This is a genomic window from Flavobacterium sp. 11 (genome assembly GCF_002754315.1).
Classification (GTDB): Bacteria; Bacteroidota; Bacteroidia; order Flavobacteriales; family Flavobacteriaceae; genus Flavobacterium; species Flavobacterium algoritolerans.
Genome location: NZ_PEFE01000001.1, coordinates 3,171,929 through 3,287,271, shown reverse-complemented (window position 1 = coordinate 3,287,271; position 115,343 = coordinate 3,171,929). Strand labels below are relative to the sequence as shown.

Genomic DNA, 115,343 nt, shown 5'->3' with positions numbered 1-115,343 from the left:
TCCATACTGGAGCCAAATTTCCGGATTATCATTTGAGGAAGCAATAGGGAACGGTTGGTTTAATGCAGTTCATGAAGAAGATAAAAAAACGTTGATTTCGGGATGGGAACGTGCATCAACCAATAAAGAAACATCATTGTCAGAATACCGATTTGTTCGGCCTGACGGTTCAATTGCCTGGGTTATGGGTCAGGCTATTCCTGAAAAGAATACCAGAAATGAAATTGTAGGGTATATTGGTACTATAACCGATATCACGGAACGTAAGGTCGCTGAAGATGCAATTTTGAAAGAGAAACAACTATCGGAAACAATAATCAACAATCTTCCGGGTGTTTTTTATCTTTATGAAGAATCAGGAAGTTTTGTAAAATGGAACAGAAATTTCGAGATAGTTAGTGGCTATACTACAGAAGAAATTGCTCAAATGCAACCAGTTGATTTTTATGACGACGATTTTAAAGAAAAAATAAGAACAAGGATAAAGACTGTATTTGAAAAAAAATCACCAGGAATAGAAGTCGAATTATTTACAAAGAGCAAAAATAAAATTCCGTATTATATTAATTCTCATGCAATTGAGTACAAAGGAAAAAAATGTTTGCTGGGAATGGGATTGGATCTTTCTGAAATAAAAAAGGCAGAAGAAAAAATCAGGATTGCTAATGAACGATTTGAAATGATTTCTGCAGCGACTAATGATGCTGTTTTTGAAGTTAATTTATTGACCGGAGAAAGTTGGAATAATAAGGCATTTATTGACCTTTTAGGTTTTGGGAGCATCGAACCTAATGGGGTTGACAACATGATTTTATGGCGATCTAAACTTCATCCAGATGATAGAGATAGAGTTATTAAAAAATTAGAGGATTATTATTCAGGTTCCACAAATTTATGGTCTGACGAGTTTCGTTTTATGAAAAGTGATGGCAGTTATGGTATATTTTACGATAGAGGATTTATATCCAGAGATGAATATGGAAAAGCAATTCGTTTGAATGGAGCATTAACAGAAATCACAGAATTAAAAAACATCAAAGAGCAATTAGTTAATAGCGAAGAAAAATATAAAAGTCTTATAGAACAAGCCTCAGATGCTATTTTTATTAATGATATTTCAGGGAATTTGCTTGATGTTAACGAAAGTGCCTGTATTATGCTTGGATATACAAAAGAGGAATTGTGTACCAAAAACTTAACAGATTTATATACAGATGAGGAACTTGTAACTAGGCCAATTATGTATAAAGAATTGATAAACGGTGAACAAACGTTGATTGAACGCAATATGCTTCACAAGAATCAATCCTTTATTTCGGTAGAAATTACGGCTAAAATGATTGGTGACGGACGAATAGTTGCTATTGTTAGAGATGTCAGCGAACGTAAAAAAATAGATGATGAGTTTAAGAAAATGCATAAAAAACTGGAAGCTATACTTGGCGCCATTCCAGATTTGTTGTTTGAAGTAGACATGAAAGGTGAAATTTATAATTATCATTCTCGTCGAAATGATTTATTGGCAATGCCGGCCAATCTGTTTTTAGGAAAAAACTTTACAGAAATATTACCTTCTGATGCCGCAAATTTATGTTTGTCAGCTATACTAGAAGCTTCAGAAAAAGGATTTTCTGCAGGAAGACAGTACTCATTACAATTAGAAACTGGTTTGCATTGGTTTGAACTTTCTGTAGCACCTATGCAGGAAAGCATCGATCATGATATCCATTTTATATGTCTTTCTCGAGACATTACTAATGCGAAACAATCGGATTTTGCACTCTTCAAAAGCGAGGAAAGATACCGCGGTTTATTAAATAATCTAGATGCAGGTATTGTGGTTCATGCATCAGATACTTCAATTATTGTGAATAATATAAAAGCTTCAGAATTATTGGGACTAACCGATGATCAGATGAAGGGAATTACGGCCTTTGATCCGACTTGGAATTTTTTGAATGAAGATAACTCTGTAATGCAGTTTGAAAATTACCCTGTAAACCAAATTGTAGCTAACAAACGAGCGATCAAAAATTTCAAACTTGGAGTCTATCGTCCTGTGAATAGTGACATTGTATGGCTTTTAATCAATGGCTTTCCTGATATTGATGCTAATGGTAACATTAATGAAATTGTTATCAGTTTTATTGATATCACAGAGCAAAAATTGATGGAGATGGAACTCATAAATGCCAAAGAACAAGCCGAAGGTGCTAATAAAGCCAAAACGGATTTCCTAGCCAATATGAGCCATGAGATACGAACTCCATTAAACGGTATAATTGGTTTTACTCATTTATTGATGAAGTCAGATTTGAAAAAAAATCAGGCAGAATATATGACTACAGTAAATGAATCAGCAACATCATTGATGGAAATTGTTAATGATGTTTTAGATTTTTCTAAAATTGAATCCGGGAAATTAGAGTTAGATATTGAAGAAGTAAATCTTTTTAAATTGACAAATCAGGTCATCGATTTATTTAAATTTCAAGCAAATCAAAAGAAGATAGATTTAATACTTGATATAGATGCCAAGGTTCCACAGTATATTCTTGCTGATTCAGTACGATTGAAACAAATACTGGTAAATTTATTGAGTAATGCTATAAAGTTTACGAATTTTGGAGAGATAAGATTGGACATTAATGAGATAGATGTTTCAGATAAAAAATGGTCAACTATAAAGTTTTCTGTAAAAGATACCGGAGTAGGAATAAAAACAGATAATAACGAGAAAATATTCAATTCCTTCGTTCAGGAAGATAATTCTACCAATAGAAAATTCGGTGGTACTGGATTGGGTTTGGCTATTTCAAATCAGTTGTTGGCTTTAATGGATAGTAAATTACAATTAATCAGTAAATATGGTGACGGAAGTGATTTCTTCTTTGTTATTAAATTCAAAAAGGCAAACCGAAAAAAAAATGCAGATACATTATTTGCAAGAGCGATTCAAGCGGATGCTATTACACCTTTAAACACTTTGAGCGGTAACAAAGTTTTAATAGTTGAAGATAATAAGATTAATATGCTTTTAGCCAAAACATTGGTCAAAAGAATTATCTCTAATTGTATTATTCTGGAAGCTAAGGATGGTAATGAAGCTGTTGAACTTTATAAAAAAGAGCAGCCAGATGTGATTCTAATGGATATTCAAATGCCAAATAAAAATGGATATGAAGCAACAGACGAAATTAGACAGTTAAAAGATTCTGAAAGTATTCCTATAATTGCAATCACTGCGGGAATAATGGTTGGAGATAAAGAAAAATGTCTTGAAGCCGGAATGAATGATTACTTGCCTAAGCCTATTATTCAATTGGATTTAGAAAAAGTATTATACAAATGGCTGACTAAGAATTAATTCTATTTTTTAAATTTATTAAAAAAAGGTGTTCATTAAAGTTCACCTTTTTTTATGAATTTTAATTTTTTTAGAAGGCTATAAAGTAATACAGTTTTCCTCTTTTTTATGGAATGTTTAGCTATTTAGTTTTGTGTTTATTTGTTAAAAAAATATTTTTTTACTATATTTAACGTCTTTTACCGGTTATTTTAGTTAAATATTTTAATTAACAATAATATAGTCTCAAAACACATTGAAATGTGTAATTTCGATAGGTATTAAAATTTAATTTATTTTAAAAAAGAATAAACAATTGTTAAATTAAAATGATTTCTAAGTTATTTGTATCAAGTTTTCTAATCATTTTTACTTTTGTAAAAGGTGAAATTTAAAAAAATAGTAAACCTGCCGTTCAATAGTAATCAAAGTTAAAAGTATAGTTATTGAAACAAAAATCCGACTCAACTAATAATAAGATAGAGAAATTCTAATTTCGAGATGATAAAAAATAATCAAATCAGCCAAGGGGAAGGCGAAATTCTTGATTTGAAACTAAATTCAAGCTTGTCTATTGCCGATAACAGTGATTTTCCAATAGTTGGTATTGGAGCATCAGCAGGCGGACTTGAGGCATTAGAATTGTTTTTTAAAAATATGCCAAACAACACTGGTTTGGCTTTTGTAATTATTCAACATCTTGATCCTACACATGTTGGAATTATGCCTCAGTTGTTGCAAAGAATGACGCCAATGAAAGTTTTGCAGGCAACGGATTCACTCAAAGTAAAACAAAACACTGTATATGTAATTCCTCCTAATAAAAGTTTATCAATATTAAATGGGAAACTACATTTGTTTGATCCTATAGAATCTCGTGGGTTGCGATTGCCAGTAGATGTTTTTTTCAGGTCATTGGCATTGGACCGTATGGAGAAAAGTATAGGAATCATTCTTTCCGGAATGGGATCTGACGGAAGCTTAGGACTTAAAGCTATCAAAGAAAAAAATGGGATTGTGCTTGTTCAAGATCCAGCCTCGGCAAAATTTAATAGTATGCCAAGCAATGCAATTGATGCCGTTATAGCAGATGTTGTTGCTCCAGTTGAAGAATTACCTGCAAAACTAATTGCTTTACTCAAATACTTTCCTAAAATCAATTCCGATTCAGAAATACTTATTAAAAGTAAAAGTAGCATTGATAAGATTATAATTCTACTGCGGGAACAGTCAGGACATGATTTTTCTATGTATAAAAAAAACACTTTGATGCGCCGCATCGAAAGAAGGAAAGGAGTACATCAAATTGATAAAATACAATCCTACGTTCGTTTTTTACAAGAAAATCCAAAAGAGGTAGAATTACTTTTTAGAGAATTATTAATTGGTGTAACAAGTTTTTTTCGCGATACCGCAGTTTGGGACAAACTTAAAGAAGATATTATTCCAAATCTACTGAAAGAATTACCAAACGGATATACCATTCGGGTTTGGGTTTCGGCTTGTTCCACTGGTGAGGAAGCGTATTCTCTAGCTATTGTTTTTGAGGAAGCTCTGGAAAAAATCAGAAAACAAAAAAATATTAAACTCCAGATTTTTGCGACTGACTTAGATTTAGTTGCCATAGAAAAAGCGAGGAAAGGTATTTTTCCGTCCAGCATAACAAAAGAGATTTCTCCGGAGCGAATCAGTACGTTTTTTAGTGTTGAAAAATCAGGATATCGCGTGAATACATCCATCAGAGAACTGATTGTGTTTGCACCGCATGATATTATTAAAGATCCTCCTTTTACAAAACTAGATATGTTAACTTGCCGTAACATGTTGATATACATGGAACCGCAATTGCAAAATAAATTAATAACGCTATTTAATTATAGTCTTAATCCGGGTGGTATAATGGTACTTGGAACAGCAGAAACGATAAATAGCAGTATAAATGGATTTGAAGTAATTGATTCTAAATTAAAAATTTTTAAACGTACCTCAAAATCTGTGGCGCCCGAATTTACTAACTTTCCAAGCTCCTTTCCACAAACAAAAAGATTAACTACTGATACTATGAAAGAAACTAAGGTTGTTGAAAACATACAAACTCTTACAGACCAAATTTTACTTCAACGTTTTTCACCAGCAAGCGTATTAGTTAATAGTAAAGGAGATATTATTTACATTACCGGAAGAACAGGGAAATACTTAGAGCCTGTTGCCGGTAAAGCCAACTGGAATGTGCATGCCATGGCGCGTGAAGGTTTAATAAATGAATTACCGGGAGCTTTTCGAAAAGCTTTAGAAAGTTTTAGTCCTGTAAAAATTGATAATATCAAAATAGTGGAAGATGGAAAATTTCACTTTGTAAATCTAACGGTTCAACAAATTGAAAGTCCAGAGGCTATTAAAGGAATGATTCTATTGGTTTTTAATGATGTACTTGTAGATTCAGAATCTGAAATAGGTTCTCCAAAACAAAAAAAGCAACATGTTTCCGGAAAACAGAAAGAACTCGAAGCTGAATTGATGCGATGTAATGAGGATTTGAATAGCATTCGCGAAGAGATGCAAACCTCGCAGGAGGAATTGAAATCGACTAATGAAGAGTTACAATCCACTAATGAAGAACTGCAATCTACAAATGAAGAACTAACCACTTCTAAGGAAGAATTACAAAGTTTAAATGAAGAGTTGCAAACGGTTAATACAGAACTTCAAAGTAAATTAATCGATTTTGAACAGGCCAATAATGATATGAAAAACCTGCTCAACAGTACTGAAATTGCCACTCTTTTCTTGGATAAGGAATTGAATATCCGAAGATTTACGGATCCGGTGACCAAAATATTTAAATTAAGACCAACAGATACTGGAAGACCTTTTACAGATTTAGTCTGTGATTTGAACTTTCCTGATATGGTAAGCAATTCTCTTGAAGTGATTAAAACATTGACTTCTGTTCAAAAAGAAGTCGTAACAAAAGATGGTGGAAGGTATTATTATGTAAGGATAATGCCGTATCGTACGCTGGACGATCGTATTGATGGAATCGTAATTACTTTTACTGACATTACAACTGCAAAACTTGCCGAAGAATCTCTAAAGATGGAAAATCAATACCGTCGTTTATTTGAATCAGCCAAAGATGGAATTCTGATTCTTGATTTTGAAACAGGAAAAATAATGGACGTAAATCCGTTTTTGGAAGATATTTTAGAGTATTCGCATGAACAATTAATTGAAAAATCTATCTGGGAAATAGGTTCTTTGAAAGATTTTGTAGCCAATAAAGATAAGTTTTCAGAATTGCAAAAAAAAGAGTTTGTCCGTTATGAAAATTTACCTCTGGAAACAGCTAAGGGAAAAAAAATTAATGTTGAGTTTGTAAGCAATGTGTATCTGGTCAACAATAAAAAAGTGATTCAATGTATTATTCGGGATATTTCGGATCGTGTTTTTGTCCAAGATGCATTGGTCAATACTGAAACCAGATACGAACATCTATTTGAATCGGTTAATGATGGTGTTTTATTTGTTGATGCCGAAACCGGGAAAATAAATGCAATCAATCCTTTTTTAGCAGATTTAACAGGCTTTTCTAAAGAGAATTTTATTGGAAAAGAAATCTGGTCAGTTAATTTTTTTAAAGATAATATCCTAAGCAAAGAAAAATTTATAGAATTAAGTCAGAAAAAAATGTTTAGTTCTCGTTACATGAAAATTGAAACGGCAACTAAGAAAAATATCAATATTGAACTGGTTAGTACGATGTATTTTATTGGTAATCAAAAAAATATTCAAATTTTTATACATGAAATTCTAGTGTAAAAAATGTAATGAGCATATAATTTCCAATTGTAAACAAGAATAAAAGTATTTTTAAAAAGTAGTACTCATGGAAAATATTAGAAATAAATCAGAAGCTCAAATAATCCTGAGACAGAAAGCAGAGGAATTGCAACAACAAAAAGATTCATTAACTGATTCTAAACTTTCAGAAGTGGAAACATTAAAACTGATCCATGAATTAGAAGTTCATCAGATAGAATTGGAGATGCAAAAAGAAGAACTGATTCTTGCGAAAGAAGAAGCCGAAATGGCTATGCAAAAATATACTGAATTGTATGATTTTGCTCCTTCAGGTTATTTTACACTAACAAATTCAGGAAAAATAGCACAACTCAATCTTACCGGTTCCCAATTATTACAAAAAGACAGATCAAAATTAATAAACAGTCAATTTGGTTTTTTCATTTCAGATGATACAAAGCCAATCTTCAATGAATTCTTAAGCAATGTTTTCCATAGCAATAGAAAAGAATGTTGCGAAGTAAAACTGTTTTTAGAGAACAATTTTACTATAAATGTTTACCTCACAGCAGTGCTTTTTGAAAATAGAAATGAAGCTCTAATTACTGCTGTAGATATTACACAACTTAAATTGACAGAATGCGCTCTGAGAGAAAGCGAAAAACGGTACAGAGAATTATTAAACAATCTTGATGTTGGGATTATCTTGCATGATAAAGACAATTCGATAATTTTTTCTAATCCTAAAGCTTCTGAATTGATAGGGTTAGACATAGATCAGATGAATGGGAAACAGATTTTTAATCCTGAGTGGGAATTCATAAAAGTAGATAACAAGCCTTTGACTCAGGAGAATTATCCGGTAAACGAAATTCTGAATACTAAAAAACTTATAAAGAATTTTATAATTGGAATTAAAAAAAACGAGAAGGATTCCATTCAATGGCTTTTGATAAATGGTTTTCCTGTGTTTAATAATTTAGGGGAAATAGCTGAAGTTGTGATCAGTTTTATTGAAATTACGGAGCTAAAAAAATTAGAAATTGAATTGATTAAAGCCAGAGATCAAGCCGAAGCGGCGAATAAGGCAAAATCCAGTTTTTTGACTAATATGAGTCACGAAATTAGGACTCCATTGAACGGAATCATTGGTTTTACGGATTTGCTGATGAAAACAAATCTGGATAAAAATCAGACCGAATATATGAATACGGTTCATGAATCAGCTATAATATTAATTGAGATTATCAATAATATTTTAGATTTTTCAAAAATTGAATCCGGTAAATTAGAATTGAATGTTGAACAGGTTAATCTTTTTGACCTGATTCATCATGTAATCGATATTTTTAAATACCAAGCAGAAATAAACAACATAGATTTAATAGTAAATATTGATGCTACGGTGCCCAATTATGTTTTAGTTGATTCTGTTCGATTGAAACAGATTCTTGTGAATTTAATTGGCAATGCGATGAAATTTACAAAAGAAGGTTCTGTTGCGTTAAATGTTACTGCAGTTTTTTCAGAAAATGAAAATCAATGTCATTTGAAATTTTTGGTTAAGGATACTGGTATTGGAATAAAAGATGAAAATCATGAAAAAATATTCCAATCCTTCATACAGGAAGATAATACAATTACGCGAAAATTTGGAGGAACAGGTTTAGGATTGGCTATTACAAACCAGCTTTTAGCTTTAATGAACAGTAAGTTAGAACTGAATAGTCATTTTGGCGAAGGAAGTGAGTTTTTCTTCACGGTTCAATTAGAAAAATCAAATCATAAAAATGATTCAAAAGATTTTGATGATAGTGTTGAGGTAGGTGAAGAAATTCCTTCAATCAAAAATTTATCAAACAAGAAAATATTAGTTGTCGAGGATAATAAAATCAACATGCTTTTGGTAAAAACATTACTTAAATCAATACTTCCGGGAAGCACAGTATTAGAAGCTTCTGATGGTAAAAAAGCAATTAAATTGTATAAAAAAGAGAAACTGGATTTAATTTTAATGGACATTCAAATGCCACATAAAAATGGTTATGAAACTACTGCCGAAATTAAACAGCTAAAAAAATACAATAATATTCCCATAATTGCCTTAACTGCAGGGATAATGCTGGGTGAAAAGGAAAAGTGTTTAGAATCAGGAATGGATGATTATGTTTCGAAACCCATTATTCGATCCAACTTAGAAAAGGTGCTTTTTAAATGGTTAAAAAATTAAAGTCTTTTATCCAAACCACCGTTGAGGTTTGTACTCCTGTTTTTTTAAACCAAATTTTTTGATAGCATGTTTTTTAAGATGCTCAATCAATTCCTCAACGGAGTCCGTTACAAATAAAAGGCTCATATCCTCAGGACTGATGCTCTCATTTTGTGACATAACTTGAATGTGATGGTACAACTCTTTGTGATATTCAGTATCAAAAATTACTATGGGGAAATTATTAATTATTTTATTTTGAATCAGTGTCAGTGCTTCAAATAATTCGTCGAGCGTCCCTATTCCTCCTGGCATAACAACGAATGCATAGGAATATTTTATTAAAATGACTTTCCTTACAAAAAAGTACGGAATGTAAATCCATTTGTGCAAATAAGGATTTGGTTTTTGTTCAATAGGAAGCACAATATTTGACCCCACAGAATAACCTCCTGCTTCATACGCTCCTTTATTTGCTGCTTCCATAACTCCTGGACCGCCACCTGTCATTACTGTAAATCCTAATTTGGCAATTTCTGCACCAATTTTTTCAGCACTTTTGTAATGTTCTGTTTCCGGACCAAATCTGGCAGAGCCAAAAACCGTAACACAAGGACCAATAAAATGCATTTTTTGAAAAGCTCTAATGAAGTTGTATTGGACTTTGAAAGTAAAAAAAAGATTTTTTAATCGTGTCAAAGGTCCTCTTACAAATAAAGATTCAGATTTTGAAAGTCTATATTGGCGCGGTTTTTCCATAGTGAGCCTAAGTTAGGAAAAATAACAATTAAATTCTGAAAGTATAAAACAAAACTTAGATGACACTTTTTTCGAAAAAAAAATGTGTTGCCAAAAGTTCAATAATCACTCCCAAAAGTAACTTCTAAGTTGCAAATGCTTTGGGTTATTTATTGCTTTTTTTCCAAAATAGTTTTGATGATTTCCTCTTTGGATACTACACCGGATTGTCTCCATAATTGTTTTCCGTTTTGGAATAAAATCATCGTTGGAACGCCTCTAACCTGATACTGACTTGAAATTTGCTGGTTTTTGTCCACATCAATTTTGATGATGGAAACATTATCACCTAAGCTGTCTTTTACTTCTCTTAAAATGGGACTGAGCATTTTGCAAGGTCCGCACCATGTGGCAAAAAAGTCTACTAAGACCGGTTTGTCTGAATTGATAATCGTAGCGAAATTATTCATCTTTATTGTATTTATTGTTAGGAATAGTACAACCATTAGAACCACAACCCAAATTAAAAATGACCTGAATGAAGAAAAATAGTCCAAAACCAATGAACATCCACTCTTTTAAAATATAGGCTTGAGCAAATAAAAATAAGGCAAACACCAGACGAACCCAGCGCATAAGATGCCAATTTGTAAATAATAATGCTTTCATTTTTTTCGAAAAAAAGAATTTAGTTTTACGGATTTATTTTTTTTATTTTATACTTCTCATCATAAGAAATAACGTCTTGCAATACTTCGATTGCAATTTCATTTTTACTGACAATTAATACTTCAGCAAAGTTACTGCTGATGCTTACATTTAATACACAGTCAATTCCTGCCAATTTTTTTGTGATGGTTTCCATACAGTCGCTGCACGTAATTCCATCAAATTCATATAAATTCACAACAACCTGATTGTTCTTTTTTAATTCGAAAAACAATTCAGAATTTGCTCTTGGTGCAATTGAATTTTCAGAAACATTCATTTTCAAAAAGTCAAAAGCAGCTGTAAAAAGCAGTTCATATTCTTCTTTGCTTCCGCCAAAAGGAGGGCCAGATTCAAACATTCTATTGAACAATAATCCCGCTAAAATTCCTTCATCAGCCAAAAGTTGATGCATTTTCCAAACGTATTTTTGACGCATTGTTGGAGGCAAAGCACAGAAAAAAGTTTGCTCAAGAACCAAATCATAGTTCCCTTTATGTTCAAAGAAATCACCCAGTATGATTTGAATATTAGGATTGTTTTTGAACTTTTCTTTTAAAACTGCCACAGGTGTTGGCGCAATATCTATAACGGTTATGTTTGTAAAACCTTGTTGCAAAAGATATTCGGCTTCATAACTGTTTCCGCAACCGGGAATCAAAATACTGCAGTTTTTATGGGCAATCGTATCTACATATGTTTGTATGGGCGGCGATACTTTGCCTAAATCCCAACCGGTAGTTTTGGCTTCGTATTGCGATTCCCAATAAGATGCGTCTAGCGGTTTATCACAGGAAACTACACAACATTTTATATCTTCCATAATTTCATTTTTTTTGAAAATGCTTTTACTATTGTTATTGAAATTGCTTTTATTTCAAAACTTTACTTTGGCAAACAAAATCGGTTTTTGGAACAGTCGTTTTTGCAATAGCATTAAAGCCACCTTCAATTTCTGTAAAATTTCTAAATCCGCGAGCTTCCAGTATCGAAGCCGCAATCATACTGCGGTATCCGCCTGCGCAATGCAAATAAAAATGTTCTTTTGGATTTATATCTTTTATCCATTCATTTATTGCAGCTAAAGGCTTGCTGTAGGCTTCTTCAACATGCTCGGCACAATATTCACTTTCTTTACGGATATCGATTACGTTGCTTTCGCCAATTTTCACAGCTGCAGCAAATTGTTCGGCTGTTATTCTATTTACGGTATCAACTTCTTTTCCGGCTTTTGCCCAAGCATTAAAACCACCATCAAGATGGCCAATCAACTTATCAAAACCTACACGACTTAAGCGCGTAACGGTTTCTTCCTCTTGACCCAGTTCACAAACAATTAAAATTGGTTGTTTTACATCGGCAATTAAAGCACCAACCCAAGGAGCGAAATCGCCATCAATTCCAATGTTTATCGATTGAGGAATAAATCCTTTGGCAAATTCACCGTTTTTTCGAGTATCTAGAATTAAGGCTCCGGTTTCTTCGGCAGCCACTTCAAATTCAACTACAGATAACGCGCGCATTCCTAAATGCAATACGTTTTCAAAACTGTCATATCCTTTTTTATTCATCGCCACATTCATTCCAAAATAGGCTGGAGGAGGTAATAAACCCTCAGTTACTTCTTGTATAAATTCGGCTTCAGTCATATTGGCTCGCAACGCATAATTTGTAGCTTTTTGGTCGCCAATGGTTGATACTGTTTCCTTACTCATATTTTTTCCACAGGCACTTCCTGCACCGTGAGCCGGATACACAATGACATCATCTGCCAAAGTCATCACTTTATCTCTTAAGGAATGAAATAAAATACCCGCTAATTGCTCTTGAGTCATGTGTGCCGCTTTTTGTGCTAAATCCGGTCTTCCTACATCTCCAATAAACAAAGTGTCTCCGGAGAAAATGGCATGGTCTTTTCCGTTTTCGTCAATCAATAAAAAAGTGGAGCTTTCCATCGTATGTCCAGGAGTGTGCAATACTTTTATTTTGATGTTTCCAATGGAGAATTCCTGTCCGTCTTTAGCAGAAATACATTCAAATTCACAAGTTGCATTTGGACCATAAACAATTGGAGCGCCGGTTTCTCTGCTCAAATCAACGTGACCGGATACAAAATCAGCGTGGAAATGGGTTTCGAAAATGTATTTTAATTTTACGCCATCTCTCTCCAATCGGTCCAGATAAGGTTGGGTTTCACGTAACGGGTCAATAATTGCCGCTTCGCCATTTGAGGTTATATAGTAAGCACCTTGGGCTAAACATCCTGTATATATTTGTTCTATTTGCATGATTGCGTTTTTTAATTTTACAGTACAAATGTACTTCTGTTTTTTAGGATAAACAGTGACAATTGTTACATTCCATTTTTTAATTGAAGAAAAATTCTTTGATAATAATATAAATTCCCATTACTAATACAAACCAACCAAAGATTGGTTTTAGTTTAGTTCCATCTATTTTTTTTGAAAGCTTGATGCCAATAATCATTCCTATAAATGCCATACTTGAAATCATCAGTAAAAACGAATAATCTATAGGAGTACCAATATATAAATCACCTCCAAAACCGATACTTGAGTTTATAAAGATAATCAATAATGAGGTGCCAACGGCTTGTTTCATTGGTAAATTAGCAAAAAATAATAAGGCTGGGATGATTAAAAACCCGCCTCCGGCTCCTAAAAATCCGGTTACAATTCCAATTAAAAATCCAATTAGCCCAAGCTGTGTATAATTTGTTTTTGGAGGACTTATAACCGTTTTTGTTTTGCGTATCATAGCTATAGCGGCTGCTATCATGAGTACTGAAAAAACAATCATTATCAGAAAATTTTTTGATACTTGGTAGGAAGCAATGGAGAAAATTGTTGCCGCTATTTTTGGGAAAATGACTTCTCGAATGATCAGGATAGAAAAAACGGAAGGAATGGCAAAATATAATGCCGATTTAATTTTAAGATTTCCCATTTTATAGTGACTGATGCATCCAAATAAAGCCGTGATTCCCACTATAAATAGAGAATAACTGGTAGCCGTTTCAGGATCTATTTTAAAGAGATAAACCAGAATAGGAATAGTAAGTATAGATCCTCCGCCTCCAATTAATCCTAATGAAAGCCCAATAATAATTGAAGCAAAATAGCCTAAATATTCCATCTTAAATTTTTTGAAATAATATTTCTATCCATTTTGTTTACAAGAAATGGATTTTATTGAGCTAATTTTATTTTAATAGTTCAATGTTATTGCGGTGTAAGGAAACAATACCGCGTTGTTCCATTTTTTTCAACAAACGGGAAATTACTTCTCTTGATGTATTGAGCTCAGATGCGATTTCCTGATGGGACAGTTTCAATTCCTTGCAGCCACAAGCATCAGCATGGCGTTTCAAATAAAATTCCAAACGCTCGTCCATTGCCCTGAATGCAATACTGTCAATCACTTCCAAGACTTCTTCAAAACGACTGCGATAAGAACCAATCACAAATTCATACCAACTGCGGTGCTCCATCATCCACTTATCCATTAATGGAAGCGGAACCATGATTAATTCAACATCCTCAACAACTTTAGCCATTATTTGGCTTTTTTCGTTTTTGGTGGCACAAATCATAGAAATGGCACAAGCTTGTCCGGGTTGCAAATAATACATGAAAAATTCACCGCCATTTTCATCTTCGCGGTAAATCTTTATTTTCCCGCTGATTACTAAAACAGTGTTTTTGATATACTGCCCAGTTCGTATAATTATATCACCTGTTTGATAGGAATGAATAGTTGCATTGGCTTCTATTTCTTTCACTAATTCATTAGAAAATGAAGGAAAAATTTTTTTTACGGAATCAAGCATTTTGGTCTTTTTTTCTATCGTTTGTATTGTAAAAGTAATCTAAAAAACTCAAAAAAGGATGGTAATTTTTGGCGTTAAAGAAAATGGCTGGTCCTTGATTGGCGCTATATTGTTTACACATTTCCTATGGATTTAATAGGCTATTTTTCGTAAAAATACTTGCTGATTTTATAGTTTCTTGATAATTAATGTTTTGCGAAAACGTTTTCTTATGAATATTATCCAATTAACAAATCGTGCGTTTATTGTTAGCTAAAATCTTTGTATTTTTACAAAAAACATCACTATGAATTTAACACAAGAAGATTGGGTTTCTCAATTTGAAACTGACGAAAACGCAGTAATTTTAGACGTGAGAACCGAAGCCGAATTTAACGAAGGAATTATAGCCAATGCCATTAATATTGATATTCATTTGGGACAAGGTTTTATCTCTGAAATTGAAGCGTTAGACAAAACAAAAAACTATTATGTGTATTGTCGCTCCGGAATGAGAAGTGCAAAAGCCTGTGAAATAATGAATGAGCTGGGCTTTGAAAATGCATATAACTTAGTTGGAGGCATTATAGAATGGGATGGAGAAGTAGTTGCTCCATAAAACGCAAAGAGGCCAGTGCCTCTTTGTTTATTTAAAATTTAAATTAAAACATAAAATACTTTAGTATGAATGTAATACCAGAAGAATTTCAAATTAGCACTTTATTAAATCAAGATACGTATTTAGTTGACAGAGAATTAAAAAAATGGACCGGTCAGACCACTCCGGTTTTTTCAACAATTTCATCCACCGAAGAATACGGCCCAACTATTTTAGGTTCAATCCCGTTTATGGGAGAAGCTGAAGCGCTGGAAGCAGTTAATGCAGCTAGTGCAGCATATAATAACGGTCAAGGATTATGGCCTACCATGAAAGTTACGGATCGTATCAAATGCATGGAAAATTTTGTTACTCAAATGAAAACAACCCGTAAAGAAGTTGTTAAATTATTGATGTGGGAAATTGGAAAATCATTAGGTGATTCTGAAAAAGAATTTGACAGAACCGTAGAATATATCTACGATACAATCGACAGTTTAAAAGAATTAAATAGTCGTAGCGCTCATTTTTCTAAAGTACAAGGAATAAATGCCATGGTTCGCAGAGGACCGCTTGGTGTTGTTTTATGTCTAGGACCATACAATTATCCGTTGAATGAGACTTTTTCGTTGCTCATTCCTGCCTTGATTATGGGAAATCCGGTAATTTTTAAACCTGCTAAACATGGAGTTTTATTAATTTCTCCTTTGTTGGAAGCTTTCAGAAGCAGTTTTCCAAAAGGAGCCATCAATATTGTATACGGTCGCGGACGTGAAGTGGCTTCGCCAATAATGAAATCCGGGAAAGTAGATATTTTGGCTTTGATAGGAAACAGTAAATCAGCAATTGCATTACAAGACCAGCATCCGAATAAAAACAGATTGCGTTTGATATTAGGTTTGGAGGCAAAAAATCCTGCGATAATCCTTCCGGATGCCGATTTAGATTTGGCTATCCAAGAATGTATTGCGGGCTCTTTATCGTTCAATGGACAGCGTTGTACGGCTTTGAAAGTGTTGTATGTGCATGAGTCTATTGCAGATGAGTTCAACAAACGTTTTGCTGCCAAAGTGGATGCGTTGGTTTTTGGAAATCCGTGGGATGCATCCGTGTTTCTGACGCCTTTACCAGAAAAAGAAAAACCGGCTTACATTCAAGAATTGATTGATGATGCGACCAGTAAAGGAGCTGCGATAATCAATGAAAAAGGAGGGAAGCATTCTTCTAATTATATTTTCCCGGCAGTTTTATTTCCTATAAATAAAGAAATGCGCGTGTATCACGAAGAGCAATTTGGTCCAGTTGTGCCTATTATTTCTTTCAAAGACATTCAAGAGCCTTTGAATGATATGGCCGAATCAAATTACGGGCAACAAGTAAGTTTGTTTGGAAAAGACATCAAAACTATTGCGCCGCTTATTGATGCTTTGGTAAATTTAGTGTGTAGAGTAAACTTGAACAGTTCTTGCCAAAGAGGACCGGACGTTTTCCCTTTTACAGGACGAAAAGATTCAGCTGTAGGAACATTGAGTATTCATGATGCCTTGCGTTCGTTCTCGATTAGAACCTTTGTAGCATCTAAAGACAATGAGTATAACAATGCTATTTTACAGGAATTACTGAGCAGTAAAGAATCTAATTTCATTAATACCGATTATATTTTGTAATCTCTTTTTAATTAAAAATTTAAGCCGTCTCGTTTTTCGTGACGGCTTTTTTTATGGGATTGAGTTTGCAAATGAGATTTTTATTCTCAAAAAATTATGTAATACGTCTAAGTCTTTTTAAATAATTATAAATTTTCAATGTTTTACGGTTTCCCGTAAAGCATTGAAAATGAAATCATTTAGATTTGTTGGTATAGATTAATTTATGGTTAGTTATCTATCACATTAGCAGAAGTCATTTAATGGCACGAAGCCATCCAAAAAGGACGGATTAGTGCCACTTTATGGCTGGTATATATCTTATAAAAAATACAGAATATAGAATCTTTTTAAGATTAATAAACAAGTTTTATTTAGGTATAATCAGTCTGCAAATCAAACTACAAAATAAAAAAAGGTGGTCCGTTGCCAGACCACCTTTTCAAACAAATTATAAATTCTAATATTAAACTAAGTCGAATCGGTCTAAGTTCATCACTTTAGTCCAAGCTGCGATAAAGTCTTTTACAAACTTTTCTTGAGCATCGCGATAACCATACACTTCGGCAAGTGCTCTTAACTCTGAGTTAGAACCAAAAATAAGATCCACACGAGTTCCAATCCACTTTAATCCGCCTGCCATACGATCACTTCCTACAAAGGCATCATCAGATTCTGAAACTGCTTTCCATGTAGTACCTAAATCAAGTAAATTCACAAAGAAATCATTAGTAAGAGTCTCAGAACGTTTTGTGAAAACACCGTTTTGTGATTGATCAAAGTTAGTATTTAGCACACGCATACCACCAACAAGAACTGTCATTTCTGGTGTTGTCAAGTTCAATAATTGAGCTTTGTCAACCAACATTTCCTCTGCTGAAACCGTATATTTTGTTTTAACATAATTACGGAATCCATCTGCTTGAGGCTCCAGAACTGCAAATGATTCTACATCTGTTTGTTCTTGTGAAGCATCTGTTCTTCCTGGAGAAAAAGGCACGGTTACATAATGTCCTGCATTTGCAGCTGCTTTTTCAATTCCTGCGCTACCACCTAAAACGATCAAGTCAGCAATTGAAACTTGTTTTCCACCAGATTGTGTGCTGTTGAACTCATTTTTGATATTTTCAAGTTTGTTAAGCACTTTTTCCAATTGAGACGGATTGTTTACTTTCCAATCTTTTTGAGGTTCTAAACGAATACGGGCACCGTTAGCACCACCACGTTTATCAGAGCCACGGAAAGTAGATGCTGATGCCCAAGCAGTAGTTACCAATTCAGATACAGACAATCCTGAAGCCTGAATCTTAGCTTTAAGCGTAGCAATATCTTGGTCATCAATTAATGGATGCGTAACAGCTGGAACCGGGTCTTGCCAAATTAATTCTTCAGCAGGAACCTCTGGTCCCAAATAGCGCGCTTTTGGTCCCATATCTCTATGCGTTAGTTTGAACCAAGCTCTTGCAAATGCGTCGTTAAATTCGGCTGGATTTTCAAAAAAGTGTCTTGAAATTTTCTCGTATATTGGGTCAACTCGTAATGATAAGTCGGTAGTCAACATAAAAGGTTGATGGGTTTTTGAAGGGTCGTGAGCATCTGGCACTGTACCAGCTCCTGCATCACCTTTTGGTTTCCATTGATGTGCTCCGGCCGGGCTTTTTGTTAATTCCCATTCAAACCCGAACAGGTTTTCAAAGTAATTATTACTCCATTTTATTGGGGTTGTCGTCCAAGCACCTTCCAGACCGCTGGTAATTGTATCACCTGCATTCCCAGTGCCATAGGTATTTTTCCAACCTAAGCCTTGCTCTTCAATTGACGCTCCTGCTGGTTCTGGGCCCACGTATTTATTTGGATCAGCAGCACCATGGGTTTTCCCTAATGTATGTCCACCAGCAATAAGAGCTACCGTTTCTTCGTCATTCATCGCCATACGGGCAAAGGTTTCACGGATATCACGAGCTGCTAATAGCGGATCAGGATTACCGTCAGGACCTTCAGGGTTTACATAAATAAGCCCCATTTGCACAGCAGCTAAAGGATTTTCTAAATCACGATCACCTGAGTAACGGCTATTTGGAGTATTACTAAGTGCTAACCATTCTTTTTCAGAACCCCAGTAAATATCTTCTTGTGGTTCCCAAACATCGGCACGTCCACCAGCGAAACCAAAGGTCTCAAAACCAGCCGACTCAAGTGCGCAGTTACCCGTAAGAATCATTAAATCTGCCCAAGAAATTTTCTTGCCATATTTTTGTTTGATTGGCCATAATAACAAACGAGCTTTGTCCAGATTAGCATTATCCGGCCAGCTGTTTAGTGGTGCAAAACGCTGTGTTCCGAAACCAGCACCACCACGACCATCTGCAATACGATACGTTCCTGCACTGTGCCAAGCCATTCTAATGAAGAACGGACCATAGCTGCCGTAATCTGCCGGCCACCAATCCTGAGAGGTGGTAATGACATCCATAATGTCTTTTTTCAAAGCTTCTAAATCCAGAGACTTAAATTCCTCAGCGTAATTAAAAGCTTCTCCCATAGGATTGGATAGAGAGGAGTTTTGGCGCAGAATGTTCAATTTCAATTGATTTGGCCACCAGTCACGGTTACTAGTTCCTGAACCGGAACCTTGTTTTGGAGCAACTCCTCCAGAAAACGGGCATTTACTTTCTCCGTTGACGTTGTAGGATGTTGAGCTCGGGTTTGTGTTATTTTCCATAGTATGATTGATTTTTTATTTACTTAAAGCGAATTTACCAAAAACTATCCGTACTTAATTTTATTTTTAATAGATAAAAACTATAGTTACAAATGGTGTTAGTGATTGATAAATTTACTAAAAATGTTTAATTAAATGAACATCAGTTCATCAGGATATTATTAAGCCAGTATTAAATTCATAAATTAGTGAGAATCGTTCTCCTTAACTTTTATTATTTTTGATACGGTTGTATTTTGTCTTATAAAAATTGGGAATTGGTTTCTTGTTCAAGTGGTCCTCTAGTTGAAAATTTACTGATACCTAAAAAATAAATGGTAATTTATTCCCAAACTCAAGCAATGTGTTGGAAGGTAAACAGTAACTTTAGAAAAAAATAAAAATATGAATTCATTTGAAAATAAAAATATTAGTGACCAAAATCCAGTAACCTCAGAGTTTGAAGCTTGGGTTGGAATTTTATATTCTTGTATTTCTGCCGATAATCAAATTACGGATTCGGAAACAGCATGGTTATCAAGAGTATTGCATTCGAAACAAAAATTTGTCGGAATCGATATGGCACCACTTTATGCAAAATCATTCAATTTAAGAATGGAACTGGGGCAATTAAAATACATTTCTGCCTGTTGTGAACTAATTAAAGAAGAAGATAAAGAAACTGTATTTGCTCTTGCATTAGAAGTGTTACTGGCTGACGGAACATTGGAAAAAGAAGAAAAAAACCTAATTGAAGTTTTATCAAATCGACTCAAAATTGATGCTGATATGACCAGTAAAATAATTGAAGTGATTTTCTTGAAAAACAAAGGGAATATAAAAGGGATATAAAAGGCAATTCTGATACAGTCAATACCTAAGCAGATTAAATCTATTTTATAACCTCTTTATCTTGAAAATATTACGTAATTTAGAGTATTCAAAATAGTAAAACAAAAATCAATAGTGATCATTCATCGCTATTGTCTTTAAAACGTAAGGGCTATCAAAAAGAAACTCAAAATAGCAAAGGAAAATTTTCACGAAAGACTGCATCGGGAACCCTTAATTACACATCCCCGATTGAAGTTTATTCCTAATATTGTGCTGAATCTGATTAGCTGTATCATCACATTTGCTGTGGTAGGAACGTTGTTGTATCTACTGCTGAATTATTTGATAATGAAATTTTATCACTTGGATTAAAGGGTTTTAAAAATTGAAATTGACAATAAAATTGATAGTACTCATGTCAGTTTTGTTGAAAACATAATTTTTGTTGCCGTAAGTTTCTCTCACATTAAATTTATGCACATACAATAGTTGGGCATCAAAACCTTTTAAAAATCCTTGAAATTCATATCGAATGTCAGCGTTAGTCTGGACATAAGATGGTAATCCGTATTTGTTTAATGCAACGTTTTTTACATCCGGCAAATCAAAATAACCAACTGCGAAATTTGATTTGAATGTTTTTTTAGGATGTGTATATTGTAATTTAGTCATCAACGCATTTACATCTCCAAAACCTTCATTGCGTTCTCTTGGCATAAACGTATAAAAAGGATCTCGACCCCATTCTCGGGGCATTAAATACCTTCCTTTGGCTGTAATTCGGTTGTAATTTAAAGTCAATTCGAGCGTTTTATTTTTCCAACCGAGCCTTCCTCCAAAAGTTTGTGAGTTGCTATTTTTTTGAAAATAGGTTTTATTTTGATCTTCATTTCCTCCAAAATTCAGTCCGTTTTGGTAAATGGTTTGAAATCCAATAAGCAGTTTTGAGTTTGAATGTAAAGGGTAGGCATAGTCCATTTGGAGCAAAGCAGTATTAAATATATTCTCTACATATTGATTCCACAAAAGTGTTTTTAGATGCTGTATGGATTCATTTTGCACACCAAAAATATAAATTCCGTTGCTGTCTAAATTCCCTACATAATCAGATTTTGTTCCATCTGGATTCACGCCTGTAGGGTAGATTCCTATTGATTCTCCCACTTCAAAATATTTTAGCGTGCTTCGTGGTGAGATTCCGTAGAGGTAGCCTAAATTGATTGTAGTCTTTTTGATTTCATTAAAATCTATCCAAATTCCGTTTACTGCTGTAGGACGCATTCGGCCATCTTGAAGATTAATAAAGGGAGTATTCAGGAGTTGTTTTCCAAGAGTTACATCTGATTTTTTATAGTTGTATTTCAAATATAATTCTTCTAATCGACTTAAATTGTCTTTTTTTGATGGGTTTTGGATATCAAAAAGTGCTACTTCATATCGATTGGGAGCATTTGTAATGGAATCTTTTTTAGTAAAATCAGAGGAACCAATATTAAAAACGTAATAGCCGCTTACGCCAAATTGAAAATTATAAAATTTAGCGGTTTCAAACTTTACGCCTCCGCCAAGTGCATTCGCATAATAATCAGATAAGCCCTTTTCATTATTGGTATTCATCAAATAATAACGAAAATGGCCACTGAAATTTCCATTTTTGAAAGCATTTAAAATCGAGGTAGAATCAAATTTTTCATTACTTTTTTCTTTCCAAACTGTTGGCTTATCTAAAATTTCCTGATGTTGCGCAATTGTATTTATAGAAAAAAGGAGAGAGGTAAGTATATAAATTATTATGAAAAATTTTTTCATTTTTGAACGTTTAGATTTGGTACAAAAATAATTCCATCAATATAATTGGGAAGTAACTTTTATCACATTGACCAAAAAAAACAAAGCCGAATGTTCTATACAATCGGCTTTATAACTTTTGACTTTACGATTGAAAGACTATCTAAAAGTATAATCAACACCTGTAACTTGAGATAGCAATGTTTCTGGAGCATCCAAAATTATCGCGTTTTTTTCGGGTGTTGGCGTAACGGGAGAATTTTGTTTTAAATATTCTCTCATTACCGTATGCAAAGTTGAGGTTGTATTTTTGGCATCTATAACGCCTTTCATTCTGCAAAGCATATCCACAGGATCGCCATCACGTTCACATGCCATGATGGTATATAGTTTTTCAGAATCGATCGGAATATTTTTCACAGTAATACTTTGCACTCTTTTGTCCATTTCTGCAAAAGCATTGAATTGTACCTCCATTCCCTTGAATTTTACGACCCAACCGCCAAAACGTTTCGAAGCATCTTCGGCAAAGACATTATTTAATTCTTTTTCGAGCCAGTTTTTCAATTGCTTTCCAGTCACTTTTGCGGTTCTTACGGTGCTGTCCACGGGAAGCATATCAAAGATAAATCCGTTTGTGATGGGAATATTTCCTGTTTCATTCGGAGTAGTTTTGGGCGGACAGAAACGGAATCCATTAGAAAGATTAATATCGATTTCAGGAAATTTCCAGTTTAGAGCATTCAAAATCATCGTGTCAATAGGATTTTCTACCACAAAATAACGGTACAAAGGAATCGTGCTATAGCCAATAACCTGATTGATTTGTTCTTGATAAAGAGCTTCTTTCTCTTTTAATAATTTCTCAATTGTACCATCGGGTTTTATTTTTGGAGAATCGACTTCTATTAATTCATAGCTGTCTTCAATGACTTTTCCGTTGAGGATAGTCAAATCTAATTTCCCAATAAAAGAACCGAAGGCTCCAGGTTCCACCACTTTAGAATACTTACAAACAATAGGTTTGCGGACTCTTTCGTGCGTATCGCCACCCAAAATATAGTTCACACCTTCACATTCTGGTCGGTTTGCCAATGCTATTTGCTGCGATAAACCCAGATGTGCAATTATAATTACATAACTGCATTGTTCCTGATTTCTTAGCACATCCACATAATGAGCCAGATTTTCTTCGGGATTAGTATATAAGATTCCCTTGCTGTAATTTGGACTTTGGCGCAATGGTACCAAAGGATCGGTGTATCCTAAAAAACCAATTTTTGCTCCGGCAATATGCCAAATCGTATACGGCTGAAAAATAAGTTCACCTCGTTTTCCTTCGCCTAAATCGTGGTACATATTTGTACAAATTTTTGGTGCATCAAGAGAACCTAACAGCGTTTGCATTTTTCTTTTTCCATAAATTACTTCCCAGTTTCCAGGTAAGTACAAATCGTAATTCAATGCATTTAAAATGGGAACAAAAGCTTCACCAGTGGTTTCTACGCTTAATTCGCTGCCTTGAAACATATCACCGGTATCAATAGTAAAAGTATTTGGGTTTTTCTTTTTTAACTGTTTCAATAAGGTTGCCATATAGGCATAACCGCCCGTTTTTCTAAAAACGGCTTTGCCATTTTCCCAGAATAACTCATCATGCGGATGAATCTGACAATGCACATCGGTGGTTTGAAGAATAGAAATTGTTTGCAGTTTAGAACCATCTATTGTTGTATCCAAGTTTATTTTTTCAGTCTGATTTGCATTTGCAATAGCGGAAATAGGCGAAATAATCGCAGCACCGAGGCCTAATGTCCCCACTGATTTTAGAAAATCTCTTCGGTTATTGCTCATGGTTTTAGGTTTGTTGGTTTAGTTTTTAACAGCTTTTTACAGAAAAACTACAGCTAAATTAATGGTGTAAGATGGTGTAAAATATAATTTACATTTTTAATTTAAAATCCGCCTTTGACGTACGTCCAGCCTTGCTCTTGTTTTTCAACAATTTCAGCAATTCCAACCGGCACATATTCTACTTCCGGAATCAATTGGTCTTTGTTTACTTTTTGACTTTTCATGGTGTTCTCACATACTAAAAAGCGGACACCTTTTGCCCGAAGCGCTTTTATGGCGTCTATTTGCTTTGATTTTGCAGACATTACTAATGGCAAACCCATACTGTGAATGACGACTTCGTATTTGGCATTTGGCCAATGTGTAGTCATATTTTTCAGCTGGTTTACAATTGCTTTCTGTTGCAAAGTATCAGTAGCATTAGTAAACTGGAAAACGATTTTATGGTTGTTCGGCTTTTTTTGTGCCAATGCGCCAATTGAAATCATACTAAATACAAGAATAAATAAAAGGGTCCCGTTTTTCATAATTGAGTTTTAAGATTGTTTTTTTTCGTTTTTCTTTTTTTCGTCTTTTATGGGTTTAAAAGGTCCGAATTTATGTTGCGCTTCCGTAAAGGTATCAGAAAAAGGACCAAAAGGATGATCCAACGGTTTTTTAGAAATATTGGGCCAGTCTTGACTTAAATCTTTTGATGGTCTGTCAAGATTTTCAACATAAGCGGCAATATCCCAAGACTCTTCATCAGATAATTGAGGATTATCATACGTAGCGCCCAGCGGCATATTGTATTTTATATACCCGGCAAAACGACTGATTCTAAATAATCCCGCACCATTATTATATGAATTTTTGCCCCAAAGTGGTGGATACGTATACTCCTTTTTATCTTCTGCCAAAATTCCTTGACCATTCACTTGATGACAACTGGCACATTTGGTATCGTACAAAGCTTTTCCTTTAACTGGGTCTGCAGCTCTGTCTAAATATTCTAAATCATAGATTCCAGAGGCTTTTGCTTCTTTTCCTTTAGGGACATTACTACCAATATATTCGATATACGCAATCATGGCTTTCATCTCTTTTTCATCTCTTTTTAGAGGCTGACCATTTAAGCTTCTTTCCATGCAATCATTGACTCTTTTGTAAAGGTCTTCTACTTGTCCGCTTCGCGCTCTCATTTTTGGATACATAGAATATACAGAACCGTAATTATTTCCCCAAGGTTTTGTGCCCGCATCTAAGTGGCAATTGTTACAATTCATACCATTAGTAATTTGCTTCACACTACCATTTGGACCCAAATATTTAGCGGTATGTGCAATTAAATCTTTGCCATATTCCACTTCCTGCTTTAAAGTTGAATCAGTAATCAAATTGATATCAGCTGGTTTCCAGAATTTTGCCATTTCGTTTTGTAAAATCACTTTTTTCTCGGCATCGATATAAAGAGAGTCAATATTTACATCACTTTTTTGAAACCAAGCGGTGATTGATGAATTGAAAAACAAGAATAGCAACAACCCTATTATTAAAGAAATAATAGTGATGAAGAGGTAAATTACCCTTTTTATCATCGACCTAAATTGGACTATATTTTGTTTTTCTGAATTCATATTTTTTTAATGAGGTAGTTTATCTCTAAAATAACCATATACCCAAGTTCCCACTACTGCGGATAATAAGGTAACAATCATAACAGTAGCACCTGTTCCAATTTGTGCAAACAATGGTCCAGGACAAGCTCCAGTTACGGCCCAACCCAATCCAAATATGAGCCCGCCGTAAATTTGTCCTTTGTTGAATGTTTTGTCGTGGAACTCAATTTTTTCACCATAAATGGTTTTAATATTGAATTTTTTAATAAGAAATACTGAAATCATTCCCACCACAACAGCACTGCCTATAATCCCATACATGTGAAAGGATTGAAAACGGAACATTTCCTGAATGCGGTACCAGCTGATTACTTCGGCTTTGATGAAAACAATTCCAAACAATAAACCGATGACTAAGTATTTTAAATTATGGTACCACTTGTGTTCCAATTGACTCTCGTTGACACAAACCGTATCTAAGGAACGAGTTTCGAAATCTGTATTTTGATCTTTATTTTGCATAGCTAATAATTTTATAGTGAAAGGATTAAAGGTAAAATGATGTTCGCCATAATCAATCCGCCTATGAAGAAGCAACACGTTGCAATCAAAGAAGGCAATTGTAAATTTGACAAACCTGAAATTGAGTGACCACTGGTGCAACCTCCCGCATAACGAGAACCGAAACCAATAAAAAATCCACCTATAACCATCATAAAAAATCCTTTTAGTGTGATTAAGTTTTCCCACGAGAACAGTTGTTCAGGCAGCATTCCGTTGATATTTGTAACTCCATACGACGCTAATTCTGTTCTTAGATTGTCGTTTATAATAATTGGATTCGGATTTGATAAAAAACTGAAAGCAATAATACCACCAATTAAAATTCCGAAAACGAAAAACATATTCCAGATTTCTTTTTTCCAATCGTATTTGAAAAATTTAATATTTGCCGGTAAACACATCGCACAAGTGTGACGTAATGAAGCACTAATTCCAAAAGATTTATTTCCAATAATTAATAATGCCGGAACTGTAAGTCCAACTAATGGGCCTGCAATATACCAAGGCCAAGGTTGTTTGATAAATTCTAAAATTTCCATATTTGTTGATTTAATACTGCAAAGATTATACTTATAAATGAGGAGTTGTGTTACTTTTGTCACACAACAAAAAAGATTTTAAAAAATTACATTGATTTTATTTTCTAATGTAATAATCTAACTTTTCTCGGAACGAATCACTATTCCAATTTGCAGTGCCAATTTTTGCTAAAATTACATTTCCTTGTTTGTCAATAAGATATGTGGCAGGAATTGTTGATGACTTCATTTCTAAAGGAGGATTTGTAACCGATTGATATATAGGAAGCGTTAAATTTTCTTTTACCATAAACGCATTTGCTTTTTCAAAAGAATCCGTTGTCACAAACAAAAAGACAATTTTATCCTGATAATCAACATATAATTTTTGTATACTTGGCATTTCGGCAATGCAAGGCGGACACCAAGTGGCCCAGAAATTAATGAATATCATTTTCCCTTCATAGTCTTCTAATGTCACACGCTGCCCCGAAGCATCAACTAATTGCCATTGGTAACTGGAAAGCATTTTTTGATCCGTTACAGCAATAGTTTTAGGTGAAAAAACAATCAAGCGGTTTAATTGTATTTTTACAAAAGTCCCCAAAGGACTAAACAGAAGCAGTGCTATAAATAGGATAAAAGCAATATTTTGCAGAGTAGATTTTTTAGGTGTTTTCCAGTTCATTTTTTATGTTTTTGTAGCATTACTTTCTGAAAAGAAAGAATATTGACTTTAACTTTATAGTTTATTTTAAATTCAACCACTCATTTGTTCCACCGCAAAGCCAGTTGGCATTGTATCCCATTTCTTTTAAAATTTTAGCGCCATCCATCGACCTTCCTCCACCTTTGCCACAAGCGATGATAATTGTATGATCTTTTTTAATTTGATGTATTTGGTTTTCAATTTCTGACAAAGCAATATTTATGGCATCCGGAATATGATTGTTTTCGAATTCTTCTTTGGAACGGACATCAATAATCTGTATTTTTTCATTTTGCTGAAGCGCTTGTTTTGTCTCTTCAACTGAAATACATTCATTTGAGGTGCTATCTATTTCTTTCATGTTGATTGTATTAGTTATTTGTCTTTTGCAAATGGTCTTTCGGCATACGAACTTCGATTATTACAGACGATAGAATCGTGATAGCACCTATCAATATAATAGCATAATTTACCCCAAATAAATCAGCGGTTATTCCTGAAATAATCGCGCCTATCGCATAACCTAAATCCCTCCAAAGTCTAAATGTACCAATGCTTTCCGCTCTTTGAGTTGGATTTGTGGCTTGTGCAATGGCAGATAAAAAAGTAGGATAAACTAAAGCAGTTCCAAAACCCAACAAGGCTGAAATAGTTGCTAATTGATACATTTCTGTACTAAAAGGAATAAAAAGAATTGCAATTCCCTGTACCAACATTCCCCAAAAAAGCATCTTTTTCTTCGAATATATATCCGACATTTTTCCGGTTATCAATTGTCCAAAACCCCAAACGGTGGGATAAATAGCTGTTATGACGCCAATGTTTTCAGAGTCGTAGTTCAAAGAAAGTAAGACAATAGGCAAAAGTCCCCAAATCATGCCATCATTCAAATTATTGACTAATCCAGCTTGCGTAACAGCACTTAAAGTTTTGTTTTTGAAAGTGGTTTCCAGAAAAATGTTTTCTAATTTTTCTGTTTTATTGGTGGTGTTTTCTTGGTGTACAAATACTCTGGTATCTTTTACAAAAAACAAAGTCAATAAAAAACCAATTATCGAAATTCCAATTCCCAAGTAAAAAGGGTAGGGTGTAATGCCATATTTTTGGGCGATATAGCCTGACAGGAAAGCAACTAATCCAACGGCAAAATAACCGGCAAATTCATTGAGTCCCATTGCCAGTCCGCGATCTTTTTCTCCAACCAAATCAATTTTCATCACCACCGTACTGCTCCAAGTAAGTCCTTGACTAATTCCCAACAGAATATTGGCAAAAATCACCCAATTCCATGTTTCTGCATATATCAAAATGAAAGGAATAGGAATCGCGAGAGCCCATCCAAACAGGAGTAAATTTTTTCTCCCGAAACGGTTTGCCAATTTTCCTGTAAAATAATTGGTGATAGCTTTAGTAATTCCAAAGGCAGTTATAAAGGAAAGAATAGCTGTTTTTGAAGCAATACCAAATTCAATTTCGGCAAATTTTGGAATAATCGTTCTTTCCATTCCTATCATCCCGCCAACAAAAGCATTTACGATTACCAAAATGGTAAATTGTTTCCAATTTTCCTTTAGCCCGAGTTTCATAGTATTCATATTCTATTGTTGAATGGTTTGTTTTTAATTCCCAAAAGGACCAATATTTTCCATTTATTCTTGATGTAGCAATAGGAAGTAAGGCATTAAAAAGAGTTGTACTGGAATTACTCGTAATATTCTAATTGGTAATCACCAATGTGCTTTTTGTTTTCGGAAATGGATTTTTTATGCTTGAAATAGTTAAGAGTTCCAAGTAAAAGTATCACGAATGAAATAACAAACAGCGCCATTTCAATCAGGAAACTATTTTCAACTTTTAATAAATTTCGCAAACTCAATCCTGCAATCAAAAAGTACATTGCCGTTCTCAGGAAGGCAAGAAATGTAGATTGATTGGCCAGCACTGTTCGTTGTAGCGCTAATCGTTCTCTTAAAATTAAGTCTTTGTTTATTGCCTTTGTATCTTTCATATCAGTTTTTTTCGAGTTAATTTCAAAAAGCAGTTCGGTAGTCTTTGTTACATTTAATGCAATAAATTCATTAGTATCTCTTAAAAAGTCTATCAAATTTACTTCTTTATTTACATCAAATTTCGATTTCTAAATAAGTGTGCAGTTTAAAACAAATATATTTCTTGTTTTAAACTGCACACTACTTTAATTGCACCTCTGTTTATTTGCTTATCGCTTCATTTACATCCATCCAAGTACCACCATTTGTTACGTTTTTAAAACCATTTTGTTCCAAAATCATTTTGGCTTGACCGCTGCGATTCCCGCTTCGGCAGAAAACAATAATGTGTTCTTTTCCTTTAAATTCAGCCAATTGATTCGGTACTTGATCCAAAGGAATATTTGTGGATCCTTTTACGTGACCTTCTGCAAATTCTGCAGGCGTGCGAACATCTACTAGAAACGCACCTTCTTTTACTAATTTTTCCATTTGTGTTGTGTCTTTTTTTGAAAACATATTTTTAAAAATTCCGAACATAATTATTTGTTTTATGATTTTAATACTTTGCTTTGACAAACGAAATCAGTCTTAGGAACTGTAGTTTTAGCTATCGCTCCAAAACCACCTTCAATTTCTGTAAAGTTTCGATATCCTCGTGCTTGCAAAATTGATGCGGCCATCATACTTCGGTATCCTCCGGCACAATGCATGTAAAAATGTTCTTCAGGATTGATGTCCTTTACCCAATCATTGATATAGGCTAATGGTCGGCTGTAAGCTTCATCAACATGTTCTGCCTCATACTCGCTTTCTTTACGGACATCGATTATTTTGCTTTCGCCAATTTTCACTTCTTCTGCAAATTGTTCCGCAGTGATGCGATTTACAGTATCGATTTCAAAACCGGCTTTTTTCCAAGCTTCAAAGCCGCCTTCTAAATGTCCTATTAAATTATCAAACCCAACTCGTGTTAAGCGCGTTACGGTTTCTTCTTCGAGTCCCGGTTCAGTCACTAAAATAATCGGTTGTTTTACATTGGCAATTAAAGCACCAACCCAAGGAGCAAAATCGCCATTGATACCAATATTTATGGACTGTGGCACATATCCTTTTGCAAAATTACCATTGTCTCTGGTATCCAAGATTAAAGCACCGGTTTCTTCTGCTACAGCTTCAAATTCAGTTGCATTAATTGCTCTCATTCCGTTATTAAAGACATTTTCAAAGCTTTCAATTCCTTTTTTGTTCATGGCAACGTTCATCCCAAAATAGGCTGGTGGAGGTAATAAACCTTCGGTAACTTCTTGTACAAATTCGGTCTCAGTCATATTGGCGCGCAAAGCATAGTTTGTTGCTTTTTGTTCACCAATGGTTGAAACAGTTTCTTTGCTCATATTTTTTCCACAAGCAGAACCCGCGCCGTGAGCTGGATATACGATTACATCATCTGCCAGCGTCATTACTTTGTCTCTTAACGAATGGAATAATATGGCAGCCAGTTCGTCTTGTGTCATGTGTGCTGCTTTTTGAGCTAAATCTGGTCGGCCAACGTCGCCAATAAATAAAGTGTCTCCAGAGAAAATGGCGTGGTCTTTTCCGTTTTCATCTATTAATAAGTACGTGGTACTTTCCATAGTGTGACCTGGCGTGTGCAATACTTTTATTTTGATGTTGCCAATTGCAAATTCTTGGTTGTCTTTGGCAGAAATAAATTCAAACTCAGGATTGGCATTGGGACCATAAACAATTTCGGCTCCGGTTTTTTTGCTCAAATCTAAATGTCCTGAAACAAAATCAGCATGGAAATGGGTTTCGAAAATGTATTTTAATTTCACACCGTCTTTTTCCAGTCTTTCCATATAAGGTTCAGTTTCACGAAGCGGATCAATAATGGCAGCTTCACCATTTGAAGTAATATAATAAGCACCTTGTGCTAAACATCCTGTATATATTTGTTCTATTTTCATATTCTTAAATTTTTTCTTTATTAAATTATAATACAAAGATATAGCATGAATTTAAGGAAGATAGTGACAAATGTTACATAACAAAAAAAGTTGCCATAATTGTAAATTTTTAAAATATAAATTTTGTGTTTTGTGGGAATTGCAACGCATAACTACTTTTAAAAAATAAAAAAACACCAGCTATTCAACTGGTGTTTCTATCATTAATTAACCAAACCCAAAAAACTAATCAATAACTATAGTGTGTGTTACAAACTCAGTAGCCGTTTTCTTGAATTTTAAATTGTAAGTTCCCACAGCTGTCGATTTGAACTTGTAAACAACAGTTTTGCTTGTTGGAGTCGTTCCACAACCTGTTCCTTCATACTTTGATTCCACTTCAATCGTTTTTGTGTTGGCAGCTGCAGTTTCGATAAACTTGTTATAAGACCCACAATTGTTGTCCACTGAAAAAGTCACAGTTAAAGGAACTTCAACATTTATGTCACCGGTTACAGCACCTTCTACTTTTGTTACCAATGAACTTTTAGTCACTGCATTTGGTGTGTTGTCATCATCGCTGCATGATACGAAAGCTGTTGAAATTAATAGTACAATGACTGCTGCTTGTAATCTGAAATTTTTCATAATTATTAAATTTATTTGTTGCTCTAAGGATGTCAAAGAGAATGAAAGGTTGCTTTTTGCATGTTGTTAAAAAATGCTTTGGCGATTATTCAATCATTTATAGTTCTCTGAATGAGTGAACTAAAACAAATATTTTTTTTAATTATTTTTTTGCCAAATAGGCTTGTTACAATGTTTTTCTTCTGAATTGGAATAGATAATTTTGAGTTTAAATGCAATTGAAACTAAAAATCCTTCTCATTTTAGTATTAAAGGAGAAGGATTTTTTGTTTTAAAGTGACTTTTAAAATTCAATTTAGTTTCGATTTTTTATTAAATTTTATTTTAGAAAAAGCTCTTTGGTTATAATATAAATTCCCATTACTAAAACAAACCAACCAAATGCGGGTTTCAGTTTGTCTCCATTAATTTTTTTTGATAATGCTGTGCCAATGAAAATTCCAACAATTGCAAATGTTGAAATGGTAATCAGAAATTGCCAATTGATTCCATTTTCTCCTCCTTCTCCAAAGAAACCAATCAACGATTTTGCAGCTATAATTACTAATGATGTTCCAACTGCTTCTTTCATAGGAAGCTTACTTAATACGACTAATGCCGGTATAATTAAGAAACCGCCGCCGGCTCCCACTAATCCGGTGATAACGCCAACAATTGCACCTTCGATAAGTATGAGTGGGTAATTGAATTTTTGTTCTTCGGACTTTTCGTTTATAATTTTTTTATCTTTTTTGATCATGCTATACGATGCGGCAATCATAATTACGGCAAAAAGTAACATCATCAACAAGTTTTTTGTAACTATAAATTCGCCAATGGAAAACACTTCTTTTGGGATTGCAGGAACAATAAAAGCTCTTGTGGTAAAAACCGCAATGATTGACGGAATACCAAAAACAATTGCCGTTTTGATATTTACTAACCCTTTTTTGAAATAGCCCACAGTGCCCACAGCACTTGTAAGACCTACAATAAATAAGGAATAAGCAGTTGCTAAAACGGGTTCAATAGCAAATAAATAGACTAAAACTGGTACGGTAAGAATACTGCCGCCACCGCCTATTAATCCCAATGCAACGCCAATGAGTATTGATGTAAAATAACCGATATATTCCATAAGTTGTAAAATTTTATACTGCAAAGATTGTCAGTTTAAATTCCACGTACAGTAACATTTATCACACAGGAAAGTTTTTTCAAAAAATAAATTAGAAAAGGAAAAAATATAAGAAGGAAATCAGTAGTAGGAGCAATGCTTTTTTATCATTTATAAAAAAAAACAGCTGCTTGTGATAAGCAGCTGTTTTTATATTGTAGTAGTCCTTTTTTTTAATCAGCAGGTTTTTAAATTAAATCATCGAAAGTATTTAAAACAGTACTGAAAATTTTAATGTTCTTGCGTTTTTGAAGTAATTGTTGATCCGGCAGAAGCTATTACCACAAAAACAACCGCTAAAATTTCATTAAAAGTAAGGTATTCCTGTAAAAATATAAAAGCACAAATTGATGCTGCAGCAGGTTCTAAACTCATTAGAATACTGAAAGTACGTGCAGGAAGTTGTCCGAGAGCTTTCATTTCTAATGTGAAAGGAATTGCACTGGATAATAGCGCGAGTGCTACCCCTAAACCTAAAAGTTGAGGCGTAAGATTACTTAAGCCATTTCCTAGAATTCCAAAAGGGACTATAAGTATAGATGCAAATAGCATTCCTATGGTAACTGCGTCTCCACCTTTCATTATTTTTGAAATTTTCCCTCCTAATACGATATAAGCCGCCCAAAGTGCACCAGCCAAAAGAGCAAAAAGCATCCCCCAAATATCTAATCCATTATTTGACCATGGAGCAATTAAGACGATTCCTGCCGCAGCAAGAAGTACCCAGAAAAAGTCTATGATGCGTTTTGAACCAAAAACAGCTACTAATAACGGACCTATGAATTCCAGTGTAACAGCAAGTCCAATGGGAATTCTCTCAATGGAAAGATAAAAAATCAAATTCATTGCGCCCAAGGATAAACCATAAGGAATAACCAATTTCCATTGGTCAGCAGTTACTTTTTTTAGGTTTGGCCTGTAAACAGCCAATAATATTAATGCGGAGATGCCAATTCTTAAAGAAGCTGTCCCGGCAGCACCAATAGCAGGAAAAAGGCCTTTGGCGATAGCCGCCCCAGATTGTACGCTTATTATTGCTAAAAGTACGGCGGGTAATGGAGGTATGTTGATCTGTTTAAGTTTCATGAAGGGGTGAATATAGGCGGGTAAAACTACAAAATTTATAATTTAAAGTAGGTATTGATGTAAATAATCATTGGACAATAAAACACCAAAAGCAATCAATTACGGCTACATTTTTACCGTTTATTTCATCAGCTCTTACTTGTCCTAAAATATACTGTCACCACCAATTGTGTTTTTTGTAGCATGTTTTACAATACTATCACTAATAAATGAAGCGGGTATTGCTCTATCAACAAAAATATTTTTGTCTTTTATATGCTCCATAAAATTAAATTAATTTCTTTTTTACCAGTTCATTAACTCCGCCTTTTAGTGAATATACCTTTGCATTTGGCATCACGGACAAATATAGTAATGCGGCTTTTAAACTTCTTTTTCCAGACTGACAAACAAATACAATCTCTTTATCTAATAAATCATCTAAATTAGAACGCAACGTGGACAAAGGAATCGATAAATGTGGATAGAAATCTAAACGGGGCTTCTCTATAAGTTCCCGTACATCAACTAAAATAGTGTTTTCCCTAATTTCCAACCATTGTTCAAATTCAATCTCGTTGACATTAGTTGGGCTATAGTTGCATAACCATTCATAATCTGTATTTTCAAAGGCTTCAACTGAAGCTGGGATATAGTTGGAAGCTTCTGGATTTGGAGTCAAATACATAGTGAAAAACTCCTGATTTAATGCGTTGTATGTCAGGATTCTGTTTGTTAATGGTTTTCCAATGCCAGTTATAAGTTTAATTACTTCCGTTGCTTGTAAAACTCCAATCATACCTGGTAATACTCCTAAAACTCCTGCTTCGGAACAGTTTAAAACTTCATTATTGTTTGGTGGTACAGGAAATAAATCTCTATAATTGACTGTTTTTTCCTTTTCGTTTATTGGAACATTAAATACGGCCACTTGTCCTTCAAATTTTGAAACTGCCCCAAATACTAATGGTTTGCCAAATAATACACAGGCGTCATTTATCAAATACCTGCTGGCAAAATTATCTGTAGCATCAACAATAATATCATAATCCTTGAAATGATTGATACAATCCTTTTGCGAAAAGCGCAGTTTCCAAGTTTTAATATCAATTGTGTCATTCATCAAAAGGAGTTTTTCTTTGGCAATAGCCACTTTAAAACGTCCCACATCTTGTTGTCCAAATAAAATCTGTCGGTTTAAATTGGAGTAACTTACCACATCATCATCTGCAATCCCAATATGCCCAACACCAGCAGCAACTAAATATTGTAGAATAGGGCAACCTAAACCTCCGGCTCCAATAACTAATACTTTAGCGTTTGAAAGTTTTTCTTGTGCTTCTAATCCAAATTCATTTAGCATTAGTTGACGTTGATATCGCTCCTGTAAATGTTTCATGTTTTGTTTTTTTAACCACCAGAAAACGGAGGCATAAAGGCGATACTACTATTTTTTTCTATTGAAATATTGTCTGTTACCATTTGTTTATTTACTGCGATTGCAAATTTCAACGATGATAAAGCAGGGAATTTCTCTAGGATTATTTTTTTTAAGTTGTCAGTAGTGTCGACATAATCAATAACTAATTTTGAGCTACCAGTAATGTCCGTTAATTGTCCAAAAAAAAGCACTTCTATTTTCATAAAATAAAATTAATCAGGTAAATAATAATTTAATGGAAGCCACTAATAATGCTGTTGCTAAAATATATTTAAGGACCGATTGATTGAACTTCTTAGCACCCAACCAAGCACCCAATATCCCGCCAATAAAGGCTACGGCAACAAAAGCAAGCATGTCGTTTTCAAATTTAACACCCTTAGATAATTGTCCCGCTAAACCGGATACCGAATTGACAAAAATAAATAATGCGCTAATAGCTGCAGTTTGTTTTTGGTTTGACCAATGCAACATTAAAAGTATTGGCGAAAGTAGAATACCTCCTCCAATACCAATCAGGCCAGAAAGAAATCCGATACTGGCACCGATAATAATTGTCAATGCAAGCGTATTTTTTTTTAACTCTGAATCATTCGTATTTGGATATACAAAAAATTTTATAACTGGTATTAAGAGAGTTAAACCCAAAACTTTTTTATAAATATCTCCGTCTAATGATATCATGCCCCCTAAAAACGAAAAAGGAATTGAGGCTAAGGCAAAGGGGAGAAAAAGTTTCCATTTGAAATGTCCTTCGCGAAAAAACAGCGTAAACGAGACCAGCGATACAAATAAGTTTAATACCAATGCTGTTGGTTTCATAAAATTTGGATCAAAACTGAAAATAGCCATTAATGCTAAATAACCACTTGCTCCACCATGACCTACGGAGGCATATAAAAATGCAATGATAAACAGTAATAAAAAAAAGGATAATGATAATGTCATTTTGTAATTTTAAAAAGGAAATAAATGTACTTCTATTTCCTGACCTGATTCAATTTTCGATGCGTTTTCTGGAATTATGGCCAGACAATTAGCGTTAGCAAACGAAGAAAGTTTATAGGATTCTTGGCCCGTTTCAAGATAAACTAAATCATTATTATGCGACGCTTTTAAAAAATGTGTCATGCCTGCCTGCTTTTGATATTCTTGTGTAAGAACCATTTTTTTAGTTTGCAATTTTACGTTGCGTTCGGTCATAATTCCAATTGCGGGAAGTACATACTCATAAAAACAGGTTAATACCGAGGCTGGATTTCCAGGAAGACCAAAAATAACTTTTTCCGCTTTCATTCCAAATAATAATGGTTTACCCGGCTTCTGTTTTATCTTATGAAAAATGGGATTTACAGCACATTTCTCTAATGCATTCATGGTAAAATCATAATCTCCAACACTTACACCGCCCGAAATTAAAACGAGATCATTTACTTCCAATATTTGTGATAAAAGAGTCTGTAATTGATTCAGATTATCCTCAGATCTGTAAATAGTTACGTTATTTATATTCATTTGATTTAATGCAGATTGCAAGGTAAATGAATTGGATTCAAATACTTGACCATATTCTAAATCTTCTCCCGGCAATCGTAATTCATTACCGGTGACTAAAATTCCAACGCTGGGATTAGGATATACTTTGACTTTAGCAATGCCCATACTCGCCAGAAAACCTATAGTAGCCGGTTTTAAAACGGTTCCTTTTTCAAGTGCTTTTGTTCCTTTTTTTATTTCAGAACCAATACTTCTGAGGTTAGTTCCTTTATTTAAATTTTCATCATTTACAGTTAGTTTATCTGATTCGACCAATGCTTTTTCTTGCATTAAAACAGTATCAGCAGCTAACGGAACGGCAGCTCCCGTAAAAATTCGGACAGCTTCGCCCTGCTTTAATTCAAAAGTTTGTTTGCTTCCAGCTGCAATTTCTCCCACCAATTTATAATCTGAACGATTATCGTCAAAAGCAAAAGCATATCCATCCATGCTGGACTGAGGAAATGCAGGCACATTTTCAGGCGCATAAATGTCTTCTGCCAAAACCAATCCGTTTGCTTTTTCTAATTGCATCACTGCAACTGGTAACGATTTGACATGATTTATTATTAATTCCAAAGCGCTGTGTACCGAAATCATTGTTTCCATTTATGCTGAATTTTAATAGGCGTAAGATGCAAATAAAATCAACGAAATGTGCAAGTAATCATAGATTTTATTGGATGTATCAACAAGCATATTTATTCTTTTTCGTTGTGTAAATTTTCATAATCTTCTACTGTGTCAATATCAATAACTCCTTTATCGAAATGTACTATAGCTACATCCTGTTTTCTTTTTTCGATGATTTTTTTGGCACCAATATCACCTTCAAGCAACATCAGTTCTGGAAAAATCGTTTTGTGAAAAAGGGCAGGAGTTCCCATAATACCAGCATAGGAACAGGCAGAAATTGGCAATCCGGATTTGTCTTGAGCATCAATCAGTTGTTCTATATGCTGATTATTTATGTAAGGTTGATCGCCAACAAGGATTATGACAGCATCAACCTGAGGATACATTTCATTCATGGAAAAAAGCCCTTTTCGTAAAGAACTGGCCATTCCTTCTTCCCAGTTTTCATTAAGTACAATATCAAGTCCTGGAACATCGAGATGCGCTTGAATCAAATCAGCATTGGCTCCTAAAACGGCAATTACAGGATATAATTTTGATTGACAAGCCATTTTTGAAACCCGTGTTAAGAGCGTCATACCATCAAATTCAAGTAATTGTTTGGGTTTCCCCATGCGACTGCTTGAACCTGCTGCCAAAATAATTATGCCACATTGCTTTATTTTATGATGCATTATAAATTTTGATATCTTCTATTTGAATGTCTAATGAGTCTCTGGAATGAATGACTTCATTTTTCGTTTTTAGCATGCCACCCATTTTTCCAGTCAATACGGCTTGAATTTCCGCTATAATACTGAGTGCAATTTCTTCTGGTGTTTCTGCTCCAATATCTAAACCTGTCGGACCATAAATTGTTGCCACTTTATCGTCATTTAAATGAATGCCTTCATTGTGTTGTATTTCTTCCAACATGCGATGCAACTTCTTTTTTGGTCCCAAAATACCTATGTAAGGAACAGCAGCAGCACATAATGATTTTAACATATAATAATCACATTTGTAACTGTGCGTTACTAAAACAAAAAAAGTACGATTATCATACGCAAGATGTTCTAATGCAACATCTGGATTTGCTACCAAAATTTGTGAGGCGGTAGGATACCTTTCTTTGTTGGCATGCGTATCTCTTCGGTCTACAATTCTAAAATCCCATCCCAAGACATCTGCAAACTTCATAAGCGGAATAGCATCATTTCCTGCTCCTAATACCACAAGGGAAACTGGTGGATGCAAGAATTCAAAAAAAGCGGTTACTGATACGTCACCAGATTTGTATTGTTTGAAAACAGATTCACCATTCTGCATAACATCCGTTATGTCTTTTAAGACCGCTTCTTCAAATTGTTGCAGTGGTATTTTACCGGAAAGAGTTCCATTTTCTTCTAATAGTAAACAAGTGCCATATTGAACATTTTGATTATTATCCAAATCAAATAAAGTAACCAGAACCGCTTTTTGTCGAACTGCTAATGCTTTACTCAGCAATTGTATTGGGTTTTCTTCTTTTTCAGAATCGATGCTTTCGAATAATACTTGTATAAGGCCTTCACATCCTAAATGAATTCCCATTTCTGAATCATCTTCTTTTGAAGTGTCATAAGTAAAAAGAGTGTTTTTTTGCTCAGAAATAGCAAATAAGGCTTTTTTTAAAGCATCACCTTCTAAACAACCGCCGCTTATGGCACCGGTAATTCTTCCATCATCATTTACTAACATTCTGGCACCAGGTCTTCTGTAAGAGGAACCATCTAAATGAACTACGGTTACCAGAGCTGATTTTATTTTTTTCTGACTGGCAACGTCATATTTTTTAATAATTTCTTGAAGTTCTTTCATTTGAAAATTAATGGAATTATAAATAAATATTTAGGATAATTTAAGGTCAAAAGGCATCTTTTTAATGCGCTTTCCGCTAATTGAAAATATGGCATTTGCTAATGCTGGTGCAAAAGGAGGTAAGCCAGGTTCACCAACGCCTTTTATTTTTCCGCCATCTGCAAGAATGTGTACTTCAATTTCTGGCGTTTCATGCATTCGTATCATTGGATTATCGTGAAAATTACTTTGCTTTATTTTCCCGTTTTCAATGGTAATTCCCGTTTTTATAGCCGCTGTCAGAGCCATCACGATGGATCCTTCAATTTGATTTTTTACATTATCCGGGTTTACGACTTCTCCCAAGTCAATTACGGCATACACTTTATCAATTTTTATAGTATTGTCTTTTGTAACTGATACTTCGACTACATGGGCACACAATCCCGCAAAAAATTCCCATTGCGCAACACCTCTGCCTTTTCCTTTTGGTAATGGTTTGTCCCAATTGGAAACTTCTTTTAATTTCAATAAAACTCTTTTGGTATCGGAATCTTTGTCTAGCATTTGTAATCTAAAATCCAAAGGGTCTTTTTTGACTTTATGCGCTAATTCATCAATAAAACACTCATGGGCAAAAGCGACAGTTGAACTGGTTACGGATCTCCATGCCGCTACAGGTACATGAAAATCAGCATACACATATGAGGTTTTAATATTTGGAATTTGATAAGCCTGTTCTCCAATTCCCTCTATCATAATTGCATCTACTTTTGTTTTATCGAAATTTGGACCTACCGAATCAAAATAAGAAGGGCTTATCACTTTATGTTGAAAGCTAATTAATTCTCCTTCTTTTGAGAAACCACCTTTCAACTGTGAGAAAGTCATAGGGCGTACGGCACTATGTTGTGTAGTATCTTCCCTAGACCAAATTACTTTTACGGGTTGCTCTATTTGCTTTGCAATATTTACGGCTTCTATAACATAATCAGTATACAATCTTCTGCCAAATCCGCCTCCAATAAATTTGGAATGTAAAGTGATATTCTCTGGTTTCATTCCAATTTGGCTATGAAGGTCATTTGGTCCTGAACCGGTAATAGCACTAGGAACCTGAGTTGAGGTCCATATAGTTAGCATTTCACCATTTACATGTGCGATACAATTCATCGGTTCGAGTGTATGGTGAGCCACCATAGGAGTTTCATAAAAGGATTCCACTGAATTTCCAGGTTCCGTTTTAACGCTTTCTACATTTCCTATATTTTTATCCAGTACACCAGCTTCTTTAGAAAGGTTTCGCAACTTATTTTCATAGTCGGATAAATTGAAATTTTCATATCCATTTGTATCCCATTCCACTTTCAATACTTTCCTGCCTTGAAGGGCAGCCCAGTACGATTTAGCAATAACTGCCACTCCGGAATATTGATATTTTCCAACAGTTGTTTTGGCTTCCACAACTTTAATGACTCCGGGAATTTTTAAGGTTGCATCAGCATCAAAACTTTTTAAAGTACCACCAATTACCGGGGAACGAAATACAGTTGCATATACCATATTGGGAACTTCTACATCAATTCCATACTCTGCTTTTCCGGAAACTTTTAAAGGTACATCTGGTCTTTGAATAGATTTTCCGATAATCTTAAAATCGCTTTTGTTTTTAAGTTTCGGTTCTTTAGGAACTTCTAATTTGGAAGCTTCTTCGATTAAATCGCCATAAGAAAGATGTTCCTTTGATAGCTTAGAATGTACGCTTCCGTTTTCGGCATAACAAGATTCAATTCCAATTCCCCATTTAACACTGGCTGCCTTGACCAGCATTTCTTTTGCGGCAGCGCCAATTTTTCTATACGCATCATAATTTCCTCTGATTGAAGAACTTCCTCCTGCTGCCTGGCCGCCGCCAAATTGTTTCTCGCCGCTGGTTTGAACTATCGTTATTGCATCAAGAGAAACTTCTAATTCTTCGGCTATAAGAGCTGGAACAGATTGAAAAGTACCTTGACCCATTTCGGGCTTAGTATTGAAAATTGTTATTTTTCCGTTTTTCTCGATTTTTACAAAAGGAGTAAAATTACTGGGTGCATCTGTAATAAAAGCCGCGTTTGCAAAACCATTAGAAGTAGCTCCTAACCATAATGCAAAACTTGCTTTACCTGTATTTTTAATAAATTGACGTCTTGATACCATTTAGTTAGTATTTAGAATTTATAATTCTCTCTATGCAACGAATTCAAAATGTTACAAATTAATAGGCTTTGTAATCTTTAGTAGTAGCTTTTTTAGCTTGTTGTATTTCACTTGGTAAAACTGCCTTAGCTTCATTTCCCCATGAATTTCTGACATAGTTTAAAACATCAGCCACTTGTTCATCAGTTAAATCAGTAGCGGGCATTTCTCCATCATAGTTTACACCATTAACTACTATTGGTCCACGTAATCCAGTTGTAACCACTTTTACCAATCGATTTTTATCTGTAAAATAATCTGATTTTATCAATGTTGGAAAAACGCCTTCTATACCATTACCTTCTTCCATGTGACAGGATGCACATTGTGTGTTATAGACCGATTTACCGCGTACAATACTTGCTTTCAAATCAAAATTCTGATTGAATGATTGCAGCGTTACTGCCAATATTAAAACGACTACTATTGAAAAAACTATTTTCATTTGTTTTGTATTTTTAAAATTAAACTTTTGCTAATTCGAAAGGAAGCTTTCTAATACGTTTTCCTGTCAAATCAAATATTGCATTTGTTAAAGCTGGAGCAAATGGAGGTAATCCAGGTTCTCCAACACCTCCGGCATCGGCATCATTTTCCATGATATACACTTCAATAGGAGGAATATCTGTTATACGGGGCATTTTATACGTATTGAAATTATTTTGAACCGTTTTACCATCTTTGAATGTGATTTCATGAATCGTTGCAGCACCTAATGCCATAACAATACTTCCTTCTACTTGTGCTTTGATTATATCTGGATTTACATACCATCCACAATCAATTACTGCCCAAACCTGATCGATTTGAATTTTATTTTCTGCGTTTTTGGAAACTTTCACAATTTGTCCCACGGTACTGCCAAAACATTCTGTTATAGCGACACCATATCCTTTGGTTCTGTTTTTCCATCCGGAAACCTCTTCCAGTTTATCCAGTAACTCACTACTTCTCTCGTCTTTAAGATAGGTTCTTCTAAAAGTTATTGGATCTTTCGCTGATTCAGCAGCGAGCTCATCCATAAAACTTTCATACGCAAAACCATTGGTAGAAGCATATACAGAACGCCACCACATAGTAGGTATTGGTGTTTCAAAAGGTATATCAACAATACTTAAATTCTGAATGTTGTCTACGTATGGTTTTAAAAATCCTTCCGTGGCACTTCTGTTGGGAATATCTTTTGCTCCGCCTCTCCAATGACTATTGTTCTGACCTGCAATAGATACTTTAAAAGCACTTATTTCACTATTTGCAACCACACCTTGACAACGGTATGAAATGCCGGGTCTGTACGGACCTTGCGTGGCATCGTCTTCTCTGGACCAGATAACCTGAACCGGGGCGTTTATTTCTTTAGAAATCATCGTGGCTTCATGTGGGTAATCCATAAAGGCTTTTCTGCCAAATCCACCTCCTAGGAAAGTCATATTCACAATGACTTTTTCCCTTGCAATTCCTAGTTCTTTACTGATGTAATCTTGAACCCATTCCGGAGCTTGTATTGGCCCCCATATTTCTATTTTATCTTTTTGATAATGGGCAATACAATTCAGTGGTTCCATACAACTGTGCGATTGATATGGAGTAGTATACACGACATCAATTTTCTTTTCTGCTGATTTTATAATGGCGTTTGAATCTCCTTTTGAAACAAAAGAAAGTCCCTCATCTTTTTGAAGCGCTTCCTCCATCCGACGATAAATATCCTCGGTATTCAAATGTTCAAATCCGGTATCGTCCCAGTCCACTTTTAAGGCTTTTTTTCCTTTCATAGCTGCCCAAACAGAATCAGCCACAACTGCTACACCTTCTCTGAATGTATTAAAAACGCCCATACGAACTATAAAAACTTGTTTTACTCCCGGAATTTTAAGCGCTTCAGTAGCGTCAAAACTTTTTACCTTACCACGAAGTCTGGGGTTTCGTTCCACCATGGCATACAGCATTCCCGGAATCATTTTATCGATACCAAAAACGGCTGTACCATTTGTTTTCAAAGGCGTATCTTGTCTTTGAAGAGGTTTTCTAATTAATTTATATTCGGATGTTTTCTTTAAAACAACATTTTTCGGAATATCAAGTTTTGATGCCTCCAATACTAATTCACCGTAGTGTAATTTTTTACCACTTGGTTTGTGAATTACATGACCATCTTCTGCATAACATTCCAATTCAGAAACATTCCATTTATTACTGGCTGCTTTTATTAACATTACACGGGCAGTGGCGCTCAGATTCAAAAGGTTTTTATAGGATCCTCTAATACTGGAACTACCTCCTGTAATTTGATTTCCATACTTCACATTATCGCCTGGAGCGAAAACTATGTTTACTTTATCAAGATCTACATGAAGTTCTTCAGCGATTATTTGAGGTATGGATTGATAGACTCCTTGTCCCATTTCGGCTCTGTGACTATAGAGCGTAACTTTGCCTAAAACATCAATGTATATCCATGAATTCAGCTCAATGCCTCGATTCTCAGCATCAAAAGCAGTGATTAATTTAGGTTCTTTAGCATTAGCAGGTAAATAATATCCTAATGTAAGAGCAACTCCTGTTAAACCAGATAGTTTTAAGAATTTTCTTCTTGATATAGTATCTATGTCCATATAAAATATAAGAATAGGTTATTTTAGTACTCTTCTCAAGGCTTGTTTTCTGATGCTTTCTTGATGGCTCGTTTGATACGCGGATAGGTTCCACATCTACAAATATGCCCTTGCATTGCGGCATCAATATCGGCATCATTAGGAGAAGCATTTTTAGATAATAATGCTGCGGCAGCCATGATTTGACCCGATTGACAATAGCCACATTGAGGGACTTGCTCTTCTATCCAAGCTTTTTGAATCGGATGCGAGTTATCGTCTGATAATCCTTCTATGGTCGTTATGTTTTTATTTGCAACAGCAGCTACAGGCAAAGAGCAGGAGCGAACCGGCTGACCGTTTAGATGAACTGTACAAGCACCACATTGCGCGATACCACAACCATATTTAGTTCCTTTTAACCCTACAAAATCTCTGATTGCCCAAAGAAGTGGCATTTGAGGATCTACATCTATTGAATAATCCTTACTATTGATTTTAAGATTAATTATTGCCATATAATATTATTTTTTAAGTAAATGAAAATCAACATATCTGTTACTGCAAGTTAATGAATTTAATAATTTAAAATTTATACAATTCAAATAATATATTACTAAAATCAAAAAATTCAAATTTTGAAAAAAACATTGGTTTTAAACAGAGTAAAAAGATACGTTTTATAATGTTTTTTAAAATTAAAAAGAACGATGATACTACTGAATACCATCGTTCTCTTTACAATTCTGACTATAGCAAAAGGCTAAAAGTATAGCGTAATTTAGCTTTTTAGCGAAGCCATATCAATTACAAAACGATAACGAACATCACTTTTTAGCATTCTTTCGTAGGCTTCGTTGATATCCTGCATTTTGATTACTTCAATTTCAGATACAATATTATGTTCTCCACAGAAATCAAGCATTTCCTGAGTTTCTGCAATTCCACCAATTAAAGAACCAGCTACAGATTTCCTTCCCATAATCATCGGAACAGTATTCAAAATAGGTTCCAAGCCACCCAAATAACCTACCAAAACCAAAGTTCCATTAGTGTTTAAAGTTCCTACATACGGATTAACGTCATGAACATAAGGAACGGTGTCAATGATTAAATCGAATTTTCCATTTACAGCCTTCATGTGATTCTCGTCAGTTGAAATGACAACAGCATCTGCACCCAATTCGAAAGCATCTTTCTCTTTCTCTGGTGTTCTGGAGAAAAGGGTAACTTCGGCACCCAAACCTTTGGCTAATTTTATGGCCATATGTCCCAATCCGCCTAAACCTACAACGGCAACTTTACTTCCTTTTCCAACTTTCCAGTGGCGAAGCGGTGACCAAGTGGTTATTCCCGCACATAATAAAGGTGCTGTAGCAGCCAAGTCAAGATTAGCAGGCACTTTTAAAACGAAGTCTTCGTCTACCACAATTTTTTCCGAGTAGCCTCCAAAAGTCATTCCGCCTAAATGCTTGTCTGCTCCATTATAAGTACCAATAAAACCGTTAGAGCAATATTGTTCTAGGTCTTGTTTGCAATTATCGCAGGTTTTGCATGAATCTACCATACAACCTACAGCAGCAAAATCACCTACTTTTAGTTTAGTAACTTCGTTTCCTACTTTGGTCACTTTGCCCACAATTTCATGGCCGGGAACCGCAGGATAAGCGGTAAATCCCCAATCATTTCTAGCAGTGTGTAAATCAGAGTGGCATACACCACAATACAAAATTTCGATTTCAATGTCTTTTGCAGTAGCATCTCTGCGTTGGACATCCATTTGTTCTAAAGGGGCATCAACGGCAACTGTACCGTACGCTTTTACATTTGTAGTTGTGTTCATTTTTAAAGTGTTTTATTAAAAAATAGTATTTATAGTTTTTTGTTTTCCAGAGTCATTTATAATTAAATAAATTTAGTAAATAGTTTGATTACTAGTATAATAAAAAAATATTGTTTTCGAAAAATCAAATATTACGGAATTTTATAGGGCTTATTTGAGTGTATTTTCGTTTATAAAATTGGTAATTTATTATGTTATCCATTTTATAAAATAACCAAATTTTAAAAGATTATGAGCTAATATGTTTATGAAGCTGTTCGTAATCATAAAAAAAGAGAGAAATGATTAAAACTTCTCTCTTAGTTGTGGTCATTAAGACTATTGATAAAATCGTATATACTTGTTTATAGAAAATAGTCATTTGGAATTTACTGCATTAATTTATTCCAATACTAATTCACCCAAAGCTTCTTTGCTAAAGCCTTTTAGTTGGTCATTTTCTCCCGCTTTTATTTTGCTAACCCAATTCGGGTCTGATAAAAGAGGTCTTCCTACTGCTACAAGGTCAAAATCACCTCTGTCTAAACGTCTGGTTAATTCATCCAAGGAGGTTGGCTGTGAACTTTCGCCTGTAAAAGCTCCGAAGAAATCTCCAGAAAGCCCAACAGAACCTACAGTAATAGTTGGTTTTCCAGTTAATTTTTTTGCCCATCCTGCAAAATTAAGGTCATTGTCTTCAAATTCCGGTTCCCAAAAACGACGTTGAGAACAATGCAAAACATCGACACCGGCATCAATCAAAGGACTAAGCCAAGCTTCCATTTCTTGAGGTGTTTTTGCCAGTTTAAAGTTGTAATCCGAAGGTTTAAACTGAGAAAGTCTCATGATTATGGCAAAATCTTCACCTACTTGTTTTCTGATTTCTTTAATCACTTCTACGGCAAAACGAGTACGTTCTGTTAAGGTTTTACCACCGTAATTATCGGTACGCAGATTTGTTGCATCCCAGAAAAATTGATCGATCAGATAATCGTGAGCACCGTGAATTTCGATACAGTCAAAACCTAATCTTTTGGCATCAGCAGCAGCTTTTCCAAAAGCAATAATGGTATTTTCGATATCATTTATTGTCATGGTAGTTCCATTGCTAAAACCCGGTCTGTTTAATCCTGATGGTCCTTCAAAAGGTACTGGTGGAACCCAACCGGAATGGTGATTGTCCATAATTCCCATGTGCCATATCTGTGGTCCCATCTGTCCGCCTGCAGAATGCACGCCATCAATCACTTGTTTCCATCCTGCCAAAGATTCCTCTCCGTAAAAGTGAGGTACATTGGCATCATTTGATGAAGAAGGTCTGTTAATCACAGTTCCTTCAGATAATATTAAACCTACTTCGCCTTCAGCTCTTTTTTGATAATAAGCTGCTACAGCATCTGTTGGTACTCCATTTGGAGAAAATGAGCGCGTCATAGGCGCCATTACAATTCTATTTTTAAGATTTAGCGTCTTCAATTTGAAGGGCGTAAATAAGCTATTAGTATTCATATTGTTTTATAGATTAGATTCGATTATTTTGCTCAGTGCTGTAAATGCTTTTTCGTTGCGTTTGTAATAGGTCCATTGTCCAACACGGGTAGATTCTATAAATCCTGCGCGTTGAAGAATTGATAAATATTCTGAAACTGTTGATTGGGTGAGTCCCGCTTTGGCTTGTATTTGTCCTACGCAAACACCGTGTTCATAACATTCAGCCATTTGTTCGGGAAAATTTATTTCAGGTTCTTTTAGCCATTCCAGTATTTGTAGTCTGGACTTGTTTGATAATGCTTTAAATATTTCTGTATGATCCATAGTGCAAATATATCGACTTTTCCCGATATGCCAATTTAATATGAATTATTTAGGATATATTTAAGAGAACGAGTTGTTGAATATTTAGGTTTTCTTATTGTCTTGTTGGAAAAAACATTCAATTTTTTTTATGTTCTGCAGAATAGTACAAACAAAAAAAGTCTGTAAATAGTAGTATTTACAGACTTTTGATTTCAATAAAAAAATAATTAGTAAAGAGCAGAATAAAATCGAACACTTAATCCAATCATATTATTTTGAATCGTTTAATAATCAAAACGTTTAAAAGCTTCAATTGCTTCATATTCGGCCAAACCTAAATCGTCGTACAGTTTGGCTGTATTTTTGTTGCGATCTTCGGCTCGTACCCAAAATTCTCTGGAGTCATTTCCTTGAAACATCACTCTGTCTTTTTGGGATTGGTGGTACAAAATAGCATGTCTTTTTAGTAAAACCTCATCAGGACTTAGTGGAACAGCCATATCTATTTCGTGGATATCCCATTCATGCCAAGCACCTCTGTACAACCACAACCAACAATCATTCATGTAAGGTTCCGGTTTGAGTTGTTTTAAGGCGGCAAAAATAGCATTCAGGCAAACTTCGTGTGTGCCATGCGGATCTGCCAAATCTCCTGCAGCAAAAACCTGGTGTGGTCTTATTTTTGCAATAATATCTTTTACAATGGTTATATCCTCATCTCCCAATGGGTTTTTATTTACTCGACCCGTTTCATAAAAAGGAAGGTCTAAAAAGTGTGTATTTTCATCTTTCAATCCAATGTACCTTGTTGCGGCATACGATTCGCGACGTCTTATTAATCCTTTTAATTTTCGAACTTCAAGAGAATCAATTTGGTTTTCTGTTTTGTTGTTGATGAAATCAATGATCTCCTGGAAGTTAATTCCCAAATCTTTTTCACCGACAAAATCGTTGCAAACTTCGGCAAATTTTAGTGCTTCATCGTCTGTAACGGCAATGTTTCCGGAAGTTTGGTATACTACATGAACATCATGTCCTTGTTTTATCAATTTAGAAAAAGTTCCTCCCATAGAAATTACGTCATCATCCGGATGCGGACTAAAAAGAATCACCCTTTTCTTGGCAGGATTGGCTCTTTCCGGTCTGTGGGAATCATCGGTATTGGGTTTTCCACCCGGCCATCCGGTAATGGTATGTTGCAACACATTAAACATATTAATATTCAAATCATAAGCAGAACCTTCTTGCGCCAAAAGATCGGACATTCCGTTGTTGTTGTAATCCCTGTCGGTCAATTTTAATATGGATTGATTGGTTTTTTGGCAAAGCCAAACGATAGCCTTGTGTTTTAATTCCTTGGTCCAAACACATTCTCCGACCAACCATGGCGTATCAAATCGGGTTAATTCAGAAGCGGCAGATTGGTCTAAAACGAAAGTTGTATTGTTGTGATTTTGTAAAAAGGTAGCCGGAACATCAGGGCTTATTTCTCCTTGAATAGTTCTCTTGATAATGGAAGCTTTATTTTGGCCCCAAGCCATTAAAACAATTCTTTTAGACCTCAAAATGGTAGAAACTCCCATCGTAATAGCTCTTTTAGGAACGTTGTCAATCCCGTTGAAATCAGAAGAGGCATCTACTCTGGTAATGTGGTCCAAAGTAATAATTCGGGTTCCTGAATTGATATGGGAACCCGGCTCATTGAATCCTACGTGACCTGTACGACCAATTCCCAACAATTGGAAATCTAGCCCTCCAGCATTTTTTATTTTCATTTCATAATCAACGCAATACTGGTTCAGGTTTTCAATGCTTATCGTTCCGTCAGGAATATTGATGTTTTCTGGTTTGATGTCGATATGATTAAAAAGATGTTGATGCATGAAATAATGATAGCTTTGGTGGTTTTCTTTGGTCATTGGATAGTATTCATCCAAATTGAAAGTCACTACATTACTAAAGCTAAGTTCTTCTTCTTTATACATTCGTACCAATTCTTCATAGACTTTTATAGGAGATGAACCTGTTGCCAATCCAAGTACACAGGGTTTATTTTTGGCTTGTTTAGATCTAATTAATGCTGCTATTTCTTGTGCAACAATTTTTGAAGCTTCAACAGAATTTTTGAAAATTTCATTGTGGATTTTTTCGAATCTCGTTTCTTCAAATTTGCCGGCACTTTTATAACTGATGTCGGGTTTGATTTCTAAAACACTTTTCATTTTCATTTTTTATTTGAGTTAGTTGTGTAGTTTTTTAATGTTGATTGCTTAAATCGGATTATAATTTAGGGTTTCTATTCTTGTCAGATTATCGTTGAATGTTACAAAACTTGCTGGAAATCCGGGTTTTATTTTGCCCAATTGATTTTCCATCTTAATAGCACTTGCCACTCGACAAGTAGCCATTTTAATTGCTTCATCAGCCGATACATTCAAATGATTGAAAGCATTTTGAACTGCTTCTTCCATCGAAATGCTGGCACCGGCAAGATTGCCTTCTTCATTTCTGTAAAAACCATTTTCCAGATGTGCATCAAAATTCTCCCATTTAAAACTGGAAACTTTGCGTCCTAAAAAAGCGGCATCACTAATTAAAAAGAATTTATCTTGCTTTAGTTTATAGGCTACTCTAGCAGCGGCATAATCACAATGCGCGCCATCTAAAATAACAGGAGCATAAACGCTCTCATTTTCGAATGTTGCTCCCACTAAACCCGGTTCCCGATGCCCAAATTGAGTCATCGCATTAAATAAATGGGTAACCAGTTTAATCCCTTTAGAAAAGTAATATTGGGCTTCTTTGTAGGTCATCGTCGAATGTCCCGCAGAAATAACGATACCACTTTCTAATAGCATATCCAGCTGCTCGTCTGTAAAACATTCCGGTGCAATTGTAACTACTTTTATCACGTCTTTACCATAGCGGATAATTTCTTCCAGTTCGGAATTAGTCGGTTTACGAACCTGATTAATACTATGGGCACCACGTTTTAAAGAATTCAAAAAAGGACCTTCCAGATGCATTCCCAGTACTCCGTTAGTATATTTTGCTTTATAATTGCGAATGGCTTCAATTCCTTGAAGAATGGTTTCTTTAGAAGATGATATCAGACAGGGAAGTGTATGTGTTGTGCCATATTTTAAACTAGTTTCATAGATGTCCTGAATGGTTTCTTCTGTTGGATTTTGACTAAAATAAAGTCGCTCTCCACCGTTTATTTGTATGTCTATAAAACCTGCTGAAATATGACTTCCCTGTAAATTTATTAAGGTAATATCATTAGGAATTTCTTTTTGAACTGAAATAATTATTCCATTTTCTATAATAATGACATCATTAATTATTTCTTCGCCAGTATGTACGATTCCGTTAATAATAGCTTTTTTCATTTTTTATAGTTTCAATTTATAAAGGTTTTAAATGCCTGTGTGTTATTTTCTTAGTTCAACAAAAGTGAACATCCATTTTACTGGATTTTGCCAATTAAGCCCTTTAAATGAAGCTACTGGTAATTTTACCTTAACCATATTCCATCCCTTTTTTAAACTAATTTTTGTTGGTTCTCTAAACTCATATCCTTCATCAATCAGTGGAATTTCTAAGTTTCCTTTTTGGTTCGGATGTTTCCAAAGTGGCGGACTAATCAACTGATTATTTACCCAAACTAAACTATTTAAATTATTCCAAGTGCCTGCATTTGGCGAATCGGTGTTCATGGAACGGGATAAATTATTAAAACCAATCCAAAATTCTTGCTCCTTATCTTCATCACTCCAAATTTGGGTTTGAGCATACCAAGTCGTATTTTCTTGTGGTTGCTCTATAATGCCCGAAATTTGCGGTGCCCACCAATGTCTCATTACCAAAGTTCCTCCAGTGGCTTTGTACATTGGTTTTTCTTTTGATGTATTAAATTTTATCTTTTCGGGTGCAAAAGTTTTGGTTAAATCGCCTTTATTGTCAAAAGGTCCATAGATATCCCAAACTAAATCAGCTTGTTTCACATAATTAAAATCTAAGCCTTTAAAATAGAGCTTTTTTTGGTCCAATAAACGGTTTTCGAACTCTGCAAAAGCATTTGCTCTTTCGGTTTCCGGTTCGCCAATGGTTGCTGTCCAACCGGCATAACCGCCACCACGCCAACTGCGTTCTGCAAAAGTCAACATGCCCGGATACACCGGATTCATTGTCATAACATCATCTTCATTGGCTACAACTCTATCATTCCAGACGCATACAATACCGCCCAAAGCATTTTCATTGCCTTCGGTTAAATTACATATTTGACGATTAAAAATGGTAACGACACTTTCTAAAGGATCCATATGGTTTAAGTACAGATGTCTTGAATCCAAATATTTTATGTTTTTGCTTTTACTGACTTTTGTTGCTCCTTCCATCCAAAGTTGACGTATTACCCCATCGCTAAAATTCCCGCCGGGTTCCCATCCGATTACTTTTTTACCTAAACTTTCTGTTAGGGCAATAACTTCTGGCAAAAATTTCTGATTGGTGATTTTTACTTCATCGGCACCTAAATGCAAATACGGTACATCATAGGTGGTACAAAACTCTTTAATTATGTTTTTTACAATTTCGAGGCCTGCATCACTTTGCATATCCACACCCATAGCTCTTTTGAATGCGGCACTATGACCCGGCATATCAATTTCCGGAACTAAGGTTATGTAACGTTCTTTGCAATAATTAATGAGTTCTTTTAAATCATTCTCTGTATAATATTCGCCTTTATCGCGAAGCATATATTCCGGATCTGTTAACTGTGGGTATAATTTGCTTTGCAAACGCCAGGCAATATCCTCAGTAGGATGGAAGTGAAAAATATTTAGCTTATAAGCCGCCATCACATCAATCTGTTGTTTTAACAGTTTAATGGATTGATAATTTCTTCCTGCATCGACCATAAATCCGCGCCACGCAAAAGCTGGCCAATCCGTGATTTCAGAAGTATCAACAAAAACATTGTCATGCATTAACTGCAATAAAGTTTGAATCCCACTATAAATTCCCTGAGGAGTATTGGCGGTAAGCACTATTTTATCTGTTGTTGTTTTCAGATGATACGCCTCGGATTGATTTTGTGGCGCAGTAACATTTCCTAAACGAAGCTGAATGTATTTTCCGTTACCCGATACTTTATCGGCTAATTTTACTTCCAATCCTTTCTGTTCCATTGTCTCTTTCAAAACCAAAGCTTCTTTTAACAATGCTGAATCATCTACAAGAATTGTTGTTAAAGAGGACAAAGGGAAAGAACCGTTATTCCATTTTAATTGTTGAGGTTTAGGTAGTAAAGAAGGTTTGGATTCCAAGTCAAAAACATAAGGATAAACCAAATGCTTCCATACTAAATAACCATCTCCTTTTAGATGTAAACCATCATTAGTGAGGTGTTTAGCTAATTTTCCGTTTGTATCAGAAAACGGAGTGTGCAAGTCAATATAGGTATAATGAAATGTCGTTGCATTTTGCTTCAGCTTTGTATTTAAAAGTTTTATTTGCTCTCCTTTGCTGGTGTGTCCGTCAAATTTTTTATATACATTATTTACAGGTAATACGCTTTGTACATATAACTTTGTCGATGGACTTTCCTGTTTTAAATAAGAGACAACTCTTGTGATATTTTTAAAAATACTGTCTGTTGAGGTGTTTCTTGAAAGGTCATTTGTTCCAATCATCAAAAACACTTTTGCCGGTTTTCTGAAGGCTATTTCATCAATGCGATTAAGAACTCCAGTACTAATGTCACCACTGATTCCTCGGTTTTTTATGCGGCTGTCAGAAAATAATTCGCTCCATTCTGCCCCGTCAGTTATGCTGTTACCTAAAAAAATAATATCGTTATTGGTTTTAGGCAAAGTTCTGAAATGTGAAACTCTCTGATGATAATAAGTAGAGAACAGGCTGTCCGGCAGCGTCACTTTTTTCAGCTGGGCATTTACATTTTCTGCAACAAACAGTGTAATGAGGATACTTAGAAAATAAAGTCGGCTGTGTTTTTTTAAAGAGGACATAATGGTATTTAGTTTCAGGATTGATGGTATAGCATTAAAATGCAATCAGTGTATTTTACTTGCGATTTTTTTGTTTTTCCTTTTTGGTTGGCTTATTTTCAACAAAAGTGTCTGAACCATTACTCAACCAATCAAGACTGAAACGCACGAAATACATTTGGTAGATAGAATTTTCTCCGTTTTCATAATAAATCCCAAGAGTTCCATCAGGCAATACGGTTAGGCTCGAATATGCTGAAGCTCCCGCAAAAATGGTTTTTCTAATCGGCCAAGTAGCTCCTTCGTCAGTACTCATTAAAACAGAAACATTAGATCTGTCTGCCGAAAATGGGATGGTGTGCAACAAACGGTTTTTGTTATATCCGTCTAAAGTTGAAGTGTAGCGTATAATATCTCCGTCACAATTCGGGTCTGGAAGATCAGATTGATTATAAGCTGTTTTCCAAGTGAGGCCTTTATCTGAAGAGATATTAAAGCGACGCAAACCTTTATTACGAATACTCATCAACAAATCGCCGTTGTTTAATTCAACTATTTTCGATTCATCACCATCTAATTCAACTCGGGCAGTTGATGCTGTCCAAGTAATTCCGTGGTCACTGCTGCTAATCATATAATTATTGATGTGATCTTTTCCATCGATATCTTCACGAACTGCTATAGCTGCCACAATTTTTCCATCGCGCAATTGATGTGCCCTACCCGAGGCAACAAATAGACCTTTCCATTTAGGGTTAGGGCCATAAATTTGATTGGTTACATCAACTGGTGTTCCCCAAGTTATACCATTATCGGTACTGCGAACGATTAAAACTTTAGCTGGGACAGCATTTGTAGATTGAAAAAATCCTCTTTCTGATGAAAGGATGCATAATAAATTTCCATTTGTATGGTCTAGCACTAATGCGGCGTCTCCGGCTCCATTTGGTCCTCCAAAGTTTGCAATAATCAGTGGTTCTGACCAAGTTTTTCCTTTATCAGTACTGCGACGAACTACAGGATCAATTTTGGCGGCTAAATCTCCGGCATGATTCCATCTTTTATCCGTTACGGTTACTAATGAGCCATCGGCTGCAGTTATGATTGCTGGAATACGATAGTTTAATGATCCGGCATCGCCAGGTGAAAATAAAAGTGTATTTGCTAATAATATCACTCTGTTACCGGCAACGCTATTGATGGTGATATTGTTAGGGATTTTGTTTACTACTATTGATTCACAGGTGGCATCTAATACATTTCCTTCTTTTGCACCAGCTGCAACATCATAAGTAATCCAAAAATAATTATCTCCTGAAGCTAATGTTTGCGATCCATTTACGACCAGATTTCCTGTTGCAGGTTTTACAGTTCCAAATAAGGTAGCGGTTGCTGCATTAAAAACAGCATTGGCTCCACTTGAGTAGACTTTGATATTGGTGACATTGGCAATATTGGTAGTTCCTCCCATAGTAAATTTCATTGCATTTACGGTATTTGAACCAATACCGCTGTTTGCGGAAACTTTTACTGCCAAAATCCGCTGGTCAGTATCTCCCAAACCAGTTGGAAGTTCAGTTTGAATTAATGAAATACTATTGATTTGGGGTGTATTTGTTTGGCCAATCGATGTGGTTCCATACAAGTAAAAAGCACATAAAAGAAGAAGTGATTTTTTCATGTTTTTTAATATTATTGGGTTATTAACTGATACAGTTTTAATTAGAAATTGTTTATTTGATTGATCGTTGAGCAATGATAGTAATTAGCATTGAGATATTCATTAAGTAATTGCAAACAATACCATTCCTGTCTTGGCAAATGAAACGGTCCTTTGAACATATTTCCTTTTGCCGTTTGGGCAATGGTTCCGTCTTTATGTAAATAGCCAAACCATTCTCCGTTTGCTGCATCATGGAATTTAGTGTACCCATAATCATGCACCATTTTGTGCCATGTGGCATATTTTTCATTGCCAGTCATAGTATAGGCGAGCAGTGTTGCGATAATCACTTCGTTTTGTGGCCACCAGAATTTCATATCCTGCCAGTATTCCTGTACTGGTTTGTCATATACATCTCGGAAATAGAGAATACCGCCATGTTCTTTATCCCATCCGCGTTCCCACATATAATCCAGCATCTTGCAACCTAAAGCAATCAAGTGCGGGTCATTATTGCGGTATTTTGCTTCATGCAAAATAAACCAAGCTCCTTCAATAGCATGACCAGGATTCAAGGTACGACCATCAATGTGATCAATAATAGAACCATCTGGAGCCACTTGTTCCATCACACATTTAATATCATCTTTTACAAAATAGGTTTCAATTTCAGCAATCCATTTGCTAATCCATTCATCACAACGCGGATCTCCAATATTTTCTCGTAACTGTTGCGCTGTATTTATTAGAATCATAGGTGTGCCAATTCCTTTTGACGGTCGGGTGGCGGTGAATTTAGGTTCTAATAAATCGGGATTAGTAGAGTATTCAATACATTTTCCGAATAAAAATCGCGCTTTTTCAGCTACTGTTTCATCTCCGCTAGCTTTGGCGTAAGCTGACATGGCAATAACCGCAAAGGTTTCCGAAAAGAAATAACGGCGTTTGCGTATGGGTTGCCCATCTCGTGTTACGTGAAAAAACATCTGTCCATCAGTATCAAAGCAATGGTTGTTCAAAAAATCAATTCCTGTTTTTGAACCTTCCAGCCATTCTTGTTTTGGCTCAACTGTATTGTAAAGTGTTGCCAATAACCAAGCGGCACGCCCTTGTATCCAGACGGCTTTATCATCATCTATTAAACTTCCGTCTTGATCACGCATTAATAAATAACCTCCAAAATCGGTATCAATAGAGCGTGGAAACCAAAAGGGAACGGTGTCATTTAACAATTGATTCTGATAAAAGTTTCTGAGGTTTTGAAGATCTATTTTTGAATAACTCATTTTCTTTACTATATGTTATGTAACTACTATATTTTATTTTGTACTAGGGTTAATTTGGACGTCATTTAGTCAAACACATTTGACTGTATGTGATTATCTGCCTTACGGAATCTCTTTTAGTTTTTGGTAATTGCATGGAGTTCAAGTTTAAAAGTGGAACATGGTAAACCAGCTTCATTCACTAAATTAGCTGTGCTAAAAGGTTTCCATGCATATAAAACAGTCTTTATTTTTTCTCCTTTAGGGATAGTAATAATGACTTGATTTTTTACAATTTCGGCTTTACTTTGAAAGTGAATTCCTTTGTCATTTACCAATTCAAAACCAATTAACTCTTTTTTGTCTGCCGTAGTTAATTGTTTTGCAAATGCAAACGAAACTAGAATAGTGTCGCCTTTTTGTATGGCTTTCAAAGCGGAAGGACCATTCGCAATTACAGCTTTTCCATAGGTGTAGCGCAAGGCCAAAAGCGCCAAACGATCTGCCACTTCTTTTTTCTTAATTGGATGGACATTTAGAGCATCTCCATAATCCATACTTATTGCCATTCCGCTGTTTAGAATCTTATTTTGCAATCTGTTTTGCATATCTCTGAAGGCTGGCCAAGTTGGTCGCTCAATACCTGATAATTGAACATAATAGAAGGGTAGGTTAGCGTCCCAAGCTTTACGCCAACTTTCTACTAATTTTGGCATGAGATGTTCATATAATTCAACGTTGTGTGCATTGCTTTCGCCTTGGTACCAAATCACACCTTTTATCGGGAATTTTGTAAAAGTTTCCACTCCAGCTTCAAAATTATAGGAAGGATCATACGGATGGCGTTGTTTTACATTTGTTGCATTTTTCAAATTCACATTAGCACGTTCTCTAACCCAAGGCATGATAAAATCCGATTTGCGCCAGTTGGTTAATACATCAACTACTTTGTCGTCATATTCTAAGGTATTTCTGTCTATCCAAGATTCTATTGGTGATCCTCCAACGGCAACTTGAATTAAACCTACAGGTACATTTTCTTCGTGAGCGATGTTTTTACCAAAGTAATAGGCAATGGCCGAGAAATCTTTGGCACTTATCGAATCGCATACTGACCAACTTCCGGAAAAGAATTCCAGCTGATTGGTTTTTACCAAAGTGGCAGCATCCCAAGCCGTTTCATCAGTATCACAAATCGCTTTTGCATTGAATAATCGAATAGTGGAATTTGCTATAGCTTTTTTTACTTCTGCTGCACCGTTTTCTGAATTTTGAAGTTGAAATGCCATATTCGACTGTCCGGAACAAAACCAAACATCTCCAATTAGAATATTCTTCAAAACAATGTTTGTTTCCTTAGATTTGACAGTCATTTCATACGGTCCGCCTTTTTTCAAAGAAGGAAAAGTGATTTTCCATTTTCCATATTTGTCGACAATGACGTTCTTTTTTTGTTGTTTAAAAGTTACTTCTATAGTATCACCTCCATTAGCGGTTCCATAAACTGGAATGGGTTGATTGCGTTGCAAAACCATATTGTCCGTGAAAACAGCAGCTAATTTTAATCCACCAAAATCTTGAGTGATGTTTTCATAAACGGTTTTGGCCAGAATAGTTGCTCCTTCTTTTGTAGGGTGCAAAGCATCGGGAAAAAGATCGGGACGATGGTATAACTTTTCATGTAAGTCAATTAAACCCACTTGATTTGCTTTTGCAATATTTGATATATGTGATTGAATCTTCCAAAACCATTCTCTGGTTCCTGATTTAAAACGAGGATGCTCATTAAATATGGGTGTCAATCGACAGATGTAAATTTTGACTGCCGGATTTTGTTTTTTTAAAGTGTCTATCAACCAAGTGTAATCGGCATCAAATTCTTCTTTGTAATTGGGCCAATTTCTTGGATCTGTATCATTTAAACCCAAATGAATAATAGCGATATCTGGTCTGTATGCAATGGCATCTGCACATTCGGTTGTATTGGAATATGGCTTACTTCCTTTTTTCAAAAGTGTTGCTCCACTATGCCCAAAATTTTTCACTTCATATTGTCTGCCCATCAAGATTTGAAGCTGCGAAGGATAGGATTCATTGGTAGCATCAGACAGGAGATAACCTGCTGTAACGGAATCCCCAATGCAAGCTACTTTGAGTATTGCTTTTTGTGCAATTGACTCAAAATGAGTGACTATTGAAATTAAAAAGACCACTAAAAATAGATTCCTTTTCATTGTATTTATGTTTTTATTTTTTTTAAAAATCATTAAAAATGGGCATAAATTATCCGCAAGGCGGAACACAAGGCTCCGCCTTAACAGATAAAAACCAAAAACCAACTTAAAACAAATTTTTGAACTTAGTAAACGATACTAGTGTATTTTAGGCATCGACAAAATCATTCACTTTTGGACGCAGAAAACTGACTTGGACTACTAATGCAATTGCAACAACTCCCGCCATCAAAGCAAAGCCGTAACCTAAAGTCCCGCTATCCGATGATTTGCCTAATAATGAAGTTACTAATGCACCACAACCAACTCCGGTCATATTTAGGACACCATAGGCCGTTCCCCGGTATTTTGAAGAAACAAATTGACATATAATGGGCATATTATTGGCATCAAACATTCCGTAACCGATACCGAAACAAAGTACGGCACCTACAACATTGAATAATGAATCTCCAAAACCAATTAACAATAATGCAGGAATCGTTAAACTCAAACCAATCGCACTGGTATAAACCCTGCCTTTTATATTTTTTTGTACCCATTTGTCTGATAGAATACCTCCGAAAATCACTCCCAATAATGATGAAAAGGATATGGCGATAGTTGCTAAAGGACCTGCCTGTTCCATAGGGATTGCTAAGTTTTCTGAAAATAGGGTAGGCAGCCAGTTTTTTGTAGCCCAGCCCGGTAAACTGATTATGGCAAAATAGAATAAGATAACCCAGAAAGAGATGTTCGTGAAGAGAAGTGCTAAACCTTTAAACAGCGATTTTTTTTCACTTGTTGTTATCAAATCTATATCAATAGGTTTTATTTCAGTAGCTTTTTTCTCTTTTAATAAGAATACCAAAACGCATGCATAGACAACACCAATGATTCCAAAATAATGAAAAGTGGTATGCCAAGAATAGGTAGCTGCGATGGTAGCTCCAAAACCTCCTAATGCAGAACCCACATAAAGTCCAGTCATGTGAATACCAATAGCCAGCGATCTTGTTTTTTGCTGATGATAATCGGCTATTAGTGATAAACCCGCTGGAATATAAAGGGCTTCACTCACTCCCATAAGCGCTCTTAACCAATATACCTGATTGTAAGTTGTAGCATATCCCATTGCATAAGTGACCGCTGACCACACAAATAAACTGCCTACAATCAACCATTTTCGGTTTAATTTGTCAGCAATAATTCCGGAAATAGGACTCATTAAAGCATAAATCCAAAGAAATATAGCCATTAGACGGCCAAAATTCTCACCGGAAACTAATTCAGGGATGTCGGCTTCCATTGACGGACGCATCGTGGCCAACATTTGTCTGTCCATATAGTTTAACAATGCTACCAGCCAGAGTAAACCAACTACAATCCAAGGATAATGCTTTGTATTTTTCATATTTTATTTTTTTTAGTTTTAATTTTCTTTTTCAACGTCAAAAGAATTTAAAACCAATTGTTTGTGTCGTTATTTTATTGTTCCTAACATAACATCAGGAGTACGAATGCCTGGTTTTACTTCCCCATTTGATAAAACAATGTCGTCATTCCAGAGTGTGGCTGTTGTAGTTACATGAGTAAGAAAGGGCAGTTCACCAATGGTAGACCATGAATCTGTACGGGTGTTGTATACCAAAATTCCTTTATAAAAACCATCATGATTTGTATTCAACTTATTCTTCTCTACGGATAGTTTTGCTTTTTCTTCTGGAGAATCAGTTTTTGCAATTTGGGACAAATAGGTTTCAATTTTATGAAAAGTCTCACCATTATCACCACCAACAATTACGATTGAATGATTGCCTACAGCAACACCTGCACCTGCGGAAAAGTTGGTTGTGTTTTTTCCATCAGATATGTTTGCACGACTTTCCCAGATTTGTTTTTTAATGTTAAAAACAAAAGTAGTATTGTGTAAATCACTGATGCCCGTAGGTGTTTTGGTTCTTCCGCCAATCACATAAATATTGGTTCCGTTTTTGTCTTTTTGAACTACCGTAACTGAATTTGCCAGAGCGATAGGTAATTTCGGAAGTGTTTTCCATTCCGGATTTTTGCTATTTAGATCAAGGCTTAAAAAATCATTAGAAGATTTAGTAGCCTCATCACCACCAATGGCATAAACTACATTGCCAATATGTGTTAAGCCAATATTTGTAATAGCTACCGGAAAATTAGGTAGCGATTTTATTTCAACCTCATTTTTGGATGCATTCCACTTTAAGATAAACGCTTTATTAGAAAGTCCATTTTCATTTTCACCACCTACATATACTACTCCTAAATCAGTTGAAGTTGAACCACAATAGGCGATAGGTTCTGGCAATGTACTTTGTACATCTTTGTTCCAACTGTATTTATTCTTGCATTTCTGCAATACATGAATTTCTTTTGAATAGTGTTTTTTTCCACCTTCCCAAGGCATTTTATCTTGGAAATTTGCGCCTCCCGAAACAATTAAAACATCGTTAGTAATACCATTAATTGCACCAGCAAAACCCAATGATATACTTCCATCAGCATTTTGTAGTTGTGCTGCTTTTTTCCATTCAATATGGTTTACAGCTTTTTTTTGAGAAAGGGCATCTGTTGTCGACATAATAAGTAAGGAAAGGATTAAAGAAGAAAAATAGTTATTCATAGTATTTGTTTTAAAATAAAACGAACGAAGTTATTTTGACTTGAAATCTTCAAAATTGAGATTTTCGACATCTTTTTTGAACAATTCAAATTGGTCAGCACTCATGTTTTTAACAGGCAATCTAAATGCACCTAAATCCAATCCTACCACTTTCATATAGGCTTTACCTACTGAAATTCCTCCATATTTACCCAATAAGCGAATCATATTGATTGATTTTTGCTGTAAAGCACGGGCTGTAACTAAATCATTTGCATTAAAAGCCGCAATTAAATCATAGTATAACGGAGCCGCATAATTGAAAGTACTTCCTACAGCACCTTTGGCACCTAATACTAATGCAGATAACATATTCTCATCTCGTCCCCAAAGCATATCAAATTTGCCATTTTCATAACTCATACAACTTTGGAAATCCATGAAATCTTCGTGTGTATATTTTATGCCGGCAAAATTCGGAAGTTTCCCGTCTAAGGCCTGCACTAAATCAAACATTGGTAAGTTTACACCTGTCAATATTGGAATGTGGTAATAATAGAAAGGCATATTAGGAACACTTTTTCCAACTTCGATACAGGCTTGCGCCAACATATCTACATTAGCTGGTTTGAAATAAAATGGAGCAGTTAGTGAAACAGCATACAACCCTATTTCATACGCATGTTTTGCTAGGTCAATGCAATCCGTAAGACAAGTTCCGCCTAAGAAGACCATTACTTTAAAGTCGGCATCATGGTTAGAACAATCTGCCCAAGCTTGAGCAACCGTTTTCTTCTCTTGTAAGGTAATAGAAACGCCTTCTCCTGTAGAGCCATTAATAAAAGCACCCGTTATTCCGTTTCGTTTAAGAAAAGTATAGTAGGCTGGAATTAGGCTAACGTCTAATTTTCCGTTGCTGTCAAAGGGCGTAAAAGGAGCTGATATAAGTCCTTGTAAGTGTTCAATTTTCATGAGAATATGTTTTTATATTTTTTTTCAGTAAGGAAACAGTTGAATTTTCCGGTTTACCTTTAAATCTCAAATTTGAGTTTTATTACTTTTTTTCAATTGTTGTTGATACTGTGGTTCCTAATAAATTTTCTGCACTAATTTAAAAACTAATTTGCAGGAAGTCGATTTATTAGAATTATTATTTTAAAAAGAACCGACAAAGTTTTCTTTGCCGGTTTTGTCAGTAAAAAAGGATTAAGTTCCTTTATAACCTGGATTTTGGGCATCTAGTCCTAAAGTTTGATCACTGGTTAAAGTACTTAGGTCTATTGGCCATAGCAATTTATGGTTTTGACCCGCAATATTGTCCAATACACCAGTTAATGGTAAATCTTTTCTGAATGCTAAAGGATTTCCCGAAGCATCTTGCATACGACGTAAGTCATACCAAATTTTTCCTTCGGCTACAAATTCTTTTTGTCTTTCAGCAAAAATAGCCAATTCGTTTTGCTCGAAGGATCCATTTGCATATACTGGGGCAACACCGCCACCACCTGCATAAGCACGGGTTCTGATTGCATTAATTTCAGCAGATGGATCTTGACCTTGTTTGTTTTTAATCTCGGCCAACATTAAGATAGCCTCAGAAAGACGGTAGACAGGGAAGTCATCCGAGAAAATTCGGGCACCATCAACAATAGTACCGATAAACTTACGCAAATTAGTTGCATGAATTGTTCCTTTGTTAAAATTTAAGAAAGTAACATTTCCTCTGGTATCTGCAGCATCGTATTTTTGATATAAATCGTATTTATACTCATAACGGATAATGGTTCCACCACCATTTACCTTCAGCGGGTCGCCGGCAGGAATTGCTACACCTTTATCATCTACATAGCCACTTAATGGATCCGTAATAGCGTAAATAAATTGTCCATAGCTATTTGTTGCCTCTCCAAAACCATATCTCATGGCAAAAATAATCTCGTTGTTCCCTTTAATTGCAGCTGTAGCGGCTGAATTAAACACATTGGCAAAGCTCGATTGCAAGCTATATTTAGGGATAACAGCTTCTACGGCAGCTCTTGCGACAGCTAAATCAGCAGTTGTACTTGTTGGTGCAGCTCCATCAATCTTTACCTTTGCAGACCATAAATAGATTTCAGCCTGTAACATTTGAGAAGCACCTAAAGACCATTGTGCTTTTTGCATTTTGGTTGTATAATTTCCAGAAAAATTAGCGACAGATTTATTGATATCTTCTTTAATAAAGTCTAAAGTCTCTTTTTCTGTTGTAGTACGTGGCAAATAGGCATCCTGAGCCGTTGTTGGAGTACTAATAGCTACTTTTGGTTCTTTTGCTAAGGGTACTCTGCCATACGTGCGATACAATTGAAAATAGTAAAAAGCTCTTAAACCATACGCTTGACCTAAATAGTAACTCTTATCTGCAGCTACTAAATAATCGGCTCTTTCTACCTGATAAATTAAATTATTTACCTGAAATATAGCAGCATAAAACCCTGCCCAACCTGAAATACCGGGAGAAGATTCTCTTAAATCCTGACGAACTATAGATCCTGAGTTTAAAGACGCAGTTCCTGTAAAACTGGTTCCGTCTCTTAATGTGCCTCCTCTTAGTTCCCCTAAGTTAAACAATGTAAGTTGATAGTTTCTTAATTGTTGGTGTAATCCAACCATTGCCCCGTCAACTTGAGAAGGGGTTTTCCAAAAGCTCTCACTAGCGTAATAATCTTCTGGAGCTAAATCCAGATTGTCGCAAGCATTAAACGTAATTGATAACGTCAATAATGCAAATCCTATTAATATCTTTTTCATAGTTTTTTATAAAATAAATTGAACACCAAAAATTACTGTACGTGGTAATGGATACCCTCCTGTAACATTTATCCCTTGATCTGTTGCTTCTGGAGTGAATAAAGTTGATTTACTCATATAACCTAAATTTTGCCCGGTTAAGGTAAATTTAATTCCTTCAATTTTTAACTTAGTTAATAAATCAGCAGGCAATGAATAGGCTAAACTAATTTCGCGGAATGCTAAATAATCGGCTTTATTATAGAACATACTTGAGGTACGGAAGGTATTGTTTTTAAACAATTGATCTGCCCAGTAGTAGGTTGGATATTTTGCATTTGGATTCTCAGGCGTCCAGGTATCAAGTACTTCTTTAGTAGTGTTAAATGTCCCTTGAGCGTTACTTAAGAACCAAGTTCTAGGTCCGTCGTATTGAACATGACCTAAGGCGTAGTCAAAACGAGAGCTAAATGAGAACCCTTTCCATTTGGCATTGAAACCAAAACCACCAGTAACTGTTGGTACGGTACGTCCCATGTATTCCCTGTCATAGCTATTAATAATGCCATCTCCGTTTACATCTTTCCACTTCACGTCACCTAATGCTATAGGATAATGCAATGCTTTTTCAGCGGGAGTCATAGCGTTAAATACTGTTGGGTGTACCAAAACTCTGGCACCAATTAAATCTCTCAGGGTTAATGCATAAGCATCTAATTCTGCTTGAGTTCTAATAATACCCTCGGCAACATAAGCATATGCTACGTTTGGATCTTGACCTTCTTGTAAACCGCCAACCCAAATTAAATTACCGTTTTTATCGTAAACCTGGCTTCCACCAACTCTATTATTTTCCAAACCATTGGTAGGTAATTTTAATATTTTGTTAGTATTGTAGGCTGCATTTGCAGAGAAATCTAATGAGAAATCTGTGGTTTTAACGACTCTATAATTTAACTCCGCCTCAAGACCTCTATTTTGCATATTCCCTAAGTTTGTTGTAATTGAAGTTAAACCTGAGGTAGCTGGAAGGCTAAAGCTTGAAATTTTGTCTTTTGTTTGTCTGTTATAGTAAGCAAGAGTAAGGTCTAATCTATTAAACAAACGAGTTTCTAAACCAAACTCATAAGTTGCTGAACGTTCCCATAATAAATCAGGGAAAGGAAGTCCGCTAAGTTGATAACCCACAATTCCATCGTATTTACCTCCTCCATAAGATCCTTGTAATTGATAAGGTCCAATAAGGTTATCACTAACGTTTCCGTTTTGGCCGTAACTTGCTCTTAATTTAAGGGTGTTAACTATTTTAGAATCACTTAAGAAATTTTCTTTATGTAGATTCCAACCCACAGATACTCCTGGGAAATTACCCCAACGATTGTTTAATAATTTAGAGTATCCATCACGTCTTACAGTAAAGGTTACTAAATATTTTTCGTAGTAGTCATAAGTTACACGAGAGAAAAAAGATAAAATACGTTGACGTGTGTGGTAGGAGTCAATAATTCTTTTGTCTTTATCAGAGCTTGTGTATTGTAAATCCATAAAATCATCAGATGGAGCTCCTGAACCAGAAGCAGACAATCCGTTTGAATAGGTGTCATAATACTCCGTACCTACCATGGCATCAATATGGTGTTTCCCTAAGAAATCAGTATTGAAATTTAAAGTAGCATTATAGGTTTGACTCAATGATCTTCCAAATGAAGCAGATGAAGAACGTGTTTTATTAATATTGTTAGGACTCGATAAAAAATCTTTATTAAAAGACTCATTAAAACCTTCATTATAAAACCAGTTAGCGCTGGTTCTAAAGCTTAAATTTTTTAATAAATCAGCTTTGAAAGATTGGGACATTGTAAATTTATCGGATTGGTTTCTACGAATAAACTTAGCATCATTAACTGCAGGGTTACCATCAGCAAAATCACGACCTACTAATAAATCACCATTAGCATTCATTCCTCTCATAGTAGGTGGTGCCCCCAAAGAACGGGTCAAATAATTTCCTTCACCATTTGTTTGTGCATCTCTCCATTTAGCGGTTGCAAAGTTCAAACTAGAAGTAGAGGTCAACCATGGTTTTACTTTATATTCTCCATTAAAAACAAAAGTAAGTCTTTTGTAGAATGTGTTAATAGGCAAACCTTCTTCGTCATAAGAACCAATACCTGCATAATAACTTCCTTTTTCGTTACCACCAGTCATGGATATATTAAGGTCTTTGGTTATACCTTGAGGTCTCAATGCGTAGTCTTTATAATTAAAATCTTTATAAATGATTTCTTTATTAGTTCCGTTTGGATCGTAAGCTCCAGCAGCATTGGTGCGAACCGGATCAATCATACTTTGCCAACCTTGACCTAATAATTCTTCATTCACTGAATTTCTGAACATAGGGCTCCACACAGCTGCCGAGTTTTTGTTTCCGTCAAGAATGTTTCCAGCTGCATCTTTGTAAAGATTTCCAGTACCAAAAGGACCAGTGGAGTTCAATTGGCTTAAACGGCTAGGGTCATAGGAACCTGAAGTTTGAATGGCTTTTCTGGACCAATATAAATAGTCTTTTGCATTTAAAAATTCAAAAGGAATATTTAAAGTGTTGATCCCTAATTTTGTATTAACGGTAATGTTTGAAACACCAGCTTTCCCTTTTTTAGTTGTAATCAAAATTACTCCGTTGTTAGCTCTGGCACCATAAATAGCAGTTGCAGAAGCGTCTTTTAAAACTTCGATAGAAGCAATATCATCGGGGTTAATTTCACTAAAACTGGCTCTTAAAAAACCATCGACCATTACTAATGGAGAACCACTTCCATCATAGTTTGTACCACCACGTAATGTAATATTGGGTACAGCACCAGGACGTCCTGAAGCCTGTTGTACTCTTAAACCAGGAATAGTACCCGCCAAAGCCGAAGCAGGGTTAGAGCGTACTCCCGTTTCCAATACTCTATTGTCTAGTTTTGATACTGAACCGGTTATTTTTGATTTCTTTTGGGTTCCATATCCCACAATAACAATCTCATCCAGTTTCTGACCAGATTCTTTTAATATAACAGTAATTGGAGCGCTAGTAATAGTTACTTCCTGTTGATCCATACCAATATAAGAAACAACAAGCTTTGTAGCATTATCAGGAGCAGTTAACGAAAAATTACCATTGAAATCAGTCTGTGCCGAAATATTGGTGCCCTTGACAATTATATTTGCGCCCGGCAAAGGATTTCCTGATTCATCTAATACTTTACCCTTAATTTGTTTTTCAATTAGAGATAATTTAAATGCAGTTCTTTCATTTTCTACTGTCTCGTGTCCATTTTTTTCGAATAAAGTAACAGTTCTGGTAGGTGTTGCTGCCGATACCTGTATGGTGAAAGGTATTAAAAACAGGGGCGTTAATTTGATAACTTTCCCGAATTTTGGCATAAGCCAAGGATTTTTTGGCTTGCTTTTTGGTAGTAATTCCATACTTTTGTAATGGTTTGGTTAGTAATAATTTTCCTTCTTGGTTTATTTATTTGTTTTTCCAACCATTGTTCTTTTTGTGAAGAACCAGCCAGCAATGTTTAGAGGACATGCTGGCTTTTTTTTTGGTATAACAAATCAATATTTTATAAAAAAGGGTAATCCCAATTTTTGTTGTTTTTTATTTTAGCAATCTAAATACTGTTCTTTATATTTTAAGAATATGAATTATGGCTTAGTTTTGAACAATCATTACCAATAAAAAAAATCATATCAATAGGAGCATTACAGTCAAAAATGCGTGTTGAGATTAATAATTTTAAAATATAAAACCTCTTTTTTTATAATAGTAATTTTGCACGGAGCTTTCTCTTGGACTAAATTATGTTCTTGATCCCTTGTAGGATAGTAAATAGAAATTAGTGTAAAAGAATAATTTTGAAATGTAATTTTTCCGTGTTATTTATTATCACGGCGTAAATATATAAATAAATTTAATAAATGCAATACAGTTATTAAAATATTTTAATAATTAAAATTTTGAAGTAATCTTTAATTATTTATTAATGGGGATAACATCTTTTCTTTTATAACGCAACAAGCTCCAATGACACCTGCACGACGACCTAAAGTCGATTTTTTAAGTTTCATATCACGGTTAACTAAACCTAGTGAATATTTTTTTAATGCAGATTGAATAGGTAATAGTGTGTAATCCCCTAATTGAGCGAAATCCCCACCAATTACTAATAAATCAGGATTAAAGATATTGAGTAGAATAGACAAATAACGTCCCATTTTCTCACTTTGCTTGGTCACCAAATCAACACATAGCGTATCTTCTAAAGTCAAAGCTCCCGCAATAATTGCATGATGCTGTAAAGCCAAAGCATTATCATCAAGAACTACTTTTGATTCTTTGCCTTCCTTTAAAGCCGCCTTAAATTGATTTACGAGTGACCAACCTGAAATTTCAGTCTCCAAACATCCTAGTTTCCCACACTGGCACATAATCCCATTATCAAAGATAGTACTGTGTCCAAATTCTCCAGAATAACCGGATTTACCATAATAAAGTTTTCCGTCTGTGATCATTCCTATAGCAACACCCCAACTATAATTAAGAAATATGATATTCTGTTCATCATCAACAACTCCTTCAGAATATTCCCCAAAAGTCATTGCTCTAGTATCATTTTCTAAATGAACGGGCAAATCTAATTGCTCAGAAATGATTTCTGTCAAAGGTCTGTTTTCACTAAAGAAATAATTATAGCTAAATCCCTCCATTGAATTTATTCGACCTGAAAAATTGATACATGCTCCCACAATCATACTTTTTTCAACAGAACTGTCTTCAACGAATGAATTAATTAGAGTACAAAATTCCAATAAAGACGCTTGAGTGTTTTGTAATGCAAAGGAAGTTCCTAACTCAATACTTACAAATTCATTTTTAATGTTTTGTAAGCCAATGGACATACTGGCAATATTTACTTCGACGCCTAGAAAGTAAGCACAAGTAGGATTGATACTGTATAAAGAAGGACGTCTTCCGCCACTATTGGTAACTTTTCCCAGATCTATCACGTAAGCTTCTGACAATAATTCATTAACGGCTTTAGTTACCGTTGGAACACTAGATTGTAGTTCAGAACTTAATTCAGCTATTGTAGCATTACCGGCAGACAATAATCGTTTTACGATTGCTTGTCTTAGCATGTGCCACTTTTGTCCAGAAAGGCTTTTGTCTTTACTACTATCTAATAAATCTTTTAAACTCATTATTGTATTTTTTAAAAAATTTCACCGGGATTCATTTACAAACTTACTATAATTTTTTTTAGACAATGAGTTAAATCTTAGCTTAGTATTAAATTTAGATTTCACTTTGTAATAATCACGAGAAATAAAAAGCCTGTAAATAGTAGTATTTACAGACTTTTGATTTCAATAAAAAAATAATTAGTGAGCGCTAAGAATCTCGAATAAAATTGCTGGCGTTGCTGGTTATCCTATTAATTGAGTAAATAAATCATGTCTTTCATTAAGGTATTGGTATTCGAATCCTTTGGTATTCATATTCGTTTTGATGGACTGAATGTCATTTGGATTCTTCAATTCTAACCCAACAACTACTGATCCTACTTCACGGCTATTTTTTTTGGCAAACTGAAAATAAGTAATGTCATCATCCGGGCCTAATATGTCGTTTACAAATTCCTTTAATGCTCCGGGACGTTGCGGAAACTGAATCATAAAATAATGCATTAATCCTTCGTAGAGTAATGAGCGTTCTTTAATTTCGGCAGTTCTTTCAATGTCATTGTTACTGCCGCTGACTATGCAAACTACTGTTTTGCCTTTTATTTCGTCCTTGTAAAAATCTAATGCAGCGATGGTTAATGCTCCGGCAGGTTCGACCACCATGGCTTCTTCATTGTACAGTCGTAATATGGTGGTACATACTTTTCCTTCTGGAACCAATATGATGTCGTCCAGGTTTTTTTTGCAAATATCAAAAGTCAGGTCGCCCACTTGTTTTACGGCAGCTCCATCAACAAACTTATCGATAATATCTAATGCCGTGTTTTTGTCATTGTCAATTGAAGTTTTCATCGAAGGCGCTCCTTTCGGTTCTACACCAATGATTTTAGTACTAGGACTCAATTGTTTGAATACGGTTGAAAGTCCGGAAGCCAGTCCGCCACCACCGATGGGTACAAATACATAATCTATAGGTTCTTTATACGTGTCCAAAATTTCTAACCCAACAGTTCCTTGACCGGCAATGACTTCTACATCGTCAAAAGGATGGATGAACGCTTTGTTATTTTGTGTGGCATCGGCTACCGCTTTTGCGTAAGCGTCATCAAAAGTGTCTCCTGTCAAGATAATTTCGACATAGTTTTTTCCAAACAATTGAACCTGTTTTACTTTTTGTTTGGGCGTGGTTTTTGGCATATAAATTTTCCCCATTATTTTCAAAAGGTGACAGGAGAAAGCAACGCCTTGCGCATGATTTCCAGCGCTGGCACAGACAATTCCGTTTTCTTTTTCGGGAGTGGTAAGTGTACACATTTTATTATAAGCGCCTCTTATTTTATAGGATCGAACGACTTGTAGGTCTTCACGTTTTAGCAAAACAGTTGCTCCAAATTCCTCTGATAAATTTAAGTTTTCGATGAGTGGAGTAGGAGAGACTACGTTTTGAAGTTGTTTTTGTGCTTGTTGTATAGTTTTAAATAAAGTCATTTTTTTAGTATTTGGAATTTAAAATTTGGAATTAAAAGGAATTCATGGGGTCTAATTCGGCTATTTTTGGGGCTAATTGTTGGATTATTTCTTTGTGCGTTTTACTGGTATAAACGCAATAATCAGTTTCCTGAATAATTGGAAAGGCATTGATAATTGATGCGACTTGTTTTTCTTTTTCATCGGAATTCGGAAACTTAAATAGTAGAATTTGATGAGTAAAAAGTTCAGCTTCAGTCTGAAAATAACATTTAAAAACTTCAATGACTTTTTCCATTTGATACACTATGTTTTGAACGGCTACTTCTGTTTCAATAACCGTAATTGTAAAGCGATATAAATTTACTGTTTTGCAAAAAAATACGGAGAAGCTATTTATATTTGTTTTTCTTCGAGTCAAAATAAGGACCACTTTATTGATTAATCCTTCCTGTTTTTCACTGAAAAGTGTTATTGTAAATTCTTGTTTCATTGCTGAATAGTTTGTTTTTAGTTAAAAAAAAAGCCTCTCTCAATTTGAACTGAGAAAGGCTTTATTAGAGAATAGAATCCTGACTCGTCATGTGAAACGAATAATGATAATTACGATACTAATAATTGTTGCTAAATTTTTCATATATATTTAAAATAAAAAACCTCCCGATTTGGGAGGTTTCATAAATTGTATATTGATTACTTATTTATATAACACCTCGCCATAATTATCGAATGATAATTATAATAATGACAATGATGATGTTAACTAAGTGTTTCATTTTTTTCTTGATAAGGTGCAAATGTATTGATTTTTAGGAAACCGAAATAATAATTTATTATTTCTTTACTGTTTTTTTGTTTTCAACTATAATAAGTAGATACTGAACTAGAATTTAGATTACGATAACAGATTGATATCAATAAGACAGGAAAGATTAAAATCAATGTAACAAATCACTATAGCGTCTTTGGGCGATAAACAATAATCAAACTACAACCAGATGGTTTCTTTTTGTTTGATATGATTAGAAATTTTCAAAATGTCTTTTAGAATAGTTCTGGCGGCTATCTCTTTACCTGATCCGGCTCCCTGGATTATAATTGGATTTTTACTGTTTGTTTTAGTATAAATTTCTACTAAATTTTCAGTGTTTTGTAACTGACCAAGCGCGGAATTAATAGGTACAGAAATTAATTTGACCTCTATTTTTTCACTTTCAATATCAAACTCTCCAACGTATCGTAAAACATGATTCTCATTCTGAGTCAGTTTAGCAATTCTATACGGTTTATCTAATAAATTTTTATTGTTTTTGTATACTGACTTTGTATGGGTTTCATTGAGAGTAGGTATTAATAAAGGCATAATTTGTACCTCTTTCAATTCTGCTTTATGCTCTATTTCTCGGGCTAGAATTACTAATTTTTCGGCTACAGCATTTCCGGAAAGATCTTCACGGGAATCAGTTTTGGTATAGCCTAATTTTTCAGCATCTTCAATTATTTTTGAAAACGGAATGTCTTCATTTCCAAATCTATTAAAGATATAACTCAATGAACTGGAGAATACACCTCTGATTTTTGTGATTTTTTCCCCTGAAAAATGCAATTCTTTAATGGTGTTTAGAATTGGCAATCCCGCACTAATATTTGCTTCATATAAATAGTCCTTATCGAATTTTTTTAGATTTCTACGAATTTCAGTATAAAAATCATGATGTAATATATTGGCCGTTTTATTAGCCGCTACTATATTAAAACCATTTTGTATCAATGAAATATACGATTTTATAATTTCTGGACTATTGGTTGCATCAACGGCAATCAAATTTTCTAATCCCTGATTTGTGGTATATTCTATAATATCTTCGACTCTGAAAGGAATGGCTGATTGTGCAAAATTTGCTTCCCAAGTATTCGCCAAACCCTCTTTTTCAAAAAAAGCTAAACTGGAATTGGTTATGATTGGGAAACGCAATTCGATAGTATACTTTTCCTGAAAAAAATGCTGGCTTTCCAGAACCTGTTGGATTAAACTGCCTCCTACGTTTCCAATTCCAAAAAGAACTATGTTAATTCTAAGCGCTGACATAATTTTGTGTTTTATGATTTAAAAAAATAGGGTTCAATATATCTGCTAATTGGTTGAATTCTATCAAGAATGCATCATGTCCATGAATAGATTGAATTTGATGGTAAAAAACATTTTGCTTTATATTTTTTAGTCCACGGTAGGTTTTTCGGCTTTCGTCAGCGATGAACAAACAGTCAGTATCAATCGTAATGAGATGAATGTTAGATTGAATGGTATTGGCTACAGCCAAAAAATCTTGTCTATTGCGGGTAATATCATTCGTCTTTAGCAAATGATTCATCAACTTATAAGCCGCCAATCGATACCTGTTTTTTAACTGAATTCCATGACCGAGCAACCAATTTTCGATTTGAAGAATGGAGGAACTGTCTAGTTTGTTTCTTTGAAATCGTTGATTTACATATTCGGGCGTTCTGTACAATAAAGTAGCATGCAATCGTGCATCAACAATTGGGTCGTCCGAGTTATTGAGAATTTGATCTTGTATTAAAACATTCGCAATTACCCAATCAGTAGCTTTCCAATCAGTGGCAATTGGAATTAAATTTTCAATTCTTTCGGGTTGTAAAGCTGCCATTTCCCATGCAATTGCACCACCTAAACTTCCACCAATGATTGTAAAAACAGTTTCTATTTTTAAATAAAATAAACCTTCCCAAAAAATTCTGGCAATATCACGAACGGTGAAATCACGGTAGTTGTCTATTAAATTCCCAACTTGGTCATCGTATCCGTTTCCTGGAATGTTAAAAACAATTACGGTAAAATAATTAGTATCAATGGATTTGTTTTCTCCCACAACACCATTCCACCAGCCGTTTTTTCCGGAAACAGTTGAGTTTCCTGTCAAAGAATGATTCACCACGACTATTGGCGCATGACCAATGGGCAGACCAAAAACTTGATAGGATAAAGAAATATATGTTTTCTGTTTCCCTATTTCTAAATCAAAATTAAAAAGATCTATTTTTTCTATATTTTCCATTTTTTACTGTTTTAAAATTCAAGTAGTTTTTTGTTTTTAGAAAAGCAGCCTTTGGAACCAAAAACAAACCAAAGGCACGCTTTTCAACCAAAAAACAAAAATTAGTATTGTTGTATTTCTTGAAGTTCTTTGATACTTGCAAAAGCAACTTTCAAATCTGTTTTTAAGTCTTCAATATCTTCTAAACCAACTGAAAGTCGAATCAAATCTTTAGAAACTCCTGTTGCAATTTGTTCCTCATCGGTTAATTGCTGGTGAGTTGTGCTTGCCGGATGAATAATAAGTGATTTAGTATCTCCAATATTGGCTAAAAGTGAAAATAAATGAGTCTCATCGGCTACTTTTTTAGCGGCTTCAAAGCCCCCTTTTAATCCAAAAGTAACGACACCGCTTTGTCCTTTTGGTAAATATTTTTGAACTAAATCATAATATTTACTTGTTTTTAAACCTGGATAATTAACCCAAGCGACTTCTTCTTGAAGCGCTAACCATTCAGCTAATGCCAATGCATTTTGGCTGTGTCTGTGTATTCGAAGCGGTAAAGTTTCTAATCCATGAATAATCTGAAAGGCGTTGAAAGGACTCAAAGCGGCACCAAAATCACGCAAGCCTTCTATTCTCACTTTTGCAATAAAAGCCGTATTGCCTAATGCTTCATGATAAATTAGCCCGTGATAGCCCGCCGAAGGTTCTGTAAATTCAGGGAATTTTCCATTTGACCAATCAAAATTTCCTGCATCAATAACAACGCCTCCAAGTGAGGTTCCGTTTCCTGAAATGTATTTTGTCAGGGAATGAATTACAATATCGGCTCCATATTCAATAGGATTGAGTAGGTAAGGAGACGCAACGGTATTATCAACAATAAACGGGACTTTAAACGCCTTAGCCTCTGTTGAAATTGCTTTTAAATCCAACACATCTAATTTTGGATTTCCTAATGATTCTACAAAAAAGGCTTTGGTATTTTCTTGGGCAGCATTTGTAAAATTTGAGGGCTCTGTAGAATCTACAAATGTGGTGGTAATACCTAATCTTGGTAAGGTCACTTTCAATAAATTGTAGGTTCCGCCATAAAGACTATTTGACGCAACTATGTGATCACCGGCTTTCAATAAAACTAGAAAAGTCGTTGCAATTGCTGCTGTTCCTGAGGCAGTAACCACAGCTCCGATTCCTCCTTCTAAAGCGGCTAATCGTTGCTCTAAAATATCATTGGTAGGATTGTTTAATCGGGTGTAGATAAATCCAGCTTCGGCTAAGCCAAATAAATTAGCAGCATGTTCTGAATTATTGAAAACATAAGAACTGGTTTGGTAAATAGGAACTGCTCGGGTTCCTGCGTTTTTTGTTACGTCGTGACCTGCGTGTAATGCATTTGTTTCAAATTTTTGTATGCTCATGATCGTTAATTTTTAGGGTTATGTTGTATTTTTCTTGTTTTGTTTATGGATATAAAAAAACCTCTGCGGTTTGCAGAGGTTCTATTTATCTTTTTAAAATTAATTATAATAGAAACGCTGCGGAAAATTCCGGCATCATTTTACACATATTGCAATTGATTAATTTCATTTGTTTTTATCTTTTGTTGAGGCAAATGTGCAAACTATTTTTTGTTCCACCAAGGAAAAATTGATTTATTTTATAAATTCTATAGAAATAGTAGTGTTTAAATTTATTTCAAAGTGTTTAATACATTGTTTTATGAAATTACTTATTTCTGATTTTATTTAATGGTAAGATATTGAGTGTGTTATTTAAGAGCTTTAATATTTGTAGTAATAACTATAAGAATATTGAAATTCCTTCCTGTTGAATTGGAATTATACTATTTATGTCTGGGCAGATAAAACAGGAGTTGTAGAGTTTAGCAAAATTAGACCTGGAAATGAGGCAATTCCTGGAGCAGACAGCAAAAATTAACGAAGTTTAAGTATCCACATATAAAAAATTTGTATTTTGACACCAAAACAATAACTATTTATTAGAATGTCACAAAAAACAAAGCAATTTACAATTCATGAAGATTGGACAGTAGTACTCTTAGGTTTCCTGATTATCGGGTTATCCCTTTTTGTTTTTCTTCCCTCGGTTCCTGTATTCAAGTGGTCAAATGGTACGGATTTACGCAACGATGTATTTGATTATGGGAATTTACAAATCATTATGGTGCAGTTTGTGTACCTTATTTCGATTGGGAGTATTGGTGCTTTTTTGATTGGAAAGTCAGTAAAAAACTTCTTGCTGGGTTTTCCTGTCGTTTATTTATTAACCGTTATTGCATTGATTATTGCAGGAAACAGCGAGATAAAAGGACTCAATTTAGAGGCTGTAATTTTCAGCTTGATTATCGGTTTGTCTATAGGTAATTTTTTTACGCTTCCAGAATGGTTTAGAACAGCACTTTCTACAGAAATTTTTGTAAAAATTGGATTGGTATTATTAGGGACCAGCGTCATATTTTCAGATATTCTTAAAGCAGGTTCTTTGGGATTGATACAAGCTTTGATAGTCGTATTATCGGTTTGGTATTTTGCTTTTTGGTTGTGTAAAAAACTAAAAGTGGATGACGAGTTGACCATGATGATATCCAGTGCGGTTTCCATTTGTGGAGTTTCGGCAGCTATTGCTACATCAGGAGCGATTAAAGGAGACTCAAAGAAGCTTTCGTATGTTATTTCGATGGTTTTGGTTACTGCCATTCCAATGATGATTTTTATGCCGATAATTGCCAAATACTTTAATTTCCCAGAAGAAGTTACTGGGGCATGGTTAGGCGGTAGTATTGATACTTCTGGAGCAGTAGTAGCTTCGGGTTCCTTGGTGGGAGAAACGGCTTTAAAAATTAGTACGATTGTTAAATTTTCTCAGAATGTATTATTGGGTTTAGCTGCTTTTGCTATTTCGGTTTATTGGACATACACTCAAAATGCATCTGATGGAGCTACTGTGTCTAAACCAACTTTAAAAGTGATTTGGGAACGTTTTCCAAAATTTGTTATCGGGTTTATTGCAGCTTCATTACTTTTTTCTTTTTTACTCACATCTGATGCTCGGGATGCAGTCAAAGACGGATTAAAGAATTTACAAGGAATTTGGTTTGCTTTAGCTTTTACGAGCATTGGTTTAGAAACCAATTTTAAAGATTTGTTCAGCAAAAACAGTAAAAAACCGCTTTATGCGTTCTTAATTGCACAGTTGTTCAACATCATTATTACACTTATTATTGCCTTTATATTGTTTGGTAAATGATGTTTTGATTAATATAAACAGATATAAAAAAATCCATTTTACAGTTTGTAAAATGGATTTTTGATTTTGTGGAGTCTACTGGATCACAATCGAACTGCTTTATTAGATGTGGTTTTCATAGTTTATCGATGAACATTTTAAGTTGAGTCAATCATAAAGGAATACTACTAAGAAAGTAATCACATGTTTGCGATTTAGTAATCTTGGGGAAAGCAATGGCTCAATTGAGGTGCAGGAATTATGTACTCATCAATGGATTTCATTTAATACTGTTTTTAAAAGAACTTCAATCGTTTTCGCTTTCTTTTACTTGTTAAACATAATTAAAATTGTTTTTTTCTTTCATTACTTTCATTACTTTTGGCCTCCAAATGAGAGTAACTGTATTTTTTTTATACCTGTTTTTCTATCTGCAAAGCGGAGGAAATTATGTTCATGCTGCTTCGCATGACAGCGATATTTACAGCTCATTAATTTCCAAACTTGTACAAGCGAATCAAGTAAAATTTGCTAAGACTGGTTCGAGCAGTATAATTATTAATGCTGATGGTTTTGATCTAGAAGAGGAATGCTCCAACAGCGATTCTCTTAAAAACAAAAATTTAAACAAAAATTTAACTGAAAAATTTGGCATTTCAAAAGTTTGGTATCAGACATTTTCTTGTCAGTCTATCATAAACTATTGTAATAAGAATTTTAAAATCTTCGCGCCATTTTGTGGCCAGTCATATCCTATTTATATTATTCAGCAGGTATTAAGAATTTGATTAATACTGAAATCAGTTACTAAATTTATGAGATTGCTTACTTTATGAACGCTTTAGGCTTTCATTTACGGTATGGCAGTTCCAATATTTTTTGGAAACTGATGACTTTTTATGTCTAAGGAATTCCCAATTCCAAGTATTTAATCGCTTAATTTCCATTTTATATCATGAATAAAATACTCGTGTTCACGGGCTTGATTGCCTTGTTGTGCCTAACAAGTTGTACAACAAAAAAAGAAGAAAAAGAAGAAGAGACAAAATTTATTGTTACCAATCCCATAAAAATTGATACTTCGTTTACCAAACAATATGTTTCACAAATTCGTTCCGTACGTAACATTGAAATCCGAGCGCAGGAAAAAGGATATTTACAAAATATCTATGTAGATGAAGGTCAATATGTAAAAGCAGGTCAGCTACTATTTAGAATTATGCCGGGAATGTATCAGGCAGAATTGCTAAAAGCACAAGCAGAAGCTAAAGGCGCTGAGATTGAATTACAAAATGCCAAAAATCTTGCCGACAAAAATATAGTTTCCAGAAACGAGCAGTCTTTGGCTCAAGCCAAATTAGAGCAGGCAAGAGCAGAAGTCGCTTTGGCTAAACTTCATTTATCATTCACTGAAATCAGAGCGCCATTTGCTGGAACTATTGATCGCATTCCTTTAAAATTAGGGAGTCTGATTGATGAAGGGGAACTGTTAACCAGTCTTTCAGATAACAGTCAAATGTTTGCCTATTTTAATGTTTCAGAACCGGAGTACTTAGAATATCAAAGCAATGTAAAAGATCGTGCAACTAATAAAGTAGGTCTGCTATTGGCTAATAACCAAGTGTTTCAATTTAAAGGAAATGTCGAGGTTATTGAAAGTGAATTTAATAATGAAACAGGAAATATTGCCTTCAGAGCACGATTCCCAAACTCAAACAAATTACTGAAACACGGAGAAACAGGATTGGTTCAAATGAATGTTCCACTTAAAAATGCTATTGTAATTCCGCAAAAAGCTACGTATGAAATTCAGGATAAAAAATATGTTTTTTTAGTAAATAAAAACAATGTGCTGGAATCAAAGGAAATTATTATTACTGGTGAAATCCCCGATTTGTATGTTGTTTCCAGTGGAATTACTGAAAATGACAAAATTTTACTGGATGGTATTCAGAAAGTTAAAGACGATGAAAAGATAAAGTATGATTTTGTAAAATCGAAAGACGTCATCGCTCATTTGCGATTAAAAACGGAATAGGTTTATAATTTTCAATTTGGTTTAACCATAAAAAATAAATATAATGTTTAATAAATTTATTCAAAGACCAGTTTTGTCGATAGTAATATCGCTCATAATAGTCTTTTTGGGAGTCTTGGCGGTAACCAATTTGCCAGTGACTCAATTCCCTTCCATTTCGCCACCAAGGGTGAATGTAATAGCAGATTATCCGGGATCAAATGGAGAACTGATGATCAAGTCCGTAATCATACCATTAGAAAAGGCACTCAATGGAGTTCCTGGAATGAAATACATGACTTCAGATGCGGGTAACGACGGAGAAGCCAGTATTCAAATAATTTTTAATTTGGGTACCGACCCGAATCAAGCAGCTATAAATGTTCAAAACCGTGTAGCCTCTGTAGTCAATAAATTACCGCCATTAGTGGTAAGAGAAGGAGTGAAAATTACGCGTGAAGAATCGAGTATGTTGATGTATGTGAATCTTTACAGTACGGATAAGAATACGGATCAGAAGTTTTTGTACAACTTTGCCGAGATTAATATTCTCTCTGAATTAAAAAGGGTAAATGGAGTAGGATTTGCAGATGTTTTGGGTAATCGGGAATACGCGATGAGAATTTGGCTTAAGCCAGACAGAATGTTAGCCTATAAAATTTCTGCAGAGGAAATTATGGAAGCCTTAGCCAATCAAAGTCTAGAAGCGTCACCGGGTAAAACAGGAGAAAGTTCAGGTAAAAGATCGCAAGCATTTGAATATGTACTAAAATATTCTGGCCGATTTACTACTAAAGAACAATATGGAAATGTAGTACTTAGGTCTAATCCTGACGGCGAAATTTTACGATTAAAAGATGTCGCCAATATTGAGTTTGGAAGTTCTATGTATGATATTTATTCGAACTTAAACGGAAAACCTTCTGCTGCAATTGTTTTGAAACAATCCTACGGAAGTAATGCCAGTCAGGTTATTAAAGATGTAAAATTAAAATTAGCTGAAATCAAGAAAAATTCTTTCCCAAAAGGAATGGATTATGAAATCAGTTATGATGTATCAAAATTTCTGGATGCTTCTATCGAAAAAGTAATTCATACTTTGGTCGAAGCCTTTATTTTAGTGGGTTTGGTAGTATTTCTTTTCTTGGGCGATTGGAGGTCAACTATTATACCGGCCATTGCTGTGCCTGTTTCCCTTATTGGAACCTTTATGTTCATGCAATTATTCGGGATTACACTAAATCTTATTACTTTATTTGCATTAGTATTAGCCATTGGAGTCGTCGTCGATGATGCCATTGTGGTTATCGAAGCCGTCCACGCCAAGATGGAGGAAGACCATCTCTCGCCACTAAAAGCTACAAAAAAAGCGATGCATGAAATAGCAGGAGCAATTATAGCGATTACATTCTTGATGGCGGCGGTATTTATTCCGGTGGCATTCATGTCTGGGCCTGTAGGGATTTTTTATCGTCAATTTTCGATTACAATGGCAACAGCTATTATTCTTTCGGGTATTGTGGCATTAACGCTTACACCAGCACTTTGTGCAATGATGTTGAAAAGCAATCATGGTAAACCTAGAAAGAGAACGCCAGTAAACCGCTTCTTAGATGGTTTTAATTCGAAGTTCAACAGTACTGCTGAAAAGTATGAAAGTGTTTTAAGTCGCATTGTAAACAGAAGAACCATCACTTTTATTGCGCTTATAGGTTTCTGTGCAGGAACTTGGTTCATCAGCAGTACTGTTCCTTCAGGATTTATTCCTAATGAAGATCAGGGAATGTTTTATGCGATCATCCAAACGCCTCCCGGTTCCTCATTAGAAAGAACGGATAATATTGCTGAAAAATTACAGAAAATTGCCGAAACCATCGACGGTGTGCAATCGGTATCTGCTTTGGCAGGATATGAAATTCTTACGGAAGGTACGGGTGCCAATGCCGGAACTTGTTTGATTAATCTTAAAGAATGGAGCGAGCGAAAGCATTCTGTACAAGAAATCATGACCGAATTAGAAGAGAAAACTAAAGATATTCCGGGTGCCAATATTGAGTTTTTCCAACCGCCGGCTGTGCCAGGATATGGAGCCGCAGGAGGTTTTGAACTTCGTCTGTTGGACAAAGCTGGGTCAGGGGATTACAAGAAAATGGAAAGCGTTAATAATGATTTCGTTAAGGAATTGAATAAGCGTCCAGAATTAGCCTCTGTATTTAGTTTTTACAGTGCCAGTTTTCCTCAGTATATGATGAAAGTCGACAATGATTTGGCACAACAGAAAGGGGTTTCTATTGAAAACGCCATGAACACTTTATCAACATTGGTGGGTAGTAATTACGAAATCAGTTTTATCAAATACGGGTTTAATTACAAAGTCATAGTACAGGCCGCTCCTGAATATCGTGCTTTACCGGAAGATATTTTGAAACTATATGTGAAGAACAATAGGGACGAAATGGTGCCTTTCTCCGCTTTTATGAAGTTGGAAAAAGTATATGGACTATCAGAAATCACCCGACATAACATGTATAATTCTTCTGAGATTAGTGGTTCAGCTGCGCCAGGTTACAGTAGTGGAGCTGCCATTAAAGCTGTTCAGGAAGTAGCAGAGTCAAAATTACCTCGAGGTTTTGGTATTGATTGGGCGGGTATTTCTGCAGATGAGGTTTCACAAGGAAATCAAGCCATTTGGATTTTTCTAATCTGTTTAGGTTTTGTCTATCTTGTTTTAGCAGCACAGTACGAAAGTTTCATTCTTCCGTTGTCAGTAATTCTTTCTTTACCGGCAGGAATTTTTGGAGCCTTTCTTTTATTGAAGTTGACAGGCTTGGAGAACAATATCTACGCTCAGGTAGCCATGGTGATGTTGATAGGTTTATTGGGTAAAAATGCAGTTTTGATTGTCGAATTTGCAATTCAAAGGCATGCTTCCGGAAGAACGGTGCTTCAAGCCGCAATGGAAGGTGCTAAAGCCAGATTCCGTCCTATATTGATGACCTCTTTTGCATTTATAGCAGGTTTGATACCACTGGTATTTGCTACTGGACCGGGTAAAATTGGTAATAGAACTATTGGTACAGCAGCTGCAGGAGGAATGCTGATAGGAACTATATGTGGGGTATTTGTGATCCCCGGACTGTATTATGTTTTTGGCAGAATTGCTGAAAAATATAAACTGGTAAAAAATGAAAAAGAGAATCCATTAACCGAAGAATTTGATGATAATCATGTCTAAAATAAAGAATTATAAATATATTATCCCGCTTGGTATTTGCTTGGCGGTGGCAGGTTGTACTCCAGCTTTAGCACCTTTGGTTGAAACCAAAGCTGTTCCGGAATCTTTCAACAAGAGTACGGATACTACCAATATAGCTGCGATGCCTTGGCAAACCTATTTTAAAGACCCGAATTTGATAAACCTGATTGAAATTGCTTTAAAAAACAATCAAGAATTACAGATTACTTTGCAGGAAATTGAAATTGCTAAAAACGATATCCGTGTGCGAAAAGGGGCTCTTTTACCAAAAGTGGGTATTGGAGCAGGAGCAGGAATTGAAAAAGTGGGAAGATATACCAGCCAAGGTGCCGGAGATGCTTCAACTGAAATAAGAACAGGTCTAGAAATGCCAGAACCATTGGGTGATTTGAAAATAGCCGCTTATGCCAATTGGGAAGTGGATATTTGGAAAAAATTACGCAATTCCAAAAAAGCAGCTATAAGTCGATATTTAGCAACTGTTGAAGGAAAGAATTTTGTAATCACAAATCTTATTGCAGAGGTTGCCGATTCGTATTACGAATTACTGGCTTTGGATAGCCAATTGGATATTGTAAAACAGAATATTGCCTTGCAAAGCACCGCTTTGGAAATTGTGAAATTTCAGAAAGAAGCCGCTAGGTCAACTGAATTGGCTGTTCAGAAATTTCAGGCTGAGGTAATGGCTTCCAAAAGTATGGAGTTTGAGATTCTTCAGAATATAAATGAAACGGAGAATAAAATCAATTTCTTGTTAGGGCAATACCCGCAGGAAATAAAGAGAGATAAATCTAATTTTATTAGTTTGTTGCCTCCGGTAATTCATTCTGGGATTCCAGCTCAATTGTTAGCGAACAGACCCGATGTCAAACAAGCCGAAATGGAATTGGAAGCAGCAAAACTAGATGTAAAAGTAGCTCGTGCTGAGTTTTATCCTTCATTAGATATTACGGCAAAGGTAGGTGTAAATGCTTTTAAGACATCGTACTTGTTTACATTGCCAGAATCATTATTGTATTCATTTGTGGGAGATTTTGCAGCACCATTAATCAACCGAAATGCAATAAAAGCAGAGTATAAATCTGCGAATGCCAGACAAATTCAGGCTTTGTACAACTATGAGCGTGCAATTCTTAACGCGTATCTGGAGGTTTCCAGTCAGCTTTCTAAAATCAATAATTTGGAAAAAAGTTACCAATTGAAAGCACAGCAAGTAGATGCTTTGAGCCGTTCGATTGCTGTAGCAGGTGATTTATTTAAGTCTGCAAGAGTAGATTATTTTGAAGTTTTGATGACCCAACGAGACGCCTTGGAATCCAAGCTCGAACTTATTGAGACTAAAAAAGAGCAACTCAACGCTGTAGTTCATGTTTACAGGGATTTAGGAGGCGGTTGGAAATAAATTAATTTGAGTTTCTAAAAAACAGTACGTTACGAATCAGATATAAAAAAACATTTTTAGACAGTAGTGAGCACAAGTTTACTACTGTTTTTTTGTTTTATAAGAACAGATTTAAATTTGGTTTTGATTCTGCTATTATTGTTAAGTCTTGATTTCGCTGAAATTTAGACATAAAAAAAACCTGTAAATCAATTATTTACAGGTTTTTCTGTGGAGTCGCCGGGAATACTTTTGTCAAAAAACATAAAAACACAACATCTCTAAAAAACTCTTGTTTTTGTTTTAAACTCAATATTTTCAGTGCTTATAGGGGTGTGTTTTCTTTGGATAGGTTTGGTCTATTTTGGATAGTTTAGTGATATTGTCGGGAAGATGTTGGGAAGAATAGAATGATTTCGTATCTTTGATAGAACAAAAAATCACTATTATGGCTAGGATAAAAGTACTTTTGAAATCTAAAAATAACCCTTCTCCAATTTATATAAGATTGACTGATGGAAGGCAAATTGATGTTATGGCCAAAACAAAATATAACATTAATCCTATTGATTGGAGTGATGCCAAAGAGAAACCTAAGAGCTTAAAAGATATTCATTACAGTAATATGGATTCTGATTTAGCAATTTTAAAATCAGATTTGTTAAAGTATTATAATGACTCCAAAGATCATACTATTATAAATACACAATGGTTAAAAGATTTTCTTAATCCTGCTGTAACAGTTGTCGAAGAAAGTTCAATTCCCAATACTTTAGTAGAGTATATCGATTATTATAGTGAATACAGGAAACACGAACTTAATCACGCTTCAGTTCAAAAGTTCAAAGTGATACAAAGTAAAATGAAGCGTTTCCAGGAATACAGAAAAAAGCCAATTTTTATTGCTGAAATTAACGATAAATTTAAAAATGAATTTGTTAGTTATTACAAAAGTCAAGCTTATGCACAAAACACAATGCAGCGTGAACTTGTTATGATCAAAACCTTTTGTAAGCATGCACGTTTTTTAGGGCTTGAAACGCATAACCAATTGGATAGTTTAAGATTAGATAGAGCAAAAGTGGAGAAAATATATTTAACTTTGGAAGAGTTAGAAAAGATTGAAAAAATAGAAAAAGAGAAATTAACAGACAGTCTTGATAACGCCAAGGATTGGTTAATCATTAGTTGTTATACCGGTCAGCGTGTTTCAGATTTTTTGAAGTTTACGAAAGAAATGATTAGAATTGAAAAAGGCAAACATTTATTAGAGTTTACTCAAAAGAAAACAAATAAAATAATGACTATTCCAGTCCATAAGAAAGTACTAGAAATATTAGCGAAAAGAAAAGGGCAGTTTCCATTTGCTATATCAGACCAAAAATACAATGACTATATAAAAACTGTTTGTGAAATAGCTGAAATTGATAAATTAGTAGTGGGAAGTAAAAAAGTAGAAATTAAACCAAAAAGTGGTATTTTTAGAAAAAAGACAGATACTTACAAAAAGTATGAGTTAGTTTCGTCGCACATTGGTAGACGTTCTTTTGCTACTAATTTTTATGGAAAAATACCAACAACCTATTTGATTTATATGACTGGGCACGCTACTGAAACTATGTTTTTGACTTACATTGGCAAGAGTAACAAAGACATTGCCATGGAATTAACAAATTATTTTTGATTTTATGAAAGAACTTGATTTAACTATTGACAACCTCATTTTTTTATGGGAAGTTGATGATATGAAAGGTGATAATTTTACAAATTGGTTAAAAACTAATGAGGATATATTAATTGATTTTGATAATGAAATAATATACACGGGTATGACTAATTTTTTTAACGATATCGACACTTACATTGAGTTGGAAAAACATGATTTGTTTGCAAAAGGACTTACTAAAGAAGAAATTGTTTTACGTTCTCAATCTTCATATGACGCAGCAAAAGAGCGTTTGAATGGTTTGTTTTTGTGTATACCAATCGAAAAGAGGAGTGGTTTATTTTTGGAAATGATATTAAAAATACGAGATAAATTTTATCAGCATAGATCTGCTTATTTAGATAAAAAAGTTGATTTATTATTGGGCTTAAACCCTAAAATAGATAAGGTGACATCACCACAAAATCCATATCCTAAAATATTTAAGGATTACAAATCGTACAATATTTTTAAATACCTATTGGATGAATTTGGTAATACAAATGAAAATTTAGCAAACTACAGTTTTGTTTTTCATAAAATGACCTATGAAGGCTTGATTCATTCTGATTTAAAACAACAAAGTTATATCAGTTTTTTAAATGGATTTGATATTTCAATTGAAAGGATAAAATCATTGCGAGATATTGGTAAAATTCCATTGCGAGAAAGTATTTACGCCAAATCAAAATGGCCCACATAAAAACCATGTCATAAACTACACAATTTCATTCAATTCAGAACACGACTTCATGTAGAATTTTGCCTCATTATTAATCAATAAATGAGGTAATTATGCAAACAAATGCTATTCTACTCCAAGAGCTTACAGTTAATCAACTTCAAGAACTGATAGGCACATCCGTTAGAAACGGAATTCAAGAATTTCAAAGCGAAATTCATTCAAAAGACAACTCCGAAGAACTTCTCACCAGAGAAGAAACTTGTAAATTCCTTAAAATCGACAGCTCTACTCTTTGGGCCTGGACGAATAAAGGAAAGGTACTTGCTTATGGCATTGGAGCACGTCGCTATTACAAAAGAAGCGAACTAATGGGATGTTTAACAATTTTAAAAAAGTAAGTATGAAAAGGTTCAATAACAATGATAAAAAAATATAAAAGAGATAAATAAAAAATTAAATGTAATAAGTGATCTAGTAAACAGTGAGGTTAATTCTGAACTAATTTTTTTAGATATAGAAATATTAGTGATTGTAATTGATCTTCTAAAAGAAATTTACGCCCTATTGGAAAATATTTCAAATTTCACAGAAGACATGATGAGCATCCATAACACGGTGATAGGCATTGAAGATATAGTTAAAACTAATATAAAGTATTATGATGGATCAGTCAAATTTTAATATTCCAAATAAAGGCTCAGAAGTGGAGTCTTTTAGTCCTGTTTTAAATGTAAACGAGGGTCTGCCGATTGAAGAATCGATTTCCGATATAAATTTTGAAAAGACTATTTTCAATGCCGTAGAATTAATGGAAATGGGAGACGTAGAACAAAGATATTTGATGAAGCCAATTTTTCCACAGAAGGGTTCGGCTGTGTTGGCAGGGAAACCAGATACAGGCAAAAGTCAGTTTGCTCGGCAATTTTGTATTCAAGTAGCTTTAGGGCTAAAAGATTTTATAGGTTTCGAAATTAATCCGGCTCATGGTAAATCGATTTATATAGCTACTGAAGACAATATAGAAGCAACGCGATTTTTACTAAATAAACAAGTGACTGGTCTTGGAGAGAAGGCAACAGAAAACTTACGTTTTATGTTTGCCGATACTATGGAACAAGAAGAGGTCTTGAAAGAACTAGATAAGGCTTTAAAAGATGAGCCAGCGGACTTAGTTGTTATGGATAGTTTCGGTGATATTTTTAAAGGAAACGATAGTAACAATAATATGGTTATGCGAAATACTGTTAAGCTATTTGACAAAATCGCTAAAAGGCATAATTGTCTTATATTATTTGTGCATCATGTCAATAAAGGGGCGTACAAAAGTGCACCGGGACAAGAACAAATCCAAGGTGGTTCAGGGTTGACTCAAAAAGTTAGACTAGCCATTATTCTTTCAGAAGGAGAAGGTAATATTCGTTATTTTACTGTTGTTAAAGGAAATTATTGCCCCAAAGAATATAAACAAAATTCGATAGAGTTATTTTTTTCAGAAGCTGACTTCTTGTTTAGAAATACTGGTAAAATGGTACCTACAAATGAATTGGGCACTCAAACCAGTTATGATAAAAAACAAGATTCCCAAAAAGAATTAGAAAAAGTTGCGGAGACAATATTAAAAAATAAATTGATTTCTTATGGAGATTTTACCAAGCAGTTTATGGAAAAAACGAATAAAAGTGAACCAACTGCCAAAAGAGCTATCAGAGATCTTGTTAAATCTGGATTCATTGAGAAATATCAAGATAAATATCGTTTAAAAAATATAGCGGATGAGGGTGATAGAGAAGTTATTGATGAAGAAGTTGAAAACGAAAGTGATGATGAGATTCCTTCCTAACTATCAAGGATCATTAGTATCATTTGCTTAGTAGTTTTGATCGAACTGATACAAATTAGGTAAGTTATATGTTTGTATAAAGTTTAAAAATATTTTGGTATCAAGTATCATTAGATTCATTTCCTTAGGATTTTGATACTAATGATACATGATACAATTGATCAATAAAGACAACCTATCCGATAACTGGAATAGGTTGTTTTTATTTAAAATTTAATCTCTAATTTATAGTGTTTATCAAATGGATTACAGTAATTTGCTTGTCATAATGGCTTTACAGACTTTGTTGAACTAATTAAATAAATTAGAGCAAAGTAAAAAGATATTTCCTACTTTTAGACTTTTAAATAACAATTTACAAATCAAATGAGCTTCATCTAAACAAGCTCTGTACAATTTAATGGCAGCAGAACAAAAACAAAAATTAGAACAACAACTCTGGAATATAGCAAATACCTTACGTGGGAAAATGGATGCTGATGATTTCAGAGATTACATATTAGGTTTTATTTTCTACAAGTACTTGAGTACAAAAATGGATTTGTATGCCAACACCATACTAAAACCAGACGGTTTGACTTTTCAGGAAATCGAAGGACATCCTGAAGAAGGAGTCTTGATGCAAGAAATTAAACAATTATCGATTGATAAACTTGGTTTTTTCTTGGAACCAGCTGATTTATTCTCTGAATTAGCAAGAAGAGGAAATGCAGGTGGAAAAAACAATTTTATTCTTGGGGATTTAGCAAAAGTACTCACACACATTGAGCAAAGTACGATGGGATCTGAAAGTGAAGAAGATTTTGGTAACTTGTTTTCCGACTTAGATTTAACTTCTCACAAACTAGGAAAATCAGAGGCTGATAAAAACGAATTGATTGTAAAAGTGCTCGTTCATTTAGATGAAATTGATTTTGATTTAGAAAATACCGATAGTGATGTTCTGGGTGATGCCTATGAATATTTAATTGGACAGTTTGCCAGTGGTGCAGGAAAGAAAGCGGGTGAATTTTATACTCCACAGCAAGTCAGTAGCATTTTGGCACAATTAGTTACTGTGGGTAAAGACCAACTCAAAAGTGTTTACGATCCTACTTGTGGTTCTGGTTCCTTACTATTGCGTGTAGCTAAAGAAGTAAAAGATGTAAGTGCTTTTTATGGTCAGGAAATGAATCCTACGACCTACAACTTGTGTCGTATGAACATGATTATGCACGATGTACACTACAAACGTTTTGATATTAAGAACGAAGATACTTTAGAGCGTCCACAACATTTAGACATGCGTTTTGAAGCTATTGTTGCTAATCCTCCTTTTTCTGCTAATTGGAGTGCCAGTCCTTTGTTTATGAACGATGATCGTTTTTCTGCTTACGGGAAACTCGCCCCAAGTAGCAAAGCCGATTTTGCTTTTGTGCAACACATGGTTCACCAGCTGGACGACAACGGAACGATGGCTATTGTTTTGCCCCACGGTGTTTTGTTTCGTGGTGCTGCCGAAGGACACATACGCCAATATTTGATAAAAGACAAAAATTACCTCGATGCCGTAATTGGTTTACCTGCCAATATTTTTTACGGAACCAGTATCCCGACTTGTATTTTGGTCTTGAAGAAAAAAAGAACACATCCCAAAGATGTTTTGTTTATTGATGCCAGCCAACATTACGAAAAGGTAAAAACCCAAAACGTGTTGCGTACTGAAGACATTGAAAAAATTATCAGTACCTACGAAAACCGTTTGGTGGAAGAAAAATACAGCCATATAGCTTTGTTAAGCGAACTGGAAACTAACGATTACAACCTGAACATTCCTCGTTACGTGGATACGTTTGAGGAAGAAGATGCTGTAGATTTAAAAGCCATAACCAATGAATTACGGGAATTGGCAAGCCTTGGTGAAAAAACAGATGAAACTATTGCGAGTTTTTGTGCTGAATTAGGAATTGAAACCCCATTTTAATGAATACAGCAACATTGCAAATCGAAAAGAAAAAAATACTTGTTCCGCAACTACGGTTTCAAGAGTTTAAGGATGAATGGGAAAAGAAAACGTTGTCTGAATTAGCAAAGAAAATCACTGATGGTACACATGACACTCCAAAACCAACAAAAGAAGGAGTTCCATTTTTAACAGCAATTCATATAAAAGATGGATTTGTTGATTATAATAACTGTTATTATCTTGACCAAGAGGTTCATAATTCTATTTATAAAAGATGTAATCCAGAAAAGGATGATTTATTGATTGTAAATATTGGGGCGGGAACAGCTACATGTGCAATCAATTCTGTTGATTATGAATTTAGCTTAAAAAACGTTGCATTAGTAAAGCCAAAAAAAGAGATCCTTAATGGAAAGTTTCTAGCTCAAATACAAAGAAAAAAATCATCTAAAATTTTTAATCAATTAACTTCTGGTGGAGCACAACCATTTTTATCACTAAAAGAAATTGGTAGATTAAATATATCTTTCCCCACCCTCCCAGAACAACAAAAAATAGCTTCATTTTTAAGTGTGGTAGATGAAAAAATACAGCAACTCAGTCGCAAAAAGGAATTATTAGAACAATACAAAAAAGGCGTAATGCAACAATTGTTCTTGGGGAAATTGCGGTTTAAAGACGAGAATGGGAAGGATTATCCGGATTGGGAGGAGAAAACTTTTGGTGATATATTTTCATTTTATACTACTAATTCACTTTCTAGAGAAAAACTAAATTATGAAAACGGAACAGTTAGAAACATACATTATGGGGATATTCATACTAAGTTCAAAACACTTTTTAACCTAAAAAATGAATTAGTTCCTTTTATAAATTCTGATTTTGATGTTTCTAAAATAAAAAGCGAATGTTATTGTCAAGAAGGAGATCTAGTTATTGCTGATGCATCTGAAGATTATGCTGATATTGGTAAATCAATTGAGATAATAAATCTTCAGAATGAAAAAGTAATTGCAGGTCTTCATACTTTCCTTGCTAGACCTAATAAAACAAAAATGTTTATTGGTTTTTCAGGTTATATTTTACGTTCTACAAATTTCCGAAAACAAATTATGACAATTGCGCAAGGAAGTAAGGTTTTAAGTATTTCAACAGGAAGAATTTCGATGGTAAAAATGAAAATTCCTTGTGTTCAGGAGCAACAAAAAATAGCCGTTTTTTTATCTAGTATCGATGATAAAATAGAAAGCGTTAATCAACAACTTGTCCAAACACAAATATTTAAAAAAGGATTGTTGCAGAAGATGTTTGTGTAATTGTCTGAACCATGATTTTCTTGATTAAAAGGAAAAAAAAGGATTTTGTATTTTGGTAGTCAGGAGAATCAAAAGAATATCTGAACCATGATTTTCTTGATGAAAAGAATTAAAAAGGATTTTGTGTTTTGGTAGTCAGGAGAATCAAGAAAATCAAGAGAATCAAGGTTCGGACAATTAAGATAAAAGGAGTTTAGTATGAAACATCAAGATATTACTCAGAAAATTATAGGTGCCGCTATGGAGGTGCACAAAACTTTAGGGAATGGTTTTCAAGAAGTCATTTACCAAAGGGCACTTGAAATTGAAATGCATAACATAGGTTTAAATTATCAAAGAGAATATGAAATGGATATTTTTTACAAAAAGGAACGTATTGGAGGAAGAAGAGTAGATTTTTTTGTTGAGAATTGTATTATGGTAGAGTTAAAAGCATTAATACAAATGGAAGATGTTCATTTGGCGCAAGCGATGAATTATTTGGAAGCGTACAATGTTGAGATTGGCTTGCTAATTAATTTTGGAGCAAAGAGTTTACAATTTAAAAGAGTGCATAATAATAAAATAGTCTGAACCATGATTTTCTTGATTAAGAGGATTAAAAAGGATTTTGTATTTTGGTGAAAAAAAAATCAAGAAAATCAAGTGAATCAGGAAAATCATGATTCAGATAATTAAAGAGTATATTTATGAGCCATCAATCTGAAGCGATATTAGAAAAGAACTTAATCAAGCAATTGAGCGGTTTAGCGTATGCGTCTGTCCAAATTCAAGATGGCGACGCTTTAGTTGCTAACCTACGAAGTCAGCTAGAAGTTTTTAACGAAACTACTTTTACTGCTAAGGAGTTTGAGGCTATTTTGAATCATTTAGCTAAAGGCAATGTTTTTGAAAAAGCCAAGACGCTAAGGGATCGTTATCAATTGACCAAGGAAGATGGTACTTCGTTTTATGTTCGTTTTTTTAATACGGAAGACAACAGCCAAAACTTATTTCAGGTTACCAACCAAATCAGTCAGGAAGGAAGCTATAAGAACCGTTATGATGTAACACTTTTGGTTAACGGTTTACCTTTGGTACAAATAGAACTCAAACGTTCGGGCATTGAAATCAAAGAAGCTTTTAATCAAATCAATCGCTACCAAAATCATTCTTTTTGGAGCAATCATGGTTTGTTTCAATACGTTCAATTGTTTGTTATAAGTAATGGAGTCAATACCAAATATTTGGCAAATAATAAATTGCAATCGGTCAAACAAACCTTCTTTTGGGCAGATGCCACCAATAAAAATATTACCGAGTTAACCGAGTTTACAGCTGCTTTCCTAAACCCAAATCAATTGGGTAAAATGATAGCTCATTATATCGTGATTAACGAAACCCATAAAGTGATGATGGTGTTGCGACCGTATCAATATTTTGCTACAGAGGCTATTATTCATCAAGTTAAAAACTCTAGTGACAACGCTTATATTTGGCACACTACAGGATCAGGTAAAACCTTAACTTCTTTCAAGGCAAGTCAAATTGTGATGGAATTGCCAGAGGTTTACAAAGTGGTTTTTGTAGTTGATAGAAAAGATTTGGATTACCAAACGATGAATGAGTTCAATGCTTTCAAAAAAGACAGTGTTGATGTTACAGATAATACACAATCCTTAGTAAGGCAATTGACTGATAATACTAAGTTGGTCTTGACTACTATTCAAAAATTAAATAATGCAGTTTCAGAACGTTTTAAAGGCAGTATTGAACCATTACGACATAAGAAAATCGTTTTTATTTTTGATGAATGCCATCGTTCGCAATTTGGAGAAACACATGACCGTATTACCAAATTCTTTGAGAAAAGTCAGTTGATCGGTTTTACAGGAACACCCATTTTTGCAGAAAATGCTTCTAAGAATGATTTAGGAAAACGTACTACAAAAGATTTATTTGGAAACTGCTTGCATAAATATGTGATTACAGATGCTATCAGAGATCAAAATGTATTGCGTTTTGGGATTGAATATGTAGGGAAATACAAAAACAAAAGCAATGCTTTTATTGATATTGAAGTAGAAGATATTGATAAACAAGAAGTACTGGATTCAGCTAAGAGAATCAATAAAATTGTTGATTATATCATTGCCTATCATGATCAAAAAACTTTTAGAAAAGACTATTCAGCATTATTGGCAGTAAGTAGTATTGACAATGTGATTCAATATTATGACCTTTTTCAACAAAAGAAAGTAGCAGGAGAGCACGATTTACGTATTGCTACTATTTTTACTTATGGAACTAATGAAGATTCAGACCAAGCACAAGATTTCCTGCCTAGTGATGAAGTAGATTTTGATGTTTTTGCAGAGCCTCAAACAACTTATCGATCCAAACACACCAGAGACAAACTAGAGACATACATTGGTGATTATAATCAAATGTATAATACCAGTTTTTCGACTAAGGATAGTCAACAGTTTGAGAATTACTTTAAAAACATAAGCCAAAGATTAAAAGACCGAGAAAAAGAAAACTTTAATCACGAAAAAGACCGTTTAGACATTGTAATTGTAGTGAATATGATGCTTACAGGTTTTGATGCTAAAAAAGTAAATACACTTTATGTAGATAAAAACTTGAAGCAACATGGCTTAATTCAAGCGTATTCCAGAACTAATCGAATATTGGGAGAACAGAAGTCACAAGGGAATATTTTGTCCTTTAGAAACCTTAAAAAAGCTACTGATGATGCTATTACTTTGTTTTCGAATAAAGATGCTATTGAAGTAGTTACTATGCCGGATTATGAGGCTATTGCAGAAAAGTTTGACGAAGCATTAAAACTTTTAAGAGAAATTACACCAACTTATCAAAGTGTAAATGATTTAGAAAACGAAGAAGAAGATGCTCAGTTTGTACAAGCCTTTAGAAAATTGATGCGAGCAATGAATGTATTGCAATCCTACACTGATTTTGACTGGGATGATTTACTGATTGATGAGGAAGAATATAATAAGTACAAAACCCAATATTTAGATCTCTATCAAAAGGTAAAACAAGACAATCAAAAGCAAAAAACTTCTATTCTGGATGATATTGATTTTGAATTAGAGTTAATCCATAGAGACCAAATCAATGTTGCTTACATCCTGAAATTGTTAGCTCAATTGAAAGGAGCTAAGACTTCTGATGCAGCTGTTCAAAGAAAAGCAATTATTGATTTATTGGGAGGTGATATTCAGTTAAGAAGCAAACGAGAACTGATTCAGAAGTTTATCGATGAGAATATGCCCCACATCAAAGACGGTGACAGCATTGAAGATGAATTTGAAAAATACTGGCAAGATCAAAAAGTGTTAGCCTTAGGCAAATTATGTGAAGAGGAACACCTTGACAAAGCACAATTCAAATCATTAATAGATGCATACATCTACAGTGGTCGTGAGCCTATAAAAGATGAAGTTTTTCAATGTTTAGACAATAGACCCAGTATTCTTCAAGCAAGAGTGATTGGGGATCGAATTATTGCTAAAATGAAGGAGTTTGTGGAGATTTTTGTAAAAGGGATGATGGCTTAAATTGAAAAATTATAAAGGAAAAATAAACAATTTTTGCAGCAGGTTTTAATAGAAGCGTTGTAAATATAAAATAAAAAAAATGAGTACAAAACTTGATCAATTATATTCGTTAAGAAAAAATTTTACTATTATAGGTTTAACAGGTAGAACAGGTAGTGGGTGTTCAGAATTAGCTGAAATTTTATCAACTGATTTTGATAAAATTTCTAACATTAGAAAAGCAGAAGACCTTGATGAATCAGTGTTTCAAAAAAAATACCAGATAGTTCAAAAATATACACAAAAAAATTGGAAAAATTACAAAGTAATTGAGTATAAAAAAGTCTTATTATTACTGCTTTTACCATTGTTGAAAAAAAACTCAAAAAACAAACATCTCTTTGATTATTATAGATTCTATTTTAAAGAAGAAACTGATCATTCAAAAATTTCTGAGATTAAAGGTTTATTGGAAAAATTGATTATTGATAATAATGAATTAGTTGACGAAATTATTGAGTTAGGTGATTTAACCACAGTTAGACTAAAGAAGAAATTAGAAAAATTAAATAATATTTTCTGGGGTATTAAATTTAATAAATTGAGCGATGAGGTCAATTTACTTTTAAAAAACAACGGCATTATTGAAAGAATTATGTTGTTACACCATACAGCAAATAATTTTAGGAAATCAGGAAGACCCTTTCAAACATATAAATCTGACCCTAAATATATCTATACGATTGCTAAAGTAATAAATAGAATAATTAAATCTACAAAGCAAGAATCAAAAAATGAGCAGTGTCATATTGTAATAGATTCTTTGAAAAACTCATTGGAAATAAATTTTTTCAAAGAGCGTTTTTCTGCTTTTTACCTCATTGCAGTAAAAAATGATGCTAGAAAATCGGATTTAATCAAGTCATACGGTAAAATTGATACAAAAATTGTTGACAGATTGTTAGAAATTGATGACCTAGAATATAAATGTACAGATTATCAAAAAGGAATATTTTATACTCCAGACGTGCAAAACTGTATTCAAATAGCAGATTACCATGTAAATAATAATATTTTACAATCAGGTATTGATAAAAAAGAAGAAAGTGTTAAAAATAATTTTAGCTTTTTTTCAAAAGAAGAGCAACTTATGAAATTACAAGCGTTAATTCAACAACCTGGTATTATTACACCTGATCCTACTGAACGGATTATGCAAATAGCTTATACGGCTAAATTAAATTCTGGTTGTATTTCTAGACAAGTTGGTGCTGTAGTAACTGATAATGAATATTCAACTAAAGCAATAGGATGGAATGACGTGCCGAAAGGAGCAATACCTTGTTCGGTTAGGAACGTTAAGGACATTGCTACTGATAAAAGTTTTGGATTTACAAAATTTGAATTAGGAGAAGGACTTAAGGAAACAGAACAAATTAATACAGATCAAGCCGACAATTTATTGGATAATGAATCTAAAAAATTTAATCAGTTTGTTAAGAAAAATTTTAACGAAACAACATTACCTGAATCGGAATTAGGCGGTAGAAATTGCCCTTATTGTTTCAAAACAGCATATAATGCATTTTCTGGTGAGAAAAATCAAGTACATACAAGATCATTACATGCTGAAGAAAATGCAATGATGCAAATATCTAAGAGTGGTGGTCAAGGTTTAAGAGACGGATTTCTTTTTACTACAGCAAGTCCATGTGAGTTATGTGCAAAAAAAGCATATCAGCTTGGTGTTAGAACGATATATTATATTGACCCATATCCTGGTATATCTAGAAATCATATACTTAAAAGTAATGAAAAAACAGATCCAGAGATGGTGTTATTTTCGGGAGCTGTGGGTAAAGCTTATCATAAATTATACGAACCTTTTTTATCTCAAAAAGACGAACTAGCATTACTCACTAATTTTAAATTAGAAACTCCTAAAAACATAGAAGTAAAATCACTAAAGGCTCTCTTAAAAGATAAATTTAAGGACAAAAAAGATTTAAATGATAGACTAGAAAAAATACTAGAAAATGATCTCGACGCATTTGACAATTTCATTAAAGTGTTAGAAAAAGGATTAAATTAGAAACATATTTTTAAAAGTTATAATGTACTTACATTGTTAAGTATGAATTCACAGAAATATCGTGAAATAGATGATCGTCTTATTAAAGGCATTAAATTTCAAAACTAATAAGGGCTATGGTTTAAATAATAAAAGATTATTTAAATAAAATAACGGTTCATAGTGAGAGCTTAAGTCGCACAGAAAAATATGTTAATAAACCTTGGGTTCATATCGATATTAATGGGAATTATCATAAATATATTTTTAATCCCGATGGTGATTTGTTTATGTCATTCAACGGAAAAGTTGAGATAGGTAAATGGAAATATCTTTCCGAAGCAAATTTAATTTTTATAGATCGGTTGATAGATAAAATATTTCTCAAGCAGTCATTCTTTGATGAATCAGTAATGATATTAAAAATAGATGGTGCAAAAGATGATTTATTTATTTTGGCTAATGAAAATATTATTCCTGATTTAGATGTAGCAAAATACCTCTCTTCATTGAATTTCAATATCATCAATCCTAGTAATACGACTGATAGGAATATGTTTTTTGATAAAAAATTAACAACTGGTAATATTTTAAGCATAAATAGAAATGGATTAAATCATACGGAAGTTGGTATGGCTGCACTCTTAAATAATAAAAATGTACCCGATGGTCTATATTTCGCTCAGGATGGTTTAAATGATGAATTACTTGTGTACCAAATAATAGATTCTAAAATTAAAGAGCTTTTTTGGAGATATACTTATAAAACATCAAAAGGAGTTTTGAATCTCGACCGGAAAAATAAACTGGTCACTTTTACTGGAGATAGTGTTTTGTTAAATAATAATCCGGCTCCAAACGGAAAGTATAAATTGGGATTTATGGAGTATATATATGTAAAAAACGGCATAATTTCTGAAACTTCCTTTTTTTAGTAAATCTATAAGTAGAAGATTTTCTGATAAATGTTCTTCATTTTCCCATTAAGTATCACGGGCAATCAATTAAATTGTAAATTAATTCCATACACAAAAAAACAGCAGTATCCTCCATAACTGTAAATTACATCTTTTGAGAAAAAAACAAAATGTAGGTGTCAATATATTAATATAGCAATAAGTACTGTAATAGGTAAAAACTAATTTTATAACTTAAACTGTTATTTTGTTTTTAGAAATTAAAAAGTTCCTCTACAGATACATTTAATGACTTTGCGATTTTTAACATTGTTGTAATTTTCATCTCCTGTTTTCCTTTAATGTATTTTCTTAAATTCTCAACGTCCATATCCGCATCATGTGCCACCTCTCTGGTCTTCAATCCTTTTTCTTTAATAATCTCCTCAATACGCTTACCTAAAAGTATAATGTCTTGACTCATTTCTGATTTTCGAACTCTTTTTTCCATATTGGAAAATTACTTTCGTCTGATTAAATAAATAGGATTGTATTAATCAGGTTGTATTCAACTGTTTTTATATATTTGTAAAAAAAATATTTTCACCAAATGAGGAAATCCGTAAATCTAAATAAAATAGAGGCGGTACTTTTGATTTGAATTTTAAAATAATAAAATAAATTATTTTTTATGATTATAATTTTTTTTATTATCTAATTTGTGAATGAAAGTGGGGTTTACTCCCAGTGGAAGCCCCCTGACGTTTTTTTTACCACCGATGCTTCCCCCTATAGTTAAATAATTAATTTAAAATTATAATTAGAAATCTAGATTAAGTTTGAAAATATTAAGTCCATTATTAATGAGTATATTTAGTATGAAAACAATTATTTTTCTCGTAGTTACAATTACTTTTTTTGTACAGCCAATTTTTGCTCAAGACAATGAAGATAGTATTGAAAACAGCACAATTCAAGAGCCATTATTAGATAGATTAGCACTTGAAAAACAATTTGGAGGATATGAACCACCAAGAACTCCCAGCCCTTTACCTAATGTAACTTATAAGAACTTAGATATTTCTAAACCTAATATCAATGAAAGTAACACTGGAGATTATGGTAATAAAGGAACATCGCTTGCTGAATTGGAAAAATCCCTTCTACAGAGAGAAGGAGATGGTAGAAAAATGGGAGGGAGTATTTCAATAAGTTTAGCTGAGGCTGAAAGCATTGCAAACGAACAAAATATCTCAAATGAAAAGGCTACAGATAATTATAGTCTTATAGCAATCAGAATAATTTTAATTTTAGCTATAGTAGGTGCTTTTATTTTTTTATTTACAAATAAAAAGAATAATTCGATAACAGAAAAAGTTGAAAAGAATGATAATACTATAGTTAAAAAAGAATCTTATGCTGTAGATAAAATAATCTCTTCACTTGAAAAAATTCAAATGCTTAAAGAGAGTAACGTAATTACAGAACAGCAATTTGAAAAGCTTAAAAAAGAGCTAATTGATTAGAAATCAAGGGCAATCAAGCGGTCTCACTTTGGTCGTTCATTTTGTTACATGATGCTTTTCCAGTCAGTCATTCTTCCTTCCATTCCAAAGTCACTTCACAGCACTAAAATAACAACAGCTTGAAAATAAGCAGTTGCTATTTTAAGCTGTTCGTTCATCATTTCACACAATCACTTCCTTCGTTCGTAGGAGCTACTACATCCACAACACAGCTTCATTTCATTACACTCCGTAAACTACGTTACATTCAATTCAGCAGTGCTATGTCTGTCGCTCCTTGTTAATTCAGCGGTTGCTCTTATGACCAGCAGTTGGGTTGCTCCGTTATCACTTTGCATTAAATCTAGGAACGCTTCGCTGCTTTTTATTTTTTCCCAACGTCTAACGCTCTCAGTATTTCACTTCACTCCGTAAACTACGTTCAGTTCCCATCCTGAGGCTGCTGGTCATTTGCCGCAACACCGCCACATCGCTCCTCATAAAAAATTGCATAAAAATTCCATTTTTTATTGCGGTGCTTGGGGGTGTTATTCCAAACGACATTATTTTGAATTAAGATAAAAAATCCAAGCAAATTTAGAGTTCATTCTTCACTTTCAGTCGGTCATTCTTCCCTCCATTTTCGTTCATCATTACCTCAATTTGTAGAGCTTTCTTTTTTTCTTTTTTTTCTTTTGGAAAAATCTCTATCAGGATAATGATTTTTTCTGTGAAATGCTACCAAAGTATCAAGAATGGAATTTGCAAGCTAGAAGCACTAAGAAAGGATTGTATTCTTTTGTAGATAAATTTTAATATTGCTGGGAAAATGTTGGGAAAATGGAATAAAAAAAACCGTAATCTCTTATATAAAAAGTGATTACGGATTTTTAAAGTGGAGTCGCCGGGAATCGAACCCGGGTCCAAACAAGCAACTAAAAAGCTTTCTACGCGTTTATTTCCTGATTAGGTTTTCGATAGTGTGCTAGGCCAGAAACAGCCACACAATACTTATCTTCTTAATTTCGAAATCCACCCGAAGCTTATGGAAATCTAGGTTTATTTTTACGGTTCCCCTAAATTGACCGCCACAAACCAAGGCTTTCAAGGAGAATCCAGCTTTCCTATCTGATAGGAACGTGGCTTAATCGTACTATAATTCGGATTATGCAGCTAAAGCGTAGTTATTTTCGCCGTGTAAAATTGTAAGATCTTATATTTACGAGCAAGGTCTCAATGCTCGACGTGCTTACTTCTCAATTCGACTCGCTGTCAAAACCAGTCGACCCCTTTTTTATTTCAAAATCCAAAATTTGAATTTTGAGTTTGCAAATGTACACTTTTAAACTTGAATTAGTAGTGCTAAACTTCCAACTCTATTTCAAAAATCATTCCTTTTTTTATTCGTCTTTTAATTTGAACGGATAGTCCCCAAATAAAACGGCTAACTTCCTAACATCATATGTTTTTCGGGTAAATTTATTGGATAACGCAATAATGGTAACGCTTTCTTTTCTCAAGGTAATGTAAGAGGAAGTGTTGCCATGCCACCAACCGTTATGAAAATAAAAGTTTTGTCCGGTCTCCCAATTGACCATTCTTATGCCTAAACCATAGTTTTTAGTGCCTTTGCGTTCATTGCTGTATCCTTTATATACTAGACTTAACAATTTTGGTGTTAGGAAAGCTGAACTGTTTCTGGCTCTGTCAAATTTTAATAAATCACGAGGTGTAGAGTAGATATTCTTATCTCCATAAATCGCATCTAAGTAGTCCTTTCCAATTTCGACTTTATTGCCTTTGTAAGAAGTAACGGCGGTATCTTTATCTCTTTCATAATCAAAAACATAGGTGTTTTTCATACCTAATGGTTCAAAAATGATTTGTTTCATGGCATCTTTGTAAGGAAGTTTTGTGATTTTTTCAATTATTAATGCCAACATGGCATAATTAGTATTGCAATAACTAAAACGAGTGTCTGTTTTGAATTCTAAGCCAATATCCTTTGTTGCCATGATAGTCAGGATATCTTGATTGGTAAGTATGTTGTGTCTATCCCAGATGGTTTTATCACGATCCGTAAAATAAGCATAATTACGCATACCACTTCTGTGATTCAACAAGGTTTGTATCGTAACATCAGGATACGGAAACTCTTTCAAGATAGTATTCACCTTTTGATCTAAGTCAAGTCTTTTTGCATTTATTAGTTTTAAAATAGCCGTTGCCGTAATTACTTTACTCACAGACGCTATGTGGAGCGGAGTAGATTTAGTAATTAATGTTTTATCTCTAAAATTGGAATAACCTTCATATTTTTCATAAATAATTTGACCATTTTTAGCAACCAGAAAACTTCCGTTTGCACTATTGTTGGGCCAGTTTTTTTTATAAAAAGAGTCAATGGAAATCTTTTTTGAATTGATGTATTCGGCAGTTAATTTTGTCTCAGGTTTGCGTAACGGCTTCATCTTAGGTAATGTACTCTTTGGGAGTTGAGCATCACTTAATTCTATTTTCTTTTTCTCCTTATTGCAAGAGCTTAAAACCAAAAAGAGGAGGAATATATGTAGTATATTTGTTTTTTTTATAAAATTCATTTCTGTGGTGCTAGAAAGGCAAATATATAGAATCAATGTCTTTTGAGACGTTGTTTTTTTGAAACCTTAACACTATTTTATCAGTAACAAAGAAGAGCAATTTTTGTATTATTTTGTACATCAGCTTATAGTAGTTTCTTGATGGTTTTTTTTATGAAAAAAATAAATTGAATTTCGTTTAAATTGTTATATTTGTAACAAATAAAACAAATAAAGTTATAATAAAAACAAATCAAAAGCATAAAAAAATATGAAATTCGGAATTTTAAAAGAAAGAAAAAACCCGCCTGACAGAAGAGTTATTTTCTCACCTGATGAATTGGCCAGATTAAAACAGCTGTATCAAGGTGCTTCTATAAAAGTAGAAAGTTCCGATATTCGGGTTTTTACGGACGAGCAATATAAAAATTTAGGAATTGAAGTAACCAATGATATCAGTGATTGTGATGTTTTATTTGGGGTAAAAGAAGTTCCAGTAGAAAATTTGATTCCTAATAAAGCATATTTCTTTTTTTCGCATACCATAAAAAAGCAACCTTATAATAGAAAATTATTACAAGCCGTTTTAGAAAAAAACATTGATTTATACGACCATGAAACCATTGTAAATTCCCATAACCACAGGTTAATTGGTTTTGGACGTTATGCTGGAATTGTGGGTGCGTATAATAGCATAAGAGCTTTTGGAATAAAATTCGAATTGTTTAAATTGCCAAAAGCGGAAACACTTTCCGGTAAAGAAGCCTTAATCGCACATTTAAAACGATTGGTTTTACCTCCATTAAAATTTGTGGTTACTGGAACAGGAAAAGTAGGGAATGGGGCAAAAGAGATTCTGGACGCCATAAAAATAAAAGAAGTTTCAGTTGAAAATTATTTAACAAAAAACTATACACAACCCGTTTATACTCAGATTGATGTATTAGAATACAACAAACGTAAAGACGGACAAGTGTTGGATTTCACTGATTTTTATGATAATCCACAAGAATACGTTTCTGATTTTGAACGATTTACTAAAGTCTCTGATATTTATATTACAGGACATTTTCATGCCAATGAAGCTCCAGTAATTCTGACCCGTGAAATGCTTCAGTCTAATGATTGTAAAATTAAGATTGTTGCCGATGTTTCCTGTGATGTTAATGGTCCAATAGCCTGCACGCTCAGATCATCAACAATTGCGGAACCATTATACGGATATTTACCAAGTGAAGATAAAGAAGTTGATGTTTTTCATCCTGCAGCAATTGTGGTGATGGCAGTTGATAATTTACCTTGTGAGTTGCCAAAAGATGCCAGTGAGGGATTTGGAGAAATGTTTATGGAGCATGTAATTCCTGCATTTTTCAATGGAGATAAAGATGGAATCTTACAAAGAGCCAAAATTACTGAAAACGGAAAACTGACTCCAAGATTTAGTTATTTACAAGATTATGTCGACGGGAAATAAATACCGTTTCTTTAAAAATAAATAGACCTGCAATGTAAAGTTGCAGGTTTTTTTATGGAAATTTTCTTGGTTAAAAAATTGCTTCTTTTTAAAATATTATAAATCAATTAACACCTCAAAATTTAATGAGTTTGTGTAATTGCCTAATTTTGTTCAAAATCTGAAATTTATAATGACTAAAAATATTCCAATTTCCCTACTTGAATTAGCGATAATTACCGAAAATAGCAATGCAAGCGAAACATTACAAAAAACAAAAGCACTGGCACAACTTGCTGACAGTTTAGATTACAACCGTTTTTGGTTAGCCGAACATCATAATATGGCGCACGTAGCGAGTACTGCTACGGTAGTTTTGATTGGTTATATTGCCAGTCAAACCCAGAATATCCGTGTAGGTTCCGGTGGTATTATGTTGCCCAATCATGCCCCGTTAATTATTGCGGAACAATTTGGTACACTTGAAACACTATATCCCAATCGGATTGATTTAGGATTAGGAAGAGCACCAGGAACGGATGGTTTAACTGCACAAGCGATTCGGAAAGATTTCTTCGAACAATCACAGCGATTTCCTCAAAATGTTGCCGCGCTACAGGAATTTTTCTCGGAGGATAATGCTACTGCAAAAGTGCGTGCTTTTCCTGCAGAAGGGACTAATGTTCCCATTTGGATTTTAGGCTCTAGTATGGATAGTGCTGCTTTGGCTGCTGCTAATGGATTGCCGTATGCCTTTGCAGGACATTTTGCGCCGAAACAAATGTATCAAGCATTTCAATTTTACCGAGATAACTTTGAGCCTTCAAAATATTTAGACCAACCCAAAACAATGGCTTGTGTAAACGCAATAGCTGCAGATACAAATGAAGAAGCAGAAAAATTATCAACGAGTTTAACTCAAATGTTTCTGAATTTGATTCGGAATGATAGAAAGCCGTTACAACCGCCAGTTGATTCGCTTGATGGAATTATGCGTGAAGAAGAACATTTTCATGTAAACCAAATGACTGCTTGTTCATTTGTAGGAAGCAAAGAAAAATTAGTTACCGAATTGAAGCAATTTATTGAATATACGCAAATTGATGAATTGATGATTACGAGCCCAATTTTTAATCATGAAGATAAATTGAAAAGCATTCGAATCATGAAGGAAGTAATGGATACAATTAATAAGAAATAGAATTTCGGATGTTTTTTAAACTAAAATTAATTTATTTTTTGATGAATTTAAACCATATAAGTCATGTAAGTTCATCTAAGAAGCTCAATTATTTAAAATAGATTAAATTAAAAACCCTACAACTTATATTGCAGGGTTTTTAATTTATAACTCATTAATAATTAACAATTCATCATTAATTATTTAAGGCTTCCAACCATATCTTCCGGTTTAACCCAAGCATCAAAATCTTCAGGAGTTACATATCCCAAACGAACCGCTTCTTCTTTAAGCGTTGTTCCGTTTCTGTGTGCAGTTTGAGCAATTTCAGCTGATTTGTAGTACCCAATTTTAGTATTCAAAGCCGTAACTAACATCAATGAATTGTCAACCAATTCTTTGATACGTTTGTAGTTAGGTTCAATACCTTGTGCGCAATGTTCGTCAAAAGACATACAAGCATCACCTAATAAACGGGCTGATTGCAAGAAGTTTGCAGCCATTAATGGTTTGAAAACATTCAATTCATAATGACCTTGCATTCCTCCAACAGAGATTGCAACATCATTCCCCATAACTTGTGCGCAAACCATAGTCAATGCTTCACACTGTGTTGGGTTTACTTTTCCTGGCATAATAGAAGATCCTGGCTCATTTTCCGGAATAAGGATTTCTCCAATTCCTGAACGAGGTCCAGATGCTAACATACGCACATCATTGGCAATTTTATTCAATGAAACCGCCAGTTGTTTTAACGCACCGTGTGTTTCTACGATAGCATCGTGTGCAGCCAGCGCTTCAAATTTATTTTCGGCAGTTACGAACGGATGTCCTGTAAATTCAGCAATATATTCCGCTACTTTTACGTCATATCCTTCTGGAGTATTTAATCCTGTTCCTACTGCAGTTCCTCCTAAAGCTACTTCTGATAAGTGTGCTAACGTATTTTTAACCGCTTTCAAACCGTAGTTCAATTGCGCTACATATCCTGAAATTTCCTGTCCTAATGTAAGTGGCGTAGCATCCATTAAATGCGTACGACCTATTTTAACCACATTATTGAATTCAACCGCTTTGGCATGAAGTGTATCTCTTAATTTTTCTACACCGGGAATCGTAACTTCTACAACTGCTTTATACGCTGCAATGTGCATTCCGGTAGGGAAAGTATCATTTGAAGATTGTGATTTATTTACATCGTCATTGGCTTTAATGAATTGCTCGCCTTCGCCAATGTTGAATCCTTTTAGTACTTGCGCACGATTTGCAACTACTTCATTCACGTTCATGTTACTTTGTGTACCTGAACCAGTTTGCCAAATCACCAATGGGAATTCGTTATCTAATTTTCCAGCTAGAATTTCATCACAAACAGCACCAATGGCATCGCGTTTTTCGACTGGCAAAACACCTAAATCACAATTGGCATAAGCCGCTGCTTTTTTAAGATAAGCAAAACCTTCAATAATTTCTTTTGGCATAGAAGCCGATGGACCTATTTTGAAGTTGTTTCTTGAACGTTCTGTTTGTGCGCCCCAATATTTATCAGCTGGAACCTGCACTTCACCCATGGTGTCTTTTTCTATTCTGAATTTCATTTCTTGTTATTTAAAAATAATTATGTCGTTTATTACGTTTTAGCCCCGATGATCCCGAAGCTTCGGGAGAAATCCTTTTCTTTTTGCTGCCAAAAAGAAAAGATTAGAGTGAACAGCGGGAAACAGCTCCAAATTCTGAGCTCAAAAATACGGATAATTCCTTTTTTATAAAAATTGATTGGTAGTTTTTATGTTTTTTTATTGGTACGAAAAGGAATTAAACTTACATTTGTGGCTACATTCAAAAATTCCGGAAAACATGTTTGAATTTTCACAGTACTTAGGCTTTTTACTTTTCTTAACCATTCTTACTATAGGATTTTGGTTAATGTTTTTTCTTGTAGGTTTCGTTCAATATTGGATTGGTGGAGCTTTATGGGAAAGATATAAAGAAAGAAAAGCGAAGAAAGAACAATCAGTTTAAACTTTTTGTTAAATAAAAAAAGGACTCATTTTATGGGCCCTTTTTTTTATGCGTTATACTCAGCTATTTTACTTTTTGTCTAAAAAGAAAAAGGACCCGTTTTCACGAGTCCTTATTTTTTTATCCTTGAAAATCACCTTCATTTTCATTTTGATTTCGCTTAGGTTGTTGTTCTCTTTCGTTTTTCTGTTTGTTAAAACGATACGTGAACGATAAGCTAAACTGTCTTTCTCTCCATTGCATTTCGCTGTACGAACTTACAATTCCTGGAAGATTACTTTCCATGATTCTTTTTCTGGAATTGAATACATCACTTACGTTGAATGAAAGTGTTCCTTTGTCTTTTAATACGTCTTTACTGAATGCTATGTTTGCTGCAAAAATCCCTAAGCTTCTTCCTTGTGCATTATTTTGTGGACCATTATAGGTTGCATTAGTCTGCCAGTCGATTTTGTATGGCAATGTGATTTTTGAAGTTAGTCTTGTTGACCAAGATGTCGCTACGTTATCAAAATTTTGTACAATTTCATTATTGTTAAAATCTGTATAGGTAAAATCTCCTTGCGTTTCGTTTCTGAAGAAATTGAAGTTACTGTTTAATTTCCACCATTTGTATGGAGAATAGTTTAATGTAAATTCAAATCCTGTTCTATATTCAGTTGCCAAGTTGATAGGAGAACTGATTAAGATTGGTGTTCCGTTAACGAAATCTCCTGATTCTCTTCTTGCAAATTGGAAAACATCTGTTGTTTTATTTACGTATAAGGAAGTATTGAAAGTTAATTTTTCCCATCTTTTGATGTAACCAAAATCAATAGCATCTGAAAATGCAGGATCTAAATCTGGATTTCCAACAAAAATATTGATGTTACTCGACAAGTTGCTGAACGGATTCAACATTCTTCCTCTAGGTCTTTGAATTCTTCGGCTATAGCTTAAAGAAGCGCTGCTTTTGTCTGATATTTCATAAGTGAAGAAAGCACTTGGAAAAAAGTTGTTATACTTTTTAGTGTTGAAATCATTAGTTGCTAATTGATTGATTTCAATATTTGAATCCTCAAAACGCAATCCGAAAAGGGCTGAGAATTTATTAATTTTTACACCATATTGAGTGTAAAGCGCATTAACTTTCTCCTTGTATTCTAATGTATTTGTGAAGTTGTTATTGATTACTCCATCATTTTCTACTCTGTAATCAGTAAGTAATTCTGAGAAATCACCACGGTATCCTGCTTCAAACTGGCTTCCTTTTCCAATAGGTAAAACATAATCCATTTGAAGTAAATTTCTGCTTTGAGTTTGATTGTTGATAGTGTTATCAAATTTTATCACACTTGTATTTGTAGCTGTGTCTGTAATTAACGCATCGTTGATGTCATCATTAGTAGAAAAGGAACCGTCAATGGTTAATTTATGACCGTCTTTTTTAAATTTCTTAGTGAAGTTTGTTGCAAATTCTACGTTTTCACTATCGCTATTTTCTAAATTGATACGATTACGGGTATAGTCATAATTAAATCCTGAATCATAATTATTCTGGAAAACGTTATCAACGTTGATACCATTACTTTTTCTATAGTTAAAGGTATTGGTCCAAGAAAGGCTTTCACTTAAATACCATTCCATTCCAAAATTTCCATTATATCCTTTATTATCTCTTTCGTTTTCTCTAGTTTCATTGACATAATTTCGAGTAGAATTATCAGCATTTAAATATCTTGAATCTGTAAATGCATTTCCGGGATTACTACGGTCATTGTATCCTTGAGTAGTAAAAAGATTAAAGTTTTTTGATTTATAGTTTAAGGTACCGCTTAAACCGTATGTTTCAGGATATCCGGTTGAAGCTATAAAAGTTCCATTTAAACCTTGATTTTTACCTTTTTTCAAGATAATATTTAATAAACCACCACCACCTTCGGCATCATATCGTGCAGATGGATTGGTAATAACTTCTACTTTGTCAATCGCATCGGCTGGAATTAATCGCAATGCCTCAGCAATATTAATAGCATTTGAAGGCTTGCCATCAATAAGAACCCTAACATTTTCATTTCCACGAAGACTTACATTTCCTTCAACATCAACAGCAACAGAAGGGATGTTGTCTAAAACATCACTAACAGTTCCTCCTTTTACCATAAGGTCATTCCCTACATTGTATACTTTTTTGTCTAATTTTATTTCAACAGTTGTTTTCTCAGAACGAATAACAACTTCATTCAATTGATTCGCATCTTCATCTAAACTGATTAAACCTAAACTCGTACTTTTTTGAAGGTTCTTTTGTTTAATTTCGTTTATTTTAAAAGATATAAATTCAATTTTTATATCATAAACACCCGGTTTAACCTCAATTTCAAATTCCCCATTTGGATTTGTAATTCCACCAGCAACTGGTTTTGGATTGTTTGGAATTAAAAAAGTAATTGTAGCGTATTCAAGAGGTTGTTTACTTATTTTCTCAATTACCTTACCTGTTATTTTAATTTTTGGAACTGCAGGACCTTGTTGAGCTTGTGGAGCTTGAGCAAAACTGAACAGGGTCGTAAAAAAGAGAACAAGAATTAAAACGGATTTCATTTTTTTCATTTTTTAAAAACTTTGGTTACAAACTTTAGATTGCAAAAGTAGGATTTGGTTTAATACTAAAAATCACAAAAAAATGTTAATTAAAACAACCGGGTTTTTATAAAATAAAAGAGGCCACTTTTTCTAAATCACGTCCTATAATAGCCGAGTTTCCATCGATTACAATTGGTCTTTCAATTAGAATTGGATGCGAGATCATGGCTTGAATAATTTGTTCATCATTCAATTTTTGATCTTTAAAATTTTCTATCCAAATTTTTTCTTTTTGGCGGACTAATTCAATGGGTTTTATGTTTAATTTTTCGATAATAGCTGACAACTCTTCAAATGAAGGTGGGTTTGTCAAATAATTGATGATTTCAAACTCTTTTTTTGAGTTTTCCACAAATGCGAGGCAATTTCTGGATTTTCCACAGCGTGAATTATGGTATATTTGTATCATAGTTAATACTATTGGGTTATTATAAATGGGTATTTGAAGGATTAGTATTGATGTAACAAAAATAGCATTTGCTAAACTAATAAAGTATAAAAATAAAACGAAAATTATATGTTTATAGAACAGGGAATAAAATCAGAGAATCATTTTTGGAAGTATATTTTAGGTTCAATAATAATAATTTGCGCTTCATTTGTGGGTCAGTTGCCACTTTTAATAGGAATATTGTATGAAACAATTTTTAATGGAAAACCTTATCCAACAGATAATGAATCGGTAATGCGTTTTTTTGACTCAAATCTGACTTTGTTTTTAATACTGATTTCGTTCGTTTTTATTATGCTTGGGATTGTGTTGGTAGTTCGTAATTTACACGGACAAACGATGCTTTCTGTAACAACATCAAGAGCTAAAACAGATTGGAAAAGAGTTGGATTTTCTTTTATGATTTGGTCCGTTTTTACAATTGTATCCACTTTGCTATTCTATTTTTCTAATCCTAACGATTTTGTAATCAATTTTAAACCAGTGCCATTTGCAATTTTAGTCGTAATTGGTGTAGTGCTAATTCCTATTCAAACCAGTTCTGAAGAATATATTTTTAGAGGATACTTAATGCAGGGATTTGCTAATCTTGCAAAGAATAAATGGTTTCCCTTATTGATGACTTCGGTTATCTTTGGAGGAATGCATATTTTTAATCCTGAAGTGGCTAAAATAGGGCATATAGTACTTGTATATTATATAGGAACGGGGCTTTTACTGGGAATTATTACATTGATGGATGAAGGAATGGAGCTGGCTTTAGGATTTCATGCTGCCAATAATTTAGTAGGTGCTTTACTTGTTACTTCTGATTGGTCTGCATTTCAAACCAATTCAATTTTTAAAGATATTTCGGAACCGTCAGCCGGATTAGATGTTATAGTGCCGGTGGTTCTTATTTACCCAATACTTTTATTTATCTTTAGTAAAAAATACAATTGGACCAATTGGAAAGAAAAACTAACTGGAAATATTTAATCATTAAAACTGTTCAATAATTTAAAATAAACCTATCATGATTGATACAATAACATATCATAATGTCCACAATCTCTTTAAGCTAAACGGGTTTCATCTGAATCGAAATGATTTATGCAGAGTAGCGTACAGTTTTATAAAAGAAGGAGACGAATTCGAAAAATCAGTGGGAGATTTTGTACTCGATTGGTTTGATAACAAATCGTATATAGAAATGAATACTTCCGGGACTACCGGAACTCCAAAATTGATTCGTGTCGATAAACAAGCGATGGTCAATTCAGCAATTGCTACGGGTGATTTTTTCGATTTAAAACCTGGAGACAAAGTATTACATTGCTTACCTACTAAATATATTGCAGGAAAAATGATGTTTGTGAGGGGTTTTATTCTGGGTCTTGATGTTGATTTTGTTGCGCCAAGTTCTCATCCTATGTTGCAAAACGATACCAAATATGATTTTGTAGCGATGGTTCCTTTACAAGCTCAAAACTCTTTATCAGAGTTGAAGAATGTAAAAAAGATGATTGTTGGTGGTGCAAAAATGAACAATACTCTTGAAAAAGGACTTTCTAAATTGAAAACGGAAGTGTATGAAACCTACGGTATGACGGAAACCATTACTCATATTGCAGCTAAGAAAATAGGAGAGGAGACTTTTTCAATTTTGCCAAATATTAAAATTAGCCAAGATGATAGAAATTGTCTGGTGATTGATGCTTTAAAAATTTCTAACGAATCTATTGTCACAAATGATTTAGTGGAACTTGTAGGCGAAAATCAATTTCTTTTTTTAGGTCGTATTGATAATGTAATAAACAGCGGTGGAATCAAATTGATTCCTGAAAAAATTGAAGATAAGTTATCGGATAAAATTAACTCAAGATTTTTTGTAACCGGAAAACAAGATGCTGTTTTAGGTGAAAAATTAGTTATTGTTATTGAAGGGGAACAGCAAATATTGGAAGACAGTATTTTTGATGGTTTGGACAAATATGAAAAACCAAAAGAAGTTTTTTATGTTTCTAAATTTTCTGAAACAGAAAACGGGAAGATAAAACGCAAAGAAATTATAGAAAGTATTTAAATTGTTTTAATAAAAAAGCTTCCGTTACTTTTGAAGCTTTTTTATTTAATTATTGCTCCATTTTAAAGTAATAATCAGCTGAATTTTTTCCGCTTCCGTAGAATAAGAAAAAGATACAAATTCCTAATATCAGTAATGCCAAAAGTAAATTTTGGGAATGCATTTCTCCCATAAAATTTACTACGATAGCACCTATTAATATAGGAAGTTGTGCTATTATTGCCCATCTTGTCAATAAACCAAAAGCAATCATTATGCCGCCAACCATGTGCGCCGGAGCAATATAATGAACGAGAAACATTCCACCGCCAATTCTGTCAATTGGAGATATCAGATCATTTAAATATTGGATATTCGTTATAAAAGAGATTCCTTTCATAAACAAAAATACTCCAAGTGCTATTCGTACCAAATCCACGGTTAAATAAGTGTGCGTATTCGCCCATTTGTTTAAATTTTTTACGCTGTTCATAATACTATAGTTTTAAAAATGTAGTACTAAGTTACTGATTTTTAATTAAATAATTTATAATTGTTAAAGAAAACTAAACTTTGAATGTTTTCTTCCTTCAAAAGAATTGTACGGTAGCTTTTGCGAATAAATTACTAATAATGGTGTCTTAATTTATAGTACAGCGAGAGTAGAGAAGTTAAATTTAAAAAAGGATTGAGTAATTTTTAATAATTTGAAATGCTTTCATTTACTTTAGGAACAGGTAATTTATTCGCAAACCAAGGCTGTTTTCTGCATGACCAAGAGCTAAAAATTGAGTGAAATTAAGAGATAAACTGATTTTGTCTTTATTAGAACCAATGTCAAATGATTTTCCAAAATACAGACCTGAACACAATCCAAATTGTTGGTCACTGGCATATTCAGATACAAAACCCAATCCAATTTTACTATCTTCATCAGAAAGTGCATATCCTAAACCGGTTTCGACTCCCAAAAAATAATTTGAATTTAAATTAAACTGAACATTTGGTTTAATGCTGAATAAACTAAAATTACTATGTAAAGCTCTTTCTGTTAATGTGCTTTCGGGAGTCAGTATTCGACTGCCTTTTTTAATGAATCTATAATCATAATCAAATCGGATCCCGAGTTCTAATTTTCTAGAAATTATTTTTCCAGCTCTGGCATTTATTCCTAGAGCAAGTCTATGACTTCGATACATTTGTATGTGTACAGGCAGCGATGCATTGATTCCAGTTTCGAGATAAAAAGGTTTCTTATCCTTTGACAAAATAGTATTTTCGGTTTTATTTTGTGCATTTGTAAACTGCCCCACTAACAATAAAAGTGTTGTTAGTAAAACAAAAATCTTTTTCATTTCTTTTAATTTTAGATAATTAAATGAATTAGGTTAAGATTTTTTAGGGCATTATAACTACTTTTAGGAACCATTTATATAGTTCCTAAAAGCATTATAAATATACAAAATATAGATTTAAGTATCTGTAAATGAGTGGTTAAACTTGAATAACGCCCAAATTAAATTTCTTCTCAATAGGCGAGTGGTTTGCCGCTTCAATACCCATAGAAATCCAGGTTCTGGTGTCTAAAGGATCGATGATTGCATCAGTCCATAATCGTGATGCTGCATAATAAGGCGAAACCTGTTCATCATATCTAGCTTTGATTTTATCAAACAATTCTTTCTCTTTGGTTTCGTCAACCAGTTCGCCTTTTGCTTTAAGCGAAGAAGCTTCAATTTGTGCTAATACTTTCGCAGCTTGGGTTCCGCCCATTACGGCTAGTTCAGCACTAGGCCAAGCAAAAATTAATCTTGGGTCATACGCTTTTCCACACATGGCATAATTTCCGGCACCGTATGAATTTCCTACGATAACCGTGAATTTTGGTACAACTGAATTGGATACAGCATTTACCATTTTGGCACCGTCTTTAATAATTCCGCCATGTTCAGATTTGGATCCAACCATAAAACCGGTAACATCTTGAACGAATACCAAAGGAATTTTCTTTTGGTTGCAATTAGCGATAAAACGTGTGGCTTTATCAGCGCTATCAGAGTAAATTACGCCTCCAAATTGCATTTCACCATTTTTAGTTTTTACTACTTTTCGTTGGTTGGCAACAATTCCAACTGCCCAACCGTCAATTCTGGCATAACCGGTAATAATAGTTTGACCGTAACCGTCTTTATAGGCTTCAAACTCGGAATTATCAACCAGACGATTGATGATTTCCATCATATCGTACTGTTCATTTCGGGCTTTTGGTAAAACACCGTAGATTTCTTTCTCGTCTAATGCGGGTTTCTCTGCTTTAATTCGGCTGTAACCAGCTTTGTCAAAATCACCTATTTTGTCAACAATATTTTTTATTTTATCTAATGCGTCTTTATCATCTTTGGCTTTGTAATCTGTAACGCCCGAAATTTCACAATGTGTAGTTGCTCCGCCTAACGTTTCGTTATCGATGCTTTCGCCAATGGCAGCTTTTACTAAATAACTTCCGGCTAAGAAAATACTTCCTGTTTTATCCACAATCATCGCTTCATCGCTCATAATTGGTAAATAAGCACCACCAGCAACACAACTTCCCATTACAGCAGCGATTTGAGTAATTCCCATGCTGCTCATTTGAGCATTATTTCTAAAAATGCGACCAAAATGCTCTTTATCCGGGAAAATCTCATCTTGCAAAGGCAAATAAACGCCTGCACTATCCACTAAATAGATGATTGGAAGGCGATTTTCCATTGCAATTTCTTGCGCACGCAGATTTTTCTTTGCAGTTATGGGAAACCAAGCACCTGCTTTTACAGTAGCATCATTAGCTACAACAATACATTGTTTTCCTTTGATATATCCTATTTTCACAACAACTCCACCAGATGGACAGCCACCATGTTCTGTATACATTCCTTCACCAACAAACGCCCCAATTTCTATGCATTTTGCTTTTGGGTCCAATAAATAATCAATACGCTCGCGTGCTGTCATTTTGCCTTCACCATGTAATTTTTGGATGCGTTTTTCACCACCTCCTAATTTGACTACGCTTAATTTTTGTCGCAATGCTGAAAGTAAAAGTTTATTGTGGTCTTCGTTTTTGTTGAAGTTCAAATCCATGAT

At 34.3% G+C, this 115,343-nt stretch carries 87 protein-coding genes and 1 other RNA gene (1 of these 88 cut by a window edge); 26 read left to right on the top strand and 62 right to left on the bottom strand.

Annotation, left to right across the window (positions count from 1 at the left end; translation table 11 throughout):
* The 3 genes from CLV00_RS14225 to CLV00_RS14215 all read left to right on the top strand — a co-directional run.
* A protein-coding gene (locus tag CLV00_RS14225; RefSeq protein WP_158234605.1) for a PAS domain S-box protein crosses the window boundary here: on the top strand, positions 1 to 3,367 show its 3' portion. 2,651 nt of this gene lie to the left of the window's left edge; only the last 3,367 of its 6,018 coding nucleotides appear in the window; its start codon lies beyond the left edge, outside the window; it ends in the stop codon at positions 3,365 to 3,367.
* Positions 3,368 to 3,847: 480 nt separating this feature from the next.
* A complete protein-coding gene (locus tag CLV00_RS14220; protein WP_099715799.1) occupies positions 3,848 to 7,165 on the top strand; it encodes a chemotaxis protein CheB in 3,318 nt (1,105 codons plus the stop codon).
* Between the two features lie 67 nt (positions 7,166 to 7,232).
* On the top strand, positions 7,233 to 9,377 hold the full coding sequence (locus tag CLV00_RS14215) for a PAS domain-containing hybrid sensor histidine kinase/response regulator (RefSeq protein ID WP_099715798.1): 2,145 nt from the start codon (positions 7,233 to 7,235) through the stop codon (positions 9,375 to 9,377).
* Between the two features lie 6 nt (positions 9,378 to 9,383).
* On the opposite strand, the gene CLV00_RS14210 is transcribed toward CLV00_RS14215, so the two are convergent.
* The 7 genes from CLV00_RS14210 to CLV00_RS14180 all read right to left on the bottom strand — a co-directional run bounded on the left by CLV00_RS14210 (position 9,384) and on the right by CLV00_RS14180 (position 14,652).
* Positions 9,384 to 10,115 carry a TIGR00730 family Rossman fold protein gene (locus tag CLV00_RS14210; protein WP_099715797.1) on the bottom strand — a complete coding sequence of 244 codons (732 nt, stop codon included), beginning with the start codon at positions 10,113 to 10,115 and terminating at the stop codon, positions 9,384 to 9,386.
* Between the two features lie 149 nt (positions 10,116 to 10,264).
* On the bottom strand, positions 10,265 to 10,564 hold the full coding sequence (gene trxA, locus CLV00_RS14205; protein WP_099715796.1) for a thioredoxin: 300 nt from the start codon (positions 10,562 to 10,564) through the stop codon (positions 10,265 to 10,267).
* Positions 10,557 to 10,763 (bottom strand): hypothetical protein, encoded by a 207-nt coding sequence (locus CLV00_RS14200; protein ID WP_099715795.1) that lies wholly within the window; start codon positions 10,761 to 10,763, stop codon positions 10,557 to 10,559. The genes trxA and CLV00_RS14200 overlap by 8 nt, the downstream gene beginning before the upstream one ends.
* 25 nt (positions 10,764 to 10,788) lie before the next feature.
* The gene (locus CLV00_RS14195) at positions 10,789 to 11,625 is read right to left on the bottom strand and encodes a methyltransferase domain-containing protein (RefSeq protein WP_099715794.1); all 837 of its coding nucleotides are present in this window, start codon (positions 11,623 to 11,625) and stop codon (positions 10,789 to 10,791) included.
* A 49-nt stretch (positions 11,626 to 11,674) separates the two neighbouring features.
* Complete coding sequence (locus tag CLV00_RS14190) at positions 11,675 to 13,090, bottom strand: rhodanese-like domain-containing protein (RefSeq protein ID WP_099715793.1); 1,416 nt, start codon at positions 13,088 to 13,090, stop codon at positions 11,675 to 11,677.
* A 79-nt stretch (positions 13,091 to 13,169) separates the two neighbouring features.
* A complete protein-coding gene (locus CLV00_RS14185; RefSeq protein ID WP_099715792.1) occupies positions 13,170 to 13,958 on the bottom strand; it encodes a sulfite exporter TauE/SafE family protein in 789 nt (262 codons plus the stop codon).
* Positions 13,959 to 14,025: 67 nt separating this feature from the next.
* Positions 14,026 to 14,652 carry a Crp/Fnr family transcriptional regulator gene (locus CLV00_RS14180; protein WP_099715791.1) on the bottom strand — a complete coding sequence of 209 codons (627 nt, stop codon included), beginning with the start codon at positions 14,650 to 14,652 and terminating at the stop codon, positions 14,026 to 14,028.
* A gap of 286 nt (positions 14,653 to 14,938) precedes the next feature.
* Here CLV00_RS14180 and CLV00_RS14175 point away from each other — a divergent pair, with 286 nt between their 5' ends.
* Both CLV00_RS14175 and CLV00_RS14170 read left to right on the top strand, forming a co-directional pair.
* Entirely contained in the window at positions 14,939 to 15,250 is a 312-nt protein-coding gene (locus tag CLV00_RS14175) for a rhodanese-like domain-containing protein (RefSeq protein ID WP_099715790.1), read from the top strand.
* A 65-nt stretch (positions 15,251 to 15,315) separates the two neighbouring features.
* Positions 15,316 to 16,896 carry an NADP-dependent glyceraldehyde-3-phosphate dehydrogenase gene (locus CLV00_RS14170; RefSeq protein ID WP_099715789.1) on the top strand — a complete coding sequence of 527 codons (1,581 nt, stop codon included), beginning with the start codon at positions 15,316 to 15,318 and terminating at the stop codon, positions 16,894 to 16,896.
* A gap of 445 nt (positions 16,897 to 17,341) precedes the next feature.
* On the opposite strand, the gene katG is transcribed toward CLV00_RS14170, so the two are convergent.
* A complete protein-coding gene (gene katG / locus CLV00_RS14165; RefSeq protein ID WP_099715788.1) occupies positions 17,342 to 19,597 on the bottom strand; it encodes a catalase/peroxidase HPI in 2,256 nt (751 codons plus the stop codon).
* Positions 19,598 to 19,981: 384 nt separating this feature from the next.
* On the opposite strand from katG, the gene CLV00_RS14160 reads away from it, so the two are divergent.
* On the top strand, positions 19,982 to 20,428 hold the full coding sequence (locus CLV00_RS14160) for a tellurite resistance TerB family protein (protein WP_099715787.1): 447 nt from the start codon (positions 19,982 to 19,984) through the stop codon (positions 20,426 to 20,428).
* 360 nt (positions 20,429 to 20,788) lie between these two features.
* On the opposite strand, the gene CLV00_RS14155 is transcribed toward CLV00_RS14160, so the two are convergent.
* The 45 genes from CLV00_RS14155 to CLV00_RS13935 form a co-directional block, all read right to left on the bottom strand.
* Complete coding sequence (locus tag CLV00_RS14155; RefSeq protein ID WP_099715786.1) at positions 20,789 to 22,219, bottom strand: OprD family outer membrane porin; 1,431 nt, start codon at positions 22,217 to 22,219, stop codon at positions 20,789 to 20,791.
* 138 nt (positions 22,220 to 22,357) lie between these two features.
* Positions 22,358 to 24,052: a bifunctional UDP-sugar hydrolase/5'-nucleotidase gene (locus CLV00_RS14150; protein ID WP_099715785.1), complete on the bottom strand. Its 1,695-nt coding sequence runs from the start codon at positions 24,050 to 24,052 to the stop codon at positions 22,358 to 22,360.
* A gap of 101 nt (positions 24,053 to 24,153) precedes the next feature.
* Positions 24,154 to 24,579 (bottom strand): DsrE family protein, encoded by a 426-nt coding sequence (locus tag CLV00_RS14145; protein WP_099715784.1) that lies wholly within the window; start codon positions 24,577 to 24,579, stop codon positions 24,154 to 24,156.
* A 9-nt stretch (positions 24,580 to 24,588) separates the two neighbouring features.
* Positions 24,589 to 25,629, bottom strand: coding sequence for a c-type cytochrome (locus CLV00_RS14140; RefSeq protein WP_099715783.1), 1,041 nt, complete (start codon positions 25,627 to 25,629; stop codon positions 24,589 to 24,591).
* Positions 25,630 to 25,674: 45 nt separating this feature from the next.
* Positions 25,675 to 26,172 carry a DUF6691 family protein gene (locus CLV00_RS14135; protein WP_099715782.1) on the bottom strand — a complete coding sequence of 166 codons (498 nt, stop codon included), beginning with the start codon at positions 26,170 to 26,172 and terminating at the stop codon, positions 25,675 to 25,677.
* A gap of 11 nt (positions 26,173 to 26,183) precedes the next feature.
* On the bottom strand, positions 26,184 to 26,747 hold the full coding sequence (locus CLV00_RS14130; protein ID WP_099716364.1) for a YeeE/YedE family protein: 564 nt from the start codon (positions 26,745 to 26,747) through the stop codon (positions 26,184 to 26,186).
* Between the two features lie 103 nt (positions 26,748 to 26,850).
* On the bottom strand, positions 26,851 to 27,420 hold the full coding sequence (locus tag CLV00_RS14125; RefSeq protein WP_099715781.1) for a TlpA disulfide reductase family protein: 570 nt from the start codon (positions 27,418 to 27,420) through the stop codon (positions 26,851 to 26,853).
* 61 nt (positions 27,421 to 27,481) lie between these two features.
* Positions 27,482 to 27,802, bottom strand: a complete 321-nt coding sequence (locus CLV00_RS14120; RefSeq protein WP_099715780.1) for a rhodanese-like domain-containing protein — start codon at positions 27,800 to 27,802, stop codon at positions 27,482 to 27,484.
* Positions 27,803 to 27,812: 10 nt separating this feature from the next.
* Positions 27,813 to 29,027, bottom strand: coding sequence for an MFS transporter (locus CLV00_RS14115; protein WP_233206910.1), 1,215 nt, complete (start codon positions 29,025 to 29,027; stop codon positions 27,813 to 27,815).
* Positions 29,028 to 29,143: 116 nt separating this feature from the next.
* Positions 29,144 to 29,449, bottom strand: a complete 306-nt coding sequence (locus CLV00_RS14110) for a DUF202 domain-containing protein (RefSeq protein WP_099716363.1) — start codon at positions 29,447 to 29,449, stop codon at positions 29,144 to 29,146.
* Positions 29,450 to 29,651: 202 nt separating this feature from the next.
* Positions 29,652 to 29,921 (bottom strand): rhodanese-like domain-containing protein, encoded by a 270-nt coding sequence (locus CLV00_RS14105; protein WP_369800951.1) that lies wholly within the window; start codon positions 29,919 to 29,921, stop codon positions 29,652 to 29,654.
* Between the two features lie 59 nt (positions 29,922 to 29,980).
* Positions 29,981 to 31,399, bottom strand: coding sequence for a rhodanese-like domain-containing protein (locus CLV00_RS14100; protein ID WP_099715777.1), 1,419 nt, complete (start codon positions 31,397 to 31,399; stop codon positions 29,981 to 29,983).
* A 225-nt stretch (positions 31,400 to 31,624) separates the two neighbouring features.
* Entirely contained in the window at positions 31,625 to 32,026 is a 402-nt protein-coding gene (locus CLV00_RS14095; RefSeq protein WP_099715776.1) for a hypothetical protein, read from the bottom strand.
* Between the two features lie 319 nt (positions 32,027 to 32,345).
* Positions 32,346 to 33,143 carry a sulfite exporter TauE/SafE family protein gene (locus CLV00_RS14090; protein ID WP_099715775.1) on the bottom strand — a complete coding sequence of 266 codons (798 nt, stop codon included), beginning with the start codon at positions 33,141 to 33,143 and terminating at the stop codon, positions 32,346 to 32,348.
* Positions 33,144 to 33,413: 270 nt separating this feature from the next.
* Complete coding sequence (locus CLV00_RS14085) at positions 33,414 to 34,268, bottom strand: DMT family transporter (protein WP_099715774.1); 855 nt, start codon at positions 34,266 to 34,268, stop codon at positions 33,414 to 33,416.
* A 268-nt stretch (positions 34,269 to 34,536) separates the two neighbouring features.
* Complete coding sequence (locus CLV00_RS14080) at positions 34,537 to 35,646, bottom strand: HesA/MoeB/ThiF family protein (protein WP_099715773.1); 1,110 nt, start codon at positions 35,644 to 35,646, stop codon at positions 34,537 to 34,539.
* 11 nt (positions 35,647 to 35,657) lie between these two features.
* A complete protein-coding gene (locus CLV00_RS14075) occupies positions 35,658 to 35,891 on the bottom strand; it encodes a MoaD/ThiS family protein (protein ID WP_099715772.1) in 234 nt (77 codons plus the stop codon).
* A gap of 13 nt (positions 35,892 to 35,904) precedes the next feature.
* Positions 35,905 to 36,636: a sulfite exporter TauE/SafE family protein gene (locus CLV00_RS14070; RefSeq protein WP_099715771.1), complete on the bottom strand. Its 732-nt coding sequence runs from the start codon at positions 36,634 to 36,636 to the stop codon at positions 35,905 to 35,907.
* A 9-nt stretch (positions 36,637 to 36,645) separates the two neighbouring features.
* A complete protein-coding gene (gene glp / locus CLV00_RS14065; protein ID WP_199074808.1) occupies positions 36,646 to 37,833 on the bottom strand; it encodes a gephyrin-like molybdotransferase Glp in 1,188 nt (395 codons plus the stop codon).
* A gap of 92 nt (positions 37,834 to 37,925) precedes the next feature.
* Positions 37,926 to 38,534 carry an NTP transferase domain-containing protein gene (locus CLV00_RS14060; RefSeq protein ID WP_233206909.1) on the bottom strand — a complete coding sequence of 203 codons (609 nt, stop codon included), beginning with the start codon at positions 38,532 to 38,534 and terminating at the stop codon, positions 37,926 to 37,928.
* Entirely contained in the window at positions 38,524 to 39,699 is a 1,176-nt protein-coding gene (locus CLV00_RS14055; RefSeq protein WP_099715770.1) for an XdhC family protein, read from the bottom strand. The genes CLV00_RS14060 and CLV00_RS14055 overlap by 11 nt, the downstream gene beginning before the upstream one ends.
* A 30-nt stretch (positions 39,700 to 39,729) precedes the next feature.
* Positions 39,730 to 41,877, bottom strand: a complete 2,148-nt coding sequence (locus CLV00_RS14050; protein ID WP_099715769.1) for a molybdopterin cofactor-binding domain-containing protein — start codon at positions 41,875 to 41,877, stop codon at positions 39,730 to 39,732.
* Between the two features lie 58 nt (positions 41,878 to 41,935).
* Positions 41,936 to 42,361: a cytochrome c gene (locus CLV00_RS14045; RefSeq protein WP_099715768.1), complete on the bottom strand. Its 426-nt coding sequence runs from the start codon at positions 42,359 to 42,361 to the stop codon at positions 41,936 to 41,938.
* Positions 42,362 to 42,380: 19 nt separating this feature from the next.
* Positions 42,381 to 44,531, bottom strand: a complete 2,151-nt coding sequence (locus CLV00_RS14040) for a molybdopterin cofactor-binding domain-containing protein (protein WP_099715767.1) — start codon at positions 44,529 to 44,531, stop codon at positions 42,381 to 42,383.
* Positions 44,532 to 44,566: 35 nt separating this feature from the next.
* Positions 44,567 to 45,028, bottom strand: coding sequence for a (2Fe-2S)-binding protein (locus tag CLV00_RS14035; protein ID WP_099715766.1), 462 nt, complete (start codon positions 45,026 to 45,028; stop codon positions 44,567 to 44,569).
* A gap of 263 nt (positions 45,029 to 45,291) precedes the next feature.
* A complete protein-coding gene (locus CLV00_RS14030; protein ID WP_099715765.1) occupies positions 45,292 to 46,353 on the bottom strand; it encodes an NAD(P)-dependent alcohol dehydrogenase in 1,062 nt (353 codons plus the stop codon).
* A gap of 381 nt (positions 46,354 to 46,734) precedes the next feature.
* Positions 46,735 to 47,841, bottom strand: a complete 1,107-nt coding sequence (locus tag CLV00_RS14025) for an NADH:flavin oxidoreductase (protein WP_099715764.1) — start codon at positions 47,839 to 47,841, stop codon at positions 46,735 to 46,737.
* Positions 47,842 to 47,847: 6 nt separating this feature from the next.
* Positions 47,848 to 48,147 (bottom strand): helix-turn-helix transcriptional regulator, encoded by a 300-nt coding sequence (locus CLV00_RS14020; RefSeq protein WP_099715763.1) that lies wholly within the window; start codon positions 48,145 to 48,147, stop codon positions 47,848 to 47,850.
* Positions 48,148 to 48,413: 266 nt separating this feature from the next.
* Positions 48,414 to 50,351, bottom strand: a complete 1,938-nt coding sequence (gene nagB, locus CLV00_RS14015; protein ID WP_099716360.1) for a glucosamine-6-phosphate deaminase — start codon at positions 50,349 to 50,351, stop codon at positions 48,414 to 48,416.
* Positions 50,352 to 50,399: 48 nt separating this feature from the next.
* Complete coding sequence (gene nagA, locus CLV00_RS14010; protein WP_099715762.1) at positions 50,400 to 51,521, bottom strand: N-acetylglucosamine-6-phosphate deacetylase; 1,122 nt, start codon at positions 51,519 to 51,521, stop codon at positions 50,400 to 50,402.
* Positions 51,522 to 51,563: 42 nt separating this feature from the next.
* Complete coding sequence (locus tag CLV00_RS14005; protein WP_099715761.1) at positions 51,564 to 54,167, bottom strand: family 20 glycosylhydrolase; 2,604 nt, start codon at positions 54,165 to 54,167, stop codon at positions 51,564 to 51,566.
* 55 nt (positions 54,168 to 54,222) lie between these two features.
* Complete coding sequence (locus tag CLV00_RS14000; RefSeq protein ID WP_099715760.1) at positions 54,223 to 55,827, bottom strand: sialidase family protein; 1,605 nt, start codon at positions 55,825 to 55,827, stop codon at positions 54,223 to 54,225.
* A 41-nt stretch (positions 55,828 to 55,868) separates the two neighbouring features.
* Positions 55,869 to 57,095 carry an AGE family epimerase/isomerase gene (locus CLV00_RS13995; protein ID WP_099715759.1) on the bottom strand — a complete coding sequence of 409 codons (1,227 nt, stop codon included), beginning with the start codon at positions 57,093 to 57,095 and terminating at the stop codon, positions 55,869 to 55,871.
* A gap of 116 nt (positions 57,096 to 57,211) precedes the next feature.
* A complete protein-coding gene (locus CLV00_RS13990) occupies positions 57,212 to 59,308 on the bottom strand; it encodes a GDSL-type esterase/lipase family protein (protein WP_099716359.1) in 2,097 nt (698 codons plus the stop codon).
* 148 nt (positions 59,309 to 59,456) lie between these two features.
* Positions 59,457 to 60,701, bottom strand: a complete 1,245-nt coding sequence (locus CLV00_RS13985; RefSeq protein WP_099715758.1) for an MFS transporter — start codon at positions 60,699 to 60,701, stop codon at positions 59,457 to 59,459.
* A gap of 69 nt (positions 60,702 to 60,770) precedes the next feature.
* On the bottom strand, positions 60,771 to 61,943 hold the full coding sequence (locus tag CLV00_RS13980; protein WP_099715757.1) for a kelch repeat-containing protein: 1,173 nt from the start codon (positions 61,941 to 61,943) through the stop codon (positions 60,771 to 60,773).
* A gap of 30 nt (positions 61,944 to 61,973) precedes the next feature.
* Positions 61,974 to 62,894, bottom strand: coding sequence for a dihydrodipicolinate synthase family protein (locus CLV00_RS13975; RefSeq protein ID WP_099715756.1), 921 nt, complete (start codon positions 62,892 to 62,894; stop codon positions 61,974 to 61,976).
* Positions 62,895 to 63,128: 234 nt separating this feature from the next.
* Entirely contained in the window at positions 63,129 to 64,712 is a 1,584-nt protein-coding gene (locus CLV00_RS13970; RefSeq protein ID WP_099715755.1) for a RagB/SusD family nutrient uptake outer membrane protein, read from the bottom strand.
* 6 nt (positions 64,713 to 64,718) lie between these two features.
* On the bottom strand, positions 64,719 to 68,162 hold the full coding sequence (locus CLV00_RS13965; RefSeq protein ID WP_199074806.1) for a TonB-dependent receptor: 3,444 nt from the start codon (positions 68,160 to 68,162) through the stop codon (positions 64,719 to 64,721).
* A 549-nt stretch (positions 68,163 to 68,711) separates the two neighbouring features.
* Positions 68,712 to 69,944, bottom strand: coding sequence for an ROK family protein (locus CLV00_RS13960; protein ID WP_099715754.1), 1,233 nt, complete (start codon positions 69,942 to 69,944; stop codon positions 68,712 to 68,714).
* Between the two features lie 225 nt (positions 69,945 to 70,169).
* The gene (gene ilvA / locus CLV00_RS13955; RefSeq protein ID WP_099715753.1) at positions 70,170 to 71,414 is read right to left on the bottom strand and encodes a threonine ammonia-lyase IlvA; all 1,245 of its coding nucleotides are present in this window, start codon (positions 71,412 to 71,414) and stop codon (positions 70,170 to 70,172) included.
* Between the two features lie 31 nt (positions 71,415 to 71,445).
* Entirely contained in the window at positions 71,446 to 71,886 is a 441-nt protein-coding gene (locus CLV00_RS13950) for an ACT domain-containing protein (RefSeq protein WP_099715752.1), read from the bottom strand.
* A 495-nt stretch (positions 71,887 to 72,381) separates the two neighbouring features.
* Positions 72,382 to 73,482, bottom strand: coding sequence for an aspartate kinase (locus tag CLV00_RS13945; protein WP_099715751.1), 1,101 nt, complete (start codon positions 73,480 to 73,482; stop codon positions 72,382 to 72,384).
* The gene (locus CLV00_RS13940; RefSeq protein ID WP_099715750.1) at positions 73,469 to 74,470 is read right to left on the bottom strand and encodes an alpha/beta fold hydrolase; all 1,002 of its coding nucleotides are present in this window, start codon (positions 74,468 to 74,470) and stop codon (positions 73,469 to 73,471) included. The genes CLV00_RS13945 and CLV00_RS13940 overlap by 14 nt, the downstream gene beginning before the upstream one ends.
* A gap of 101 nt (positions 74,471 to 74,571) precedes the next feature.
* On the bottom strand, positions 74,572 to 75,873 hold the full coding sequence (locus CLV00_RS13935; RefSeq protein ID WP_099715749.1) for an O-acetylhomoserine aminocarboxypropyltransferase/cysteine synthase family protein: 1,302 nt from the start codon (positions 75,871 to 75,873) through the stop codon (positions 74,572 to 74,574).
* A gap of 586 nt (positions 75,874 to 76,459) precedes the next feature.
* Between CLV00_RS13935 and CLV00_RS13925 the strand changes: the two genes are divergently transcribed.
* From CLV00_RS13925 to CLV00_RS13855, 14 genes are all read left to right on the top strand, one after another.
* A complete protein-coding gene (locus CLV00_RS13925; protein WP_099715747.1) occupies positions 76,460 to 77,722 on the top strand; it encodes a YeiH family protein in 1,263 nt (420 codons plus the stop codon).
* A 934-nt stretch (positions 77,723 to 78,656) separates the two neighbouring features.
* On the top strand, positions 78,657 to 79,739 hold the full coding sequence (locus CLV00_RS13915; RefSeq protein ID WP_099715745.1) for an efflux RND transporter periplasmic adaptor subunit: 1,083 nt from the start codon (positions 78,657 to 78,659) through the stop codon (positions 79,737 to 79,739).
* 43 nt (positions 79,740 to 79,782) lie between these two features.
* Positions 79,783 to 82,953 (top strand): efflux RND transporter permease subunit, encoded by a 3,171-nt coding sequence (locus CLV00_RS13910; RefSeq protein WP_099715744.1) that lies wholly within the window; start codon positions 79,783 to 79,785, stop codon positions 82,951 to 82,953.
* The gene (locus tag CLV00_RS13905) at positions 82,946 to 84,376 is read left to right on the top strand and encodes a TolC family protein (RefSeq protein WP_099715743.1); all 1,431 of its coding nucleotides are present in this window, start codon (positions 82,946 to 82,948) and stop codon (positions 84,374 to 84,376) included. The genes CLV00_RS13910 and CLV00_RS13905 overlap by 8 nt, the downstream gene beginning before the upstream one ends.
* Before the next feature lie 427 nt (positions 84,377 to 84,803).
* Positions 84,804 to 86,039, top strand: coding sequence for a phage integrase SAM-like domain-containing protein (locus CLV00_RS13900; RefSeq protein ID WP_099715742.1), 1,236 nt, complete (start codon positions 84,804 to 84,806; stop codon positions 86,037 to 86,039).
* 4 nt (positions 86,040 to 86,043) lie between these two features.
* On the top strand, positions 86,044 to 86,763 hold the full coding sequence (locus tag CLV00_RS13895) for a hypothetical protein (protein ID WP_099715741.1): 720 nt from the start codon (positions 86,044 to 86,046) through the stop codon (positions 86,761 to 86,763).
* A gap of 92 nt (positions 86,764 to 86,855) precedes the next feature.
* On the top strand, positions 86,856 to 87,143 hold the full coding sequence (locus CLV00_RS13890) for a helix-turn-helix domain-containing protein (protein ID WP_099715740.1): 288 nt from the start codon (positions 86,856 to 86,858) through the stop codon (positions 87,141 to 87,143).
* Between the two features lie 260 nt (positions 87,144 to 87,403).
* Positions 87,404 to 88,585 (top strand): AAA family ATPase, encoded by a 1,182-nt coding sequence (locus CLV00_RS13885; RefSeq protein WP_099715739.1) that lies wholly within the window; start codon positions 87,404 to 87,406, stop codon positions 88,583 to 88,585.
* Positions 88,586 to 88,985: 400 nt separating this feature from the next.
* Complete coding sequence (locus CLV00_RS13880) at positions 88,986 to 90,548, top strand: type I restriction-modification system subunit M (RefSeq protein WP_099715738.1); 1,563 nt, start codon at positions 88,986 to 88,988, stop codon at positions 90,546 to 90,548.
* 14 nt (positions 90,549 to 90,562) lie between these two features.
* Entirely contained in the window at positions 90,563 to 91,846 is a 1,284-nt protein-coding gene (locus tag CLV00_RS13875) for a restriction endonuclease subunit S (RefSeq protein WP_158234604.1), read from the top strand.
* A gap of 198 nt (positions 91,847 to 92,044) precedes the next feature.
* Positions 92,045 to 92,419, top strand: coding sequence for a GxxExxY protein (locus CLV00_RS13870; RefSeq protein WP_099715736.1), 375 nt, complete (start codon positions 92,045 to 92,047; stop codon positions 92,417 to 92,419).
* A 116-nt stretch (positions 92,420 to 92,535) separates the two neighbouring features.
* Positions 92,536 to 95,412 (top strand): type I restriction endonuclease subunit R, encoded by a 2,877-nt coding sequence (locus tag CLV00_RS13865; RefSeq protein ID WP_099715735.1) that lies wholly within the window; start codon positions 92,536 to 92,538, stop codon positions 95,410 to 95,412.
* A gap of 79 nt (positions 95,413 to 95,491) precedes the next feature.
* Positions 95,492 to 97,483 (top strand): deoxycytidylate deaminase, encoded by a 1,992-nt coding sequence (locus CLV00_RS16595; RefSeq protein WP_099715734.1) that lies wholly within the window; start codon positions 95,492 to 95,494, stop codon positions 97,481 to 97,483.
* 269 nt (positions 97,484 to 97,752) lie between these two features.
* Positions 97,753 to 98,397, top strand: coding sequence for a hypothetical protein (locus CLV00_RS13855; RefSeq protein ID WP_099715733.1), 645 nt, complete (start codon positions 97,753 to 97,755; stop codon positions 98,395 to 98,397).
* Positions 98,398 to 98,632: 235 nt separating this feature from the next.
* On the opposite strand, the gene CLV00_RS13850 is transcribed toward CLV00_RS13855, so the two are convergent.
* Positions 98,633 to 98,869 (bottom strand): helix-turn-helix domain-containing protein, encoded by a 237-nt coding sequence (locus CLV00_RS13850; protein WP_099715732.1) that lies wholly within the window; start codon positions 98,867 to 98,869, stop codon positions 98,633 to 98,635.
* A gap of 367 nt (positions 98,870 to 99,236) precedes the next feature.
* Here CLV00_RS13850 and CLV00_RS13845 point away from each other — a divergent pair, with 367 nt between their 5' ends.
* Positions 99,237 to 99,884, top strand: a complete 648-nt coding sequence (locus CLV00_RS13845) for a hypothetical protein (RefSeq protein WP_099715731.1) — start codon at positions 99,237 to 99,239, stop codon at positions 99,882 to 99,884.
* Positions 99,885 to 100,756: 872 nt separating this feature from the next.
* Here the strand turns inward: CLV00_RS13845 and ssrA are convergent.
* Positions 100,757 to 101,153, bottom strand: a transfer-messenger RNA (tmRNA) gene (gene ssrA, locus CLV00_RS13840).
* Between the two features lie 110 nt (positions 101,154 to 101,263).
* On the bottom strand, positions 101,264 to 102,463 hold the full coding sequence (locus CLV00_RS13835; RefSeq protein WP_099715730.1) for a serine hydrolase: 1,200 nt from the start codon (positions 102,461 to 102,463) through the stop codon (positions 101,264 to 101,266).
* A 250-nt stretch (positions 102,464 to 102,713) separates the two neighbouring features.
* On the opposite strand from CLV00_RS13835, the gene CLV00_RS13830 reads away from it, so the two are divergent.
* The gene (locus CLV00_RS13830; protein ID WP_099715729.1) at positions 102,714 to 103,916 is read left to right on the top strand and encodes an NAD(P)-dependent oxidoreductase; all 1,203 of its coding nucleotides are present in this window, start codon (positions 102,714 to 102,716) and stop codon (positions 103,914 to 103,916) included.
* Positions 103,917 to 104,088: 172 nt separating this feature from the next.
* Positions 104,089 to 105,096, top strand: a complete 1,008-nt coding sequence (locus CLV00_RS13825) for an LLM class flavin-dependent oxidoreductase (protein ID WP_099715728.1) — start codon at positions 104,089 to 104,091, stop codon at positions 105,094 to 105,096.
* A 179-nt stretch (positions 105,097 to 105,275) separates the two neighbouring features.
* On the opposite strand, the gene fumC is transcribed toward CLV00_RS13825, so the two are convergent.
* Positions 105,276 to 106,673, bottom strand: coding sequence for a class II fumarate hydratase (fumC, locus tag CLV00_RS13820; RefSeq protein WP_099715727.1), 1,398 nt, complete (start codon positions 106,671 to 106,673; stop codon positions 105,276 to 105,278).
* 259 nt (positions 106,674 to 106,932) lie between these two features.
* On the opposite strand from fumC, the gene CLV00_RS13815 reads away from it, so the two are divergent.
* On the top strand, positions 106,933 to 107,097 hold the full coding sequence (locus CLV00_RS13815) for a hypothetical protein (protein ID WP_099716357.1): 165 nt from the start codon (positions 106,933 to 106,935) through the stop codon (positions 107,095 to 107,097).
* Between the two features lie 120 nt (positions 107,098 to 107,217).
* Here the strand turns inward: CLV00_RS13815 and CLV00_RS13810 are convergent, their stop codons facing one another.
* Positions 107,218 to 109,680, bottom strand: coding sequence for a TonB-dependent receptor domain-containing protein (locus tag CLV00_RS13810; RefSeq protein WP_315161886.1), 2,463 nt, complete (start codon positions 109,678 to 109,680; stop codon positions 107,218 to 107,220).
* Between the two features lie 106 nt (positions 109,681 to 109,786).
* Positions 109,787 to 110,131, bottom strand: a complete 345-nt coding sequence (gene arsC / locus CLV00_RS13805; RefSeq protein ID WP_099715725.1) for an arsenate reductase (glutaredoxin) — start codon at positions 110,129 to 110,131, stop codon at positions 109,787 to 109,789.
* A gap of 108 nt (positions 110,132 to 110,239) precedes the next feature.
* On the opposite strand from arsC, the gene CLV00_RS13800 reads away from it, so the two are divergent.
* Positions 110,240 to 111,151, top strand: coding sequence for a CPBP family intramembrane glutamic endopeptidase (locus tag CLV00_RS13800; protein ID WP_099715724.1), 912 nt, complete (start codon positions 110,240 to 110,242; stop codon positions 111,149 to 111,151).
* A 37-nt stretch (positions 111,152 to 111,188) separates the two neighbouring features.
* Complete coding sequence (locus CLV00_RS13795) at positions 111,189 to 112,238, top strand: AMP-binding protein (RefSeq protein WP_369800949.1); 1,050 nt, start codon at positions 111,189 to 111,191, stop codon at positions 112,236 to 112,238.
* Positions 112,239 to 112,287: 49 nt separating this feature from the next.
* Here the strand turns inward: CLV00_RS13795 and CLV00_RS13790 are convergent, their stop codons facing one another.
* The 3 genes from CLV00_RS13790 to CLV00_RS13780 all read right to left on the bottom strand — a co-directional run bounded on the left by CLV00_RS13790 (position 112,288) and on the right by CLV00_RS13780 (position 115,340).
* Positions 112,288 to 112,710: a DoxX family protein gene (locus CLV00_RS13790; protein WP_099715723.1), complete on the bottom strand. Its 423-nt coding sequence runs from the start codon at positions 112,708 to 112,710 to the stop codon at positions 112,288 to 112,290.
* A gap of 229 nt (positions 112,711 to 112,939) precedes the next feature.
* The gene (locus CLV00_RS13785; RefSeq protein WP_099715722.1) at positions 112,940 to 113,572 is read right to left on the bottom strand and encodes a hypothetical protein; all 633 of its coding nucleotides are present in this window, start codon (positions 113,570 to 113,572) and stop codon (positions 112,940 to 112,942) included.
* Positions 113,573 to 113,711: 139 nt separating this feature from the next.
* A complete protein-coding gene (locus CLV00_RS13780) occupies positions 113,712 to 115,340 on the bottom strand; it encodes an acyl-CoA carboxylase subunit beta (protein WP_099715721.1) in 1,629 nt (542 codons plus the stop codon).
* Between the last annotated feature and the right edge of the window lie 3 nt (positions 115,341 to 115,343).

Coding starts and splice junctions, on each gene's coding strand:
- CLV00_RS13970 (WP_099715755.1), bottom strand. CDS start 64,712: ATGAAAAAGATATTAATAGGATTTGCATTATTGACGTTATCAATTACG.
- CLV00_RS13995 (WP_099715759.1), bottom strand. CDS start 57,095: ATGAGTTATTCAAAAATAGATCTTCAAAACCTCAGAAACTTTTATCAG.
- CLV00_RS13870 (WP_099715736.1), top strand. CDS start 92,045: ATGAAACATCAAGATATTACTCAGAAAATTATAGGTGCCGCTATGGAG.
- CLV00_RS14170 (WP_099715789.1), top strand. CDS start 15,316: ATGAATGTAATACCAGAAGAATTTCAAATTAGCACTTTATTAAATCAA.
- fumC (WP_099715727.1), bottom strand. CDS start 106,673: ATGAAATTCAGAATAGAAAAAGACACCATGGGTGAAGTGCAGGTTCCA.
- CLV00_RS14150 (WP_099715785.1), bottom strand. CDS start 24,052: ATGAGCAATAACCGAAGAGATTTTCTAAAATCAGTGGGGACATTAGGC.
- CLV00_RS14020 (WP_099715763.1), bottom strand. CDS start 48,147: ATGGATCATACAGAAATATTTAAAGCATTATCAAACAAGTCCAGACTA.
- CLV00_RS13885 (WP_099715739.1), top strand. CDS start 87,404: ATGATGGATCAGTCAAATTTTAATATTCCAAATAAAGGCTCAGAAGTG.
- CLV00_RS14115 (WP_233206910.1), bottom strand. CDS start 29,027: ATGAAACTCGGGCTAAAGGAAAATTGGAAACAATTTACCATTTTGGTA.
- CLV00_RS14105 (WP_369800951.1), bottom strand. CDS start 29,921: ATGGAAAAATTAGTAAAAGAAGGTGCGTTTCTAGTAGATGTTCGCACG.
- CLV00_RS14040 (WP_099715767.1), bottom strand. CDS start 44,531: ATGGACATAGATACTATATCAAGAAGAAAATTCTTAAAACTATCTGGT.
- CLV00_RS14030 (WP_099715765.1), bottom strand. CDS start 46,353: ATGAACACAACTACAAATGTAAAAGCGTACGGTACAGTTGCCGTTGAT.
- CLV00_RS14060 (WP_233206909.1), bottom strand. CDS start 38,534: ATGCATCATAAAATAAAGCAATGTGGCATAATTATTTTGGCAGCAGGT.
- CLV00_RS14085 (WP_099715774.1), bottom strand. CDS start 34,268: ATGAAACTTAAACAGATCAACATACCTCCATTACCCGCCGTACTTTTA.
- CLV00_RS13990 (WP_099716359.1), bottom strand. CDS start 59,308: ATGAAAAGGAATCTATTTTTAGTGGTCTTTTTAATTTCAATAGTCACT.
- CLV00_RS14160 (WP_099715787.1), top strand. CDS start 19,982: ATGAATTCATTTGAAAATAAAAATATTAGTGACCAAAATCCAGTAACC.
- CLV00_RS13895 (WP_099715741.1), top strand. CDS start 86,044: ATGAAAGAACTTGATTTAACTATTGACAACCTCATTTTTTTATGGGAA.
- CLV00_RS13960 (WP_099715754.1), bottom strand. CDS start 69,944: ATGAGTTTAAAAGATTTATTAGATAGTAGTAAAGACAAAAGCCTTTCT.
- CLV00_RS13835 (WP_099715730.1), bottom strand. CDS start 102,463: ATGAATTTTATAAAAAAAACAAATATACTACATATATTCCTCCTCTTT.
- arsC (WP_099715725.1), bottom strand. CDS start 110,131: ATGATACAAATATACCATAATTCACGCTGTGGAAAATCCAGAAATTGC.
- ilvA (WP_099715753.1), bottom strand. CDS start 71,414: ATGACTTTATTTAAAACTATACAACAAGCACAAAAACAACTTCAAAAC.
- nagA (WP_099715762.1), bottom strand. CDS start 51,521: ATGAAAAAAGCTATTATTAACGGAATCGTACATACTGGCGAAGAAATA.
- CLV00_RS14090 (WP_099715775.1), bottom strand. CDS start 33,143: ATGGAATATATCGGTTATTTTACATCAATACTCATTGGCGTTGCATTG.
- CLV00_RS14095 (WP_099715776.1), bottom strand. CDS start 32,026: ATGAAAAATTTCAGATTACAAGCAGCAGTCATTGTACTATTAATTTCA.
- CLV00_RS13795 (WP_369800949.1), top strand. CDS start 111,189: ATGATTGATACAATAACATATCATAATGTCCACAATCTCTTTAAGCTA.
- CLV00_RS13815 (WP_099716357.1), top strand. CDS start 106,933: ATGTTTGAATTTTCACAGTACTTAGGCTTTTTACTTTTCTTAACCATT.
- CLV00_RS14050 (WP_099715769.1), bottom strand. CDS start 41,877: ATGGTATCAAGACGTCAATTTATTAAAAATACAGGTAAAGCAAGTTTT.
- CLV00_RS13905 (WP_099715743.1), top strand. CDS start 82,946: ATGTCTAAAATAAAGAATTATAAATATATTATCCCGCTTGGTATTTGC.
- CLV00_RS14175 (WP_099715790.1), top strand. CDS start 14,939: ATGAATTTAACACAAGAAGATTGGGTTTCTCAATTTGAAACTGACGAA.
- CLV00_RS13940 (WP_099715750.1), bottom strand. CDS start 74,470: ATGGAAAATATAGAAAAAATAGATCTTTTTAATTTTGATTTAGAAATA.
- CLV00_RS14035 (WP_099715766.1), bottom strand. CDS start 45,028: ATGGCAATAATTAATCTTAAAATCAATAGTAAGGATTATTCAATAGAT.
- CLV00_RS13850 (WP_099715732.1), bottom strand. CDS start 98,869: ATGGAAAAAAGAGTTCGAAAATCAGAAATGAGTCAAGACATTATACTT.
- CLV00_RS13845 (WP_099715731.1), top strand. CDS start 99,237: ATGAAAACAATTATTTTTCTCGTAGTTACAATTACTTTTTTTGTACAG.
- CLV00_RS14195 (WP_099715794.1), bottom strand. CDS start 11,625: ATGGAAGATATAAAATGTTGTGTAGTTTCCTGTGATAAACCGCTAGAC.
- CLV00_RS13785 (WP_099715722.1), bottom strand. CDS start 113,572: ATGAAAAAGATTTTTGTTTTACTAACAACACTTTTATTGTTAGTGGGG.
- CLV00_RS14055 (WP_099715770.1), bottom strand. CDS start 39,699: ATGAAAGAACTTCAAGAAATTATTAAAAAATATGACGTTGCCAGTCAG.
- CLV00_RS14190 (WP_099715793.1), bottom strand. CDS start 13,090: ATGCAAATAGAACAAATATATACAGGATGTTTAGCCCAAGGTGCTTAC.
- CLV00_RS14080 (WP_099715773.1), bottom strand. CDS start 35,646: ATGAAACATTTACAGGAGCGATATCAACGTCAACTAATGCTAAATGAA.
- CLV00_RS13790 (WP_099715723.1), bottom strand. CDS start 112,710: ATGAACAGCGTAAAAAATTTAAACAAATGGGCGAATACGCACACTTAT.
- CLV00_RS14100 (WP_099715777.1), bottom strand. CDS start 31,399: ATGAAAATAGAACAAATATATACAGGATGTTTAGCACAAGGTGCTTAT.
- CLV00_RS13980 (WP_099715757.1), bottom strand. CDS start 61,943: ATGAATAACTATTTTTCTTCTTTAATCCTTTCCTTACTTATTATGTCG.
- CLV00_RS13830 (WP_099715729.1), top strand. CDS start 102,714: ATGAAATTCGGAATTTTAAAAGAAAGAAAAAACCCGCCTGACAGAAGA.
- CLV00_RS14215 (WP_099715798.1), top strand. CDS start 7,233: ATGGAAAATATTAGAAATAAATCAGAAGCTCAAATAATCCTGAGACAG.
- CLV00_RS13950 (WP_099715752.1), bottom strand. CDS start 71,886: ATGAAACAAGAATTTACAATAACACTTTTCAGTGAAAAACAGGAAGGA.
- nagB (WP_099716360.1), bottom strand. CDS start 50,351: ATGAAAAGTGTTTTAGAAATCAAACCCGACATCAGTTATAAAAGTGCC.
- CLV00_RS13975 (WP_099715756.1), bottom strand. CDS start 62,894: ATGAAAATTGAACACTTACAAGGACTTATATCAGCTCCTTTTACGCCC.
- CLV00_RS13825 (WP_099715728.1), top strand. CDS start 104,089: ATGACTAAAAATATTCCAATTTCCCTACTTGAATTAGCGATAATTACC.
- CLV00_RS14000 (WP_099715760.1), bottom strand. CDS start 55,827: ATGAAAAAATCACTTCTTCTTTTATGTGCTTTTTACTTGTATGGAACC.
- CLV00_RS14220 (WP_099715799.1), top strand. CDS start 3,848: ATGATAAAAAATAATCAAATCAGCCAAGGGGAAGGCGAAATTCTTGAT.
- CLV00_RS13935 (WP_099715749.1), bottom strand. CDS start 75,873: ATGAGCATACAAAAATTTGAAACAAATGCATTACACGCAGGTCACGAC.
- CLV00_RS13985 (WP_099715758.1), bottom strand. CDS start 60,701: ATGAAAAATACAAAGCATTATCCTTGGATTGTAGTTGGTTTACTCTGG.
- CLV00_RS13965 (WP_199074806.1), bottom strand. CDS start 68,162: ATGGAATTACTACCAAAAAGCAAGCCAAAAAATCCTTGGCTTATGCCA.
- katG (WP_099715788.1), bottom strand. CDS start 19,597: ATGGAAAATAACACAAACCCGAGCTCAACATCCTACAACGTCAACGGA.
- CLV00_RS14110 (WP_099716363.1), bottom strand. CDS start 29,449: ATGAAAGATACAAAGGCAATAAACAAAGACTTAATTTTAAGAGAACGA.
- CLV00_RS13810 (WP_315161886.1), bottom strand. CDS start 109,680: ATGAAATCCGTTTTAATTCTTGTTCTCTTTTTTACGACCCTGTTCAGT.
- CLV00_RS13945 (WP_099715751.1), bottom strand. CDS start 73,482: ATGTCAGCGCTTAGAATTAACATAGTTCTTTTTGGAATTGGAAACGTA.
- CLV00_RS13910 (WP_099715744.1), top strand. CDS start 79,783: ATGTTTAATAAATTTATTCAAAGACCAGTTTTGTCGATAGTAATATCG.
- CLV00_RS14145 (WP_099715784.1), bottom strand. CDS start 24,579: ATGAAAAACGGGACCCTTTTATTTATTCTTGTATTTAGTATGATTTCA.
- CLV00_RS13865 (WP_099715735.1), top strand. CDS start 92,536: ATGAGCCATCAATCTGAAGCGATATTAGAAAAGAACTTAATCAAGCAA.
- trxA (WP_099715796.1), bottom strand. CDS start 10,564: ATGAATAATTTCGCTACGATTATCAATTCAGACAAACCGGTCTTAGTA.
- CLV00_RS14200 (WP_099715795.1), bottom strand. CDS start 10,763: ATGAAAGCATTATTATTTACAAATTGGCATCTTATGCGCTGGGTTCGT.
- CLV00_RS13925 (WP_099715747.1), top strand. CDS start 76,460: ATGTCACAAAAAACAAAGCAATTTACAATTCATGAAGATTGGACAGTA.
- CLV00_RS14135 (WP_099715782.1), bottom strand. CDS start 26,172: ATGCAAAATAAAGATCAAAATACAGATTTCGAAACTCGTTCCTTAGAT.
- CLV00_RS13890 (WP_099715740.1), top strand. CDS start 86,856: ATGCAAACAAATGCTATTCTACTCCAAGAGCTTACAGTTAATCAACTT.
- CLV00_RS16595 (WP_099715734.1), top strand. CDS start 95,492: ATGAGTACAAAACTTGATCAATTATATTCGTTAAGAAAAAATTTTACT.
- CLV00_RS14070 (WP_099715771.1), bottom strand. CDS start 36,636: ATGACATTATCATTATCCTTTTTTTTATTACTGTTTATCATTGCATTT.
- CLV00_RS13855 (WP_099715733.1), top strand. CDS start 97,753: ATGTCATTCAACGGAAAAGTTGAGATAGGTAAATGGAAATATCTTTCC.
- glp (WP_199074808.1), bottom strand. CDS start 37,833: ATGGAAACAATGATTTCGGTACACAGCGCTTTGGAATTAATAATAAAT.
- CLV00_RS13915 (WP_099715745.1), top strand. CDS start 78,657: ATGAATAAAATACTCGTGTTCACGGGCTTGATTGCCTTGTTGTGCCTA.
- CLV00_RS14045 (WP_099715768.1), bottom strand. CDS start 42,361: ATGAAAATAGTTTTTTCAATAGTAGTCGTTTTAATATTGGCAGTAACG.
- CLV00_RS14025 (WP_099715764.1), bottom strand. CDS start 47,841: ATGAATACTAATAGCTTATTTACGCCCTTCAAATTGAAGACGCTAAAT.
- CLV00_RS14140 (WP_099715783.1), bottom strand. CDS start 25,629: ATGATAAAAAGGGTAATTTACCTCTTCATCACTATTATTTCTTTAATA.
- CLV00_RS14155 (WP_099715786.1), bottom strand. CDS start 22,219: ATGAAAAAATTTTTCATAATAATTTATATACTTACCTCTCTCCTTTTT.
- CLV00_RS14005 (WP_099715761.1), bottom strand. CDS start 54,167: ATGTCCTCTTTAAAAAAACACAGCCGACTTTATTTTCTAAGTATCCTC.
- CLV00_RS14125 (WP_099715781.1), bottom strand. CDS start 27,420: ATGAACTGGAAAACACCTAAAAAATCTACTCTGCAAAATATTGCTTTT.
- CLV00_RS14180 (WP_099715791.1), bottom strand. CDS start 14,652: ATGCTTGATTCCGTAAAAAAAATTTTTCCTTCATTTTCTAATGAATTA.
- CLV00_RS14185 (WP_099715792.1), bottom strand. CDS start 13,958: ATGGAATATTTAGGCTATTTTGCTTCAATTATTATTGGGCTTTCATTA.
- CLV00_RS13780 (WP_099715721.1), bottom strand. CDS start 115,340: ATGGATTTGAACTTCAACAAAAACGAAGACCACAATAAACTTTTACTT.
- CLV00_RS14120 (WP_099715780.1), bottom strand. CDS start 27,802: ATGAAAGAAATAGATAGCACCTCAAATGAATGTATTTCAGTTGAAGAG.
- CLV00_RS14075 (WP_099715772.1), bottom strand. CDS start 35,891: ATGAAAATAGAAGTGCTTTTTTTTGGACAATTAACGGACATTACTGGT.
- CLV00_RS14210 (WP_099715797.1), bottom strand. CDS start 10,115: ATGGAAAAACCGCGCCAATATAGACTTTCAAAATCTGAATCTTTATTT.
- CLV00_RS13880 (WP_099715738.1), top strand. CDS start 88,986: ATGGCAGCAGAACAAAAACAAAAATTAGAACAACAACTCTGGAATATA.
- CLV00_RS13800 (WP_099715724.1), top strand. CDS start 110,240: ATGTTTATAGAACAGGGAATAAAATCAGAGAATCATTTTTGGAAGTAT.
- CLV00_RS13900 (WP_099715742.1), top strand. CDS start 84,804: ATGGCTAGGATAAAAGTACTTTTGAAATCTAAAAATAACCCTTCTCCA.